Below are 113,046 nucleotides of genomic sequence, written 5' to 3' on the forward strand. Positions count from 1 at the left end.
TTGCACGCCTGGTGAACCCCATCATCTGGACCCTGAACTGGCTGGCCAACCACATTCTTCGGCTGATGAAGATCGAGCCCAAGGACGAGGTGTCCTCCTCGTTCACGCTGGAGGAGGTGCAGTCGATCGTTCAGGAGTCCACACGCCATGGTTTGGTGGACGACGAAACTGGCTTGTTGAGCGGTGCACTGGAGTTCTCGGAGCACACGGCTTCGCACATCATGGTTCCCCTGGACAAATTGGTGGTGCTCAAGACTGCCTCTACTCCGGTGGACCTGGAAAAGGCGGTCAGCCGGACGGGATTCTCCCGTTTCCCCATGGTGGACGACGACGGCGAACTCGCCGGCTACCTGCACGTGAAGGACATCCTGTCCATCCCGGACGAGGGCCGACGGCATCCCATCGCCGAGGGGCGCATCCGTTCCTTTGCCAACCTTGCGCCGGACGACGAAATCGAGCAGGCCATGTCCGTCATGCAACGGACGGGATCGCACTTGGCCCGCGTCATCGGCGCCGACGGAGAAACCCAGGGTGTCCTCTTCCTGGAGGACGTCATTGAACAGTTGGTTGGTGAGATCCGCGACGCCACGCAGGCGACCGGTATCCGCCGCTACGGAGATCAACAGGTCAAGTAACACCACGGACAAGGCCGGCGCCGATCGCATCTGATCGGCGCCGGCTTGGTCTAAATAGGAATCATTCCCATTTAGGGCTACACTTGAATCTGCCAGTAATTGTGTTTGATTCTCATTTTGAGTAGATCCGAGGTTCTCGTGCGTCGTTCCGCCGCCCGCCTGTCCATGGCCGCTTCCGCGGCCCTTGCCGCCCTGTTTCTTTCTTCCTGCGCCGGGACAGCAGGGGCAAGCGACCCGTCGTCGTCCGGTGCCATTGAAGTAGTCACCTCGACTAATGTCTACGGTGATGTCGTGAAGGCAATTGGCGGGGACAAAGTCAACGTGAACGCCATCATCACCAAGACCAGCCAGGACCCGCACTCCTACGAGGCAAGTGCCCAGGACAAACTGGTCATTTCCAAGGCCAAACTCGTGGTGGAGAACGGCGGAGGCTATGACGAGTTCCTCCACAAGATTGCTGATGAGACCAAGGTCGGCCACGAGAACATGATCAGCGCCGTGGAAATCTCCGGGCTCGCCCCGGAAGAAGAAGCCCACAGCGAGGAATCCCACAGCGAAGAAGGCCACACCCACAACCACGGCGAGTTCAATGAGCACGTCTGGTACAGCCTGGACACCATGGGCAAGCTCGCCGATGCAGTCGCTGCCAAGCTCGGCAGCCTGGATGCGGGATCGGCAGCGACCTTCACAGCCAATGCCGAAACCTTCAAAACCAAACTCGCCGACCTCACCGGAAAGCTCGACGCCGTCAAGGCCGCAAACGACCATGCGCCGGTAGCTGTCACCGAGCCCGTGCCCTTGTACCTCCTGGAAGCTGCCGGGCTGGAAAACAAAACTCCCGAGGCTTACAGCGCTGCCATTGAAGAGGAAACGGATGTCCCGGCCGCCGTATTGAAGGAAACCACGGACCTGGTCACTGCCAAATCCGTGCGGTTCCTGGCGTATAACGAGCAGACCGAAGGGCCCCAGACGGAAGCCGTCAAGCGGGCCGCGGAAGCTGCCGGCGTGCCGGTGGTGAACTTCACCGAGACGCTGCCTGACGGCAAGGATTACGTCCAGTGGATGTCCGACAACGTGGAGTCGGTTTCCTCCGCACTCAAGAAGTAGCAGTTCCGGACACCCGGTATGCGGTGAAGGGCCCTGCCAACGTCCTAAGATATTCAGGATGGCTGCGGGGCCTTTTGCCTGCCACCAGCACGGCCGCGAGTACCAGCGGCACCACTGACTGCGTCTCCAGTGACGCATGGATCGAGGACAACTTTTGACACCGGTAGTGAGCCTCCGTGGAGCGAGCCTTCAGTTCGGCAAGAGGGCGCTCTGGCGGGATCTTGACCTCGACATCAATCCCGGCGAGTTCTTCGCTGTCCTGGGACCCAACGGCAGCGGCAAGACCAGCTTCCTGAAGGTTCTCCTTGGGCTTCAGGAACTGCATTCAGGAACTGTTTCCTTGGGTGGCCACCCGGTGGAGCGAGGCAGCAAGCGGATCGGCTACATCCCGCAGCAAAAGTCGTTTGCTCCAGACACGCCCTTGCGCGCACGGGACCTGGTGGGCTTGGGGATCGACGGGCACCGGTGGGGCATGCGGCTCTCGGCCGGGAAGGTCAACCCGAAGATAGACGAATTACTCGAGTTGGTGGGAGCTTCCGACTACGCGAAGGTGCCCGTGGGGCAACTGTCCGGCGGCGAGCAGCAGCGGCTCAGGGTGGCCCAAGCACTGGCCACAGAGCCGCAGGTCCTGCTGTGCGACGAACCGCTCCTCTCCTTGGATCTGCACCACCAGCAGGGCGTCAGCTCGCTGATCAACAAGCAATGCCATGAGCGGAACAGCGCAGTGGTATTCGTGACCCACGAGATCAACCCGGTGATCGACTATGTTGACCGGGTCCTCTACCTGGCCGGCGGACAATTCCGTGTAGGCACGCCCCAGGAAGTCATGACCACGGAAGTCCTTTCTGAGCTGTACAACAGCCATGTGGAGGTCATCCACGCCAACGGAAGGATCGTCGTCGTCGGCCTCCCTGACGCAACGACGCACTTCCATGACGATGCCCATGCAACCGCCGGGGAGGAGTTCTAGATGGACCTCGACACCATTCTGCAGACCATTTTCAACTTCGAGAACTACGGCGAGTTGCTGGTCCTCGTCCAGAACTCCATTTGGGCTGGAGCCGTGCTGGGGCTGCTGGGCGGGTTGGTGGGCACGTTCGTGATGAAGCGGGACCTGGCTTTCGCTGTCCACGGCATTTCGGAACTGTCCTTCGCCGGCGCTGCGTTTGCCTTGCTGATCGGCGCAGACATCATCTTCGGCTCCTTGGTCGGCTCAGTGGCGGCCGCTGTGCTGCTGGGCTTCATGGGCGTCCGGGCGCGGGACAAGAACTCCATCATCGGTGTCATCATGCCGTTCGGCCTGGGGCTGGGCATCCTTTTCCTGGCACTCTATGAGGGCCGCGCTGCCAACAAGTTCGGACTGCTGACCGGCCAGATTGTTTCAGTCGACACCGTGCAGTTGCAGGTTCTTGCGGGAACCGCAGTGGTGGTGATGATCGCCTTGGCGGCAATTTGGCGGCCGCTGAGCTTTGCCAGTGTAGACCCCGAAATGGCGGAAGCCAGGGGTGTGCCGGTTCGTGGCCTGGCCATTGGCTTCATGGTGCTGCTGGGCGTCAGTGTGGCGCTGTCCATCCAGATCGTCGGCGCCCTGCTGGTCCTCGCGTTGCTGATTACGCCGGCAGCAGCTGCGCTTCGGGTGACCACCTCACCCAGGTTGGTGGTCGTGCTGAGCGTGGTTTTCGCAATGACGGCTACCGTCGGCGGAATCCTGCTGGCCCTCGGCAGCCGGATTCCCATCAGTCCGTACGTCACCACGCTGTCATTCCTGATCTACGTGGTGTGCAGGGTGATCGGACGGGTCAGGGCCAACAGGGGCCTCAACGGCAGGGTGTCGCGGGATCAGCCGGCAGGCGCCCTCTAGAGAGTCCCGGCTGCCTTCTTCGCAGTGCACTCGGGGCACAGCCCGAAGATTTCCACGGTGTGGGCCACCTCAGTGAAGCCATGTTCCGACGCCGTTCGTGCTGCCCAGGTCTCGACGGCGGGCGCCTCCACTTCAACGGCCTTGCCGCAGTTGCGGCACAGCAGGTGGTGGTGGTGCCCGGTGACGTTGCAGCGTCGGTAAACCGCTTCGCCTTCACCGTTGCGGAGGACATCGATGAGTCCGTCGTCAGCCAACGACTGAAGGATGCGGTACGCGGTGGCCAGGGACACTGAAATGCCCTTGTTTTGCAGCAGGCGGTACAGCTCCTGGGTGCTGACGAAGTCATCCAATTCGTCCAGTGCGGCGCTGACGGCCAAGCGCTGCTTGGTAACGCGCTGCTCCTTGACACCGCTGGTGGCCGGCGCCGAGGGGCCGGTCGTGGCGGAATTGGTGCCGTGTGGCATTGAAGGACTCACTTCCCTGGGGATGCTGGCAAACCCCAATTTTACCAGCAGGGCAGGCTTGGAAACTGTCAGCCGGTGGTCCTAGGCTTTGGTCATGTTGCTCACCAAATACACCCACGCTTGTGTCCGTTTGGAGAAAGACGGGAACGTTCTGGTCATCGATCCCGGGACCTTCTCAGAATCCGGAGAAGCGTTGAACGGCGCCCACGCAGTCCTTATTACGCATGAGCACAATGACCACATTGACCGGCCCGCCGTGGTGTCCGCGCTCCGGAGCAACCCCGGGCTTGAGGTCCATGCTCCCGCCGGGGTTGCCGCAGCCCTGCGGGAGGAAGCCGACGTCGCAGCCCGCGTCCACACGGCTGAGCCGGGCTCCGGCTTCGATGCCGCTGGGTTCAGCGTACGCACGTTCGGCGGCCAGCACGCGGTGATCCATGCACAGATCCCGGTGGTGGCCAACATTGGGTACCTGATCGATGACAACGTGTTCCATCCTGGGGATTCTTTCGTGGTCCCGGACGGGATTGATGTCAAAACTCTCCTGGTGCCCATCCATGCTCCGTGGTCCAAGGTGGGGGAGGTGGTCGATTTCGTCATCTCGGTCCGTGCACCCCGGGCGTTCCCGGTCCACGACGCCCTGCTTAACGAACTGGGGCGGGGCATTGTTGAAGGCCATGTGACCCGAATCGGCGCCCGTTACGGGACCAGTTATCAGCGTCTTGCTCCACGCGAATCGGTGGAGGTCTAGCCGGTCCACACCCCTGTGCGGTGGAACCGCTCCAAAACTGCCTCGTGCGGTGCAGGGTCCAGCCCTTTCGCCGCAAGCCACCCGGCGTCGTAGTAGCTGCCCGCATAGCGGTCGCCGCCGTCGCACATCAGCGACACAATGCTGCCCCGTCGACCCTCGGCAACCATCCCGGCCACCAACTGCCACACGCCCCACAGATTGGTCCCCGTGGAGGGACCGGCATGCAGGCCCGTGAGTTTCCGGAGGTGGCGCATGGCGGCTACCGAGGCGGCATCCGGCACTTGGATCATGTGGTCGATGACCGCGGGAACGAAGCTCGGCTCGGAACGTGGCCGGCCAATGCCTTCGATCCTGGATGGCTGACCCGTTGCCGCGGCGGCGTCTCCGTCGCGCCAGGCGGGGTAGAAGGCCGAGTTTTCCGGGTCCACCACGGCAAGACGGGTGGAGTAGCGGTTGTACCGAAGATAGCGGCCAATGGTGGCGCTGGTTCCACCGGTGCCCGCTCCCACGACGATCCACTCCGGGACAGGGTGTTCCTCCAGCGCGAGCTGATCGAAAATCGATTCGGCGATGTTGTTGTTGCCCCTCCAGTCCGTGGCGCGTTCTGCGTGCGTGAACTGGTCCATGTAGTACCCGCCGGAGGTTTTCGCTGTCTCTTCGGCCACCGCGTACACCTCCGAGGCGTGGTCCACCAGCAGGCAGGCACCGCCGAATTCCTCGATCAGGGCAATCTTTTCCGGGCTGGTGGTTTTTGTCATCACCGCGATGAAAGGCAGTCCGATGAGCCGTGCAAAATAGGCCTCGGAGACTGCCGTGCTGCCGCTCGAGGCCTCAACTATTGTGGTGCCCTCGGTGATCCAGCCGTTGACCAGTCCGTAGAGGAACAAGGACCGGGCCAGGCGGTGCTTGAGGCTGCCGGAGCGGTGGGTCGATTCGTCCTTCAGATACAGCTGGACGCCCCAATGGTCCGGGAGGGGGACCGCATAAAGGTGCGTGTCCGCCGAACGGTTGTTCTCGGCCTCGATTTTGCGGATGGCCTCGCTGGCCCATGCCCTGTCCTGAATGCACGAATTGCTCACCGGATAAGCCTAGGCTGGAAACCGGGCGCCGGCAGCAACGGGGCCTTGCCTCAGGAATGAAGGAGAAAAGATGTCCACGCTGATAAGTGCCCCCGAACTGCGCCATCGCCTCGATTCAGGGGAGCGGACCGTGCTTCTGGATGTCCGTTGGGTGCTCGGCCGGACGGACGGGCACAGCGAGTACCTGGCGGGGCACCTCCCCGGAGCGGTGTTCGTGGACCTCCCCACAGAGCTTGCCGACCATGCGCAGCCAGGCCAAGGCCGGCATCCGCTGCCCTCCACGGACCGGTTCCAGGACGCGGCGCGGCAATGGGGCATCAACGACGGCGATACCGTGGTTGCGTACGACAACAGCGGGAGCATGGCCGCCGCCCGCGTTTGGTGGATGCTGCGAAATGCGGGTTTGGAATCCGTCTACCTGCTCGACGGCGGCCTCGCCGCCTGGCGCGCCGGCGGTCACCCTGTGGAGGCAGGCGAGGAAAGGCCGGTCGTCGGAAGTGTTTCCCTGGGCGACGGAAGCCTGCCTGTCATCAACGAAGCCGAAGCCGCGCAGTGGCACCAGGGCGGAGTACTGCTCGATGCCCGGGCGGGGGAGCGCTACCGGGGCGAAGTGGAGCCGATTGATCCACGGGCAGGGCACATCCCCGGCGCCGTGAGCGCCCCCACCACAGAGAACCTCGCACCCGACGGAACATTCCTGCCGGCCCAAGAACTCCGCCGCCGTTTCGAAGCGTTGGGCGTGGACGGCTCGTCCACTGTGGCGGTCTATTGCGGTTCCGGCGTCACAGCGAGCCATGAAATCGTGGCGCTGCACATCGCCGGATACAAGGCCGCCTTGTACCCGGGATCTTTCTCGCAGTGGTCCAACAACCCCGGCAATCCGGTGGCCGTGGGCAGTGAGCCGTTGGAGGAACGCTCGGTGGACGGCGTGGGACCGAGTGGCAGAAGCGCCGCTGCCGGGAGTAGCGTCGGATCATGACTCCAGGACGCCCCGTGCCCCCGCCCCTTGCCAAACCCATCACCCTGGACACCGGTGAAACCGGAAGTACCACCCTGGCTGCAGCGTACGGTGCCACGTCCCCGGACAGCGGCCTGGTGCCCCTGACCCTTGCCAGGCGGGCACCCACCGCAGATGACGTAGAGATCGCGATTGAGTTTTGCGGGCTGTGCCACTCCGATGTTCATGCGACGCGCGGTGAATGGCGGGTTCCTCCGTACCCGCTGGTGCCGGGCCATGAAATTGTTGGCCGGGTGACCCGCGTGGGCTCCGCCGTGAAGGAATTCACGCCGGGCGACCACGTGGGTGTCGGCTGCTTGGTGGACTCCTGCCGCGAATGCGAGAGCTGCCTTGAAGGCCTGGAGCAATACTGCGAGCGGGGCAACATCGGCACGTATGGGGCCGCCGACCCCCGTCACGATGACGCCATCACCCAAGGCGGCTACTCGACGTCGGTAGTGGTGGACCGGCGCTTCGTGCTGCGTGTTCCCGAAGCACTTGACCCGGCAGCGGCAGCCCCTTTGCTGTGTGCCGGGATTACCACCTACTCTCCGCTGCGGTATTTCGAGGTGGAGGAAGGCGACGCCGTGGGCGTGGTGGGCTTGGGCGGCCTGGGACATATGGCAGTGAAGATCGCCAAGGCCATGGGAGCGGAGGTGACAGTTTTCACCACCTCTGAATCCAAGTTTGACGCTGCCCGGGAGCTGGGCGCCGACCACGTGGTCCTGTCCAAGGATGCCGAGGCCATGGAAGCCGCCAACAGAAGCATTGACGTCATTATTGACACTGTTGCTGCACCGCACGATCTCAACCCCTATTTCCGCACGCTTCGCCTGGACGGGGCGCTCTTCCAGCTGGGCCTACCCGCGGATGATATGCCGCCCGTCAGCCCCGGGCTGCTCATCCGCCGCCGGCTCGCGTACGCGGGGTCGTTAATTGGCGGCATCGAGGAAACTCAGGAAATGCTGGACTTCTGTGCCGAACACGGCGTTGCCAGCGACATCGAACTTGTGCGGGCCGACCAGCTGAACGAAGCCTATGACCGCATGGTGGCCGGCGACGTGAAGTACCGTTTCGTTCTGGACACCTCAACACTCCAGGACCCATCCGAAAGGGCAGACGCATGAGCACACTGTTCACCAAAATCATCAACGGGGAGATTCCGGGCCGCTTCGTCTGGAAGGACGAGGAAGTGGTGGCTTTCCTGACTATCGCACCGCTGACGCAAGGGCACACTCTGGTGGTGCCGCGTGAAGAAGTAGACTCATGGACCCACGCGAGCCCCCAGCTGCTGGCCAAGGTCATGGATGTTGCGCAAAGCATCGGAAAGGTCCAGGAAGACCTGTTTGACGCCAAGAGGGTAGGCGTTCTGATGGAAGGCTTCGAGGTGGACCACTTGCATGTCCACGTGTGGCCGGCCTACTCCACCGCAGACTTCGAGATCCACAACGTGGACCACAATCCGGATCCCGCCGTCATGGATGCCACGGCCGTGAAGCTTCGTGCTGCCTTGCGGTCGGCCGGGCATGGGGATGCTGTCCCGCAGGACTGAGACCTTCAACAAAGTTAACCCGGCGGTGCTGAATCAGCGCCGCCGGGTTTTTTGATCGAGGCTAGGCCGGGGCGAGCGCCTGGTTCAGTACCGTACGGATGCGTTTCTCCGAGACGGAGTAGGCGGTTCCGAGTTCTACGGCAAAGAGGCTGACCCGCAGTTCTTCGATCATCCAGCGCACCCGTGTTAACTCAGTGCCCGCGCGGCGCCCGGGGAGAAGGGCGGACACGGCGTCGTCATAGTCATCCTCCAGCGCCTGCACGATCGCCATGTTCAAGCCGTCCCGCTGCACGTTGCCGGGAAGCTTCTCCAGCCGCTTCTCGATCGCCTGCAAGTACCGCGGTAACTGGCTGAGCTGCGCGTAGCCCGTCCGTGCCACAAAGCCGGGAAAGACCAACTGCTCCAGCTGGGACTTCATGTCGTTAAGGGCGCTGATCAGCGGCAGGCTGGCGTTGGACTTCAGCGCCTTCTGGATGCGCCGCGTACTGGCCAGAACGCGTTCGACGACGGCAGTCACCGTAAACACGGTATCGATCAGTTCCGCACGGACTACTTCATACAAGGCGTCGAAAGACTTCCTGTCCCACGGCAGTTCCTGGGGCGTCAGTTTGTCGATGGCGGCCAGAGCGCAGTCCGCGATCAGGGCACTGACAGATCCGTGCGGATTCTGGCTGAAGGTCAGCTTCTCCATATTGCTGAGATGCTCCAGGACGTAGCGGTCAGGAGGCGGAATCCGCAGTGCCAGAAGCCTGATGACGCCGCCACGCATGGCGGCTTCCTGTTCGGCCTTGGTCTGGAAGACCCGAAGGGCCACTGACTTGCCTTCATCAACCACCGCCGGGAAGCCGGTGACGGCGTGCCCCGTGACGGTGCGCGTTACCTGCCTTTCCACGGTCCCGAAATCCCACTCAGTGATTCCGCTGCGTTCAGCTACTACGCCATCGGGATTGCCGGTGGGCGAAGCCTTGGAAGCAGCCCCTTGACCGTTCGCCGGGCCGGCGGCTCCCGATCCCTTGCCGGCCTTGGCCGGTGCCGTGGTGGCCGGGGTGGCGCCGAGCGATTCGGCGATGGCGCGGCGAGTGGCGGGGGCAAGCTTCTCCTGGAGTTCAGCGAGGTCCTTGCCTTCGTCCAGGACTTTGCCCTTGCTGTCCACCACCTTGAAACTTACGCGGAGGTGCGGCGGTACGGCATCCCAGTTCCAGGAACCGGGCGGAATGACGTGTCCGCGGAGCCGGCGAAGCACCAGTTCCAAGGAAGGCTCCAGCTCATCGGTTGCGGGGTCAAAGTCCGTTTCCAGTGCCGCGGTTGCCTGCCGGGCCACGTCAGGGGCGGGGACGAAGTTCTTCCGGACCTGTTTGGGCAGCGACTTGATCAGGGCAGTGACCAGCTCTACCCGCTGGCCAGGAATCTGCCAACGGAACGGGGCGTCGTCCAGCTGGTTGAGGAAGAGCACAGGAACCTCGGCAGTGACGCCGTCCGATGGGTTGGGCGCCGACCCCGGTGCCACGGGGTGGAATTCGTAGCTCAAGGGGAGCTCGAAGCCCTTGTGCAGCCAGGTCTTGGGATAGGCGGAATCGTCCAGGGCATCGGCGTCTTCGCTCATCAGCAGGGATTGGTCGAAGTCCAACAGGGTGGGATCGGCCTGCCGGGCGTCCTTCCACCACTTATCAAAGTGCCTCTCGGAGACCACGTCCTTGCCCACGCGTGCGTCGTAGAACTCGAAGAGCGTTTGGTCGTCCACCAGGATGTCGCGACGCCGCATGCGGGTCTCGAGCTCTTCGATTTCCTGGAGCAGGGCACGGTTTCGATGGAAGAATTTGTGATGGGTCTTCCATTCGCCCTCCACCAGTGCGTGGCGGATGAACAGTTCGCGGGAGAGTTCGGGATCAACCCGTCCGTAGTTGACCCTGCGGTTGGGAATGATCGGGACACCGTAAAGGGTGACCTTCTCGTGGGCCATGACGGCGCCTTGCCGCGAGGACCAGTGAGGTTCGCTATAGGACCGCTTCACCAGGTCGGGAGCTACCTGCTCAGCCCACAGGGGATCGAACTTGGCGGCGACCCTGGCCCACAAGCGGCTGGTTTCCACCAGTTCCGCTGCCATGACGAAAGCCGGAGACTTCTTGAACAAGGCCGAGCCAGGGAAGATGGCGAAGCGGCTGCCACGCGCACCGGCGTACTCGCGCTTGCGCTCATCCAGAAGCCCGATGTGGCTCAATAACCCCGACAGCAGGCTGATGTGGATGCCCTCATAGTTGCCCACAGGATCGGCTTCACGCTTGTTGTCCAGAGCGATGCCCAGTGGCTTTGCCAGTTGCCGGAGCTGGGTGAAGAGGTCCTGCCACTCGCGGACGCGCAGATAGTTGATGAACTCGTTGCGGCAGAGCTTACGGAACTGGGTGGAGGACAGCTCGCGTTGCTTTTCCTGGATGTAGTTCCACAGGTTGAGGAAGCCCGTGAAATCCGAGATCTCATCGCGGAAGCGTGCGTGTTTTTCCGAGGCCAGCTGCTGCTTGTCCGTCGGCCTTTCGCGGGGGTCCTGGATGGTGAGCGCAGCGGCCAGGATCATGACTTCGCGGACGCAGCCACGCTTGCCTGCCTCAACGATCATGCGGCCAAGCCGGGGATCAACCGGCAGCTGGGCCAATTTCTGTCCGACGGCGGTGAGGCCGCTGCCGCTGCGGCCGCTTGCTCCTGCGTCTCCGGACTTGGGAGTGCTCAAGGCGCCGAGTTCGCGCAGGAGCGTGACGCCGTCGTTGATTGCCCTGGAATCCGGGGGCTCCACAAAGGGGAAGTTCTCCACGTCCTTGGGGCTGCGGGCAACGCCCATGGCGGTCATCTGGAGGATGACCGCGGCAAGGTTGGTTCTAAGGATCTCCGGGTCCGTGAACAGCGGACGCGACTCAAAGTCTTCCTCCGAATACAATCGGATGGCGATGCCTTCGGAGACGCGCCCGCAACGGCCCGAGCGTTGGTTGGCCGACGCCTGGGAGACGCGCTCAATCGGCAGGCGCTGGACCTTGGTCCGGTGGGAGTAGCGCGAAATACGTGCAGTGCCGGTGTCGATCACGTACTTGATGCCCGGGACGGTCAGCGAGGTCTCAGCAACGTTGGTAGCCAGGATGATGCGCCGTTTGCCCCCCGGATTGAAGACCCGGTGCTGCTCCTGCAGGCTCAGCCGCGCAAAAAGTGGCAGTACTTCTGTCCCGGCGAGGCGACGGTTGCTCTGAATGCGGCCGTTGATGGCCTCGGCAGCGTCGCGGATCTCGCGCTCACCGGAGAAGAAGATGAGGATATCGCCGGGAGCTTCCTTGGCGAGCTCGTCCACCGCGTCGCACACCGCATCCAGAGGATCCCGGTCTTCTTCCAGTTCATCGCCCGAGGTGTCCTCATCCCCGCCGGCAGGTTGGGACAACGGCCGGTAGCGGATCTCCACCGGATACGTCCGGCCGGAAACTTCAATGATGGGCGCTGGGTCTTCCTCGCTCCCGAAGTGCTTGGCAAAGCGCTGGGGATCGATGGTGGCCGAGGTGATGATGATCTTGAGGTCCGGGCGCTGGGGGAGGATGCGCTTGATGTAACCCAGGATGAAGTCGATGTTGAGGCTGCGCTCATGGGCTTCGTCGATGATGATGGTGCTGTATTTGCGCAGCAGCTTGTCCCGTTGGATCTCCGCGAGGAGGATTCCGTCGGTCATCAGCTTGATCTTGGTGGACGCACTGACCTCACCGGTGAAGCGGACCTGGAAGCCCACCTCCTGGCCGATCTCCACATCCAGTTCCGAGGCAATGCGTTCGGCGACAGTACGGGCTGCCAGGCGGCGCGGCTGGGTGTGCCCGATCAGGCCCGTGTCTCCAAGGCCAAGTTCGAGGCACATCTTGGGGATCTGGGTGGTCTTGCCGGAACCGGTCTCGCCGGCGATGATGGTCACCTGGTTTGCGGCAATGGCCGCCATCAGATCCTCGCGGCGCTCGGATACGGGCAGCTCAGCGGGGTAGGAAATATGAAGTGTCATGGCTGCTGACAGTCTACTGTGACCGCGGTTCCCCGTCCGCTGCGTCCGTCACAGTCCCTGCTGCCGCAGTGAGCCGGTGGGACAGATGCCGGGCGAAGGACCTGAATTCTTCCGGTTCCAGTATCTCGAAGTCCATGTCCAGCGCGGCAAGATACGCGGCCGGTGCAGCAAGGTTGTCCCACCCGGATCGGAGGATGGTTGCTGCCGGACCGTCAGCGGTCAGCGTCGCATACTGCGAACTGACGACGGCGGCCACCTCCGCGAGCGGCGCGCGGAGCCGCACCACGACGTCGAACCTGTACGGAGACCGGGTGATGGACTGCTGCACGTAGGCTGCAAGGTCTTCGGCAGGCAAGGGGCGTGGCATGTACTTTTTGCGTTCGGACGGAAGCGAAGCAAAACGATCGGCTCGGAAGGTCCGCCAGTCTTCCCGCTCCACATCCCAGGCCACCAGGTACCACCGGCGGCCGGTGTCCACCAGCCGGTAGGGTTCCACGAGGCGTCGTGCCGATTCGCCGTCGGACTTGACGTAGTCAAAAGAGATCTGGCGCCGGTCCGATATTGCGGCTGAAACCACCGTCAGCTGCTGGGGATCAACCGTGGCTGCGTTGCTGGGAAGGGTAGTGACCGCTGCTTTCAGCATGGCGAATTTCGGACGCAGCCGGGAGGGCAACACTTGTTCCAGCTTTGCCAGGGCGCGGACGGAGGCCTCGCCAATACCGGCGACGGGTCCCGCGGCTACTGAGTTCAACCCCAAGGCAACTGCCAAGGCTTCGTTGTCGTCCAGCAGCAGAGGCGGCAGCTGCGCGCCGGCCCCCAATTGGTAGCCGCCTGCGATCCCCGGGGAGGCGTGGATGGGATACCCGAGGTTACGGAGCTTGTCGACATCGCGTCGCACGGTCCGTTCGGTGACGCCCATGCGGTCCGCGAGGGCTGGGCCCGTCCATTCCCGGCGCACTTGCAGCAGTGACAACAGCTGGAGGAGGCGGGCAGAGGTTTGGATCATGCAAGTGAATCTAGTCCATGGGGCACCGGCATGGACGGCTGTTCTACTACCTGTGGCATACAGAGGGACGCCCGCCGTTCTGGGAATCTGCGCATAATTCCGAGAACGGGCGGGCGTCGGGTGGACACTGTGGGTTGCCGGCGTTGGCTGGCAGGTTTGATTTTCTCGAAGGTGTGCAGTGGCCCGGCATGTATTAGTAGATGCGGGGGTTCCAGTACGGGGTGCTGGGAGCGTCTAAAGCACTCCAGGGTTCCGTGGACTGGATGGGCGGGTTATGGCCGCGTCCATCCTTCAACAAGGCTGAAACGGTGGCTGCGACCGCGGTGATGAGGACGATGAAGAGGATGATTCCGAAAATTTCCATGTCTCCAGACTGCTCCTGTGGGAGGTCAAGAAACAGTGGCAGAAATGCCCCATTTAGATAATTTTCTGCCACACTGGATTTATGTTGAAATCAGTGGCGGTGATCGTTGTTCCCGACTTCTCGATCTTCGAATTCGGCACGGCCTTCGAGGTCTTCGGGATCGACAGAACGGACAGAGGCGCCGGAGTTCCGGCCTTCGACTTCCGCGTATGTGCGCCGGAGCCGGGGGACATCCGCATGAAGTCCGGGCTGTCCCTCCACGTGAACCTGGGCCTTGACGCTGCCGCCGACGCGGACCTCGTCATCATGGCGCCTTTCGGGCGGGACCAAGCCGTCCCCGAGTCGGTCTTGGAGGCTCTGCGGGCAGCCCACGCACGGGGCGCGTGGGTGATGTCCATCTGCTCCGGGGCCTACGCGCTGGCCCGTGCTGGCTTGTTGGAAGGGCGGCGCTGCACCACGCATTGGCACTATTCACAGGATCTGTCCAGCCGATACCCCGGGGCCATCGTGGACGAGAACGTCCTCTATGTGCAGGACGGAACCATCATCACCAGCGCAGGCACCGCGGCCGGCATCGATGCCTGCCTACACTTGGTACGCGTCGAATTGGGAGCCAACGTAGCTGCTGCCATCGCCCGGGACATGGTGGTTCCGCCGCACCGTGATGGCGGGCAGGCCCAGTTCATCGACCGGCCCATGCCCCGCTGCGGATCGGCGCCCATGGAGGAACTCCTCCGGTGGATGGTTGAGCACCTCGACGAGGAACACAGCGTGAACGAGCTGGCGGCCCGCCTCCACATGTCACCGAGGACTTTCGCCCGCCGCTTCAGGGCAGAGACGGGAACGACTCCTGCTGCCTGGCTGAATTCGCAGCGGGTGCTCAGGGCCCAGGAGCTCTTGGAGACCACAGAGCTGAACATCGACGAAATTGCCAGGGAAGCGGGGTTCGGACATTCCGTGCTGCTCCGCCACCATTTCACCAAGGTGCTCGACACCAGTCCGCAGAGTTATCGTCGTGCGTTCCGTGGGCAGATGGCGGAAGCTGTTTAGGGACGCGCCGGTTCAGTATACCCGGGGCTTTCAGCGTCGGCTTCCCAGACGGCCGCGGGACTCAGAGCCCTCGGCCTTGGCACATTCCACCAGTTCCTGCCAAGGCCCGGTGACGGCACGGTCCGGGAGGGTGGCCCGGCGTTGGCCTGCCCTGATGGAGTACATGAACCTGTCCGGTTGGTTGGCCGCCCGTGACTGGCTCTTGGCTTCCTCCCAAGGGCAAGCCTCAACCATCGGAACCCATCGTTCCTTGTCATCAGGGGAGACTGCGTCCACGCTCCAGACGCGCGTCATCGCTGCAATTCCCCCACTGCGTTGGACGGTGATCTTCATGGCCGGCTGCTTCTCGTTCGACGTTTCCTCGTCAGTCAGCCAGCGGGACCGCACCAAGCTGTCCGGTCCGCCAACCGACTAAACCTTGACCTTCACAGTCTCCCACGCCTTGAGGACGGCGTCATGCTCCGCGGAACCTGAGCCGAAGAGTTCCTCGGCGGTAGCCACGGTGGTCTTCGCAAACTTTCCAAAGGTGCAGGTCGCGGGGAGGGAGCCGCTGGTCAACGTCCCGTACCAGATCTGGCCGGGCGCCTCCCACGCATTGCCACCGAGCTCCGAGGCCACCACGTAGAAAGCCTTGTTGGGGATGCCGGAGTTGATGTGCACTCCACCGTTGTCCGCGCTGGTGCGCACGTAAGTGTCCATGGAGTCCGGCTGGGGATCCTTGCCGAGGACGTCGTCGTCGTAGGCGGTGCCCGGTGCCTTCATGGAGCGCAGCGCGGCGCCTTGGACCTGGTCTGTGAAGAGGCCCTCACCGATGAGCCAGCTGGCTTTCGCCGCAGACTCCTGCTTCAGGTACTGCTCCACGAGGACACCGAAGACGTCAGACATGGACTCGTTGAGAGCACCGGCCTGGTTCCGGTACGCCAGGTTGGCCGTGTATTGGGTCACCCCGTGGGCGAGTTCATGGCCGATGACACTGACGGACTTGGTGAAGCGCTGGAAGATCTGGCCGTCGCCATCGCCAAAGACCATTTGCGATCCGTCCCAGAAGGCGTTGTCGTAGAGCTTCCCGTAGTGGACAGTTGCATCCAGGGCCAGGCCCGCATCATCGATGGAGTCCCTGCCGAAGATTTCCCCATACAGGCGGTGAGTGCTGCCAAGGCCGTCGTAGGCCTCATCGGCCGCCACGTCCCCGACTGGCCCGGCGCCTTCTTTGCGGACAACACGGCCGGGCAGGGTCTCTGTGGATTCGGCATCGAAAATAGTCCGCTGGGGCGGGCCCGGCTTTGTCTGGCGGGCGCTGGGCGGTGCCGCCGGGATGGGTGCTGTGCGGATGGCCTGCAGGTCCTTGATGTGCAGCAGCGACTCCTTGGCTGCCCTGGCCACGGCCCGCAGCCGTGGCTCGCTCTGGGCGGCAATCCTGCGAAGCATGTACGGAGGAACGATCGAGCACATCACGGCAAACCCCTTTGGCTATCGGAAAGACCAAGTGGATTCAGCCTAAAAGCAGCCGCCGACAATATTGCGGTGTACGCCCGGCAAGCCCCGAACTGATAGCCGGCACCGGACACAAAAATACCCCGCCAGTTCACTGGCGGGGTATTCGTTGTGCCCTCGATAGGATTCGAACCTACGGCCTTCTGCTCCGGAGGCAGACGCTCTATCCCCTGAGCTACGAGGGCATCCAGGGTTCCCTCCGTTGCCGGTGGGACGTCCTAGAGCTTAGCAGTCACTGCGCCGCAAATGAAAACCCGACGCACCGGCGGCAAACCCCGCACTGGACCGTCCGGACTGGCCCCCCGCATCAGTACCCGGCGAACGAATCGACGTGGATACGGCGCGCCCCTGCAGAGCGGGCAGCAGCACGCAGCGAATCAACGCTCGCGGGTGAGCCGGAAACGAAGACTTCGCGATCCGCAACGTCAGGGACCAACTCCTTAAGGCGCTCCGCGTCGATTCTGGCGGCACCGGCGTCGACCATGAACGCAGGGGGAGCGGAACCGTCCGCCAGTCTGGCGATCACCCTGGCCCCGGAGGCTTCCAACTGCTCAGCACCGGCCAACTCATCGCGGCCTTTGGCGAGGTACATCACCACGGTGTCGCGAGGCGCGGTGTCAGCGGACAGGTGTGAGAGGAAAGGTGTAATACCGATTCCTGCAGCGATCAGCAGGACCGGTTTGCCGGCGTCGTGCGGTAGAACAAAGTCACCGCCTACGGCCGTGGCAGAGAGCTTGTCGCCGGGCTTCAAAGCCAGCAGCGCCTTCTTTGCCGTGGACAGAGGCTCGGCCGTGCCAACTCCAAAGGTCACTTCCGGGGCGCCCGGGGCGCTGGTGATGCTGAAGACCCGCCGACGGCCTTTGCCGTCGGAAGCCGCGTGCGGCAGGTTGAGCTCCATGAACTGGCCTGCAGCAAACCGCACGGGGCGCTGTGGCTCAAACCTGAACTCCGTGCTGCCTGGAGTCAGGGCACGCGAACCCTTGAACGTCAGCTCCACCCCGCCCCGTTGGCCCAGGAAGAAAGCCAGGAGGTTACCCAGCAACAAAGCGAGCTCGGGGGAGTTGGCAACAAAGCCGAAGTTATAGGGAACCGCAAACACAACACCCACCACACCGGCAAGCGCCAACTGCTGCCAGCGGCGGGGAGGGAGGGTGAGCGGCTCCGAGAGCATGAAGCCCACAAAAAACAGCAGAGGCCTCTGCGCCAAGGACTGCCACAGCGCCTGTCCGACCGTCATGCTGCGGCTCAGGAGCTCCACCGTGATGATGCCTGCAGCCACCACCAGGAAGACGGTTGCCATCAACATTTTCCGCGTGCGATACAAGACAAGCAGCACCCCCGGAACCAGTAGCCACAGCATTGCAGGGGTCGCAGCCCACCACGTGGCGATGTTCAACCCGGTCAGGCCAGTGACGAACGCCCCGGCCGCGGCCGGATTGAAGATGTGCCGCCCGCGGAAGGCCAGCGCATATTTGGAAACGCTGGCCACCACGCACGCCAAGGCCACGCCTGTCATGTCAGTGACTCCGAAGGCAGGCCAGAACAGGAAATAGAGCAGCAATCCCGTAATCAGGGATGACTCCGTATGTGGCTTGACGCGGAAGATCAGTGCCAGGAGCCGGTTGGACGCGTACGTCACCGCCAGGCAGAGCACCAAATGCACCAGCATCTCCGGGAGGCCAAACGTCAGCCAGCCCAGGATGTTGAGGAGCATGCTGTAGGCCACCAGCACACCCAGCACCCACAGAATCAAGCGGTACATCGTGAAGCGGCCCAACCAGGTGTCTACGCGGGACTTGGCGGCAATCATGTGAACAGTCTCCCCTCGAAACGGTGCGAAAACGTGGCGGCACCACTGGAGGACACCCTGAGCCAGGAGAAATCGAATTCATCCTGCAAGCGGACCGGTTCAAGCATGAACAGGGCAGTGGCCAACGCATCCGCCACCAATGCGCTCGCAGCCATGGTCCAGGTAGCCACCGTGGTGTGGATGGGCCTGCCTGTGGTCCCATCCAGGACGTGGTGCAGGCCATCGCCCCAGGCCCGCCGGTTGGACGCCGAGGCACAGAGGGCTGAATTGTTCAGTTCAACCGTGCCTATGGCCTGGCCGGGATCATAGGGATGTTCCAAGGCGACCATCACAGGATGGGTGCCCGCATGGAGCATGTCGCCGCTCGCATCAACCAGGAATTCAGAATGGCCCGTTGACTGCAGGACCCCGCCCAGCAGGTCCACCAGCTGCCCCTTTCCCGCGGCCCCAACATCCAGGACCACTGGTTCGGTGGCAGTCAGGGCCGTACCCGCCCACTCAAGGACGTCCTCCCAACGTGGCGGGGCCTGGGGATTTCCGAAGGGGGCCAGCGTGTAACCGGGATCGTAGCCAAGCCGTTCCAGGCTGCTGCCGATGAGTGGGGTCATGGCGCCCCCGCTGAGCCGATACAGGGCAGCGTAGACGTCATGAAGGGCTGAGGCATGCCCGGGCAAAGTGATCCTGCCCGGTTCGCGGGACAGAGCGGATACCAGGGAGTCCGGCCTGAACCGCGAATACGTCGTGTCGTAGTCACTGACGGTTTCCAGCAGTTGGTGCCGCACCGCGGGTCCCAGTGCCTCCGGCGTCGAAATTTCCCAGTGCGTCCCGATGCCGTCAAAACTGAAGGAACTCCAGTCCGCGTGCGGCATGGTGCTACTTGGCCTGGGACTTGATCTGTTCCACGGCTTCGTTGAACCCGCCGGACGTCAAGGAGGAACCAGCCACCTTGGAGACATTGAGTTCATCGATCTTCTTGCCAACAATCTGCGCCGCAATGCCGCCGGCGAACTCGCCCTGGAACTTTTTGGTGTTGGGGTTCGAAGGGTGCGTAGTGATGTTGACCGCAGACACCGTGTCACCGGCAAGCGTCAATTCCACGCCCACGGTCTCCTGGCCGTTGGGGGAGGTGTACGTGCCGTCGGCGCTGTAGGTGCCGTCCTTGTATGCCGGGGTGCCCGCGGCAGTGGAGCCGGACGCGGTAGAAGAAGAGGTGGGGCTGGACGTGCTGGCCTGGCCGCCATTCTCGGCAGCCGGCGTGGATTCAGCGGACGGGGACTGCGCAGATGGCGCGCAGCCCGCCACCGTGCCGATGAGTGAAAGGCCGGCAATTCCGGCGTAAATGCTCTTGCGGAGTGGCGTAGTCATGGTTCTGCTCGTTTCAACTGGACAAGAAATGGTCATGGGACTAGTACTCGCGGGATGACGGACGAGGCCACCTCCTACGTCTTCACAACGTTGATTTCAGCGTAATGGTTCAGTCTGTGTCGTCCGCCACTCATTCCTGTGAGCAGGCTGTGACTGGATTGTCCACATAAGCGACCCCCAATTCCGCGACTTTGCGGGCCCCCGGTAGGCTAGAAGCGTGACTCCCGAAGAACTCTCTGCTGCCATATCCGCCTGCCTAAAGGACGCCGTCTCTACCGGCGAAATTACCTTGACGGAATCTGCCGTGCCCGATTCCGTGCGGGTGGAGCGACCCAAGAACCGGGATCATGGAGACTGGGCCACCAACATCGCCCTGCAACTCTCCAAGCAGGCCGGTATGAATCCGCGCGACTTCGCCGGCATCCTCAGCAACCACTTGCAGGGCATTCCCGGCGTTACCGGGGTGGAAATCGCTGGTCCGGGCTTCCTGAACATCACCGTGGATGCCGCCACCGCCGGTGCCCTCGCCAAGGCCATCGTTGAGGCCGGCGCCAGCTACGGAACCAACCAGGCGCTCGCGGGTCGCGTGGTCAACATGGAGTTTGTTTCCGCGAACCCCACCGGACCGCTGCATATTGGGCACACCCGTTGGGCGGCCTTGGGTGATGCGATTGCCAGGGTCCTGCGCGCATCAGGTGCGGACGTCACCGCTGAGTACTACATCAACGACGCCGGCTCGCAGATGAACGTCTTTGCCAACTCCGTCCTTTCCAGGCTTCACGGCCGCGGCGTCCCTGAGGGCGGCTACCCGGGTGAGTACATCCGGGAGCTCGGCGACGAAGTCCTCAACGCACACCCCGGCATCCGGGAACTGACGGACGAGGCCGCCCTCCCTGTGATCCGTTCCGCTGCCTATGAGGCACAGATGGCAGATATCAAGACGACCCTGGCGGAATTCGGCGTAGAGTTCGACGTCTTCTTCTCGGAGAAGGAACTGCACGACGCCGGTGCGATCGAATCCGCTGTTGCGCGTCTTCGCGAGCAGGGCCACGTCTTTGACGACGGCGGTGCCGTTTGGCTGCGCACCACCGACTTCGGTGATGACAAAGACCGCGTCATGATCCGTGCCAACGGCGAACCGACCTACTTCGCCGCGGACGCTGCCTATTACCTTTCCAAGAAGGACCGCGGGTTCACTGAGAAGATCTACCTGCTCGGTGCAGACCACCACGGATACATCAACCGCCTGAAGGCCATCGCGGCCTGCGCGGGCGATGATCCCGAGGTCAACATCGAGGTCCTCATCGGCCAATTGGTGTCGGTAAACGGCGCAAAGCTGTCCAAGCGTGCCGGCAACATCATCGAGTTAAAGGACCTCATTTCCTGGCTCGGCAAGGATGCCGTCCGCTATTCCCTGGCCCGTTTCCCGGCCGACTCGCCCCTGACGCTGGACCCGGAACTGCTGAAGAAGCACAGCAACGAGAATCCGGTGTTTTACGTGCAGTATGCCCACGCCCGTTCCCGCGGCACGGCACGCAACGCTGCCGAAGCCGGTGTAGAGCGCCAGGTCGATGGCGTGGATGCATTCGACGCATCGCTCCTGGACCACGCCACGGAAAACGAGCTGCTTTCCTACCTTGGCAGCTACCCGTCCATTGTGGCCAAGGCTGCTGAGCTGCGCGAGCCGCACCGCGTGGCACGCCACCTTGAAGTCATTGCCGGGGCCTACCACCGCTGGTACGACGCCTGCCGGGTGTCGCCCCAGGGGGACGATCCCGTCCTTGACGTCAACCGCACCCGCTTGTGGCTCAATGACGCCACCAGCCAGGTACTTGCCAACGGACTCGAACTGCTGGGCGTTTCGGCGCCGGAACGGATGTAGGGCAATGAACACAGCCGCAGATCACGCTTCTCCGCTTGCTCCTGAATGGTTGGCCGTACCCGGGGACCTCAACGCACTCCAGGAACCTTTGTGGGCCGCCGGGGTTGGAAAGAACGACGCCGGTGAGGTCACCGTTGACGGTTTGTCCGTCAGTGAACTCAAGGAACAGTTCGGAACTCCACTGTTTGTCATGAGCGAATCGGACTTCCGCTCCCGCGCCAGGTCGTTCAAGGATGCCTTCGACGCCGCCTTCGCCGACATCTGCGGGGGAGTGGACGTCTACTACGCAGGGAAGTCCTTCCTGTGCACTGCCGTGGCCAGCTGGGTAGCAGAAGAGGGCCTGCGCCTGGATACATGTTCGGGCGGCGAACTCGCTGTCGCTGCCCGTGCCGGCATTGATGGCTCCAATCTGGGGCTGCATGGCAACAACAAATCGGACGCGGAGATCAACCGCGCCCTGGATATGAAGCTGGGCAGGATCGTGGTGGACAGCCTCGATGAACTCGAGCGGGTTGCCAAAATAGCTTCCAGCCGCGGCGAGGTTGCCAAGGTCATGCTGCGCCTGACACCTGGTGTGCACGCGCATACCCACGAGTTCATCGCCACCGCACACGAGGACCAGAAGTTTGGCCTGTCCATGGCGGAAGATTCCACCGAGGAAGCCGGCCTTTCGGCAGCCGAGGAAGCTGTGGCAGCAGCCACCTCCTACTCAAGCGTCGAACTGCTCGGCCTGCACTGCCACATCGGCTCGCAGATCTTCGAACCGGATGGTTTTGCTGTCGCTGCGGAGAAGCTTCTGGGCTTCCTCGCGGCCATGCAGGCCAAGTACTCCATTGTCTTGCCGGAACTGGACCTCGGAGGCGGCTACGGCATCGCCTACACCGCGGTGGACACACCCCGTCCTCCGGCCGAGATCGCGGAGGCGATGGCCGCCGTCGTGCGTTCCACCTGCGCCGAGTTGGACATCACGCCGCCGCGCATCTCCATCGAACCCGGACGGGCCATCGTCGGCAGCACCACGTTCACGCTTTATGAAGTGGGCACCCTCAAGACCGTCCGCGTTGACGCCCCTGAGGGTGAGGACGGCCAAAAGAACGTTACGTATCCGCGCCGTTATGTGTCAGTGGACGGCGGAATGAGCGACAACGCCCGTCCGGTGCTGTACGACGCGGATTATTCGGCGATTCTGGCTTCCCGTGACTCCTCAGCAGCTCCCCAACTGTCCCGCGTAGTGGGCAAACATTGCGAGAGCGGCGACATAGTTGTTAGAGATGTATATCTGCCCGCGGATGTGGCAGCCGGTGATTTGCTCGCAGTACCGGGGACCGGCGCCTACTGCTGGGCCCTCTCCAGCAACTACAACTACCTGGCACGGCCTGGCGTTGTCGCTGTACGCGACGGAGCTGCCCGGCTGATTGTCCGCGGGGAAACCGAAGAAGATCTCTTGAACCGCGACATGGGAGTGGCGAATGTCTGAAGTGCGAACCTTGAAGGTGGCCCTGCTGGGCTGTGGCAACGTGGGGGCCCAGGTCGCGCGGATTCTGATTGACGACGCCGACGCCCTGGCTGCCCGCAGCGGCGCCCGCCTGGAACTTTCCGGCATCGCCGTACGCACCATCGATGCCCCGCGTGACGTCGAACTGCCGCGTGAACTTTTCACCACGGATGCCGACACCCTGGTCAAGGATGCAGATCTGGTGATCGAACTCATGGGAGGCATTGAGCCTGCACGTTCGTTGATCCTGACGGCCATCCAGAACGGCGCATGTGTTGTCACCGGCAACAAGGCCCTGCTGGCTCAGGACGGCCCCACACTCTACGAAGAGGCCGACAAAGCCGGCGTCCAGTTGTCCTACGAAGCCGCGGTAGCCGGTGCCATCCCCATCCTGCGCCCCATCCGCGACAGCCTGTCCGGCGATCGCATCACCAGGGTTCTGGGCATCGTCAACGGCACCACCAACTTCATCCTTGACCAGATGGACACCACTGGTGCGCAGTTCTCTGACGCCTTGGCTGAAGCCCAGCGCCTCGGATACGCCGAAGCGGATCCCACTGCCGACGTCGAGGGACATGACGCCGCGGCGAAGGCCGCCATTCTCGCGTCCCTGTCCTTCCACACGCGCTTCTCCCTGGACGACGTCTACTGCGAAGGCATCACCAAGGTCAGCGCCGCTGACATCGCCTCTGCCAAGGAAGCCGGATTCGTCATCAAGCTGTTGGCGATTGCCGAGAAGATCGACTCCGAAAACGGCAGCGGAATTTCAGTGCGCGTCCACCCCACACTGCTGCCGCGGGAACACCCGCTGGCCGCCGTCCGTGGTGCCTTCAACGCCGTCTTCATCGAGGCGGAGAACGCCGGCGAACTGATGTTCTACGGCCAGGGTGCAGGCGGAACTCCCACCGCCTCTGCCGTACTTGGCGACCTCGTCTCCGCAGCGCGGCGCCTGGTCCTGGGTGGCCCGGGCCGCACGGAAACCACCACGGGGCACGTCCCGGCGCTGGCCATCGACGCCTCCAACACCAGCTACTACATTGGCTTGGACGTAGCTGACCAAGCAGGCGTTCTGGCGCGGATTGCGCATATCTTTGCGGAAAACGGTGTCTCCATCGAGATCATGCGTCAGACGATCCACCGCGACTCTGAGTCGAACGTCGAATCGGCTGAGCTGAAGATCGTGACGCACCGTGCATCCGAGGCTGCACTCGCAGCAACCGTCGAGGCCGTCAAGGGCCTTGACGTCATCAATTCTGTGACATCCGTACTGCGGGTAGAAGGAGTCTAAGTGGCTCACCAATGGCGCGGAGTAATCCGCGAATACGCTGATCGTTTGCCCGTAACGGAAGCCACCAAGGTCATTACCCTCGGCGAGGGCGGTACACCCCTGGTCCATGCACGGCAGCTCTCCGAGCTCACCGGCTCAGAGGTGTACCTCAAGGTTGAAGGCATGAACCCCACGGGTTCCTTCAAGGACCGTGGCATGACCATGGCCATGACGGCGGCAGTTGAAGCCGGGGCCAAGGCCGTGGTCTGTGCGTCCACCGGTAACACCTCTGCCTCGGCGGCTGCCTACGCCACGGCGGCCGGCCTGAAGTGTGCCGTTTTGGTTCCCGAAGGCAAGATCTCCATGGGCAAACTGAGCCAGGCGATCGCGCACGGCGCCACTTTGCTGCAGGTTGACGGCAACTTCGACAACTGCCTGGACATTGCCCGCAAACTGGGTGAGTCCTACCCGGTGTTCCTGGTGAACTCCGTCAACCCCGCCCGTATCCAGGGCCAGAAGACCGGCGCGTTCGAAATCGTCGATTCACTCGGCGATGCTCCTGACATCCATGTGCTGCCTGTCGGTAATGCCGGCAACATCAGCGCCTACTGGAAGGGCTACAAGGAATATTCCGCGCCCTTCGAGACCGCCAACGGAACCTTGCCGGCTGTCTCCACCAAAACGCCCATCATGTGGGGCTTCCAGGCTGCAGGGGCGGCTCCGTTCGTTGCCGGACACCCGATTACGGAGCCGGACACCATCGCCACTGCCATCCGCATCGGCAACCCGGCGTCCTGGGACACCGCTGTTGCCGCCCGCGACGAATCAGGTGGCCTGATTGAGGCCGTCACGGATGATGAGATCCTGGCAGCCCACCGCTGGCTGTCCGCCAAGGAAGGCGTCTTCGTTGAACCCGGCTCCGCTGCCGGCGTCGCAGGCCTCATCAAGAAGCACGCTGCAGGCGAGGTTCCCTCCGGGAAGACCATCGTCATCACGGTTACCGGTCACGGGCTCAAGGACCCGCAGTGGGCGCTCCGCACTGACGATGGCAGTGATGTTCAACCTGTCAAGGTGCCGAACGACGTCGTCACCGTTGCCGCAGAACTGGGACTGGAAGAAAAGTAAGAGTGGAATCAACGCAGCCCACCGCGACTGATCGTGCGCTCGTCGCGGCAGGCCAGCGGCTGACCGTCAAGGTCCCCGGTACAAGCGCCAACCTGGGCCCCGGCTACGACAGCCTCGGCTTGGCCTTGTCTATTTACGACACCTTGACGGTGGAAACCCTCAGCACCGGAGAGCTCGAGTTTGAGCTCTCCGGTGAAGGGGCCGAGACCCTTCCCCGGGATTCCAGCCACCTCGTGGTGCGAGCCATTGATCTTGCGCTGGATCGCCTCGGATACCAGCACTCCGGGCTGAAAATCACCGCGGACAACGTCAATCCCCACGGACGTGGCCTCGGATCCTCGGCTTCTGCCGTGGTGGCAGCCGTGACCGCCGCCAACGCCTTGGTGCCGGAGGAATCGCGGAAGGATCGCGATTGGATCTTGCAGCTGACCAGCGAGATGGAGGGCCACCCGGACAACGTCGCACCCGCTATTTTCGGCGGACTGGCGCTGTCCTGGCAGGACAGCGAGCAGTACAGCAGTACCAAAGCAGACGTTGCGCCTTCAGTCACTCCGGTAGTTGCCGTCCCGGACTTCGAGTTGTCCACGGAGACCGCACGAGGTTTGCTCCCTGCATCCGTGGGCCATCATGCTGCGGCCATGAATTCAGGACGCGCTGCCCTGTTGATCCACGCCCTCACGGCGCAACCGGCCTTCCTGTTGCCTGCTACCGAGGACTACCTTCACCAGAGCTACCGTGCACAGGCCATGCGCCCCAGCGCCGACCTCATCGCGGCGCTTCGGTCCGCAGGCCATGCGGCCGTTGTTTCCGGTGCGGGCCCCACTGTGATGGTGCTGGCCAACGGGGAAAGCGAAGCAGCCACTGTTGCTGATTTCATTGAGTCCTACACGGCGTCCAACACACCCGACATTGGCTGGCGCGTGATGACGCTGGCTGTGGACGTCCAAGGTGCTAGAGTGGAAGTGCACCGCCGGTAAAGCCGCGGGCAGTTCCCTGATTTTGGATCTCGGTGTTTCGCCGTACCTTTCGTCAACTGTGCCAACGTTGGTGGTGTCGTCTCTTTCCGGCCAGTCTCAGGTGCCGAGATCTCTCTGTTCCCTGAACTACAGCCGGCAGTCCGGGCAACCGGATCCAGTGATGACGATCAGTATCCGGCCCTGTTGGCCACAATCCATCAGGCACGGCCCAAATCACCGGCTGCAGATCTGAACTGCAGCCCAGAACAAATCATCGCGTCCAGCTCTCGCTCTGGACGCCGTCGAGGGGGAAGGATCCTTCGTGACAGAAACCACTGAGCTGGCTTCAGCTGTGGACACAACATCTTCTGCTGCTGAGTCGTCAACAGCAGCAACCACCAAGAGCAGCGGCCTTGCAGGCCTGAAGCTCGCCCAGCTTCAGGCTCTCGCGAGCCAGCTGGGCATCTCCGGGGGATCGCGTATGCGCAAGGGGGATCTGGTGACCGCCATTTCCGCCCATCGCGCCGGCACCACCACTACCAAGGCACCCGCCAAGGCCAGTGCCTCGGCAAAGGGAGCCACTGCGGTGGCCAAGGAAGCTCCGGCAGTGGATGCCAAGGCTGCCCGGGAGACCAAGGGCAAAGCTGCCGATAACGGTGTTGTTGCCGAGGCAGCTTCCGAGGCTCCGGCCCAGGAAGCTTCCCGCGGTCGTGGCCGTGGCCGCAGCCGCCGCGCCACCAGCGATGGCGTGGTAGCTGCTGTTGAAGCCGCTGCTGCGCCCGCTGAAACCGCAGTTGCGCCGGTTGCTGAAGCACCGGCAGCACCTGAAGCGGCTGAGTCCGGCACCGAGCGTCGCCAGCCGCGCACCCGCAACCGTCGCCGCGGCGAAGCTGCTGCAGCACCGGCTGAAGCGGCGGAAGCCCCCGCAGCCGAGCAGCGTGAGCAGCGTGCTGACCGCACGGAACAGCGTGAGCAGCGTGCCGACCGCAGCGAACAGCGTGAGCAGCGTGCTGACCGCACGGAACAGCGTGAGCAGCGCGAACAGTCGGATTCGGGCGAGCAGCGCGAACGCCGCGACAACACCCGCGGCCGCCGTGAAGACACCAACGATGGCGATGACACCGGCAACCGCCGCAACCGCCGCAACCGTCGTGACCGCAACGACCAGAACGACCACAGCGACCGTCGGGGAGGTCAGGACAGCCGTGACGGAAACACCCGCAGCGACCGCTTCCGCGACCGTAACGAACGTCGCCGTGGCCGCGCGCAGGGACCGGACGTCGACGACGTCGAGGTCACCGAGGACGACGTCCTGCTTCCCGTAGCCGGCATTCTGGACGTCCTGGAGAACTACGCGTTCATCCGTACCTCCGGCTACCTTCCCGGGGCAAACGACGTTTACGTCTCCTTGGCCCAGGTCAAGAAGTACAACCTCCGCAAGGGCGACGCCGTTGTCGGCGCCATCCGTGCACCGCGTGACGGCGAAGACCGCAGCCAGCAGTCAGCCCGACAGAAGTTCAACGCACTGGTTCGCGTCACTTCCGTCAACGGCAAGACTCCGGAAGAGCTCAAGGACCGCGTGGAGTTCGCCAAGCTCGTACCGCTGTACCCGTCCGAGCGCCTCCGCCTCGAAACGGACCCCAAGAAGATCGGCCCGCGTGTCATTGACCTCGTGGCCCCGATCGGCAAGGGCCAGCGTGGCCTGATCGTCTCCCCGCCGAAGGCGGGCAAGACGCTCATCCTGCAGTCCATCGCGAACGCCATCACCACCAACAATCCTGAGGTCCACCTCATGATGGTTCTGGTTGACGAACGTCCCGAAGAAGTCACGGACATGCAGCGCACCGTCAAGGGTGAGGTCATTGCCTCCACCTTCGACCGTCCCGCCGACGACCACACCACGGTCGCCGAACTTTCCATCGAACGCGCCAAGCGCCTCGTGGAAATGGGTATGGACGTTGTAGTCCTCCTGGACTCCATGACCCGTCTGGGCCGCGCCTACAACCTGGCAGCACCGGCCTCCGGCCGTATCCTGTCCGGTGGTGTGGACTCCGCAGCCCTCTACCCGCCCAAGCGGTTCTTCGGTGCTGCACGCAACATCGAAAACGGCGGCTCGCTGACCATCCTGGCAACGGCCCTCGTTGAGACCGGCTCCAAGATGGACGAAGTCATCTTCGAAGAGTTCAAGGGCACCGGCAACATGGAGCTCCGCCTGTCCCGCCAGTTGGCAGACAAGCGCATCTTCCCGGCCGTGGACGTCAACGCGTCCGGCACGCGCCGCGAAGAGAACCTGCTCTCGCCTGAAGAAGTCAAGATCATGTGGAAGCTGCGCCGCGTCCTTTCCGGCCTGGAGCAGCAGCAGAGCCTTGAGCTGCTGACCAACAAGATCCGGGAGACGCAGAGCAACGTCGAGTTCCTCATGCAGGTTCAGAAGACCACGCTCGGAGCGAAGTCGGACAACGACAAATAGCTGTGCTCTAACCGCTCAAAATATGCCGGCCCCGCCCCTACGCCGAGTAGCTTCCGATCTACGATCGGAAGCTACCCGGCTCCGGCAGGCCCGAAGCCACTCCCTGGCCGGCATATTTTGAGCGGTCTTTGTTTAAGGAATCCTTGGCCCGACACCACGTGAGGTCAGAAACGGCCCAGTGGGCCCCAGATGGGCTGTGCGTGACCCCACGATGCAGTTATTAGACTTGTAGAAGTCGAAAGAGGTTTGAAAATGTTTGAGTCCGTACAGGGATTGCTTGATGAGCATGCTGCTATCCAGGCGCAGTTGAGTGATCCTGCTGTTTATGCCGATCAGTCTGCGGCCCGGAAGTTGGGGCGGCGGTCTGCTCAGCTTCAGGGCATTGTGGAGGCGTACAACAAGTGGCGCGGGCTTAATGATGATCTCGAAGCAGCCAAAGAGATGGCTGATGAGGATCCTGAATTTGCAGCCGAGGTTGTGCAGTTGGAGGAGCAGCTTCCCGTTGCTCAGGAGCGTTTGCGCCGTCTGCTGATCCCTCGTGACCCTGACGATGCGCGCAACGTCATTCTTGAAGTCAAGGGTGGCGAAGGTGGCGATGAAGCTGCCTTGTTCGCCGGCGACCTTTTGCGCATGTATATGCGCTACGCCGAGTCGCGGGGCTGGAAGACCGAAATGATTTCGGCCACCGAATCCGATCTTGGTGGTTACAAGGACGTTGCTGTGGCCATCAAGGGCAACTCCAACGATCCCGCGCAGGGCGTCTTCGCGAGGTTGAAGTTCGAAGGTGGCGTGCACCGTGTGCAGCGCGTGCCCGTGACCGAATCCCAGGGCCGCATCCACACCTCGGCGGCCGGCGTGCTGGTACTCCCTGAAGTGGACGAGCCCGAAGAGCTTGAGATCAACCAGAACGACCTCAAGATCGACGTCTACCGTTCCTCGGGTCCGGGCGGCCAGTCCGTGAACACCACCGACTCCGCTGTCCGCATCACCCACTTGCCGACGGGCATCGTGGTGGCCATGCAGAACGAGAAGTCCCAGTTGCAGAACCGCGAAGCCGGCATGCGAGTTCTCCGCGCCCGCCTCCTGGCCCACCAGCAGGAACAGATCGACGCCGCCAACTCGGAGCAGCGCAAGTCGCAGATCCGCACCATGGACCGTTCCGAGCGCATCCGCACGTACAACTTCCCGGAAAACCGCATTGCGGACCACCGCACCGGGTACAAGGCGTACAACCTTGACGCCGTCATGAACGGCGACTTGGAGCCTGTGATCCAGTCGGCCATTGAGGCGGACGAGCAAGCACGCCTGGACGCCATCGGCGAATAGCACCCTGCCGCATATCAACAGCAGAGTAGATCCATGACGTTTTACCAAGGCCAGAGCCTCGCGGACGCAGTTCGCGAGGCTACTGCCGTTCTCACCGACGCCGGTGTCCCCACGCCACGCGTGGACGCGGAGTTGCTGGCCGAACACCTGCTGGGTGTGGGGCTGGGACGCTTGCGGGCCATGCTGCTGGGCGATGCTCCCGCGCCGGATGGCTATGGAGAACTGGTGCAGGAGCGGGCGGACCGTGTTCCCTTGCAGCACATCACCGGCGTCGCCTACTTCCGGTACCTGGAGTTGCGTGTGGGGCCTGGCGTTTTCATACCCCGGCCGGAAACGGAGTCGGTGGTACAGCTGGTCATTGACCACGTCAAGGGTATGCCGAACCCGAAAGTGGTGGATCTCGGCACTGGATCCGGTGCGATCGCCGGATCGATTGCCCACGAGGTGCCAGGCGCTGACGTCCATGCCGTGGAATACAGCACTTTCGCGCATGCTTGGGCTGCGAAGAACCTGGAGCCGCTGGGTGTCACCCTCGTGCAGGGAGACCTCCGCGATGCGCTGCCCGAACATAACGGAACCTTCGACGTCGTCGTCTCCAATCCGCCATATATCCCCGCAGAGGCGATACCCACAGAACCGGAAGTCGCGCTGCACGATCCTCCCGAGGCACTGTACGGTGGGGGAGCGGACGGCATGGAACTCCCGACGGCGGCAGCTGCCTCCGCGGTCCGGCTACTGAAGCCCGGCGGGTACTTCGTGATGGAACACGCCGAAGTCCAAGCCGGCTGGATCGCCGGGATGTTGCAGCGCACGGGACGTTGGAACGACGTCACCACGCACTTCGACTTGAACGGTAAGGAACGGGCCACCAGCGCGGTGCTGGCAAGCGCCGCCCCTGATGAGTGAAAGAATAGCGCTGTGACCACAACCTACAACTGCACTTCCGATGACCAGCGGGCTGAAGGACTTCAGCACGCCCAGCGTGCCATCAGTGAGAAGAAGTGCATCGTGCTGCCGACGGACACTGTGTACGGCATTGCCGCAGACGCCTTCTCGCCTTTGGCCGTGACCATGTTGCTGGCCTCCAAGGGACGCAGCCGGCAGATGCCTCCGCCTGTTTTGATTCCCAGGATCAACGCTTTGGATGGCCTCGCCGCCGACGTACCTGCCGATGCCCGCGCGCTGGCGCAGGCATTTTGGCCGGGCGGGTTGACGTTGATCCTCCATGCCCAGCCCTCATTGGACTGGGATCTGGGTGAGACCAAGGGCACTGTGGCCCTGCGTATGCCCGATGACCAGATTGCCTTGGAACTCCTCGGACTGACGGGCCCGCTGGCCGTATCCTCTGCCAACCGAACCGGCCAGGAAGCAGCCCAGACCGCTGCGGAAGCACGCATGCAACTGGCCGAATCCGTAGAGGTTTACCTTGAGGGCGGATTCAGGCCCGTTGAAGGTACTGCGGCGCTGCCGTCCACGATTGTGGACGCAACTGCCACCCCGTTCCGCGTAGTTCGCCAGGGAGCCATCTCTTTGGAGAGCCTCCGTGCAATCGTTCCGACCCTCCTCGGCTTTGGCGAGACTGTACCCGCCGAGGTTGCGGAACCTGCAGAGGGAGTTGCTGCCGCGGAGACCCCCACTGCGGATGACGCGCCGGTCGAGGTGACCGATGCCGCCGTTGTCGACGTCGAAGCCACGTCCGATGAGGAATCGGTGCCTGACCACCATGTGGAGCCGCCGGCCCCACGAGAAGCCAAGTCCGAATGATTCCGGACCGCCAGCGCGTCCCCGTCCTCGACGTCGACGCTACTCCGTTGCGCGTCAATGAACTCATTGAGGCCATGGGCAGGCTCATTGCTGCGGGAAACACGAGCACTGTGCTCGGCCACAACCTGCACAGCATCACGCTGTTCCATTCCTGTCCAGATGTCCGCGCCCTGTATGAGGCAAGCTCCATAGTTCTTCTGGATGGAGCCCCCGCCACGTTGCTGTGGGGGGTTTCCAGGAAGCGGCAAGGACTGCCCTTGGGCGAAGGGGCCATGGCGTACCGTTTAGGTTCCATGGACTGGATCCCTGAACTCGGAAAGGTTCCCGGATTGCAGCGGGTTGCTGTGGTCGGCGCCGGCAGGGAGGCCAATACCGAAGCGGTGGCCCGCCTGCGGTCCATCATTCCCGGCGCCACGGTGGACGGCATGCCCGGCGAAGGATGGGATGGCGCCCTTGAAGACGCCGTAGTGGGCTGGCTGAACACGTTCCGGCCGCAACTGGTGCTGTTGGGTCTGGGGATGCCGCTCCAGGAGCATGTCCTGCATCGCAGGCTGGGGGAATTGCCGCCAGCTACCTATTGCGCCGTTGGAGGCGCAATCGAGCAGGTTGCAGGCATCCAGAAACTGGCGCCACGCTGGTTGGGGCGGCTGGGGCTCGAATGGGCCTGGCGTCTGGTCCTCCACCCGGGCAGGGTTGCTTACAGAGTTTTCATCGAGCCGTGGAAGCTTGCCGGCCTGTTGGTTCGGCGCCGTTTTCAATCACCCAAGACCAAAGGCAAGTAAATGACGTCCCAAGCTGTTGTGGTCGCCGTCGTGGTGACTTATAACCGGCGTGATCTCCTCCAGACCACACTGGCGGGCATCGCGGCCGGCACCCGGGTTCCGGACGCCGTCGTCGTGGTGGACAACGCCTCCACCGACGGAACCGCAGAGTTCCTGCGGGACTATCAAGGGCCGCTGGCTACGGACGTCGTCACTCTCACAGCCAATGTGGGCGGTGCTGGTGGATTTGTGGTCGGAATGGAACGCGCCCTGCTGGACCACGGCGCGGACCACGTCTGGATCATGGACGATGACACAGAACCCCAACCGGGCGCGCTTGCCGAAGCGCTGGATGTTTCCACTGCTTATCAGCAGGAAACGGGAGATACGCCGGCCTTCATTGCCAGCCGCGTGGTCTGGACCGATGGCCGGGACCACCCCATGAACCGTATGCGGCCCCGGATGGGTGCCAGCGAAGAAGCTCGCAACGCTGCCGCACGCGTCGGTGCCACGCAAATTCGCAGTGCTTCCTTTGTGTCAGTCCTGATCCGGGCCGAACAGATCAGGAAATACGGCCTGCCTATCGCGGATTACTTCATCTGGAACGACGACCTTGAGTACACTGCCAGGGTCTCGCGCAAGGGAACAGCGCTGACCACGGAAGCTTCGGTGGCCAATCACCACACCAAAGTCTTTGGCGACGCCGGTGCTGACCCCGGACCGCGCTTCTACTACGAGGTTCGGAACAAGCTGTGGGTCTACACCCGTTCCAATGCCTTGGCGCCGTGGGAAAAGGTACTTTTCACCGGTGCGTCGTTGCGTAATTGGACCCGTACCATTGCTGCCTCTTCCAACCGCAAAGTGCTGTTGGGCGGGCTTCTCAAGGGCCTGCGTCACAGCCTGAAAGCACCACGTTCAAATGCGCAGGTGCTTGAGGGGATCTACGCGTTGCGGAACGTCCAAGAGCCTGCCAGCTGAAAGCGGCGCAGCTAAAACCCGGTCAAACAGGCGGGGGTCTTGCGGCTGCGTCACAGGGTGGTCACGGCCATTGGCATTAGTATCGTGACTAGAGTCCACAGAAATCCCGCAACATTCGGCACAGCCGGTGCAGGCATGGCGACGGAGTAGTTCCATTTATCCACACACAGAATTCCACACCTCAAGGTGCCCGGAAACCACCGGCTTTCACCCGACGCGTCGGCAGCGTCAGTACATTGCCATTTCCGGAACAGTGGGCGGGCTGCTCCCGGGAGCCGCATCATGATCATGTATCTGCTGATGGCACTCACGGCCGCCGTGGTGTCCTACGCGGGAACGTGGGGTGCCCGCGTGGCCGGAAACAAACTGCGCCTGTACCGTCCCATCCGCAGCCGCGACATGCACTCCGCCCTGATTTCCAAGCTCGGGGGGCTTGGCATCTTTGCGGGTTTCTTCGTCGCCTTGGTAGTTGCCAGCAACTCATTCTTCGTGAAGGACATTTTCAGGCACAACGATGCGCCCTGGGGGATCCTGGCCGGTGCTGTGGTGATCGTCGCCGTAGGGGTGGCAGATGACATCCTGGACATCCGGTGGTGGATCAAGCTGCTGGGCCAGGGCGCTGCCGCTTTAATCGTGGCACTGTGGGGCGTCCGGATGTCAGTGGTGCCATTCATCCCGGAACCGATATTCCTCGAGTCTGAGATCCTTCAGATTGTGCTCACTGCGGGACTCATTGTCACCACCATGAACGCCGTCAACTTCATTGACGGACTGGACGGTTTGGCAGCGGGAGTGGCCATCATTGGTGGCGGGGCCTTCTTCCTCACGGCCTACTGGGTTCACCGGAACAATCCGTCCACCGACAACTCCGACCTTGCGACACTCCTGATGGCCATTCTGGTGGGAAGCTGCATCGGGTTCCTGCCGCACAACTGGTTCCCGGCAAAAATCTTCATGGGTGATTCGGGGGCCATGCTCATCGGCCTGCTCATGGCGTCAGCCGGCGTGGTAGCCACGGGGCAGATCGGCTCGGGCCTTTATGACCGTGCCAATGGCATCCCCACGATTGTTCCGATCTTGCTGCCTTTTGCGGTTCTGTCCCTGCCTCTCCTGGATCTGGGGATGGCCGTAGTCCGCCGGACTGCGAGGGGTCAGTCGCCATGGTCGGCAGACCGTGGGCACCTCCACCACAAGCTGGTGGACCTCGGATACTCGCACCGTGCCGCCGTCGTCATGCTGTATGTCTGGACGTGCATCCTGGCTTTCGGCGGTGTCGCGTTCGCCGTCTTCCCCTGGCAGGTTGTGCTCATCGTGGTTGTTGTCGCGGCTCTCGTCATGGCCGCCGTGACTGCGTGGCCATACTTCACCCGGAACTCGACGCGGCCGGGGGAGTAGTTGTGACGGCTGGTTATCGTCACAGTTCTATCTCATGTAGAATTCTTTCTGCGGACAGTCACTCGCCCGTAACCCCACTTTGAGAATATGGCACCTGTGCCACGAGGATTGGTATCCCCATGACATCCAACGCCGAAACCGGACGCCCGTCCGGTAAACGTGGCGTTGGAGTCTCCGGTGAGACGTCGAACCTCTGGCTACGATTGCTGCTTCTGAGCGCCTCGGCCGCAGCCGTGGCCACTGCAGTCACCTGCGTGATCGCGGCCGTGATGAATGGTGGACAGGGCGCGCTTTCAGCGGCGTTCGGCGCCGCACTGGTCATGCTCTTTTTTGGCATCAGCCTTTTGATAGGCCACTACGTAGGCCGCAACAACCCCTCAGGAGCTGTTGGCCTCTTTGTTGCTACGTATTTCATCAAAGTGGTCGGTTTCGCCGTAGTACTGTTTGCGCTCGGCGCGCCGGATTGGCTCCACCACCGCTGGTTCCTGATTGGCGCCGTGGTTACCGTTCTCTTCTGGCAGGCAGCAGAAATCTATGGTTTCAGCAAGGCCCGCCTCCAGATCTACAACGATCCTGAAGATCAGAAGGGTGGCCCGGATGTCTCCGCGTAAGCGATATTCACGCCCGGCCGCACAAGCCCAGCAACCTGGAAAAGCGAATGAAACCGCAGAAGCCGGAAGCGACGGCGGATACAATGCCGGCATCGCCGTCTTCAGCTACATCATTGGCGGGATCATTGTCTGGAGTTTGATAGGCTGGGGTCTGGATAATCTGTGGGGGACCCGCTGGATTGTGCTCCTTGGCGCTCTGCTGGGAGCCGCAGGAGGGTTCTATCTTTCCCATATGCACGGCCTCACCAGGCAAAGCTCCTCCTCTGGCGAGAGCAACGCAGACAGCGGTCCGTCCACGGACGGGGACAGTAATGCCAAATAATTTCACATGGAACACGGATGCGTCCAACGCGCCCGGATTCCAACCAATGCCCAATGATGGACACAGCAGAGAGGAAACGCGTTGATCGCGCTTGCGCTCCCCGCCCAGGATTCGGGGTCATTCACCCCACCCGGAATCGACGAAATGCACCTGCCGGCAATCCTGCCTTGGGGTGCGCACGACGGATTCTCCAAGCAGATGCTGCTGGTAATCCTTTCGGTCGTCATTATCGCTACATTCTTCATCCTCGCCGCACGTAAGCAGCAGCTGGTTCCCGGCAAGCTGCAGTTCGCAGGCGAGATGGCCTATGGCTTCGTCCGTAACAGCATCGCCAAGGACATCATCGGCGGCAAGGACTTCATCAAGTACGTCCCGCTGCTGTTCAGCTTGTTCTTCTTTATTTTGGTGAACAACATCTACGGCGCGATTCCCGTAATCCAGCTCCCGAGCTTCTCGCACGTCGGTGGAGCTTATGTGCTGGCCGGAATCGTGTACTTCACCTGGATCATCATCGGCATCAAGAAGAACGGACTGAAGTACTTCAAGCTTGCCACCGTTCCTTCAGGTGTGCCTTGGTACATCCTCCCGATTGTCGTGCCGATCGAAATCATCTCCAACTTCCTGGTCCGCCCCGTCACGCACAGCCTCCGTCTGTTCGCGACCATGCTGGCCGGCCACTTGATCGTCATGCTCGCCGGTTCCGGCATCGAGTACTTGGTCATGCAGGAAAACGTCCTCTTGAAGGGCACATCGGTCCTGGTCCTCGTCGGCGCTATCGCCATGTACATGCTCGAGGCACTGATCATGGCGTTGCAGGCCTACGTGTTCACCTTGCTGACCGCGATCTACATCGAAGGCGCCCTGCACGCCGACAGCCACTAGGCACAAAATCTTCCCCTGATGGGGATTGAAGTAAACCAAACAACCTGCCACATGGGTGGCATCTTGAAAGGAAAAAAATGGAAGGCAATCTCAACCTCGTAGGTTACGGTCTGTCCGCAATCGGCGGTGGTATCGGTGTGGGTCTCGTATTCGCGGCTTACATCAACGGTGTTGCTCGTCAGCCGGAAGCTCAGCGCGTGCTGCAGCCGATCGCGTTCCTTGGTCTGGCACTGACCGAAGCCCTCGCCATCCTCGGACTCGTCTTCGCGTTCGTTCTTTAGTCTTCGGATTAAGAACGAAGCGAATTCCGCAACCGAGTAGATAGGACGGGTGAAATATGAATCAGCTGATCATCTCAGCCGCCACTGAAGGCGAAGAGGCCGCCAACCCTCTCGTTCCCAATGTCTGGGAAATGGGCGTCGTCCTCGTCGGCTTTGCGGTCCTCCTGTACATCGTGGTCAAGTTCATTGTCCCGATGTTCGAGAAGACCTTCGCAGAGCGCGCCGAAGCAATTGAAGGTGGCATTGCAAAGGCCGAAGCGGCCCAAGCGGAAGCTTCTGCAGCTCTCGAAGAGTACAAGCAGCAGCTCACCGACGCCCGCGCCGAAGCCAACCGCATCCGCGAAGAAGCACGCGCCGAAGGCGCACAGATCCTTGCGGACCTGAAGGCCAAGGCTGCAGCGGAGTCTGCACGCATCACCGAGCAGGCACACGCTGCCATCGAATCGGAGCGCCAGGCAGCTGTTGTCTCGCTTCGTTCCGAGGTAGGCACCCTGGCCACCACGCTGGCCGGCCGCATCGTTGGTGAAGCACTCACCGACGATCAGCGCGCCGCACGCGTTGTGGACCGCTTCCTTGCAGATCTGGAGACCCAGAGCGCAGGTGCAGCTAAGTAATGGCAGGTATATCGAGCGAATCGCTGACCACAGCACTGGCGCAGTTGGAAGCCAAGCTTCCTTTCGCCTCGCTGCAGTTGGCTAAGGACCTCTTCGGAATCCTGGGAACGGTGGACAGCTCGGCTGGCTTGCGCCGCGCCCTGACTGACCCGTCCCGCACTGGAGACGAAAAGTCGGCGCTGGTCAAGCAGCTGGTTGGCGGAAAAGTCTCCGCTGATGCTGCTGAAATTGCGGGCGGACTGGCCAGCTCACGCTGGGCATCGGCACGTGATATCGGCGATGCACTCGAGACGCTTGCCGCCACGGTTGTCATTGCCGTAGCTGAAAACAAGTCGGCCGTTTCTGCCTCCGGTATCACGGGGCTGGAAGAGCTGGAAAACGATCTGTTTGCCTTCAACCAGATCGTCGCCTCCAGCCACGAAGTACAACGTGCTCTGTCTGAGCCGCAGGGTTCCCCTTCGGCAAAGATTGCACTGGCTGAGAAGCTTGTTCCTGGCAGCAGCGAGGAAGCAAAGGTTCTTATCAGCCAGGCAGTTACGCAGCCGCGCGGTGTCAAGCCGAGCAAGCTCGTCGAGTCATTCGCCAAGCTTGCAGCCAAGCGTCAGCAGCGCTGGATTGCAACTGTCAGCGTTACCCGTCCGTTGACGGATACGCAGGCCAGCCGTCTGCAGGCCGGGCTTGATGCGCTGTACGGCCGCGAACTGAAGGTCAACCTCAACGTTGACCCCGCACTGATCGGTGGGATCCGGGTCCAGGTTGGTGACGAAGTGCTCGACGCTTCGGTTATCACCCGCCTGACCGAGCTCCGCCGTCAGCTCGCTGGCTAGCCAGACTAAGCACAACTTAACTGATATAAAACCCGGTCATCGTGAGCAACGATGATCACGAAAACAGGAGAGCAGGGACTGCAGATGGCCGAATTGACCATCAACGCCGACGACGTCCGTAATGCGTTGAACGAGTTCGCGGCGTCCTACGAACCCGGTAACGCAGAGCGCGTAGAGGTTGGTCGTGTGACCACCGCAAGTGACGGCATCGCCCGTGTTGAGGGTCTTCCCTCGGTCATGGCGAACGAGCTGCTTCGCTTCGAAGATGGCACGCTGGGCCTGGCCCAGAACCTTGACGTCCGCGAGATCGGTGTCATTATCCTCGGTGACTTCACCGGTATTGAAGAAGGCCAGGAAGTTCACCGTACCGGTGAGATCCTGTCCGTTCCGGTTGGCGATGCCTTCCTGGGTCGCGTTGTTGACCCGCTGGGCCAGCCGATCGACGACCTCGGCGAGATCAAGGCCGAAGGCACCCGCGCACTGGAACTCCAGGCTCCGGGCGTTACCGAACGTAAGTCGGTTCACGAACCGATGCAGACCGGCCTCAAGGCTATCGACGCCATGATTCCGATCGGACGTGGCCAGCGTCAGCTGATCATTGGTGACCGCCAGACCGGCAAGACCGCCATCGCCGTGGACACCATCATCAACCAGAAGGCCAACTGGGCTTCCGGAGATGTCACCAAGCAGGTCCGTTGCGTCTACGTTGGTGTCGGCCAGAAGGCTTCCACCATCGCAGCCGTCCGCCAGACCCTCGAGGATCACGGCGCACTGGAGTACACCACCATCGTGGCGTCTCCGGCATCTGACCCGGCTGGCTTCAAGTACCTGGCACCGTATGCAGGCTCGGCCATCGGCCAGCACTGGATGTACGGCGGCAAGCACGTACTGGTGATCTTCGATGACCTGTCCAAGCAGGCCGAAGCCTACCGCGCCGTATCCCTGCTGCTGCGCCGCCCGCCGGGACGCGAAGCTTACCCGGGCGACGTCTTCTACTTGCACTCCCGCCTGCTGGAGCGTTGTGCCAAGCTCTCCGACGAGCTCGGTGCAGGTTCGATGACCGGTCTTCCGATCGTCGAAACCAAGGCAAACGACGTCTCCGCGTACATCCCGACCAACGTGATCTCCATTACAGATGGCCAGATCTTCCTCCAGTCGGACCTCTTCAACGCCAACCAGCGTCCTGCTGTTGACGTTGGTGTGTCGGTCTCCCGCGTTGGTGGCGCTGCACAGGTCAAGTCCATGAAGAAGGTCTCCGGTACCTTGAAGCTGGACCTGGCCCAGTACCGCGACATGCAGGCATTCGCCATGTTCGCCTCTGACCTGGATGCTGCTTCCCGTCAGCAGCTGACCCGTGGTGCACGCCTGATGGAACTGCTGAAACAGGGCCAGTACTCACCGTTCCCGGTTGAGAACCAGGTTGTCTCCATCTGGGCCGGCACCAAGGGGTACCTGGACGACGTTCCGGTTGAGGACATCAGCCGCTTCGAGTCCGAGTTCCTGGAGCACCTCGCGCACAAGTCCTCCATCCTGACCACGCTGGCTCAGACCAACGTCCTGGATGACGACACCGCTGCAGCCTTGAAGGAAGCGATCATTTCCTTCAAGAAGGGCTTCTTCGGAGAAGGCGACAACCACCTGGTTGGCGCCGGCCACGAAGAGCACGCAGCGATCTCCGGCGGCGACGTCGACCAGGAAAAGATCGTCAAGCAGAAGCGCTAGTTCCGATCACCTGCCCTGCCGGGGTCCGCAAGGGCCCCGGCAGGGCAGCACATCGGGAACTTAGGAAAGGATAAGTATGGGAGCCCAGATTCGGGTCTACCGTCAGAAGATCAGCTCGACGACGTCGATGCGCAAGATCTTCAAGGCGATGGAACTGATCGCTACCTCGCGCATCGGTAAGGCCCGCGCCCGCGTAGCAGCTTCACTGCCCTACGCGAACGCGATTACCCGCGCCGTTTCTGCTGTCGCAACTCAGAGCGAAATCGACCACCCGCTGACCACCGAGCCGGAGCAGATCCGCCGCGCCGCAGTCCTGATCATTACATCGGACCGTGGCCTTGCAGGATCGTACTCCGCGAGTGTGCTCAAGCAGGCTGAAGGTCTCACCGAGCTTCTTCACGCAGAAGGCAAGGAAGTCAAGGCGTACCTGGTTGGCCGCAAGGCGCAGGCGTACTTCGATTTCCGCAACCGGTCATACACCCGCGTATGGACCGGTGGCACGGACGCACCGGAATTCGAAACCGCACAGGAAGTCGGAGCTGCACTCCTCGAAGACTTCTCCACTGACTTCGAAGAGGGTGGCGTGGATGAGATCCACGTCGTCTACACCCGCTTCAAGTCCATGGTGACGCAGGAGCCCACGGTTATCCGTTTGCTCCCGCTGGAGGTCGTAGAAGAGGAAGCAGCCTCGGAATCCGAGCTGCTGCCGTTGTACGAGTTTGAACCGGAAACAGAGCAGGTGCTTGACGCACTGCTTCCGCGTTACATCGAGTCCCGCATCTTCGCAGCCATGCTGCAGGCCGCAGCTTCCGAGCTCGCAGCCCGCCAGCGTGCCATGAAGTCGGCCGGTGACAACGCTACGGATTTGATCAAGAAGTACACGCGCCTTCGCAACACGGCCCGCCAGGCCGAGATTACGCAGGAGCTTTCCGAAATCGTTGCCGGCGCCGACGCCCTCGCGTCCTAGCCTGCACCGGATTCGGCTTGAAGCCGCACCTGCAACAAACAGATAAACTTAACCCCACGCCATCTACTGAGTGAAGTGAGAGAGATGACTGCCACTGCTACCGAACACGTAGCAACGGCCGGTGCCACCGGCCGCATTGCCCGTGTTATTGGTCCGGTTGTCGACGTCGAATTCCCGGCTGACGCAATCCCCTCGATTTACAACGCTCTGACCACTGAGATCACTCTCAACGGCCAGACGAAGACCATCACGTTCGAGACCTCCCAGCACCTGGGTGACAACCTCGTCCGCGCCATCTCCCTGCAGGCAACCGACGGACTCGTCCGCGGTACCACTGTCCAGGACTCCGGCGCTCCGATCTCCGTGCCCGTCGGCGACGGCGTCAAGGGCCACATCTTCAACGTTCTCGGCAAGCCGCTGGACGTCGAAGAGTCCGAGATCAAGGCTGACGCCTACTGGCCGATCCACCGCAAGGCTCCGGCCTTCGCCTCGCTCGAGGGCTCCACGGAGATGCTCGAGACCGGCATCAAGGTCATCGACCTTCTCACCCCGTACATCAAGGGTGGAAAGATCGGCCTGTTCGGCGGCGCCGGTGTTGGCAAGACCGTTCTGATCCAGGAAATGATCACCCGTGTTGCCCGCAACTTCGGTGGTACTTCCGTATTCGCCGGTGTCGGCGAGCGTACCCGTGAAGGTAACGACCTCTGGGTTGAAATGGAAGAGGCAGGCGTCCTCAAGGACACCGCCCTTGTGTTCGGCCAGATGGATGAGCCGCCGGGAACGCGTCTGCGCGTGGCCCTGTCGGCCCTGACCATGGCGGAGTACTTCCGCGATGTCCAGAACCAGGACGTGTTGCTCTTCATCGACAACATCTTCCGCTTCACCCAGGCAGGCTCGGAAGTTTCCACGCTGCTCGGCCGTATGCCGTCCGCTGTGGGCTACCAGCCCAACCTTGCTGACGAGATGGGCCTCCTCCAGGAGCGCATCACCTCCACCAAGGGTCACTCCATCACGTCGATGCAGGCCATCTACGTGCCGGCTGATGACTACACCGACCCGGCCCCGGCCACGACCTTCGCACACCTCGACGCGACCACGGAACTTTCCCGTGAAATCGCATCCCGTGGTCTGTACCCGGCCGTTGACCCGCTGACGTCGACCTCCCGTATCCTGGATCCCCAGTACATCGGCAAGGACCACTACAACACGGCTGTCCGTGTTAAGCAGATCCTGCAGAAGAACAAGGAACTCCAGGACATCATCGCCATCCTCGGTGTTGACGAACTGTCTGAAGAGGACAAGATCGTCGTGTCGCGTGCACGTCGTATCCAGCAGTTCCTCTCCCAGAACACCTACACCGCCAAGCAGTTCACCGGCGTCGAGGGTTCCACCGTGTCCATCAAGGACACCGTTGAAGGCTTCACGGCCATCTGCGACGGCGAGCTGGACCACATTGCAGAGCAGGCGTTCTTCAACGTCGGCGGCCTGGATGATGTCGAGCGCCAGTGGGCCAAGATCCAGGAACAGACGAAGTAGTATGGCTGAGCTTGAGGTTGAGATTGTCGCAGCGGACCACTTCGTGTGGTCCGGCGCGGCCAAGATGGTGAAGGCCCGCACCAGCGATGGTGAAATCGGAATCCTGCCGGGCCACTCGCCCCTTCTGGCCATCCTGGCCGAGGGCGAGCTGGCAATCCAGCCGGTTTCCGGTGACCGTATCGCGGTAGTGGTCGACGGCGGATTCTTCTCCGTTGACAACGATCGCGTGGTCATTGTTGCTGACAACGCCAAATTGGGCGAAGCGGCTACAGCGGGGACCCGATAGCACGACCTTGATGGACGATTCCCTTATTCCGTTCATCGCCCTGGCAACGGCGTTTACGTTGCTGATCATTTCACTGTGCCTGTTCGGGGTGCGCCGCTTCAACCTGCGGCGTGCCCTGGGCACGGTAGACGCCTCCATTTGCACGGCTGGAAACAGCTGGCAGATGGGGGTTTGTCGTTATCAGGACAATGAGCTGGAGTGGTTCCGCTTGATGTCCCTGAGCGTGATCCCCAAGCACAGGTTTACGCGCAGTTCGCTCGAACTGCTGGGCCGCCGCCAACCCACCGAAGATGAACTCGTCAAGGTGCAGCCCGGCGTCGTGGTTGTTGAATTGCAGTACGAAGGCAAAAAGTTCATGCTCGCCATGAACTTCGACGCCTATGCGGGGCTGTCATCCTGGCTGGAGGCCGGTCCGGTCATCGGCGTCGGTACTTGGCGATAGGCGTTATGGATTTTCTTTCCGACGTCAGCCTGGTTGGTGGTCCGTTCCTCTGGTTCAGCATTGCTTGCGGTGCTGCCGGTGGAATGTACCTGCTCTGGCGACGACGACGCTCCTGGCCTTTGGTCGTTGTGGTCTCTCTCGCGATTTCTGCCGGCATCGTGGCGTTGGCTCACTGGATCCTGGTGGATCTCATGGCCACCTTTTCGGAGAACCTGCCCTTTGAGACACTGGCGTGGTCTGTTCCGGCTGTCGCGGCTGTCCTTCTTTGCGCAGCCCGCTTTCCGCGCAACTCCGGCAGGGGCCGCTCCCTCAGCATCCTGGCGATGCTGGGAGTCATCCTTCTGAGTGCGGTCCAAGTAAATCTCTACTTCGGGCTGAACAATTCGGTAGGAGATCTGCTGGGCACTGCAGTGGCCCGCATCCAACCCTTGGAGGCCGGCCTTCAACGGAGTCCGGACAGTAAGCCCGGTCCCGCCCTCAAGGGGTGGAAAGCGCCGGAGTCCATGCCAGGAAACGGAATTCTGCGCAAGGCCCACATCCCGGGGTCCGTCTCCGGTTTTTCCGCACGGGAAGCGTACATCTACCTTCCCCCCGCCTATCAGACCGTACCCCGCCCCACGTTGCCCGTACTGGTGCTTTTCTCAGGGCAGCCCGGTCGCCCGGCCGACTGGTTGACGGGCGGCCAACTCCGCACCCAGCTGGACCGTTTCGCTGAAGCCCACCACGGGGTGGCTCCGGTGACTGTCGTGGTGGATCCCAACGGGTCCAGCGGCGCCAACACCATGTGCATGGATAGCCTGATTGCCCCTGCGGACACATATCTCTCCAAGGATGTACCGGCCTGGATCACCTCTACGCTGGACGTCTCCGATGACCCCCAATTGTGGGCCGTGGGTGGCTTCTCGTTTGGCGGCACATGCGCCATGCAGATGGGTACAGTCCATCCGGAGCTCTTCTCAACGGTGCTCGCGTTCTCGGCCGAACGGGAACCCGCGTTGGCCAAAGACCGAAACAAGACCATTCAGGACTCGTTCGACGGCGATGCAGCGGCCTTTGCGTCGAGGACACCTTTGGCCTTGATGCAGCAACGCACTTATGCGGGAAGCGCTGTGTACCTCACTGCCGGCGAAACCGACCACGAGTTCACTGACTACATGCATGAGCTGGCTGAAGCGGCCAGGACTGCGGGTTTCGCAACAGAAGAACATACCATTCAGCACGCAGGACACTCTTGGGACGCTGTTGTCCGGGGTATGCCTGGAGGCTTGGGTTTCCTCGCCGACCGCTGGGAGCTGTCCCGGTGAGCCGTGCCCTCAAGGGTGTGGTCAAGCCGGCCTTGCTGCAGGCGGGCAGGCACGTGCGTGCCACCCCGTTCACCCTGCTGGTGCTGGGCTTGTTTGTGTTGTTGTCCCTGGTTTCGGGCAGTTTCCTGTCCGGCCCGCCGGAGCCGTGGCTTGCCTTCGCCGGCGTATCACTTGATGGTCTGCGGTCAGGAGAATGGTGGTCCATCTGGACGTCGCTGTTCTTCACCACCAATCCGCTGGCTTATGCCACAGCGATCCTGATGACCGTGTTTCTTCTGGGCCTTGCCGAGCGGCACCTGGGGTCACTCAAAACGGCCGGTGTGTTCTTGGGGGCCCAGTTCGCCTGCGTGTCGGCTTTCCTCTTGGTCACCCAAGTGGCTCAGCACTCAGATGACGGCTGGCTCTCACGCATGGCAGACACCCGGTTGATTGGTCCCTATGGGGCAGCCCTGGCTACGGCTTTGGCAGCCAGTGCCCTGCTCACTACGCTGTGGCAACGGCGCCTGCGCACCGTGGCCCTCTCGGTCTCCTTGCTCCTGGTGCTTTACGTGGGCCATGCCGAGACCGTCGTGGGGTTCCTGGGGGCCCTGATCGGATTGGCCGCAGGGTGGTGGATGCAAAGCAGCCAAGGGCATCTCCACCTGCATCGCTCCACGGGCAGGGAAGTGCGGAACCTGTTGTCGTTGACCATGGCAATCTTCGCTGTGGGTCCCATCGTTACCGCCGCAGCGAAGAGTCCGTCCGGGCCCCTGGCCTTGCTGCGGGACGTCATCCTGAATCCTTTGCCCACGCTCAGCCAGTTGGAAAGCAGCTGCGGGGGAACCATCGATGTTGCCTGTTTGGAGGTGGGCCGCCAGGGCTATACCGGCCCGTGGGGTTTGGCGCTGGCAGTGGTGCCTGTCGTTTTGCTCCTCATTTGTGCCGATGGCATGAGACGTGGACGCCGGCTGGCCTTGGGGATCGCGATCGCGGTCCAGTTGGTAGTGGTGGCGTTGTCAGCAATCTACCTCGGCCTCTTTGCCGGGATGCCCAGGCTGCAGGGGCGTCCGCACGTGCCCATGCTGAACTCGGCCGTGGTGCACCTGATCCCGCTCGTCGTCGTGCCGCTGGTGCTGGCTGTGCTGCTCTTTGTCTACCGTGGCCACTTCCGGGTGGTGACCTCGGATCGAATCCGGCGCAGAATCTTCTGGCTGGTAGGCCTGACCGGGGCAGGGCTTAGTCTCGCCTACACAGCAGTCTGGTTGGCGTCCGGCGGCATGGACCGCGACGGCGGCGTGCTGGGATTGGCTGCAGAACTGGCCCGGCAGTATCTTCCCGTTCCGCTGCCGGGCGTTTACCGGAAGGTCTTTGCCGAACGTGATGTCCTGGAGGTGTTCCTTTTCTCCTACTCCGGAACGGTGTTCTGGTTGGTGGCGCTGGTGGGCGTATGGATCCTGCTCATCCGTGGCCACCACTCCGGCGGACTCGACCACCAAGCCCGCCAGAGAGCCCGCACCCTGGTCAAGTCCGGGGGCGACTCCTTGTCCTGGATGGCGCTCTGGGAACCCAACAAGTACTGGTTCAACGGTGACGGCACCGGGGGAGTGGCCTACCAACACCATGGTCACGTGGCCTTGACGTTGGCTGGCCCGTTTGGGTCTGCGGGTCATCGTCTGGAAACCGCCAAGGGCTTCCTCGAATACTGCACCCAGCAGGCGTTGATACCGTGCTTCTACTCCTGTACGGATGAGCTGTGGCCCATGCTTCAAGCACGGGGGTTCCGCAGGGTGGCTGTTGCCCAGGAAACCCGCCTGCGGATCAGGGACCTGGAGTTCCGGGGCAAGGAATGGCAGAACGTCAGGACATCGCTGAACCGCGCCAAAAAACTGGGGATAACGGCCAGCTGGGGCCGCTACTCGGAGCTATCTCACGGCGTGCGCGCCCAAGTCACTGAGGTCTCCGAGGAGTGGGCGGCCCAGAAGAAGATTCCTGAAATGGGCTTCACCTTGGGCGGCCTGGACGAACTGGAGGACGACGACGTCCTGTGCTGCGTTGCGGTTGATGAGGCGGGGTTCGTCTATGGGGTCACCAGTTGGCTTCCGGTTTACGAGGAAGGCCAGGTTGCCAGTTGGACGCTGGACTTCATGAGGCGGCGGGGGGACACCTTCCCGGGAGTCATGGAATTCCTGATTGCCTCGGCCATCCTGCACTTGCGCGGCTCCGTAGAGGTCATCTCGCTGTCCGGTTCGCCTTTGGCCAGGGAGAAGGGCGAGATCGAACAGCAGGCTGAGGGCCTGGCGGGAATTCTGGATGCCGTGGGGCAAGCACTTGAACCAGTTTATGGATTCAGGTCGTTGGCTTCTTTTAAGTCCAGATTCCAGCCCGAGTACCGAACGTTGTACATGTATTACCAAGACCCCTTGCACCTTCCGGCAATGGGGCGCGCACTAAGCCATGCCTATCTGCCCGGATTGTCGGTGCGGCATTCAGCGCGGCTGCTCCGGACACTCGTTGCTTGAATAGTCAACCCCCATTCACCAGGACCACTTCGTCTTTCTTCATGGTTAGTAACAGGCGTTGTCGAAATATCAGGCATTACTGGCCTTAAACACATTGACCCCGGCGAGAAAGCCGGGGTCAATGTGTTTGTTGAATCTGCAACCAGCAGAATTCAGCAGCTAAGGCTAGACGACGGTAACGCCGGTTGCCTGGGGGCCCTTGGCGCCCTGACCGATCTCGAACTGAACGCGCTGGTTCTCATCGAGGGTCTTGAAGCCACCGGTCTGGATCTCGGAGTAGTGAACAAAAACGTCCCCATCCGAGTCATCCGGGGTGATAAAGCCGAAGCCCTTTTCAGCGTTGAACCACTTGACGGTTCCCAGTGCCATGTATTTCTCCTCATTATGGAACTTCAGTCCGATACACCTCGTACCGGCTTTGTTACTCCGCGAGAAGACCTTGGATTCCGTCCGGAAGATACCGGCTGGTTTCGCAGGAGCTTCACGCTCGCAACTCGTCTTGCGAGCATGAAAACCACCTACACAAAGACTGCTACAACACTTTCATGTGCCCTGCCGGAGGTCAACGGTCTTTTGGGCAATTCTGGAAAATTTTCGGTAAAAAGAAGGTAACGCGCGCATTCAATTAGCTCTGTGACAGCCACAAGCCGTTGCGCATCACGCCGGTGAGTTCAAGATCTTCGTTCGTCACCACGATGTCAGCCCGCAGGCCACGACGCAGTCCGCCTATTTCGTCGGAAAGTCCAAGGACAGCTGCAGGTACCGCCGTGGCGGAACAAATGGCGTCCGGAAGTTCGACGCCGGCCGCTACGGTTTTGCGGACGACCTCCAGGAGGGTGGCGGTGCCGCCTGCGATGGAACCAGTGGCATCGAGTGTGGCGACACCATCGCTGACGGTCACCGGGGAGGGCCCCAGCATGTAGCTGCCGTCCGAAAGGCCCGCGGCGGCCATGGAGTCCGTCACCAGGACGATGTTGGCAGCTCCTACCAACTGGAAAACCGTGGCTACTGTGCTGGGATCCAGATGGGTGCCGTCAGCGATGAGTTCCACCACGGCCTTTCCTTCCTGCGCCATCCGCAGGCAGGCAGCAACGGGACCCGGCGCGCGGTGGTGCAGGGGAGGCATCCCATTGAAAAGGTGCGTCACGGTGGGAAGTGAGCTGACGCCGTCGAACCCTGCTGATTCCAGCCCTTCACGGGCGGCGGCCAACGACGCCGCCGCTGTGGCGTCGTCGCAATCCGTGTGGCCCAGGGAAGGAGTGACGCCGTGGGAAGTCATCAGGTCCACCAGGGCGGCAGCACCCGGGAGCTCGGGGGCGTAGGTCATGGTGGCCAGCTTGCCTGCGGCGGCGCCGACGAGCTCCTCCATGAGGTCCAGGTCCGGTTCCAGCAAGTAGTCCGGGTTCTGGGCTCCACAGCGGGCATGGGACAGGAACGGCCCTTCGAGGTGGATTCCGGCTACGAGGCCTTCGTCCGCGAGCTTTACATACAGCTGGATGCCGCGGAGGAGGTCCTCCGGGGGAGCGGTCACCATGCTGGCAAGGAACGTTGTTGTTCCCGAACGGTGCAGGAAGTCCACGGCCTTGCGAGCCGATGCCTCTTCTCCGCCAGGGAAATCGCCGCCGTTGCCACCGTGGCAGTGGACATCCACCAGTCCGGGAATCAGGTAGCTGCCGCTGGGTACTCCCAAACGGACAGCGCTCTGGAAACCTTCGAATGATTCCGGATCAAAGCCACCCGCAGCTCCGGCGTAGGCGATTCTGTCGCCTTCGATGGCCACAAGGCCGTCCTCCACCACCTCGCCGTCACTGACAATCGTGCCTTTGATGATTTGGTGGCTTGGCGCGGAAGAAGTGGGCAAACGATCTGCGGCAGTCATGATGTCGATTCTAGTGGCCTGCGGCACATGAGCCCGGGGAAGAGCTAGAAGAGTCGGGACTCGCTGTCATCCACGCCCCGCATGGCGTCATAATCCAGCGTCACGCAGGCGATCCCGCGATCGTTGGCCAGGACCTTTGCCTGGGGCTTGATCTGTTGAGCGGCGAAGATGCCTCGTACTGGTGCCAGCAGGGGATCGCGGTTGAGCAGCTCAAGGTACCGCGTGAGCTGTTCGACGCCGTCGATGTCGCCTCGCCGCTTGAGTTCAACGGCCACTGTGGCGCCGTTTGCGTCCCGGGCCAGGATGTCGACAGGACCGATCGCCGTGAAGTACTCACGCCGGATGAGGGAGTAGCCGGTTCCGAGGGTCTCGATCTGCTCCGCAAGGAGTCGCTGAAGGTCCGCTTCCACCCCATCCTTGATCAGGCCGGGGTCGGTGCCGAGCTCGTGCGAGGTGTCGTGGAGTTGCTCGTAGATGTTGATGATCAGGCGGTCATCGGTCTTGGCAGATTGGACAGTCCATTGTTCCACCACACCTTCCTCCACGTCCGTCTCCTCCGGCGTGGTCACCCTGAGCGTGGCCGGCGGGCTCATCCAGTTCAGCGGTTTGTAGGAACCGCCGTCCGAGTGCACCAGCACGGAGCCATCGGCCTTGACCAGCAGCAGCCGGGTGGCGAGGGGGAGGTGGGCCTTGAGGCGGCCAACGTAATCAACAGAACAACGGGCTATGACGAGTCGCACCCGCTCCACATTACCGCCTCACCATCTGCAACAGGGTGGCTGGGGCAGAATGGAAGCATGCCCCGCTCCAACCGCCCTCGTCGCAACGCGTCCAGCACACGCTCCGGCAACGCCGGCGGCAAATGGGCCGCGCCGGCACCTGAACTTGACCTGGAAAGGGCGCGGGGTGGAATTGCCCGGCGGGAAAGCGCTCCGGATGGTGACTGGATGGTCCGGACCATGACAGCCAAAAAAGCGGAGAAGCAGTACATCTGCCCCGGCTGCTCCACTGCGATAGTCCCCGGCATCGCGCATCTGGTGGTGTGGTCCGACAGCCACCTGTTTGGACAGGCCGCAGGGTTGGCCGAACGCAGGCATTGGCACACCAACTGCTGGACGGGCAGGACATACCGCTACCGCTGATTCGCTAGGCTTGGAAGCATGACTTTCGACCCCGCCTCGTTCGTGTTTGCCCAGCAGGCTGCCCCCTCGGAGATCCGTGCTTCCACGGTCCTTCCCGCCCGACGCGAAAATGTGGAGTTCACCACTGAGGACGGCAAGGTATTGCTGGGCGAGCTGGCGCTGCCGGAATCAGGGGAGGTCACCGCCACGCTGATTACCCTCCACCCGCTGCCCACGCACGGCGGCTTCATGGACTCCCACGTCTATCGAAAGGCCTCCTACAGGCTCCCGGCGCTGGCCGGAGTGGCTGTGCTCAGGTTCAACACCCGCGGCACCCAGTCCCCGCGCGGTACCAGCGACGGCCACTTCGAAGAAGGCCTCGGGGAGCGCTACGACGTAGAGGCGGCAGTGCGCTTTGCTGTCGAACGGGGGTTGCCGAACCGTTGGCTCGTCGGATGGTCTTTTGGTACCGAACTTGCCTTGATGTATGGCGCTGTGGAGCCGGTTGCCCAGGAGATCGAGGGTGCAGTGCTGCTGTCCCCGCCTTTGCACCGGGCCACGGATGTCCACCTCAAGGAGTGGGCCGCCTCCGGCAAGCCGCTCACGGTCCTGGTGCCTGAACACGACGACTACCTGCAGCCTGCCGAAGCAGCCCAGCGGTTCAGCCTGGTGCCGCAGGCCCGGCTTGTCGGCGTCGACGGCGCCAAGCACCTGTGGGTGGGCGAGAAGTACGCTGCGCGCGTCCTGAATGAAATCGTCGACGACGTCACTCCCGCAGGTGCCGGCGTCGACGGCCTGCCCCGCGAGTGGGCGGGGCCGGTGGCAAACGGGTAGCGAAGAGTTTTTTGTACAGATAATGCCCCTCAACCTCGCGGTTAAGGGGCATTATCTGTACAAAAACCCGGCAGGGGACGCGGTCAGTGCCGGTCTTGGCGGATGATGAAGACTTCCTTGATCAGCAGCATGATGGCGGCCGCGGTGGGAATGGCGATCAGCGCGCCCAGGACGCCGAGCAGGCTGCCACCGGCGATCACCGAGATCACAGCCACGGCTCCCGGAACCGCCACGGCGCGTTGCATGATGCGCGGCGAGATGAAGTAGGCCTCGAACTGCAGGTAGGCGAAGTAGGCGATCGCGTAGATGACGGCGGTCTGCCAGCCAGCGGTCAGGGCCACCAGGATGACCACGACGGCGGCGATCATGCCGCCCACCAGCGGAATGAAGGCGAGCAGGGCCACCACAAAGGCAAGCAGGACGCTGAAGGGGATGCCCAGGATGGTCATCACAATGAAAGCGAAGATTGCATTCAGGAGGGCAACGCAGGCCTGGCCGATCACGTAGTTGCCCACGGAATCGGTGATCGCCTCCGAGAGAGCTTCAACACGGGGACGGCGGGACCGGGGTGCGAGGCGGTAGGCCCACTTCTTCATGGACGGCAGGGCCGCCAGGAAGTAGAGGCTCAGGACCAGCACGATCAGCGAGCCAAACAGTCCGTTGGCAACCGTGGAGCCAAAACCGACCACGCCGCCAAAGATGCCGCCCATGGCCTCGGGATCCTTAACGAACTTATCCAGCTCGGTGGTGATCCGGTCACGTACGCCGAACTGGCTGTCGGCGTTGCGGAAGAAGTCCGAGTCGAGGAATCCGCGGATCCATTCGGGGGCCTGGCGAACGATTTCCGATACCTGTTCAACGATGGTGGGAATCAGGGTTGCGAAGAACCCTGCCACCGCCAGGACCAGGGCTGAAACGGAGATCAGGATGCCTGCAGGCCGGGGGACCCTGCGGGATTCCAGCCAGCGGACTACGGGGTCCAGCCCCAAGGCGATGAAGAGTGCAGCGACGATCCACAGGATGAGCTGGGTGGTGTTGCTGGCGATATAGAACACTGCCAGGGCAATTCCGACGCCGGCGGTCCCCATGAAGCCCACATAGAGAGGGTGCTGGGACGACATTCGCGGCCCGGGGGCGCCGAACCCGTGGTCGTCTTCGGGCCGGAGGCCGCCGGGGCCCTCGTCGGTTTCGTCTTCCGGGGGCATTTCGAAACGTACGCGGGTGCGGGCTCCGGGAATGGGCTGCCTCAACCTGCGTCCGAGGGCGGCGAGTCGTCCGGTGCGGACCGGAACCGTTGCGGCGGTGCCGTCCGGGGAAGCATCCACCGCACTTGACCCGGGCTCATCGGTGGGACGGGGCTCCAAGTGGTCTTTCACGCGGTTTTGCTGCCTTTTCATTAGTGGTAAGGGGCTGATTCAGGCGCTGAAAGGCCCGGTTATCATGATCATCGCCACACTATCAGGAGCCCGGAATGCCGCGAGGGCGGCGCGATGGAGGGGTTTTCCCAATGTTGGGGAGATCACCCCGATCTGACTCTCTGATAACAAAACGGTTACCCTTGAAGTTCAACGACCGCTGATGATAGGTGATCCTGTGCGTTTGAAGACTGCAGCCTTGCTGGTGCTGCTGGGCCTGCTGACGATGCTGGCCGGCATTGGCCAGCTGACTTTCTGGGCCCCCTCCGAGACCGTAACCGCCTCGGTTCCCAGCGATACCAAAGCTGCCCCCTTGACGGTGATCGACCCGAAGTTGATTGCCCTCCACGACGGGCCAGTGAAGATCAAGATCCAGGGCGAAGGCAACTTCATGGTCGCCACCGGGCGACCGGACGACGTCGAAGCCTGGGTGGGTAAGACCGCCCACACCACGCTGACCGGCGTGTCGGCAGACCAGAAGTCACTGGAAGCCTCCTCGGTGGACGGCGAAGCAACGGCACCCTCCCCGGCGGGATCCGATCTGTGGGTCAGCACCGAAGACGCCAGCGGCGAGCTGGACTACACCTGGAACCCCCCTGCTGATGGCGAGTGGTCCCTGCTGCTGGCTGCAGACGGAACCCAGCCTGCGCCGTCGTCGATTTCCATGACGTTCCCGAACAACGCCACAACCCCGTGGGCCGTGCCGCTGATCGTCCTGGGCATCATCATCATCCTGGTGGGAGCGGCCCTGCCCTTCATCGCCAAAGCTCTGTCCAACCGCCGCAAGGACGGCCAGGACGACGAACCGCATGATGGCGGAGAGACCACCACACTGCCCGTCCAGTCGACGTCAAGTGATGCCGCCCGTGGTCGCGGTCCGAAAACCGAGGGCCCTGCGCTCCGCGTCACCGCCATTGCTGCTGCCTTGGCCGCGGTCATGGTAGGCGGCACGGCTGTCGCCGCCCAGGCAACCACCACGCCTGAGGCGACGCCCACCTCTTCTGCCGCGGCTCCCGCCGAAGGTGAAGGCGGCACCCCCGTGCTGCTGGAATCCCAGTTGCAGCGGATCCTGGAACAGGTTGCCAGCACAGTTGATGCTGCTGACGCTGCCAAGGATGCAGCCAAGCTGGCTCCGCGCGTCGACAAGATGGAACTGCAGATCCGTACGCAGAACTACAAGGTCCGGACCGCTGTATCGGCTTACGAAGCCCGTATGCCCGTCCGGGCCACGAAGCTCCAGAGCAGCGTCATCAGCACCAAGCGCGAGTGGCCCCGTACGGTCTTTGCCCTGACCCAGGGCGACGGCAACGTTGTGCCGCAGGTCCTGACGCTGGTTCAGCTCTCGCCGCGCGAAAACTACAAGCTCTGGGGCAGCGCGCCGCTGCAGCCGGGCACCAACTTCCCGTCGTTCCCGGTTCCCCGCGAAGGAACCGAACCCGTGCCCGCCGCCGACAACACCGGGTTGGCGTACAGCGGCAACGAGGCCTTGGGCATTCTGGCTGAAATGCTGACCACGCCTGACTCCCCGAACCGGAGCAAGCTGGCTGACGGCCAGGCGTCCCCGTACATCGCCGGTGCCCTTGCCTACCAGGCAGACACCGTGAAGAACGGGACCAGCGCCAACTTCAAGTTCACCCACACACCCGTGACCAACCAGACCGTAGTGCTGCGCACTGCCGACGGCGGCGCGTTGGTGGTTGGGCGCCTGGACTTTGCCTTCGAGGGCACACCCAAGGCGGCAGGAGACAAACTCCTGCTTGAAGACGATTCCGCCGTCTTTGCCGGGGGCAAGGAGACTACTACCGGCATGGTGCTGAACTTCGCCGAGTCCGTGGCGGTGTACATTCCGCCGGCAGGATCCGCAGATCCCATGAAGCTCGTAGCAGCCACCCGTGGCTTGGTAGGGGCAAGCTTCAAGTAGGCAATTCCGCTGCAGGGCAGCGGCTAGAGTGGATGGTATGAGTTCGCCCGGATACCGACCCACTCCAGCCGCTGCCAGCCAGCTCAACCTTCGCGGCGCCGTTGACCTCTCGTCACTGCGCCGCCCGGCCGCACCTCCCGCGCCGCCGGCCTCCGCTTCCGCGGACGGTGCTGCGCGCGACGGCGGAACCCCCAACGGTGATGAAACCAATGGTGGCGCCGGCACGGCACCCCTGAGGGTGGATGCCACCGAAACAAACTTCCAGGATCTGGTGCAGCTGTCTGCGCAGATTCCTGTTCTCTTCCTTCTCTGGTCACGCTATGCACCGGAATCGCCCGCAGTCCTTGACGCTGCTGAGCGGGTAGTAGTGAGCTACGCAGGCCGGCTGGTTCTTGCCGCGGCCGACGTCGACGCCTTCCCACAACTGGCCCAGGCTTTCCAAGTGCAGGTTGTCCCCACGGCCGTGGCCGTGGTGAAGGGCCAACCAGTTCCTCTGTTCCAGGGTCCTGCCGACGATGCGCAGATCAAGGACCTCGTGGAGGAACTCCTCAAGGTAGCTGCCGCCAACGGGGTCACCGGAAGCATCGGGGACGCCGCAGCCCAGGGTGAAGAGGCCGGGCCTGAGCCGCTCCCGCCCCTGCACCAGGCCGCCATTGACGCGATCGAGGCCGGTGACTACGCCGGAGCAGCAGCGTCCTACAAGCAAGCCCTGCTGGAACAGCCGGCCGACGCTGACGCCAAAGCCGGACTGGCCCAGGTGGAGCTCATGGCCCGGTTGGAGAACCTCTCCGCTCCGGAGGCAGAAAACCTTCGTGACCTTGCCGCCGGGGAACCGGACAACCTTGACGCCCAGTTGGGCGTCGCCGACCTCGACGTTTCCGGCGGGCACATCGAGGACGCCTTCAGCCGCATCATCACGTTCATCGGCAGGAACTTCGGTCCGGAACGCGAGACCGCGCGCGTACGGCTCCTTGAGCTCTTCGAGGTCGTCGGAACTACGGACGAGAGGGTAGCCAAGGCCCGTCAGGGACTCGCGAGGGTTCTTTTCTAGTGCCGTCCGCGCTGTTCTCCCCGCTGCAGCTGCGTTCACTCACCATCCCGCACCGGGGGTGGGTCTCGCCCATGTGCCAATACAGCTGTCATCCCGGGACCGGAGAAGGCGTCCCCAACGACTGGCATCTCATGCACCTCGGTTCTTTCGCCGCGGGTGGTGCCGCCTTGATCATGAGCGAGGCCGCGGCGGTTAACGCTGTGGGCAGGATCAGCCCGCTGGACGCCGGACTTTACTCCGATGAGCAGGCTGCGGGCTGGGAACGCATTGTCGATTTTGTCCACCGGCATGGCGCCGTGGACTGCAGGATCGGCGCGCAGCTGGCCCATGCAGGGCGCAAGGCTTCGACGTACTGGCCGTTCGCCGATCAGTCAGGTTCCGTGTCGTCGTCCGACGGCGGGTGGGGCACCGTTGGACCTTCCATCCAGCCGTTCGACGGCTATGCCGCGCCGGCTGCCATGAGCGAGGACGACATCCTGGCTGTGGTGGACGACTTTGCGGCCGCGGCCTCACGGGCCGTTGCTGCGGGTTTTGACGCCGTGGAGATCCACGGCGCCCACGGATATCTGTTGCACCAGTTCCAGAGCCCGCTCATCAACACCCGGACGGACAAATGGGGTGGTAGCGAGGAGGGGCGGAACAAGCTCATGCTCACTGTGGTGGACGCGGTCCGCGACGTCATCCCGGACTCCATGCCGCTCCTGTTGAGGATCTCCGCTACCGATTGGGCTGACGGGGGAGTGGACGGTGAGGCGTCAGTCCGCTTGGCGCGCGCGGCTGCCGGTCGCGGCGTCGACCTCGTGGATGTCTCTTCCGGCGGTGCCGTGGCGCACCAGAAAATCAGGGCCGTGCCGGGCTACCAGGCCGGGTTCGCCGAACAGATAAGGCGCGACGCCGGTGTCCCCACTGGCGCGGTGGGGCTCCTCACCAGTGCTGCGCAGGCCGAGGACATCGTTGCCAACGGCAGGGCGGATGCCGTGTTCATGGCGCGGGCCGCCCTGCGCGATCCCCATTGGTGGCTGAGGGCTGCGTACGAGCTCGGCCATGACATTTCCTGGGTTCCGCAGTACCAGCGGGCCGTCCCCCGCCACGGCTTCTAGAACCGGCTCCGGCTCCGGTGCGGCGAGGTTAGGCTGGTCACATGACGGAACCACGCCATGAACCCACGCCCACGTCCGCGCCGCCACAGGCCGCCCCGACTCCACCATTCCCCGCGCCGCCACAAGTCCCCGGACTGACCCCTGCAACCCAGGCCTCCGAGGCGCCGGCTGCGTCAGCGCCTCGGGCTGCCTTGTCCATCCGTGGCCTGGCCAAGCGCTTCGGTGACAAGATCGCCGTGGATGGCGTCAGCCTGGAAGTGCCTGCCGGATCCTTTTACGGGATGGTCGGTCCCAACGGTGCAGGCAAGACCACCACGTTGTCCATGGCCACCGGTCTGCTGAGGCCGGATTTTGGCACAGCCTTGATCCATGGGGTCGACGTTTGGGCCCGCCCGTTGGAGGCCAAGAAGCTCATGGGTGTGCTGCCTGATGGTGTGCGCCTTTTTGACAGGCTGACGGGCGAGCAATTGGTGACGTACTCCGGACTCCTTCGTGGCATGGACCGTGACGTAGTTGGTGCACGTGTTCCTGAGCTGCTGGCTGCCCTTGACCTTGAAGCCGATGCCGGTTCGCTGGTGGTGGATTATTCCGCCGGCATGACCAAGAAGATCGCCTTGGCCTCCGCGCTCATTCATGCACCGCGTCTCCTTGTCCTTGATGAGCCGTTTGAGTCGGTGGACCCTGTGTCCGCTGCCAATATCCGCGGCATCCTGGAGGGATACGTCGCCTCCGGAGGGACGGTCATTGTTTCCAGCCATGTGATGGACCTCGTGCAGCGCATGTGCAGCCACGTCGCAGTGGTGGCCGGCGGACGCGTTCTGGCAGCGGGTTCAGTGGACGAGGTCCGCGATGGCTCGACGTTGGAGGAACGCTTCGTCCAGTTGGTGGGCGGCGGACACCGGACGGAGGGCCTGGAATGGTTGCGCACCTTCTAAGCCTCAAGTGGCGCCTGCTCCTTAATGGGTTCAAGCGCAGTCCGTGGCAGCTGGTGGGCATGGCCCTGGGGCTCCTGTATGCGTTGGGATTGCTGGTCCTCCTGGTTGGAGGCCTCATAGCACTGCGGTTGGCTGATCCGGAGATCGCCCACACCGTTGTGGTATTGGGTGGAGCGGCCACAATCCTGGGGTGGGCCATCATCCCGCTCGTTGCTTCGGCGGCTGACATGACCCTTGACCCGGCGCGGTTCACCACCTTCGCCATACCTTCCAAGCAACTCTTGACGGGCCTTGCCCTCGCGGGTTTCATCGGCATTCCCGGCCTGGCTACCTTGATTGCCGCACTGGGGACGGTTGGAACCTGGTGGCGCAGTGTTCCGGCGGTCACTGGCGCCTTGCTGGGGGCCGTCCTGGGCGCACTGACGTGCATCGTGTTGTCCAAAGTGGTCACGACGGCAACAGCCGGCCTGGCGGCTTCGAGGCGTTTCAAGGACGTCAGCAGCATCATTGTCTTCATCCCCTTGGTGCTGCTGGGCCCCATCATGGTGGGCGTAGTAGACGGTGTCCGCGGCAGTGCCGACTACCTTCCGGTGCTCGCCCGAACGGTGTCGTGGACGCCCCTGGGTGCAGCCTGGTCCCTTGGTGGCGACATCGACTCGGGTCAATTCGCTGCGGCTGGACTGAAGTTCCTGATTGCGGCGGCCACCATCGCCCTACTCCTCCTCTGCTGGCACGTGCTCCTGAAGCGTGCCTTGGTGACACCGGCATACTCGGGAGGCACTGCCAGGAAGGGCGGAAAGCTGGGCTTGTTCGGCCTGCTCCCCGGGACGCCGGCCGGTGCGGTTGCTGCCAGGGCGCTGATCTACTGGTTGAAGGATCCGAGGTATGCGGCGTCCCTGGTGATTGTTCCCATGTTCCCTGTGCTGTTCTACTTCGGCGGCGCCCAGAGTGGCAGTTATGGCTTGCTCATGATTCTGGGTCCGCTGACCGCTTTCGTCATGGCATGGTCCATCTGCGCTGATGTCTCCTACGACAACACTGCTTTTGCCCTCCACCTTGCCGCAGGCGTCAGGGGAGTCGACGACAGGCTGGGGCGGGCCTTGGCCTGCCTGGCCATATCGCTGCCCATAGTCCTGCTCTTCACTGTGGGTCCGCTCTTCGTGACGGGGGATTGGCAGTGGCTGCCGAACCTCCTGGGTTTGTCCCTCGGAACTCTCTTCACCGGCTTGGGGCTTTCTTCGGTCATTTCGGCCCGCTACAACATTGCCGTCCCCTTGCCGGGCGACAGCCCGTTCAAGAAGCCGCCGGGAAACGTTGCCCAGACCTTGGCCGTCCAAGCAGTGGGGATGGGCCTCCTGGCCCTCCTGCTGGTTCCGGAACTTGCGCTGGTGGCAGTCCAGGCATTCACCGGTGGGCCGGAAGCCGGCTGGATCAATCTGGTGGCGGGTCCGGTACTGGGTGTCATCCTGTTCATCGTGGGCATCCGCCTCGGTGGAAAATGGTTGGACGCGCGGGGTCCGGAGATGTTCGCCCAGCTCAGTGTGAACCGCTAGCCACGTAACAACCATGCCCTGTAGGTGGGACATGGGATAACGTCTCTGTCAGATAGCTCGAAGACCCTAACCAAGAAAGGCCGTGACGATGGAAGTTGTCATTCTCCCTGGCACCAAGCAGATCGGTGCGCTTGCAGCCGATGCCATTGAAGCATTGGTCCGCCGTAAGCCGAACGCTGTGCTGGGCCTGGCTACAGGGTCCTCACCGCTGCCTGTCTATGACGAACTCGCTCGCCGCTACGATGCCGGGGGGCTGGACTTCAGCCAGGCGCACGGTTTCGCGTTGGACGAGTATGTTGGCCTCGAGGCTGGACACCCCGAGTCTTATCGCGAGGTGATCCGGCGCGAATTCACCAACCGGGTGAACATCAAGCCGGAGAATGTGCACGGACCTGACGGCGCCGCCAAGGATCTGGAGGCAGCCTGCCAGGACTACGAGGATGCCATCAAGGCAGTAGGGGGCGTGGACCTCCAGATCCTGGGCGTGGGCACTGACGGACACATCGGTTTCAACGAGCCCGGGTCTTCGCTGGCGTCCCGGACGCGGATCAAAACACTGATTGAGCAGACCCGGAAGGACAACGCCCGCTTCTTCGACAGCATCGATGATGTTCCCCACCACGTAGTGACGCAGGGGCTGGGGACCATTATGGATGCCCGGCATGTGGTGCTGGTCGCAACGGGTGCCCAAAAGGCGCAGGCGGTCCGTGATTTCGTGGAAGGACCCGTGGCCGCGATTTGTGCCGCATCCATCCTCCAGATGCACCCCCACGCAACAATTTTGGTGGATGAAGCGGCCGCGTCATCGCTGAAACTGGCTGATTACTATCGGCACACGTACGACAACAAGCCGGAGTGGCAGGGCATCTAGACGGTAAGATGTTTGGCATGACTACGCTTCCTCCGGATCCATTCGAAAACGACCCCATGCGCGAGCTTTCCGGAGCCGGAACGTCCACTGCCACCATTGAGCGCGAGGAAACGCGCCAGGAAGTGGAACCCGGCGACCGCGAGCGTTTTTCCCACTACGTCCGCAAGGAAAAGATCATGGAGTCGGCGTTGACCGGCGAGCCGGTCATTGCCTTGTGCGGCAAGGTGTGGACGCCTGGGCGCGACCCCCAGAAGTTCCCGGTCTGCCCGGAGTGCAAGGAGATCTATGAAGGCCTCCGCCCCGGCAACGACGGTGGAAAAAACGGCGGCCCGGGCAACTCCAAGTAGTGGGTGGGAAGCGAACACAGGTCCCTTCTGATCGATACCGTATCCTCCAGTCCGGCGTTCCCGCCGGACTGGAGGTGATGGTCGCTGCCATCACGCCGGGGGAGTCAGCATGACAGAAACACTTTTCGGTGGTCCATCCCTGCCTCCGGCATACCCGGAACGGGCCGCCTGGGGAACTGCGCCCAAGCTCCGTGCCTGGCAGCAGGAGGCCCTGGACCTCTATATGACCCGCAACCCGAAGGACTTCCTCGCCGTGGCAACGCCCGGCGCCGGTAAGACCACCTTCGCGTTGCGCATTGCCACCACACTGCTGGACAGTGGCGTGGTCAACCGCATCACGATCGTTGCTCCGACAGACCACTTGAAGCGGCAGTGGGCTGATGCCGCAGCCAAGGTGGGCATTGCAATAGATCCCAACTTCAAGAACTCCGATGGCCAGCACGGCCGTGGTTTTGTGGGCGTCGCCGTGACGTACGCGCAGGTGGCGAGCAAGCCCATGCTGCACCGCGCCAAGACTGAAGCGGCGCGCACGTTGGTGATCCTGGACGAAATCCACCACGGCGGTGAAGCGCTCTCCTGGGGCGATGGCCTCCGTGAGGCATTTGATCCGGCCGCAAGGCGCCTGTCACTGACGGGTACTCCGTTCCGCTCTGATACCTCGCCCATTCCGTTTGTCGAATACGCAGAGGACCGGGACGGCATCCGGCGTTCCAAGGCCGACTACACCTACGGCTACGGCAATGCGCTGCGGGACCATGTGGTCCGGCCCGTACTCTTCATGGCATATTCCGGCCAGATGCGGTGGCGTACCAGTGCGGGTGACGAAATGGCGGCCTCGCTGGGTGAAGCTGCCGTTACCAAGGACATCACCTCCCAGGCGTGGCGCACGGCGCTGAACCCCACCGGCGAGTGGATCCCTGCCGTCCTCGCCGCTGCGGACAAGCGACTCAGCGAAGTCAGGCGGACGGTGCCAGATGCCGGTGGCCTGGTCATTGCCACGGACCACGACGACGCCCGGGCCTATGCGGGCCAGCTCAAGAAGATCACGGGCCAGTCGCCCACGGTGATCCTTTCGGACGATTCCAAGGCTTCGAGCAAGATCGAGGAATTCTCCGCGGGAGAACAGCGCTGGATGGTCGCGGTCCGTATGGTGTCCGAAGGCGTAGACGTGCCGCGCCTTTCCGTCGGCGTCTATGCCACCTCCACCTCCACGCCGTTGTTCTTCGCACAGGCCGTGGGACGTTTTGTGCGTGCCCGCAAGAGGGGCGAGACGGCGTCGGTCTTCCTTCCGTCCGTGCCGCCGCTGATGATCCTCGCCAACACCATGGAGGCAGAGCGTGACCACGCTTTGGACCGCCCGGAGAAGGATGAGGACGGTCTCTTCAATCCCGAAGAGAACCTCATGGCCGAGGCCAACCGCGAGGACAAAGCGTCGGACGAGCTCACCAAGGGCAAGTTCGAAGCACTGGACTCCCAGGCGTCGTTTGACCGCGTGCTCTTTGATGGCGGCGAGTTCGGCACGGGCGCGGATATCGGTTCCGATGATGAACTGGACTTCCTGGGCATTCCCGGGCTCCTCGACGCCGAGCAAGTGGGAACGCTGCTGCGTCAACGCCAGCACGACCAGCAGTCGCGCAAGAAACGCCAGTCACCGCTGGCGGCTGCGGCTGCACCCGCTGTGCCTGACCACCGGATGCTCATGGATCTCCGGAACGAGTTGGCCAAGAACGTCGCTGCGTGGGCTGCCCGTACCGGCACCCCGCACGGAGTAGTGCACACCAAACTTCGTGAGGTGTGTGGCGGCCCGGCGGTGGCGCAGGCCAATGAGGAACAGTTGCAGGCCCGCCTGCGCAAGCTCCAGGATTGGTTCATTGGCAGGAAATAGCCGGACCATCATGTGCTGAAAAGCCAGGGGGCGCCGCGGTTGCGGCGCCCCCTGGCTTTTCAGCTGTCGCGCTGCAACGCTGTCAGTTTCAGTCGCGTTCGACGTCGACGCCGGCTGCTTCCATTTCGTCCAGCGCATCGGTGAGGTCTTCGGCAATTCCGGCGGTAAGCCCGGCGATGACGGTGGTGTTGTAGCCGGCCTGCACGGCATCGAGCGCCGTTGACTTGACGCAGTAGTCGGTGGCGAGGCCCACCACCACGACGTCTTCGACGTCGTGGCTTTGCAGCCAGTCATCGAGGCCAATGGCATTCTCGTCGAGGACTTCGGCGACGGCGGCCCCGGCCTTCAGGTCTCCGGTAGGAACGTCGTCTTCCGGGGCGAGGACCCCTTCAAAGCCGGAGTAGGCCGCTGTGTACTGCCCTTTGCGGAAATAGGCCTGGATGTACTCGGGGTCCAGGTCTTCGTGAAGCTCCGCGCCTTTGGTCCGGGCACGGCAGTGCGGCGGCCAGGACTCCACCATGTCGGGGTCATCGGAGAAGTGGTCGCCCGGTTCGATGTGCCAATCCTGGGTGGCCACGATGTGGTCGAAGTGCTGCTGGTTGGCATCCACGTATTCGGTGATGGCGCCGGCGACGGCGGCACCACCTTCGACGGCCAGCGTGCCGCCCTCGCAGAAGTCGTTCTGGACATCGACGATGATCAGGGCGCGGGACATCAGTTCTCCTCGTAGACGGTGGGAATGGCGGCCTCGCCGCGCTGGAGGCGGTTGACGACGGCGGGCAGCTCGGCCATGGTGGCCGCGTGCTGTTCCTTGGCCCGAATGACGCCTTCCGGGCCGGTCCAGCCCGGCAGTACCTCGCCGTTCTTGACGAATTGGTGAAGCAGCACGCGGTCGTTGCCGTCGTCTTCGGGACGGTGTCCGATGCCCACGACCTCCTGGGTGGCGCGGCCCCGCTCATTGAGTTTGCGGAGGGCGTATTTGCGTCCGCCCACGCTGGCTTTGTTCTTGGCGGCTTTGGCCACGGAGATGAAATCACCGGAATCGTTGGTGCGGCTGACCAGTTTGTAGACCATGCTGGCAGTCGGGGCGCCCGAGCCTGTCACCAAGGAGGTGCCGACGCCGTAGGAGTCCACTGGGGCGGACTGCAGGGCGGCAATGGCGAACTCGTCGAGGTCCGAGGTCACCACAATCCTGGTGTTGACGTTGCCGAGGTCATCGAGCAACTGCCGTACCCACTGTGCCTGTGCAATCAGGTCTCCCGAATCGAGGCGCACGGCGCCGAGTTTGTCGCCGGCGAGTTCCACCGCAGTGCGCACCGCTGCCTCGACATCGTAGGTGTCCACCAACAATGAGGTCCCAGGTCCAAAGGCAGCGATCTGCGCTTCGAAGGCCTCCCGCTCGGTGTCGTGAAGGAGTGTGAAAGAGTGCGCCGCGGTGCCCACGGTCTTGATGCCGTAGCGTCGTCCGGCTTCCAGGTTGGAGGTGCTGGCGAAGCCGGCTATCACAGCGGCGCGTGCGGCCGCCGTCGCCGATTCCTCCTGGGTTCGCCGGGAGCCCATCTCGATGCAGGGGCGGGTGCCGGCGGCAGAGGTCATGCGTGAAGCGGCGGATGCAATGGCGCTGTCGTGGTTGAGGACGGACAGGATATAGGTCTCCAAGATGCAGGCTTCTGCGAAGGTGGATTCCACAATCAGGATGGGGGAGTTGGGGAAATAGGCGTCGCCTTCGGCGTAGCCCCAGATGTCGCCGCTGAACTTGTAGTCGGCCAGATAGTCCAGGGTTTCCTGGTTGACCACCTTGTTCTGCTCAAGGAATGCGAGCTCGGCGTCGCCGAAGTGGAAGTCGGCGATCCCCTCCAGCAGGCGGCCGGTGCCGCCCACCACGCCATAGCGTCGCCCGTCCGGCAGCCGCCGGGCGAAGGCTTCGAAGACCGAACGGCGATGCGCGGCGCCGGAATGCAAAGCGGCCTGCAGCATCGTCAGTTCGTAGTGGTCGGTGTACAAGGAAGTTGCGGGATGGTCCCAGGACGTGGCTCTACTCACGAATTCACTCTAGTGCGAGCCGCCATAGAATGGACAGATGAGCCCTAGCGTTGCGTATGGCACGGACATCGATGAGCGGACCAAAGCTGCAGAGCAGTCCGCCACCGATGTCCTGACAGCCCCTGATATCCCGTGGAACCTTGTGATCTGGAATGATCCCGTGAATCTGATGAGCTACGTGAGCTTCGTTTTCCAAAGTTATTTTGGCTATTCCGAGTCCAAAGCCCACAAGCTCATGATGGAGGTCCACAAAAAGGGTCGCTCCATCGTGGCCCACGGCAGCAAGGAACAAGTAGAGCAGCACGCGGTGGCCATGCACGGTTTTGGCCTGTGGGCCACTGTGGAGAAGGCTGCGAGCGGCAACGAAGCACCCGGAAAGGGCGGCCGCCAGCGTGGCTAAGGCATTCAAGTACGGACTCAAGGGCATCACCGGATTCCTCGAACCCGCCGAGCGCGACCTCCTGCGCGGATTGTTGGACGACGTCATTTCCATGCTGGAGCAGGACGTACGCCAGAACGAGGACCCGTTGGCGGCACTTATCGGGCTGGACATGGACGTCAAGCAGCCCAGCGACCGCGCCCTGCTGAGGCTTCTGCCCAACGTCATGAAGGACGACGACGGCGGCTCGCTGGAGTTCCGGCAGCTCACCGAACGCTCTGTGCGGGAAAACAAGATCGGCGCCCTCAGGGCTGCGGCCATGGGACTGGACAAAGACGAGCTGGTCCTGACCCCGGAAGACGCCACCCGGTGGTCCATGGCGCTGAACGATGTCCGCCTGGTCCTGGCCGAGCGCCTGGACATTCGGGACGAAGCGGACGCGGAACACATCCACAGCATGCAGGACTGGAGCCAGGCCGAGGACGTAGAGAGCTACCTGGCCTTGGTCTACAACTTCACTACGTGGCTGCAGGAGTCCTTGGTGCAGGCCATGATGGCCGCAAGGCAGGCGAAATCCTGATCCGGACGGCCGGGCCGGGCTCCCGCTTGTGACACATCAGACACGAGGCGGAGGCCACAGGTAATGGCCGCACACCAGGGGAAGCCTTATTCTCGAATAATTATGACTTCAGCAACGGGTTCACCAGACGGCGCCCTGGGCAGTGACGCCCCCATCAGCACGGGGGAACTCGTCGGGACGCGCCCGATCGGCATTTTCGACTCCGGAGTGGGTGGGTTGACCGTAGCGCGGTCCATCATCGATCAGCTCCCCAACGAGTCGATCCTCTACGTCGGTGACACAGCCAATGGCCCTTATGGTCCACTGCCCATTGCCGAGGTGCGTGCCAACGCCTTGGGCGTCATGGATGAATTGGTGGACTCGGGTGTCAAGTTGCTGACCATCGCCTGCAATTCGGCGTCGGCGGCCGTACTCCGGGACGCGAGGGAACGCTATACGGCCCGCTATGGCATCCCGGTCATTGAGGTGATCCAGCCTGCAGTGCGGCGGGCTGTCTCGGCTACGCGTTCAGGCCGGATCGGGGTCATCGGAACCTCAGCCACCGTGGGATCGCGTGCCTACGAGGACACTTTTGCGGCAGCGCCGGACCTCACCATCACATCCGTGGCATGCCCGGCGTTCGTGAACTTTGTGGAGGCCGGAATCACCACCGGCCCTGACTTGCTGGCCGCCGCCAACGAATATCTGGAACCGCTCAAGCACGCCGGCGTGGACACCGTGGTTCTGGGATGTACGCACTACCCGCTGCTGACCGGTGTCATCTCCTTCGTGATGGGTGAGGATGTCACCTTGGTGTCCAGCGCCGAGGAGACCGCCAAGGACGTTTATCGCGCCTTGGCCACCCATGGCATTCAGCGGACCGAGTCAACCACGCCAAGCCACGAGTTCATTGCCACCGGCGATGCCGCCCAGTTCGAAACTCTCGCCCGGCGCTTCTTGGGGCCTGAAGTACTCTCCGTGAAGCATGTGGACCATGTCGCCGCGCAGTACCCCACAGGCAGCCTGGCCCGCATCACGCCCGAGATGCTGGAAGCCGCGCGGTCAGGAGCGGGGTTGTCCCGTCGCTCGTATTTCGTAGAGCCGGACCGCGGCCTTACCGGCAGTGCGGCCACAACCCTGGGGCGTGGACTGTGAAGCTGACCATCGTGGGCTGCACCGGTTCCTTCCCCGGTCCCGGCTCTCCGGCGTCGTGCTATTTGGTGACGGCGCACGACGGCGAACGCGAGTGGAAGATCGTCATGGACCTCGGAAGTGGGGCACTGGGAGCGATCCAGCGGTATACCGATCTCGAAGACATCGACGCGATCTTCCTCACCCACCTACACCCGGACCATTGCATGGACCTCTGTGGACTCCACGTGGCTGTCCGGTGGAAGCCCGGCGGATGGGGACGGGACCGGTTGCCGGTGTGGGGGCCTGCTGCCACGGCGGACCGGATGGCCACGGCGTATGGCCTGGACCTGGATCCCGGCATGCACGAGGAATTCGACTTCACCCACTGGGCCGAGCGCCGGCCCGTCACTGTGGGTCCTTTCACCGTGACACCGTATGCCGTCAACCACCCGGTGGAAGAGGCGTATGCGCTGCGCGTGACGGCCACCGAGCCTGGCAAGGACGGCGTCCCCGTGACCAAGATCCTGACGTACTCCGGTGATACCGATTCGTGCCAGGGGCTTGAGGATGCAGCCAAAGGCTCGGATCTCTTCCTCTGTGAAGCAGCGTTTGAAGAAGGCCGGGACGACGACATCAAGGACGTCCACCTCACCGGCAAGCGCGCAGGCGAGGCAGCAACCAACGCGGCCGCCAAGAGACTGCTTCTCACCCACATTCCCGTGTGGACGTCCCAAACCAAGGTGCTGTCCGAAGCAAAACCAGTGTTTGCCGGTGATGTGGCCGTCGCCGTCGCTGGGGTCCACTACACGATCTAGCGCTAGCGGCGTCGGGAGGTGCCCCGGGCTTGGCTAAGCTTGAACCATGACTTCTGAAGCTACTGCCACACCCGTCATCCGCGCCGATGGCCGGACACCTGACCAACTGCGTCCCATCAGCATCACCCGCGGCTGGTCCAAGCAGGCCGAAGGTTCGGCACTGATCGAGTTCGGCAACACGCGGGTCCTGTGCACAGCTTCGCTGACCGAGGGTGTGCCGCGTTGGCTTAAGGGCGAAGGCCGCGGTTGGGTCACCGCGGAGTACGCCATGCTTCCCCGCGCGACGAACACCCGCTCGGACCGTGAGTCCGTCAAGGGCAAGATCGGCGGACGCACCCATGAGATTTCGCGCCTGATCGGCCGTTCCCTGCGCTCCATCATTGATACCAAGGCGCTCGGCGAGAACACGATCGTCCTGGACTGCGACGTCCTGCAGGCCGACGGCGGCACCCGCACAGCTGCTATCACCGGCGCCTACGTTGCCCTGGCAGAAGCCATCCGTTTCGCCCGCGAGAACAAGCTCATCGCCAGGAACGCTGAGCCGTTGGTGGACACCATCGCAGCCGTGTCCGTGGGGATCATCGACGGCGTACCCATGCTTGACCTTCCGTACGTGGAAGACGTCCGCGCTGAGACAGACATGAACGTGGTGGTGACCGGATCAGGGAAGTTTGTTGAAGTCCAGGGCACGGCAGAAGGCGCCCCCTTCGACCGCGATGAACTCAACGCACTGCTGGACCTCGCCTTGCTGGGCACCACGCAGTTGTCCGCCATCCAGCGCGAAACCCTGGCTGAGGCCCCGTGAGCGGCACAGCGCCAACTCAAGCGCCCCGGCTTGTCCTGGCAACCCACAACAAGGGCAAACTGAAGGAACTCCGTGAACTGCTGCGGGGCCAGGTTCCAGGGCTCGACGTCGATACCCAGGTGGTGGACGCCGCTGCGGCAGGTGCCCCGGATGTTGAGGAAACCGGTGTCACGTTTGCCGAGAACTCACTCCTCAAAGCCCGGGCCGTGGCTGAGGCGACGGGCCTGATAGCCATTGCCGATGATTCCGGGCTGGCCGTTGATGTCCTGGGCGGCGCTCCCGGTATCTTCTCGGCTCGATGGTCCGGAACCCACGGGGACGATGCCGCCAACCTGAACCTGCTCCTGGCCCAGCTCTCCGATGTTCCTGATTCGTTCAGGGGAGCAGCCTTCGTCTGTGCTGCTGCTTTGGCTGTGCCCGGTCCCGATGGCATCGCCCGCGAGACCGTGGAGTATGGCCAGCTGGAGGGCACGCTCCTGCGTGAACCCCGCGGCGAAGGTGGCTTCGGCTACGACCCCGTGCTGCAGCCGGCCGGGATGGACCGAAGCTGTGCCGAGCTGAGCTCTGCGGAGAAGAACGCCATCAGCCACCGCGGACAGGCATTCCGTGCTTTGCTTCCCGCAATTGTTGAAGCGTTGTCCGGGGCCGGTTCGAACTAGTTTCTTCTTAACGCAAAAGGCACCCCGCCATGCGGTGTGCCTTTTGTCGTACTCGCGCGGTGAGCCTCAGTGCTCGCCGTGCTTGCCGCCCTCGTGTTCCTCGATGAACTCTTCCACGGGGTCGGTGCCTGCTGCTGCCGCCTTGCGCTTGGCCACGAATCCACGGCCGATTTCAATGAAGATCGGGATGACCGAGATCAGGACGATGACAATGAAGATGATGTCAATGTTGTTTCCAACCCACTCGAACTGGCCAAGCCAGGCGCCGAGCAAGGTAACGCCGCCGCCCCAGAGGACGGCACCGATGACGTTGAAGAGGAAGAACTTGCGCTTATCCATCTGCGCAACGCCCACGATAACGGGCACGAAAGTGCGGATGATGGGAACGAAGCGAGCCAGGATCAAGGCCTTGCCACCGTGCTTTTCGAAGAACGCATGAGCGCTCTCCACATTTTCCTTCTTGAAAAGCCGTGAATCCGGCTTGTTGAAGATGGCCGGGCCGGCCTTCGATCCAATGAGATAGCCGGTCTGGTTACCGATGATGGCAGCCACGATGATCATGCCGCACATGGCCCAGAGGTTGAATTCGATGGCGCCGGTGGAAACCAGCAGCCCCGCCGTGAACAGCATCGAATCACCCGGCAGGAAGAAGCCCACCAAGAGGCCTGTTTCTGCAAAAACAATGGCGCAGACCAAGAGGACCACCCACGGTCCCAGCGGTGAGTCGCGGAGGAAGACGTCGGGGTTCAACCAGTCCGGCAGGAACGAAGCCATGGAGGGCTGCACCGGTCCCGCGCCCCCGAAAGTGGATACGGCAAGGTCGTTTATCGCAGAAAAGATCACCCATCAAGCCTACTTGACGGCCGTCGTCGAGATTTTCGGGGAAAACCTTGACTCTTGCTTCACTGCTTATATGGTTAGTTACATGAGTAATGAACCAGTGAGGCGGAGGTGCCCGTGATTGATGACACCAAGCCGATCTTCCTGCAGATCGCCGAACTCATCGAGAACGGAATTGTTGACGGCACCATGGCCGAGGAGTCCCAAGTGCCTTCCACCAATGAGTTTGCAGCTTTCCACCGCATCAACCCGGCAACCGCTGCCAAGGGCGTCAATGTCCTGGTGGATTCAGGAATTCTTTACAAACGCAGGGGGATAGGGATGTTTGTTGCAACAGGAGCCCGCGCCCGGTTGATCGCGCGCCGCACCGAAGAGTTTGTGGAGCAGTACGTCAAGCCGCTGGCACTGGAAGCCCGGAAGTTGGGGATTTCGGCCGAGCAGCTGAACACCATGATTGAACGCAGCTCCGGGCTTGCCCCGGAATCCGGGACAGACAAGGAAAGGAGCGCGGCCCTGTGAACGACACCATCGTCGAGGCCCGTAACCTGATCAAGCACTACAAAGACCTCAACGCGCTGGACAAGGTCAACCTGCGACTCTCCGCAAACCGTATCTACGGATTGCTCGGACGCAACGGCGCGGGCAAGACCACCTTGATGTCCATCCTGACCGCGCAGGCTTTCGCGACCTCAGGCGATGCCCTGGTTTTTGGGGCCAGCGCTTATGAGAACGAGGCCGTGCTGTCCCGGCTCTGCTTCATCCGGGAGTCACAGAAATACCCGGATGACTTCCAGCCCCGGCACGCTTTCCGATCCGCAGCCCTGTTTTACAAGAACTGGGACCAGGACTTCGCTGACCGGTTGGCCGAGGACTTCCAGCTCCCCGTCAAGCGTCGGATCAAGAAGCTCTCGCGCGGTCAGTTGTCCGCCGTCGGGGTGATCATCGGCCTGGCCTCACGAGCGGAACTGACGTTCTTCGACGAGCCTTACCTGGGGCTCGACGCCGTCGCCCGCCAGTTGTTCTACGACCGCCTGGTGGAGGACTACGCAGAACACCCGCGCACGATCATCCTGTCCTCGCACCTGATCGACGAGGTGGCCAACCTGCTGGAGCATGTGGTGGTCATCGACCGGGGCCGGATCATCATGGATGCAGATGCCGACGAGATCCGTGGTTCGGCCGTCACCGTTTCGGGATCAGCGGACAAGGTGGACGTCTTCTTGGCCGGCCGCAAGATCCTGCACCGCGAGACGTTGGGGTCCCTGGCATCTGTGACGGTGGATGAGGCACTCAGCAGCCGCGAGCGAACCGAAGCGCAGGAGTTGGGCCTCGAACTGTCGCCCGTTTCCCTGCAGCAATTGGTGGTCCGCAAGACCATGGCCGGGACAGGAGCAACGGGAACAAGTAGTGGAAACTTCGCCGATGACACGATGGAGGCAAGGCGATGAGCAGGACAGTAGCAGTTGCCCGGATGCAGCTGATCAATAAGTGGACGTACATCGGATGGCCGCTGACCATCCTCGCGGCTTCCTTCCTGATGTCGCTGGCCATCTTCGCCCTGATCCCGGTCCAGGAAGGCAAGTACGGCGGGGGAAGCCAGGCCCCCCTGTGGTACTTCCTGGTGTTGGGAATCCAAAGCATGACCTTGGTATTTCCCTTCTCCCAGGGCCTGAGCATCAGCCGCAAGGCGTTCTACCTGGGAACGTTGGGACTCTTTTCCCTCATTGCACTCGGAATGACAGGGTTGTACCTTCTGGGCGGCGTCATTGAAGCGGCCACCAACGGTTGGGGTGTCTACGGATACTTCTTCAAGATACCGTGGGTAACGGACGGGCCGTGGTTCTCCACCGCAGCGTTCTTCTTCGTAGTGATGATGTTCATGTTCATCATCGGATTCTGGTTCGCCACCATCTTCAAGCGCTGGGGGACAACCGGGACTTTGATCTCAACGCTCGGAACCGGGCTGGTCCTGATTGGCATCGTCGCGTTGTCCACGTTGCTTCAGTGGTGGGGAGTGATAGGGAACTGGTTCACCCAGCAGACGCCGCTCACCATCAGCGGATGGGCTGCCCTCCTGTGCGTCGTCCTCGCAGCAGGTTCCTACACAACCCTGCGCAGGGCCACTCCGTAGGCACCGAAATGTCGCGTTGACCACAATGCAGGCCGGAAGGGCCGCCCCACCGCGCAAATCGGATGGGGCGGCCTTTTTCGGCTGTAACCTTGTCCAGTGGCATTGGACTTTACGGCGATCGACTTTGAAACAGCCAACGGCTTCCGGGGGTCGCCGTGTTCGGTAGGCCTCAGCAAAGTCCGCGGTGGAGTTGTGGTGGAGGAAGCGTCCTGGCTGATGCGCCCGCCGGAGAATCACGATCACTTCGAGTTCCACAACACCCGCATCCACGGCATCCGCGCTGAGGACGTTGCCGGCCGCCCGCGGTTCGGTGAGCTCTTCCCGGAAATCGGCGCGTTCATAGGTGGCGACGTCCTGGCCGCGCACAACGCTGCTTTTGATCTCGGCGTCATTCGTTCCGGTCTTGAAGTATCAGGTCTTGCCGGACCGGCCTATGACTATGTCTGCACGGTGATGCTGTCCCGGCGCTGCTACTCGCTGGTGTCAAACTCCCTACCGTATGCCGCGGAAGAGGCCGGCGTGCCCTTGGTCAACCATCACGATGCCGCCGAGGACGCCCGGGCCTGTGCCGGTATCCTGGTGGACATCGCCCGGCGGAACAATGCCAACAGCATCGCCGAACTCTACCTTTCCCTGGGCCTTAACCTCCCCCAGCAGCCGGCATTCGATCCCGCGCAGGGCCTCTCCAAAGCGACCCTCTCTGCGCTCGCGGCCAAAACGGGAAGTGCTGCGGAGGGCGCTCTGGAACGAGCCATTGGCGGCCCCAGTGGATGGTCGGCCTGGCCTGAGGAAGGGCCCAACCCCTTGCCCAATCCCGCTGCCGAGCCAGGGCACCCTTTGTTCGGCCAGACCGTGGTTTTCACGGGTGATCTCGCGATCACGCGGCCGGAAGCCAAATCGAGGGCCGCGGACATGGGAGCCCGCCCCGAAAGCCGGGTGACGGCAAGGACCACCGTGCTCATAGTTGGCGATGGCTTCGTGGCAGGCGACCTGCGTGCCGGACGACTCACTGGCAAAGCCAAGCGGGTCCTGGAATTGCACGCCAAGGGCCAGCAGATCGAGGTCGTGTCCGAGGGCGAGTTCCTGCAAATGGTGGGCGGGGCCTGACCCGCAAACGGTCATACTGCGCAACAATGCTTCCCGCTGGAAGAGTTGCGCTCCTAGCCTTGGGGCATGACCAAGCCCTCACTTCCTCCAGCACCTGTTCGCCGGCAAGCCGATGTTCCTGTGCGTCCTGCGACTGGGGTTGCTTGGCGGGCTGTCTTCGCGTTTCCCAACCCCGTGAACGAATACGCCGCGCGCATCACGGCAGGGTTGGTAGTGGTCCTGGCTGTCGCAACCCTGCTGACCGGCTGGGGCTGGGGTTTGGTGGCTCTTGCCGCCGGCTTCTGGCTCCGCGTGCTGTTTGGTCCCCGGATCTCTCCGCTGGCGCTGCTCTCTGTCAAGGTCCTGGCACCACGGATCGGTCACGCCAAGCTGGTGGCCGGTCCGCCAAAGCGTTTCGCGCAAGGCATCGGCGCCGCGTTGACGAGTGCCGCCGTCGTGCTGTTCTTCATTGACTACCAGCCGGCCGCGTGGCTCCTTCTGGCGCTTCTGATCGTGGCGGCCTCCTTGGAAGCGTTCGTCGGGTTTTGCCTCGGCTGCGCGATCTTCGGCTTCCTGCAGCGCCGTGGCCTCATTCCGGACGATATTTGCGAGGCCTGCAACAACATCACGCTGCGCAGCACGTAATACCCGTCAGCCAGTGGTGACGGCGAGGAGCCTGCCCGCCATGCCGCGGATGACCCCGGGTGCTTCCAAAGCCTCAAGCCAGTCGCCCGGCAGGCATTCTTCGCCGTAGAAGGCGCCCAGGATGTTGCCCGCGATGGATCCGGTGGAGTCACTGTCGCCGTTGTGGTTGATGGCAACGGCGATTGCATTCCGGAAGTGGTCCGCCGGTGAGGTGCCGCTTGTGGCCAAAACGGAGTAGAGCCCGACGGCGAGTGCCTCCTCTGCGATCCAGCCCTCGCCGAGCGCTGCGGTCAGGTCTTCAGGGTTCAGGATGGTGGACTGCAGGGACAACTGCAAGGCCGCTGCCAGCCTTTCGCCGAGTTCCGGAGCCTTGGTGGGAACTCCGTTCACGTAGTCGAGTGCCTCGTTGGCAGCAGTGCGGACGTCGTGTCCGGCCACGAGGTGATGGATCAGCAGGCTGAATGCCGCTGCGCTGAGGCGGGCCGAGGGGTGCCCATGCGTCAGGGACGCGGCATCGGAGCTCAGCTTGTAGACAGCCTCCCGGGAGATGTGGGGAATCAGTCCGAAGGGGGCCGAGCGCATCACCGTACCGCATCCCTTGGAGTCGGGATTGACCGGGCGCGCCACCGTACCCATCTGGCCGGTTGCCAGGCCGCTCAGGCACGCGTTCCCCGGTGCGCGACGGTGCCGGAGCACGTCCTGGGCGTCGATCCACCGGGGCTGGGGTACGGGGGCGGAAGAGGCTACGGCGACGTCCTGGGTGTTGAGCCACCGCAGGTAGGCGAGCCACAGGCAGGCGATCTCGTCAGCTGCCACACCGTCGTTCGCCCATTCGAGTGCTTCAACCAGGCCATCAACGGTGTACAACGTCATCTGGGTGTCGTCGGAAAAGTGGCTCGCGTCCTTGAGTTGTCCAAAGCTGGTCAGTCCGGCGGCACCATAGTGCGCGCGGATCGCTGCGATGGAATCGAACTCCACGGCATAACCAAGGGAATCGCCCAGTGCTCCACCCAAAAGTGAGCCGTGGACACGGGATTCGAAGGACGGCGCAACGGGGGAGGAAGGTTCAACACTCATGCCAGTAACTTACCGTGCCCGCAAACGCCCGCTGGTATGGTGGGGAAGCTGCCCGGCACCGATGAACCCTGGAGGGACTGCGTGCGTGAACCTGCTTGGCGACGGACCGGCAAGACACCTGACTACAGGTTCTCGCTTGCCAACGAACGGACCTTCCTCGCGTGGATCCGCACCTCCCTGGCCCTGCTTGCCGGGGCGGTGGCTGTCGACCAGTTGGCCCCCAACATCGCGCCGACCCCCGTCAGGCTGGTCCTCTGCGTCTTGCTGGCCCTGGTTGGAGCGGGTTTGGCTGCCTTGTCCTACCGCAGGTGGGGGCAGATGGAAGCGGCCATGCGCAACGACCAAGCTCTTCCGTTCTCCCGCGTCATGATGTTCATGACCATCGTGGTGGCTCTGGCGGCCTTCGCCTTCGCGGTGCTGATCCTGGTGGCCCGGTGATGAAGGACATCCTGTGAGTGTGGACGTCCGTGATCCCGGCCTTCAACCGGAGCGCACAACCCTGGCATGGCGCCGGACCTTGATCTCCTTGGTGGTGGTTGACCTGTTTATTTGGCGGAGCTGGCTGACGTCCCAGCCATCCACCGCCAGCGTCGTCGCAGGGCTCCCGGGCCTTGACTACCAGGGCATCTGCGCCCTCATGGCGGCCGCCGCCACCATTGTCCTGGCCTCCGTGGTGTGGGTTCGCTCACGACAACTCCAGACCGGAAACAACGCTGCTTCCGCGCGTCTGGTGCTGGTTAGCACTGTGGCGGTGATGTGCCTTGGCGGTACGGCGATCGCGGCCATAGCACTGGGCGGCTAAGCTCGGAGGCAGGATTCAGCAACTGCCCAGACTCGGCTGGAACAATGCTCAAGGGCCATCGGCTTCCAGCCCGGCCTACCAACGCCTTTGGCGCGCCGGGCAGTCGTCAGCCGCACATTAAGGGCTTGCAGCACACTGCGGGGCCAGCATCCAGATCAACCGTAAGGACACCTTCAGACATGACCTCTCCTGTACAGGCCACACCCGACCACCAACCGGGGCTCACTGCCCGGTTGTCGGCTGAAGCTTTGGGATCGATGTTCATTGTGGTCGTGGCGGTGGGTGTCGGGATTTTCTCCAACCCCAGCGGGGCGCCCGTACCGGTGGCCCTCGCCGCAGGGCTCACTGTGACAGTGGCCATGCTGGCGTTCGGGCATGTGTCCGGTGGCCACTTCAACCCGGCCATCACGCTGGGCAACCTGGTTGCCGGCCGGATCCGGGCCGTAGCCGCCGTGGCCTACCTGGCGGCGCAGCTCATCGGCAGCGTTGTCGGTGCCGCGCTGATCTACTTTGTGGTCACCACGGTCCCCGTCCTGAAGGATGCCCGGGCGGCCTTCGATGTCGTGGCACCGGGCTACGGTGACCATGCTGCGGCCCAAACGCAGATGGCCGGCGTCCTGATGGTTGAAATCCTTGGTGCTGCCCTGCTTGTTGCAGTTTTCCTTGGGGCGACGGCCGGCCGCAGGGCGCTTCCTGCCTTGGCTCCCTTCGCTGTGGGCCTGGCCATGGTTGTGCTGCTTCAGTTCGGCCAGGTCCTGGGCAACCTGCCCTTCAACCCTGCGCGGGCAACGGCACAGGCATTCTTCAGCTCTTCCTGGGCCATCGAAGGACTGTGGCTCTTCTGGGTGGCACCGCTGTTGGGCGCGGCGCTGGCAGGGCTGGTCTTCCGTGGCTTCCAGGGGCTTGCGGAGGGCAACGGTGCCGGGTCAGCTGATCTCCAGGCCGCCCATGTTGACGGTGTCAATGACGCGTTCGACGCCGATCACGATCCCACGGAGGAAGCCACTGAAACCGGCAGTGCCAAGGCGCAGCAGGCTCCTGCGAAGGAGAACACCGTCAACCCGGCGCCTGTACCTGCTGCGGCCGCCGACGATGACGCCCGTGACTTCTTCGACGGCAAAAAGGGCTAGAAACCAGACAGGATCGACGGCGGTCGGCTGGCCTTCGCTTTATTGTCGGTGCCCCCGGTTAACTTGGGAATATGCGGTTACTTCACACTTCGGATTGGCACCTCGGCCGGTCATTTCACGGCGTTGGCATGCTCGAAGCCCAGCGCGATTTCGTGGACCAGTTGGTATCGGTTGTCGAAGCCAAAACCATTGACGTCGTCCTGATAGCCGGCGACGTGTACGACCGCGCTTTGCCGGGGCTGGATGTGGTGAAACTTCTCGATGATGCCCTTGTCCGGATCACTCAGGCGGGCGCTGCCGTCGTCTTGACCAGCGGCAACCACGACTCCGCCATCCGGCTGGGCTTTGCCTCCCGGCTGTTGGAACGCGGGGGAGTGCACCTCCGTACCCGGGTGGAGGACCTGGACGTACCTGTGGTTTTGCCGCTGGGATCGGACCGCAGCAGCGGGGACGTGGCCATCTACGGCATTCCCTATCTTGAGCCCCGGCTGGTGGCTGAGCGCATGGGCGTCGATACCGCCAACCACTTCGATGTCACTTTGGCAGCTGTGGACCGGATTCGGCGTGATGTGGAGCACCGCCGGGAAGCCGGACCGGTTTACCCAGTAGTCCTTGCGCACACTTTCGCCAGTGGAGGCATTACCTCGGACAGTGAGAGGGACCTCAGTATCGGCGGACTGGGAGCCGTGCCGTTGGATCTCTTCGAGGACTTCGCCTACACCGCGTTGGGCCACCTCCATGGGCGCCAGGAGCTGGCTCCCAACGTCCGCTACTCCGGCTCGCCGCTGGCCTATTCCTTCTCGGAAGCCAAGCACCACAAGGGTGCCTGGCTCGTAGACATCGGCGCAGGCGGCGTCATCGGGGTTGAAGAGGTCCGGTGGGAGTCGCCCAAACCACTGGCCATCCTGCGCGGCCCGCTGGAGGAACTGCTGGCATCCGAGGAACATGCGTGGGCGGAAGGTGCTTACTGCCAGATCACGTTGACTGATGCCGAGCGGCCTGCCCAGGCGATGGAGAGGGTGCGCAGCCGCTTCCCCGACACCCTCGTCCTTGCCTTTGACCCTGAAGGCGGTGAGTCCCGGACCAGGACAAGCTACAGCAGCCGGCTCGCCGAAGCCGAAGATGACCTCGACGTTTGCTGCGGCTTCCTGGAACATGTCCGGGGCCGCGGTTCCGGGGATGCAGAAGAAGCCGCATTGAAAGAAGCCCTTGAAACTGTCCGGTTGGAGGAGGCGGAGCTGTGAGAATCCACCGCTTGGACATCGAGGCGTTCGGCCCGTTCGCCACCCCCCAGCACATCAACTTCGATCAACTCAGTGCGCAGGGACTGTTCCTCCTCAACGGCGCCACCGGGGCCGGAAAGACCAGCATCCTCGATGCCATTTGTTTTGCCCTGTACGGGTCCGTTCCGGGCGCCCGTCAGGAAGGCAAGCGGCTGCGCAGCGATCACGCGGCTCCCGGTGCTGAACCACGGGTGGTGTGCGAGTTCTCTGCCCGGGGACGTCGTTTCGAAGTGACGCGCTCGCCCGCCTGGGATCGTCCCAGTGCCCGTGGGCGCAATGGCTTCACCACGCAGCAGGCCAAAACCCTCCTCCGCGAACGGGTGAACGGATCCTGGGAAGAGAAGTCCTCCAGGAATGACGAGGTAGGAGCTGAGCTCTCCGACGTCCTGGGAATGGACCGGGAGCAATTCACCAGGGTGGTCATGCTGCCACAGGGTGACTTTGCCGCGTTCCTCCGGTCCAAGGCAGGGGACCGCCTGGAACTCCTCCAGAAACTGTTCGGCACGCAACGTTTTGAAGCCGTTGAACGCCATCTCGCCCAGCAGGCTGCTGTCGCGGCCAGCGAAGTGCATGGGAATACCTCGGAGCTGTCCACGCTGCTGGAGAGGGTTGCCGCTGAGCTTCAACAGCTGGACGATCACCAAACCGGGCCAGGGCAGTCAGAAGGCACCCCTGCCGCCACCGCTGCAGGACAAGAGCCCGAGGAATGGCTTGCCGAGGCGGAAGCAGAGGTGACCGCCGTCTGGCATCGTCGTCAGGACGAGGCTGCCGAAGCGGAGTCCTTGGCCACCCGGCTCGCAGGGAAATTCCAGGAAGCCCAGGAGAAAGCGCAGCGTCACGGGCGCCTTGGCGCCGCGATGCAGCGACGGATCCTGCTTGAGCTGGGGGCGCCCCGTGCACATGAGAACAGGGAGAGGCTCAGTCGGCATCGCCGTGCTGCCGTGCTCAGCGGCCATTTGGAAGCCGTTGATTCCGCAGCACGGAAGCTCCAGGCCGCCACTGAGCTTGCGGCCGGGATTCGCTCCAAAATGGACGAAGCAGGCATGGACGCCGGAAACCCTGCCGCTTCCCTTGAAAGCGTCAAGGCGAGTTGCGCTGTGCTGGAGGCACGTCTTCCCGATGAGCAGCGCTTGGATGCAGTGGCATCGCGGCTGGTGGCCAAGCGTGCCGAAACAGCTGAGCATTCCGTTGCATCGGAAACGGCACGCTCCGCGCTGGACGTGCTTCGTGAAGACGTAGCCGCCGTGGAGTCACAGATCGGGTCCCTCGAATCTGTGGCTCAGAAGCTGGCGGAGCTGGAAAGGGAAGCTGCCGCGGCCACCGAGTTGGTAGGGATCGTGGCTCGCTATGCCGCTGCCGCCGATGACCTGGAGGACATCACCGGGAAGCATCTCCAAGCACGGTCGGCATCGCAGGATGTCCGCCAACAATGGCTCGACATCCGCGAGCTGCGCCTCGCCAATGCAGCCGGGGAGCTGGCAGCGGCCTTGGAAGACGGCACACCGTGCGCCGTGTGTGGCAGCGAAGACCACCCGAATCCAGCTGCCGCAGTACGATCAGCTCTTTCTCTTGCCCAGGAAGAGGAAGAGCTGAAAGAGCGCTTTGATGCCAGCGAGAAAACCGTGGCAGAGCTCGCCGAGCAAGTCTCCGCGGCGGCACAGGTTCTCGCCGGGCTGAAGGCACAAGGAGGTTCAGCGGATGCAGCCGACGCTGAGTCCAAGCGTGCGGATGCCCAGCACGCTCTCTCGGTGGCCCGCAAGGCAGCAGCGTCCTTGGAGGCACTGCGCAGCCGGCAGCAGTCCCTTGCCCAACGCATCGTCCTCGTGGAGGAAGAACTGTCCGGGTCCCTGGCCAGTGCAGCCCAAGCATCTTCGGAGGTGTCCCTGCTGGAGGAACAGCACGCTGACCTGGAGAAGGAACTGTCTGGTTTGAGGGGCAGCTTTCCGAGCTTGCGTGAAAGGCTGGATGCCCTGTCGGCTGAGCGCACGCTGCTGCAGGCGGCAACTGATGCTGATCGGAACGTCGACAGTGCCCTGCAGGCGCAGGAAGATGCCGTAGCCTCCCTCAACCGGGTCTTGCCGGAATCCGGGTTCGGATCTGCCGAAGAAGTGCGTCGTGAACTCCTGCCGCCCGCCGATGTCGTAGGTCTTGAGAAGGATGTTGCTGACTTCGACGCTGAATCATCCCGCCTCGATGAACTGTTTGCCGGCGAGGACCTGGTCCTGGCAGCGAAGGAAGTAAGTATTGGCGAGCTTCCGTTGCCGGAGGCCGAACTTGCCGGGACCAAACTGCTGGCAGCAGATGCTGCGGACAAGGCCCGGGCCGCCGCTCTGGCTGCGGGCCTGGCTGGAAAGTCGTCCGAAGCTGTGGCTCGTTTTCGAACGACATACCTGGAACTCGCCGACGCCGGCAAGGAGCCGCGGAACAAGGCACGGCTTCTGGCGGAGTTGGCGGATACCGTGAGGGGATCCGGCGATAACAGTTACCGGATGAGCCTGAACACCTATGTTTTGGCCGGCCGGCTGGAACAGGTAGCCATCGCCGCGTCCGAGCGGCTCGTTGCCATGAGTGATGGCCGCTATACCTTGCAGCATACGGATGCCAAGGCAGCACGGGGTGCAAAGTCGGGGCTGGGGCTGGAAGTGGTGGACGAGTGGACCGGCCAGCGCCGGGACACCTCCACCTTGTCCGGTGGCGAATCCTTCATGGCCTCGTTGTCACTGGCACTGGGCCTGGCCGATGTTGTCCAGCAAGAGGCTGGTGGCGTGGACATTGAGACGCTGTTCGTCGACGAAGGCTTCGGAAGTCTCGACGACCAAGCCCTGGAGCAAGTGATGGATGCTTTGGAAGGACTGCGCGACGGCGGCAGGGTAGTTGGGTTGGTCAGCCACGTTGCCGAGATGAAGCAACGCATCACCAGCCAGGTGCAGGTGGTGAAGGGGCGCCACGGATCCACCGTGCGAATTGCCGAAGTGGTTCCTGCCTAAGCTGTAGTTCCTGCTGGGAACATATCCGATAGACTTGACCCGTTACACCGGGTCGCGCGCATCGGGAGGAGGGACGATGCGCATCCTTTAGCGAACCCGGATTAATGGAAAAATCTTCTGTGGCTTCCCAGCCTGCGTCTTCTGCACCCTCACGCCCCTCCCGCATGCCCGGCCGTTTTGCACGTCTCCCGGAACTTGCAGGGCCAGGTTTCCTGCCTTTGGGCCTCTTCGCCCGGCTTCCGCTGGCCATGCTCACCGTCGGAACCCTGACCCTCGTCACGGCCGTCAGCCAGTCCTACGCCATTGGCGGCATGGCTGCCGGAGCTGTCGGCATTGGTTCGGCCCTTGGTGCCCCCGTCCTCGGCTCCCTGGCCGATCGCGCAGGGCAGCGGATCGTGCTCCTGGTCGCCGCTGTCATCAATGCTTTGGCTGTAGCTGGGCTCCTTGCGGCGGCCTACCTGACGCCGGCCTATGGTTCTGCAGGCGACGCCGTTGCTGTCCTCATCGTGGCATTCCTTGCCGGTGCCAGTTGCCCGCAAGTTGGCCCGATGGCCAGGGTCCGTTGGATGGCTTTGACTACCCGCAACCTTTCCCCCTCGGCTGCCCACGGCAGCAGGAGCGTGGCAGCAAACCGTGCCGACCTTGATACCGCGCTGTCCTACGAGGGCACCGCGGACGAGGTCACCTTCGTCCTTGGCCCGGCGCTGGTGGGTGTCCTGGCCAGCATGGTGGCCCCGTGGTTGCCGCTCGCCCTGGCTGCGGTCATGACCATCACCTTGGTGCCGGCTTTCGCCGTCCACCCCAGCCAGCATGCCGTGGTTCCGGCACCCCGTAAGCCGGCTTCCGGCGTCGTGCTTTCCGAGGAACAGTCCCCGCAGGCTGGTCCGCGCCGCAACCGTTGGGCCGGCGCCGTGGTTGCCGTACCTGTACTGGCAATGGTCTGCATGGGCACCTTCTTTGGGGCGACGCAAAATGCGTTGAGTGCTTTCTCTGCCCAGTACGCCACCGCCGAAATCGCGGGAATCCTCTACGCGGTGATGGGCTTGAGCTCTGCGGTGGCGGCGTTGTCGGTCGCGTTCTGGCCGCAGCGGTTCAGCCTGGCCTCGCGGTGGGTTGCGGCTGCCCTGGCGATGTCGGCCTTTTCGCTTTTGCTGCTCTTGCCTGGCGGTATTTGGCCGATGGTCTTTGTCTTGCTGATTTTGGGTATTCCGGTGGGGCCTGTGATGGTCACCGTCTTCAGCATTGGCGGCGTCGTGGCACCGGCCGGCCGCATGGCGACGGTCATGACAGCGCTCGCCAGCGGAATCGTCGCGGGTACGGCGCTGGGCGCGTACCTGGCCGGGCAACTGGCCGAGACGCAGGGGCCGGGTGCGGCCTTCGTGGTTTCCATGGCAGCCGCGGCTGGCCTGCTGCTGCTGGGTGTCGTGACGTCCCTGGTGATGAAGCGCCGGCCTCAGTCGTAGTCGAGCGCTCCGGCGAGTGACTTTGCCATGAGTTGAACCAATCGCACGGACCGTTCGTCGTCCGGGTCGGCCAAATGCTGCATGCTGATGCCGTCAATTCCCGAAATGAACAAGCGCGTGATGTCCTCCAGATTGGCGGGGACGGGTTCGCCGGCTGCTTCAGCAGCTCCACGGAACAACTCCAGGGTTGAGCTGACCCAGCCGTCGTACATTGATCGGTTCATGAGCAAGGCCTGAGGCTGGTCTTCTGCTTCGACCCGGAACCGGCGTAGCAGCAGTTCGAACGTGGTGACTTGCTCGTGGGGATTTTCCAGCATGCGGCTCCAGATGCGCCTGGCGTGGGCGCCCACCATGTGGCGCAGTCCCATGCCGGGATCGGTCACTGGCTCCAGGGCCTTGGCGTAGTCCCGGCTGAGGAAGTTGTACACCTCCTCAAGGAGTTCATCCTTGTTCCGGAAACAGTAGTGGAGTGCGGCAAGCGGGGCTTCGGCTTCGCTGGCAATCCGTCGTGTCGTCGCGGAGGCGAGGCCATCCTGTGCGATCACCCTTGCTGCTGCTTCGACGAACTGCAGCCGCCTTTCCTCGGCGGGAACCCTGGCCATCCATTCACCTTCCTCTTCTTCAGTCACCGGTGAGCTCGTTCTGTCACCTGTGATCGGGTTCACCAACCCAGTGGTCTCATCGATCGTAGGCGCTATCCGCCGCGGCAACCTTTCGGCCGTGCCGGGGAGCGGAAAAGTCCTCTGAAAGAAATTTTACGCCAAAACCTAGTCAAGTGACCCAGTCAAGCGACATACTTCTTTCAGGAACGTTGTCTGCATCACATTTGGATGCGGTGACTTGAGGAGAATTGATGGAAGATTTCGCTGATTTGGTGATCGTGAATGCCACGGTCCACACCATGGACGCGGCGGAACCACAGCGCGTGAGTGACGCCGTGGCCGTCAAGGGCGGCCGCATTGCAGCGCTGGGCCACCACGACGTAAGCCAATCGATTGGCCCTGACACGCACGTTATCGATGCAGCAGGTGGGGCTGTCATTCCGGGCATCAACGATGCCCACTTGCATTTCATATCGGCGGCCATGGCGGCTTTTGGATATGTGCGCCTGGAGCCGGCGGTGGCGCCGGACTGGGCGGCCGTCGTCGATGTCGTTGGGGAAGCACTGGCGGGGGAAGACGGCTGGGTGCGGGCCCATGGCTGGGATGAGGCACTTCTTGGTCCGGCAGAGGGTGTCCTGCTCGAATCACGGCCCGACACGCCCGTTGTGGCGTTCGACAGCACAGGGCATCAGTTGCTGGCCAACCGTGAGGCGCTGAGAAGGGCTGGTATCACTACCGACACGCCGGATATTGACGGCGGGGTGATCGTGAGGGCGGCGGATGGCAGTCCTACGGGCCTGCTCCAGGACGGTGCCATGGAACTTCTCTCGCGATCAATGCCGCCCGTGCCGGCCTCCACCATGCGGCCGGCTCTGCTGGCATTGCAGGAGCAATTGCACTCGCTGGGTATCACTTCGCTCACGGATCCGGGCCTGGGGCCGGCGAGCGCAGGACTTATGGACGGTGCCGGTTCGACGGCGGCACTGGAGTTGCTGGGCGACCTCGCCGCGGCGAATGAACTGACCTTGAGAATCAACGTCCTGATGCTCTTTGCGGGAACCGGGGGAGTCAATGCGCATGCGGTTGAGGCAGGCCTGCGCAGCGGCTTGGCCGATGCGTACCGTCACCGCGGCATCGATCCGGCGCAGTTGCGGATCGCGGGCGTCAAGGTCTTCGCGGACGGAATTCCCCGCAGCGGCACCGCGTGGATGAGTGAGCCTTATGGCAAGTCGTGTACGCACGGAAGTTTGGTGGTCCAAGGGGCTACCGACGGCGAGCGGGTTGCGGAACTGCACAAAATACTGGGGCTGATCAATGACGCCGGGTTGCAAGCAGGGGTCCACGCCACGGGGGACGCAGCCACCGTCGCCGCTGTTGAGGCGATCATCGCAGCAGCCGACGGTCCCGCAGCACGTCCGACGACATCAGGGAACCGTCACTACATCATCCATGGCGCCTTCGGTGATCCCGGGACACTTCACACCATGGCTACCCACGGCATTGGCTACAGCACCAACCCCCTCATCCGCCAAGAGGCCGGTGACATCATGCGACAGGTCCTCGGTGAGGATCGCTTCGCCCGGCATCAGCCCCTGCAGTCAGCATCGGGAGCCGGAGTTCATTTCAACCTTGCCTCGGATGCTCCGGTCACCAGTACCGATTGGCGGCGCACCGTGGTGGCAGCCGTCTGCCGGGCCACTCGTTCCCAGCCAGGCAATCCGCGGGACCCGGAGCGGATTACCGGCTTGGAGTCGTTGGCTGCCATGACCGCCAACGCTGCCTGGCAGGACCACGCGGAGCATTTCAAGGGTGCTTTGACGCCTGGAATGACAGCAGATTTGTGCTTGCTGTCCAAGCCCTGGCCGGTGGACGAGGACATTGAAATGCTCCTCGACACAGAGGTCAGGCTCACCCTGAGTGGCGGCCGCATTGTCCACCAAGCAACCTAGTTCACCAAACCATCAGTTAGACCACTCCCTTTCAACCATTCGTGATTCAAGGAGCACCATGCGACGACGCACTATTCCCTTGGCCCTGGCCGCAGTTTTGTCCATGTCGTTGGCCGCCTGCGGTGGAGGCCCGGGCCCGGCCGCCGCCCCGGCTGCAGACGGGACCACCACGTTGAAGGTGGGTACCATCGGCATCGGTTCGGACGCCGGTATCCGCCTTGCAGCTGACAAAGGCTACTTCAAGGAACAGGGTCTCAACGTCGAGATTTCTGTCATTGCCAACCCACCGGCCGGCATTGCAGCTGCCCAGAGCGGTCAGATTGATCTCACCTACACTCCCTCCATCCCGCTCTTGAATGCACTGAGCCAGAACGTGCCGCTCAAGATCATCGCCGCAGCCGACGGCTACAAGGACGGTGCCAGCGAAGGGGCGGACCTCAACCGCGTGGATGACACAGGACTCCTGGTGCAGCAGGCCTCGGACATCAACAGGCCCAAGGACCTGGAAGGAAAGAGCGTCAGCGTCCCCGCGCGTAAAGCACAGTTGGAGGTCACGGTCAGCAAACTCGTCAAGGACGACGGCGGCGATCCCGCCAAAGTGAACTGGATGGTCCTCGATCCGTCCTCGGCACTCCAATCACTCAATTCCGGACGTGTCGACGCCGCCTCGCTCGTTGCCCCGTTCACCTCCAAGGCCGCCTCGGAGGGCAACAGGCTCCTGGCCTCGCCCGGCGTCGAGTTCTTTGAACAGGGCGCGATTGGCCTCTGGGTAGCGGGGGCGAACACTGTGAAGTCCAAGGAAAAGGCGATGGAAGGTTTCCAAGCTGCCATCTACAAGGCCAATGCCTACGCAAACGGCAACATCGATGAAGCACAGCAGCTCAGTGCCGAGATCACCAAGACTCCACTGGAGGTGGTTAAATCCGGTGCCGTGAACTACTGGCCCGAAGAGGTGCGCCTTGAAGACATCGAGCGCGCCAACAAGAACCTGGCCGAGCTTGGCTTCCTGAGCGCACCTGTGAAGCTTCCGGCTGACGTTATTTTCGGGAAGTAGGCCGGAAGCGACATGGGAGATTCATCATGAAAGCATCCATCCGCCCCTCTGCATTCAGTGCACTGGGCATCGCCGGAGCCCTGGTCATCTGGCAGGTTCTCGCCGCGGCCAACGTTGCAGGAAACGCCCTGCCGTCGGCCACTACCGTGTTGACAACGCTCGCGACCATTCTGGGTACCGGCACGTTCTGGTCCGCCCTGGGCGCCACCATTGGCATCGCGGTACTCGCCTTGGCCGTAGCAGCTTTGGCGGGAGTGGTTCTTGGGTTGCTGATAGGCAGCTTCGAATCGGTCCGATACGCCACCTTGGCTGTGTTGGAATTCCTGAAGCCGGTCCCGCCGATCGTTATCCTTCCCCTCGCGGTGCTGGTGCTTGGTCCGACAGCTGAGATGGCGCTGTTCCTGGTGGTCTTCGGGTGCTTGCTCCCCATCGTCATGCAGACCGTAGATGGTGTTCAGGGGACCGATCCCGTGGCAAAGGACACTGCCCGGTCCTACGGCATGGGTGAGGGAGAAATTCTGGCGCGGGTGGTGTTGCCCAGTGCCATGCCCTACATCGGAACGGCCATGCGGGTGGCAGCTCCTGCCGCCCTGGTGGTCACAGTGGTGGCAGGCCTTTTGGGTGGTGGCCCGGGCCTGGGCCAAAGCATTTACCAGGCACAAGCGGCAGGTGACTACGCCAGTCTTTACGGATTGGTGATTGTCCTCGGTCTCCTGGGTCTGTTGTTCCAAGGTGCTACCCGGCTTGCCGAGCGCCGGGTCCTGCACTGGCATGAGTCCTACCGGGAAATGGTGCCCTGATGAGAAACGTCGCATTAAGAAATTGGGTGATCGGCGCAGGCGCGCCGGTGCTGTTGTTGGCAGCGTGGTGGTTCCTTTCCGCCAACTCCACTGATCCGTTCTTCCCTCCGTTGGAAACCATCCTCATCCGTTTCCAGGAGTTGTGGCTCTTCGCCCACTTCCAGTCCGATGTCCTTCTTAGCCTGGGCAACCTGTTCCTGGGCTTCGCCATCGCAGCGGTGGCCGGGGTCGCGGTGGGGTTCGTCACTGCGCTGGTCCCTCCGGTCCGGTGGATAATCGATCCGTTGATCCATTTCCTCCGCGGTATTCCTCCGGTGGCGCTGGTACCGATCTTCATCTCCCTCATCGGCTTCGGTACCCAAATGCGGGTGACCAGCATTGCCCTGGCGGCGTTGTTCCCCACAATGATCGCCACCGTGGACGGCATCCGGAGCGTCAGCAACGATCTCATGGACGTAGCCAGGGTTTACCGGCTGAGTCGAAAGGAGCGGGTGCTCAACGTCCTCCTGCCGGCGGCGATGCCCCAGATCTTCTCCGGATTGCAGGTGAGTCTTCAGGTGGCCTTCATCGTGATGATCGCGAGCGAAATGCTGGGCAGTTCGCAGGGAATCGGAGCCATGACCTTGCTGGCGCAGCAGAGCTTCATGACCGCTGACATGTGGGCCGGCATCCTGCTCCTGGGTGTTATCGGATTCTTGGTCAACATGCTGTTCAGCCTCCTGAAGCGCAAGGTTTTGTCCTGGTACATCGGTTCCCGTCGCATGGCGCGTGCGGCATGAGCGCCCGGCAGACCCCGACTCTTCCCACCCAAAACAGAAAGTCCACCATGGCACAGCAACCAGAAACCCGCATCAGTGCGACCACACCGCGGCTGGACGTGGCGCATCTCGCCAAGACTTATGGCAGCGGCGAAAAATCACACACAGTCATCGAAGACCTCACCTTCACCGTGGATGCCGGCGAGGTTGTCTGCATCGTCGGTCCGTCAGGAGTTGGAAAGACGACACTCCTGAAATGCTTGGCCGGGCTTCACCCGGCCAGCAGCGGACGGGCAGCCATTGACGGGCGAACCATCAGCGGCCCGCCCCCGGAGATGGCCTTGGTTTTCCAGGATTACAACCGCTCACTCATGCCATGGCTCACCGTTCGGAAGAACCTGGTGCTTCCCCTGCGGCACCTCAAATTGGCCGCAGCGGAACTGAAGGAGCGCTGCGACAGTGCGCTCGCCGCCGTCGGCCTGTCCCACGCTGACAACCAGTACCCCTGGCAGCTGTCCGGCGGCATGCAGCAACGCGTGGCTATCGCCCGGGCACTGGCGTATCGGCCCGAGATCCTCATCATGGACGAGCCCTTCGCTTCAGTGGACGCCCAGACCAGGTTTGACCTGGAGGACCTGTGCTTGAAGATCCGGAAGGACTTCAACATGACTATTTTGGTGGTCACCCACGACATCGACGAAGCTGTCTATCTCGCGGACCGCGTAGTGGTCCTCGGTTCCCGGCCCGCCCGAGTCCTCAAAGTGGTGGAGGTGGACCTGCCGGCACCACGCGATCAAATCACTACGCGTTCCTTGCCGGACTTTGCCCGGCAGCGAACCGAAGTGCTGTCCCTCATCAAGAGGCCCGCATGACGGGCCTGCGACGGACAGCCGCTGACCGCCGGCCCAATGTCCTGTTCATCATTGCGGACCAGCTCCGGGCCGACCACCTGGGTTTTGCGGGGAATGCCACTGTCAAGACGCCACATCTGGATGCACTGGCAGCCAAGAGCATCGTTTTTGAGAATGCGACGGTGGCCAATCCCACGTGCATGCCCAACCGGGCCAGCCTGATGACCGGCAGGTGGCCTTCTGCCCACGGGACCCGCTGCAACGGCATTACCCTTGATCCGCTGAGCCGTACTGTTCCCGGATCCTTGGGGGCTGGTGGTTACCGCACGGTGGGTGTAGGGAAGCTGCACCACCAAAACATGGGCTGGGAGTTTGAGCCGCACCAGGCCAAGGAGATCCGGGCCACGGACCCCCTGTTGTTGGATGCCGTAGTCGGCGACGCCCGCCGTCAGGGTTTTGCCCCGGGGTGGGATCAGTGGGAGAACCGCGACGCTCACGATGCCCGTTTCATTGCACTGCCTGCCGACTACTACGGATACCAGCACGTGGACCTTGTGATCGGCCATGGTGACCGGCCCGGCGGCCATTACGTGCATTGGGCCAAGGAACGCGGCGTTGATCCCGAAACACTGGGAGGTCCGGGAAATTCGTCCAGCACGTACGGCGGGTGGGACCAGGTGTACCAGACGGCTATCCCGGCTGACTTGCACCCCACCAGCTATGTGAGCGAGAAAGCAATCGAGCACCTGAAGGATGCTGCCGGCCAGGACCAGCCGTTCTTCATGTTTGTGTCATTCCCGGACCCCCATCACCCGTTCTCGCCTCCGGCAGGCTATTCAGACCTTTACAACCCGGAGGACCTGCCACTCCCGCTCGGCTTCGACCAGGACCACGCTGCCTCGCCGGACCATGTCAGGAAAATGGTGGAGCACCGCGGTGAGCCGAACATGGACCCCACCATGACGTGGGCGGCTACAGAGGAACAGTACAGATTCGCGGCGGCTGCCCAGTACGGCCTGATCACCATGATGGACGAGCACATCGGCCGGATCCTGGATGAGCTGGACCGCCAAGGACTGGCCGAGGACACCATTGTGGTGTTCACCAGCGATCACGGCGATCTCTTCGGGGATCATGGCCTCATGCTCAAGCATTTTGTCCACTACCGCGCTGTGACCAATGTTCCCTTGGTGGTGCACCTCCCCGGGACCTTGCCGCGGCGAAGCAGGGCCTTGGTTTCCAGCGCGGATTTGGCTCCCACGCTCCTTGAGCTCACTGGCTCCAAGGGGTATCGCGGAATTCAGGGACGCTCGCTCGTGCCCCTTCTCCAGGGGGACGCCGATCATCATCGGGACTCGCTCTTGGTGGAGGAAGAACAACCATTTGGCTTGGAGGGACTGCCGGGACCTGTCCGTATGCGAACGGTCATCACCGCTGAGGGCAGGCTCACCCGTTACTTCGGCACCGGAATGACCGAACTGTACGATCACCGCCAGGACCCCGGGGAGCTGGTCAACCGCGCGGGCGATCCTGCTTATGCCGGATTGGAAGAGCGGCTTTTGCGAACCATGCTCGAAGAGATGGCAGCCCTCACGGACCAGGGCACGGCCCCGACGGCGGCTGCTTAGCGATATTCGGTCGGCTTAGTCACAATGTTCGACGACGGCCGTTGCGTTTGTCGGTCCAGCGAGCCGTCAGTGACTGTTGCGGTAGCCGGTGGGGGAGTTCCCGAAGGCTGCCCGGAAGATGCGGCTGAAATGGGCGGCATCCGTGAACCCCCACCGTGCAGCGATGGCCGTGACGGGGCGGTCGGTCAGCACAGGATCCCTCAGGTCGCGCCGGCACCGTTCGAGCCGCCGTTGCCGGATGGAGGAGGCTACGGTGGTGCCGATTTCCTGGAAGAGATCGTGCAGGTGCCGCGTGGATATGTAATGGGCAGCGGCAATGGTTCCCGGCGAGAGTTCGGGATCACCGAGGTTTGCCTCGATGTAGTCGTGAATACGCCCCAGCAGCAGCAGATGCGGATCCCGGCCTGTCTCGATCAGCTGATCCAGCTCGCCATTGAAGAGTGTGGTCACCAGGTCCAAAGCGTTGTGCACCAGCCGGAGCCCATTGGTGCCCGAAAGGGCTTCGAGGTTGTCGGCCAGTCTCACCAGGAAGGGGCTGATGAGCTGGCCGAGGCCTTCATCGCCCGGAATACGCAAGGCAGTAACGTGGCCCATGGCCTCGGCCGGCAGGTCCAGCAAAACGTGGGGGAACATCAGCACCAAGGTGCGGAAGTCGTCGTCGAACGTTAGTTGATACGGGCGGGAGGTGTCGTAGATGGAGAGATCGCCGGGGCGCAGCACGGCCTCACGTTCGTCCTGAACCAGGCGGCCCGATCCAGCGAGCTGGATGCTGAGTTTGAAAAAGCGCCCTGTGGACTTTGCAATCAGCTCCGGTGTGCGCAGGACAGTGTGCGGTCCGGCGGTAATCTCCACCACGGAGATCTGCCCCAGCACGCGGGCACGCATGATGCCGTGGAAGGTTGAGCCTTGGAAGGATGAACTGTTGGGACCCGTTGCCAGCAGGGGTACGAACGAGTTGGAGATTGCCTTGCTCCACTCCTGGAACGACTCCGCCACGATGGTTTCCACGGTTGCGGGGCCCGTATCGGCCGCGACGGTCATCAAACTCCCTTTCAATGGCCCGCGGCGCCGCTGCCACTGGGGCGGGAATGCCGGTTGTGCGGACGTGAGCTTGCCCACGATTCTACACTGGGGACCCGGACCGGGATCGTGCATGCGTGGACCGACAAACACCCTGCCGTGTGAGACAAGTCACGCAAGGGCCCTGCGGTGGAAGATTGCGGAATGACAGACACCGTGCCGTGCAATCTCCCGCGGCACCGAGGCAGGAGCACACTATGAGCGTGGACAACCCCGTCAAGGGCAGGGCCGCCGGAGCTGTAGGCACCAAGCGGCGGCTCGGCGTACCGGCAGTAACCTTCATGATTATCGCGGCCTCGGCGCCGTTGACCGTACTCGCAGGCGGCGTCACCACCACTTTCGCGGTCACCGGCGTCACCGGCGTGCCGCTGTCCTTCCTGATACTGGGTGGAATTTTGGCACTGTTCGCCGTGGGCTACGCCGCAATGAGCCGTTACGTCACCAACGCCGGGGCGTTCTACGCTTACATTGCGCAGGGCATCTCAAGGCCAGCCGGCGTGGGAGCATCACTGATCGCCCTCATGGCCTACAACCTGATGCAAGTGGGCATCTACGGCTTGTTCGGCTTCACCGTATCCTCGCTCCTGTCCGCGCGGCTTGGCGTCAGCGTTCCTTGGTGGATTCCCGTGCTGGTCTGCATCGCCATTGTTGGGTGGCTGGGAGTAAACCGGGTAGACCTGTCCGCCAAGGTGCTGGGCGTTTTGGTGGCCTTGGAGTTCCTGGTGGTCATTGTGTATGACGTCATCAGCCTGGCTGTGGCCCCCGAAGGCATCAGTGCAGCAACTTTCAGCCCCGAAAGCCTGTTCGTCCCCGGTATCGGAGCAGTTCTGTCCTTCGGCATCGCAGCCTTCATGGGCTTCGAATCCGCCGCTATCTATGGTGAGGAATCCAAGGACCCCAAGCGAACCGTTGCCAGGGCGACGTTCGCAGCCGTGGGAATCATCGCGGTGTTCTATGCCGTGTCCGCCTGGGCCATGACCGTAGGAGCGGGGCCGTCCGCAGTGATTGAGGCGGCCGCCACCAATGGTCCGGACATGATCTTCGCCTTCCTGGGCGCGCATGGCGGCGTACTGCTCAGCGACATCGCCCAAATCCTCTTCGTGACCAGCCTCTTTGCAGCACTCGTCAGCTTCCACAACGCAGTAGCCCGGTATTTCTTCTCCCTCGGACGTGAGCGTGTCCTGCCGTCGGCGCTGGCCAAGGTGCGGACAGAAAGCGGGGCGCCCTTCGCCGGTTCGCTGGCGCAGACAGTGATTGCCGTCGTCGTCACCATCGCCTTCGCCATTGCCGGCGCCGGGTCCGAACTGGGTGAGCTGTACCCCGTCCTGACCATGTTCACCTGGCTTACCAACAGCGGTGCAATCGGCCTCGTGTTGCTGATGACTGTCGTCTCGGTGGCCGTGATCGGCTTCTTCCGCCGGCAGCAGCACGGGGCAAGCCTGTGGGTCAGGGTGATCGCCCCGGGCCTGGGGTTCGTACTCTTGGCCGTGGTCTTCGTGCTCATCATGACCAACTTCAACGTCTTGCTGGGACAGACCGAGTCCACGGCAGTGACGTTTGTCCTGCCGATGCTGGTGCTGCTGCCAGGAGTTGTTGGTGTCATCTGGGGCCTGCGTCTGCGGCGCTCGCAGCCGGCACTGTACGCCCGGATCGGCCACGGCGCCGAGGACTGAGAGCCACCTCACTACAGAACGGAAGCCCCGGCGGTTTGTGAACCGCCGGGGCTTCCGTTGACGTTCTGGTCCGGTGGGCTATCTCCCCGCAGCAGGGTCGAGTTCCGGGCTGTGCCGGCTGATGCTGATCAGGCGTCCGTGGGCGCCGAAGGTGAAGTGCACGGGTTTCGTCCCTGCCTCGTCCCACCCGAAGAGGCTGCCGTGGGACCTGATGGCGTGGGGATCGCGGTGGTCAGCGATGGTGACTGAGCCGCACGGTATGACTTTCTCGCGCCAGGTGAAGACGAAAATTCCGGGGCGGATTTGAAGCACGGTGTTGGAGTCCGTGTCTGCCAGTCCGCGTTCCGGTCCTGCCAGGCACTGCCATGTGTACCAGGTGGGGCTGAGGTAGATGTGCTCATAAGCGTGGGATTCGCTGTAGACCCATTCAACGCGGCGGCCGATGAGTGCGTTGCTTTCTGAAATTGCAGCCCCCGTGGTGTGGTGACCATCGAGCGTCCCTGGGCGGAAATCGTGGTGGACGGCGACGCTGGAGGCTGATGCCCTGCCGAGGGCGGCACCAATGTAGAGCGCCCTGCCGTGCAGCAGGTCCAGGACCAGGGAGACGGCGAGATCGGGATCTTGCTGGCTCTGCCATTGGGCGTAGTACAGGTCCTCCGCTACCGGAAATGCCTCATAGGGGGCGGTCCCTGAGTGGCCGGCCGCAGCCCACTGGACCTCTTCGTCGTCGAAGCTGAACGTCATGGGACCGCCGTCATTGCGGAGGGAGAACTGTTTTCCTGCCAGGTCTTGCACTGTGGGCGCCTTGTAGGCGTCGAAGCCGGGGGCCAGTCCGTCCAGTGGCAGCCAGTTGGAGGTGTCGAGGAGATTCAGGCTCATGGGTTCCTTCTCGGGCTCGAATGAAGGACCGGACGGCGTGTCCGGTCCTTCATTCGAGTATTCGCTTCGTCGCGGCCCTCGTCTTGTGCTGTGGGGCACGTCACTTGACCTGCAAAGAAAGGTTCAGCCGAAGGGACGTTCAGGCCAATTGGCTTTCGATCCGGGCAGCACTGGCTGCGAGCGCTTTGCCGACCGCGTCGGCGTCCTGATCCGCTCGGATGTAGACGACGGCGATCGCAGCCGGCCGTCCTCCGGGAACCTGGATGGGGGCGGCGATGGATGACAGGCCGGCGATGACCTCGTCATGGCTGGTGGCGTAGCCGAGGTGTCGGGCCTCGTGTGCTTCTGGGCGGTAGGGGTTGCCTGAGCCCACCTGCTGCCAGTGTTCCTCGGTCATGGTGGATTGGATGGCTATTCCGGGAGCTCCTGTGCTGACCGGGTGGCGGCTTCCGGGGTGTTGGGCGAGGGCAGCGCCTGAGTGTCGTGGCTCAACGGTGACCAAGGTGACGCATTCCTGGTGGTCCCATACCGCCACGAAGGCTGTCATGTGAAAGGTGTTGGCGAGTTGGGTCAGTTCGGGCAGTGCCGCGGTTTGAAGGTTCCGTGAGACGCCGCTGGCCAGGACGGCCAATCCGGGTCCGGGCTGCACCCGTCCTGAGTCGTCGCGCACCAGCAGGGAATGGTCTTCCAGTGTCCGGAGGATCCGATAGGCCACGGAGCGGTGAACGCCCAGTGCTTGGGTGAGTTCGGCAATGCTGAGTGGCCTGTCTGCCGCAGCGAGGATCTCCAGGGCACGGATTCCCCGGGACAGGGTTTGAGACGGCGGAGCTGGTATCGCCGCTTCCGTTGGAGGGTGGACATCGCTGCGGGGATTCATGCGAACCATCCTATGTTGGAGCGAACTTCCAGGGGGCTGTGCTTTGGGTCACAGATTGTAGTATTCTTTCCTAACTGACCGTTCTGTCGGTTAATGCAAGTCAAACGCCGACCAGTCACTCTCACCCCATGGAGTTCCAATGACCGCAACTTCCACTGTCGACTCTCCGTCAGGACCCAGCAGCAAGCGCGAAGAGCGCCGGGTTCTGGCCGGGACACTGGTTGGCACCACTATTGAGTGGTACGACTTCTTCATCTTCGCCCAGCTCACGGCGACGCTGCTGGCGCCGCTGTTCCTCTCTCCTTTGGAAAAGTCCAACCCGGGAGTCGCCCAGCTTTTGTCCTTCGCCACCATCGGCATCAGCTTCCTCTTCCGTCCCTTGGGGGCCTTCGTTGCCGGCCACCTCGGCGACAGGATGGGCCGCAAGGCCGTCCTGGTCATGACGCTGGTCATGATGGGTGCAGCTACTGCGCTGATCGGTATGCTGCCCACCTACGCAACCATCGGCGTCTGGGCTCCCATCCTGCTGATTACCTTGCGCGTAGTCCAAGGGTTCTCCGCCGGTGGTGAGTGGGGCGGTGCGGCACTCATGGCTGTGGAGCATGCGCCGCTCAAGAAGCGCGGGCTCTTCGGCGCCTACCCGCAGATCGGTGTTCCGATCGGCATGATCCTGGCTACCGGCCTGTTGTTCCTGCTCCAGTCGGGAATGTCCAAGGAAGATTTCGCCTCATGGGGATGGCGCGTGCCATTCCTGTTGTCGGTGGTCCTGATTGTGGTGGGCTACCTCATCCGACGGGCTGTGGGTGAAAGCCCCGTCTTCAAGGAAATTGCCCAGCGCAAGGCCGAAAGCAAGGCGCCCTTGGGTGAACTCTTCCGCAAGAACAAGAAGGAAGTTCTCCTTGCAGCGTTGATCTTCATCGCCAACAATGCCGCCGGGTACCTGCTGATCGCCTTCTTCATCTCCTACGCCACGCGTACGTTGAAGATGCCCACCCCGCAGGTCCTGCTAGCCACCACCATCGCCTCCTTCGGCTGGCTCATCTTCACCATGGTGGGCGGTTGGTTGTCGGACAAGATAGGACGCGTCAAGACGTTCCTGATCGGTTACGGCTTGGTCTTTGCCTGGATGATCCCGATGTTCGTGCTGATTGATTCCAAAGACATCGTGCTCTACGGAACCGCTTTGTTCGTCCTGACCATCGGCTTGGGACTGTCCTACGGTCCCATGTCCGCCATGTACGCGGAAATGTTCCCGGCCCAGGTCCGCTACTCCGGAATCTCCATTGGATACGCCCTGGGTGCCATCCTGGGCGGTGCCTTCGCGCCACTCATCGCCCAGGCACTCCTGGACACCACCAAGTGGTCCGGGTCGGTGGGCATCTACATCATGGTTCTGTGCGTCATCTCTGCCATTGGCGTGATCCTCGCCAAGGAGACCCGTGGCCGGCCGCTGGGTTACAGCGTTCACCACTAAAGCTGCACCAAAGAAAAGGCGGGTGCGGTCCTCAGGGGCCGCACCCGCCTTTTACATGGGAACGACGCCGGCTACTTCTGCCCGCCGGCACCGGCACCTTCGAGTTGGTTTACGACGTCGTTGTCGGACAGTTGCTCAAATCGCTCGTAGAAAGCGCCGACAGCGTGGAATTTCCCGGGTGTGTGAAGGACCATCACTGCATCGCACACCCGCGCCAACGACGTCGAGGCTTCCAGTGAGGCAACCGGCACCGCGGCTATGACGGTGCGTGCCCCGGCAGAACGAACCGCTTCCACAGCCGCCCGCATGGTGGCACCGGTGGCGAGCCCGTCATCGGCCAGCACCACAGTCTTCCCGCTAAGGTCATGGCCGGTGCCGGGGTACTCGTTCGCGCGGCGGAGAAGCTCGGAGCGCTCATGGGCTTCCACAGCATCGAGCGCGGACTGGGAGATGCCGTGGGCGAGGATGAGTTCCCTCAACGGTTTGTTGACGATACGGAGGACATCCCCCTGCGACCAGGCCAGGGCACCGAAGGCGGTCTCGTCGCGGCCGGGGATGCCGAGCTTGCGTACCAGGACAGCGCCGAAGGGCAGGTACAGCTCTGCTGCTGCTGCAGCGGCCACGGGAACTCCACCGCGGGCAAGGCCCAACACGATGGTGTCCGGCTGTTCCCTCAGTTGGGGGAGGGCTTCAGCCAGGCGTCGACCGGCTTCCGCACGGTCCTTGAAACGCATGCCCATCTGCTCCACTTCCACGAAATTCTTTGCAGTTCCAAGCCTACCGTCCAGACCTTGCCCGGCAGCCTCTCCGCTGAAAGCATGGGCTTGTGAACAAGCCCATCGGATATTGGATCAAGAGGCTGGACGCCGCGCTGGAAGCCCAACTGGACAGCATCCTGGCCAGGATCAAGCTCAGCCGCCGTCAATGGCACACCCTCACTGTCCTGTCCGAGGGTGCCATGCTTCCGGACCAACTGGAGGAATCCCTGCATCCGTTGTGGGGTAACGATATCCGGATGCGGGAGAGGGAACTCGCGGCACTGGTTGGCCGGGGGCTGATCACCATGGTCGATGACCGGCTGGTCCTCAGTGACCGCGGACGGGAGAAATATCACGAAGCCCAGCGGCTGGTGGAAGCAGCGCGGCAGGACCTGTCCATGGGGATTGGCATTGACGAGTACGCCATGGCGTTGAGCGTGCTGGAGCGCATAAGCCTTAACGCGCAACGGCTGGCCCGCTGATCACCGTCAGCCGGGCCAGCCGTTGCGTGTCGCCGGCTACACGCCCAGGAATTCGAGGGCAGCTTCCTTGAAGGCCCGGCTGGTGATGACGTTGGTGTGGGTACGCCCGGGAATCACCAAGGTTTCCACCAACCCGCCCCGCTTGCCTGCAATGGCGGCGAGTTCCGGCATGGTCGCTGCCCGTTCGTCCTTCTCGCCTGCAACCAGCAACAAGGGCATGTGCGGAGCAGCCTCGGCGGGATCGAAAGGTTCTCCCTTGATGGCCTCGATGAGGGACAACATGGCGAACAAGTTGTTGCTGGGGAGCATCTGTGCCATCTTCAGCAGTCCCGCGGTGGACGCGTCCTCCACGGGCGTGCCGTCGGCCAGGTGCCGCTGGGCGGCCACGAGGTCGAAGGCTGCCAGCGGATCTGCCGAACCCGGTCCGCCCAAGACCATGCGATGCACCAGGTCCGGCTGCGTAGCGCCAAATTCCCAAGCCAGCCTGGAACCGAGCGAGTAGCCCACGACGTCGAGTCCCGTGGAAGGGTCACCGTCGCGCAGGGGCCGGGCTCCGGCGTCGGTCACTATCTGAAGGAGGTCGGCGCGGATGCGGCTGGGCGTGTACGAGTCCAAGTCCTCAGGGGAGTGGCTCCGGCCATGGCCGGGCAGGTCCACGGTGATGACGCGGCGTCCGGCGTCCTGAAGGGTGCTGATCCAGCCGCTGTCCGACCAGTTCAGCTTGCTGGAAGAGGAGAACCCGTGGATCAACAGGACCGGACGCAGGCCTGCATCAGTGGTGGGTTCATGCACTTGGACGAACAGTCCGGGATCGGTGCCCTCCACTGTGTGCCTGTGCTGTTCCACTGTGTGCCTGCCGGTCATGGTGTCAGTCCTCATCGAGTACGGCGCTCAGGCGGACCCGGCGCTTGGGTGCTTCGTCCTTCGGAACAGTGCCCACGATCCCGGCGGTGTCATCCGGAACCTCGAACACGATCAGCGGCTCGCCAACGTTGACGGTGTCACCGGGCGCCCCGTGAATACGCACCACTTTACCCGCCTGCGGGCTGGGCAATTCGAGCGCTGACTTGGTGGTTTCCAGCTCTACGATCGGCTGGTTGCGTTCCACCTGCTGGCCGGGTTCCACCAACCACTCCAGCACGGTTGCCTCAATGAGGCCCTCACCGAGATCGGGAAGCGGGAAGGAAATTTCAGCCACGGCGGTACTCCAGTACGCGTTGGATCCCAAAGAGGATGCGGTCGATGTTGGGGATGTATTCGTCCTCCAGGTCACCGGAGGGATAGGGAACGTCGAAGCCGGTGACACGCTCCACCGGCGCCTTGAGGGTTGCGAAACAGCGCTGCGTGATCAGTTGGGCCACCTCTGCGCCCAAGCCTGAGGTCAGCGGCGCTTCATGAACGACGACGGCGCGCCGCGTCTTTCCCACGGACCTCGCCAAGGCTTCGGCATCAATCGGTTTCAGCCAGCGCAGGTCAAGGACCTCGATGTCGATGCCATCCTCGGCCGCCAGTTCAGCGACCTGCAGGCAACGGGAAACCATGGCACCCCACGCCACGAGGGTCAGGTGCCGGCCCTCCCTGGCCACGCGGGAGCCGGTGAGGCCGCCGTCGCGGGTGGGCTCGTCCTCGTGCGCTGCTGCGCCTGGGGTGGCGTTGGTGACGTCCACGGGTCCTTTTTGCCAGTAACGGGATTTCGGCTCCATGAAGATCACCGGGTCCGGGCGCGTGGCAGCATATTTGAGCAGGTGGTATGCGTCGTGCGGGGTGGACGGGGACACCACTTTGAGGCCGGGTACGTGGGCGAACAGGGCTTCCAGGCTTTCACCATGGTGCTCGGGTGCGCGGATGCCACCGAAGCTGGGGACGCGCAGCGTGATGGGCATCGGCAGGGTCCCACGGCTACGGTAGTTCATCCGGGCGATCTGGCAGACGATCTGGTTGATGGCAGGGTAGGCGAAGCCATCGAACTGGACCTCGGGGATGGGGTGGAAGCCCGCCATGGCGAGGCCCACGGACATGCCCAGAATGCCGGACTCGGCCAGCGGGGTGTCGAAGACGCGGTCTTCGCCATGCTTGGCCTGCAGCCCATCGGTGATGCGGAAGACGCCACCCAACCGGCCGCAGTCCTCGCCAAAAATGACGGACTTGGGGTTCCCGGCCAGAATCTCGTCGAGCGCACGGTTGAGTGCCTGCTGCATGGACAGCTGTTGAACGCCTGCGGCGGCAGTCTCGTTACCAGGCAGGGCAGTGATGGTCTCAGACATGTTCGGACTCCTCGCGCCACGCGGTGGCCTGGGATTGAAGGGCGGGCGTTGGTTCCTGGAAGACCAGGCTGAACATTTCAGAGCCTGGCCGCGGGCCAAGGTCCGCTATGCCCGCACGGACGGTTTCTTCTTCCTCTACCGCCAGGCGCTGTGCTTCTGCAAAGAAGGCGTCGTCTGCCACGCCGTCTGTGAGCAGCCGCTGCTTGAAGCGCTCCAGCGGATCCTCGCCGGCGTCCAGGCGTTCCTCGTCCAGCGTGCGGTATCGACCGGGGTCGTCAGCGGTGGAATGAGGGCCGCGGCGGTAGGTCATCGCTTCAATCACCACGGGGCCGTTTCCCGCCCTGCAGTGCGCGAAGGCAGAACGGGTCGCTTCGAAGACAGCCACGACGTCGTTGCCGTCCACCTGCAGGGACGGGATGCCGTAACCGGCCGCTCGCGCCGCGACGGAACCGCCGGCCACCTGGCGTTCGGTGGGGACTGAGATGGCCCAGCCGTTGTTCTGGATGAAAAACACCACGGGGGCCTTCATGACGGCGGCGAAGTTCATGGCTTCGTGGACGTCACCTTGGGAGGAAGCACCGTCGCCGAAGTACGTCATGGCCACGCCCATGTCACCCGGGGCCTTGCCGGAGAGGGTTTGGCCGTGGGCCCAGCCCACAGCATGCAGGACGGAGCCTGCCACCACAGCCTGGATGGGGGCGAACCTGGATTCCAAAGGGTTGTACATGCCGCCGTGCCACGTTGCTTTGTGAGTGGACATGTAACCCACCATGTCCAAGCCCATGGCCCGGGCTACGCCCATTTCACGGTAGGTGGGAAACACGAAATCGCGGTTCCGGTCCACGGCGTAGCCGCTGCCTACCTGGGCGGCCTCCTGGCCAAGCTCCGGGGCATACCCCGGGATGATGCCTTGCCGCTGCCAGGCCACGGCTGAGGTGTCCAGGTGCCGAACGGCTGCCATCAGGGTGTACAGCTCACGAAGTTGATGGTGGGTGAGCGGGGCCGCGTCGTCATCGACGGCGGCCAGGACAGGTTTGGTCGTCATGGCTGTGACCCTAGTCACCCAGTAGGGCTGTGCGCAATCAGCACAGTTGAAAGGAAACATTTTGTACAATTTGGGTGCATAAAGAAGCCCCACACAGTACAAACTGTGCAGGGCTTCTTGATGGTGGTGAGCAGTCGGTTTACTCCACGGGTGTGGACTGCTTGGCGGCCTTGGACTTGGCGTTGATGAAGCAGCCGGCGGCGATGACCAGGATCAGGATGAACGTTCCGATCAGTTGTCCGGCACTTTCCGGGTTGGCGAAGCCCACCACCAGGATGAGGCCCAGGAGGATGAGGCCAACGATGGTGAGGACGGGGAAGCCCTTCATGCGCAGCGGCAGTTCTGTGCCTTCCCTGTCAGCCCTGCGGCGCAGGATGAACTGCGATACCAGGGCGGTACCCCAGACCACCAGACAGGTGGAACCCACGAGGTTCAGCAGTGCGGGCAGGATCTTTTCGGGGAACAGCAGTTCCAGGACGGTGGCGATGAAGCCGAAAGCGACCGAAATTCCGACGGCGGCGACCGGAACCTTGGAAGCGCTCAGGCGGGACAGGAAGCGGGGAGCTTCCCCGCGTTCGGAGAGGGAGAAAATCATCCGGGAAGCGCCGTACAGGTTGGCGTTCAGTGCAGAGAGCAGGGCGACGACGGCCACCAGGGTGATGGCAGCGCCGGCGCCCGGGATGCCGGCCACATCCAGGACTCCGGCGAACGGAGACTTCAGGCCGTCCGAACCGACCGGGAGGACAGCTGCGATGACAAACACCGAGCCGATGTAGAACACCAGGATGCGCCACACCACGGTGCGGATGGCTTTGCCCACGCTATGCGCGGGGTTCTCGGTTTCAGCGGCGGCAACGCTGACAATTTCCGTCCCGCCGAAGGCGAAGATCACGACGAACAAAGCGGCGGCAATGCCGCCGATGCCGTTGGGGGCGAAGTCCCCGAAGGCCGAGAAGCCGGGGGAGGGGACGTTCGGCAGCCAGCCGAAGAGGAGCGCTGCACCGATGAGCAGGAAGACGACGATTGCGGCCACCTTGAGGATGGCGAACCAGAACTCGAACTCGCCGAAGTTGCGGACGCCTACAAGGTTGATGCCTGTGAAGACCACCATGAAGACCAGCGCAAGCACCCACACGGGAATGACGGGCCAGATGGAGAACAGCAGTCCGGCCGCGCCGATGGCTTCGGCGGCAATGACCACTACCAATTGGAGCCACCACAGCCAGCCGATGGTTCCGCCGGCGGTCTTGCCCATGGCCTTTTCCGCGTACACGGAGAATGCGCCGCTGTTGGGGTTGGCGGCTGCCATCTCGCCGAGGGCCCACATGACCAGGATGATCAGCGTGCCGGCGACGAGGTAGGAGATGAGCACGGCCGGACCTGCGGCTTGGACGCCTGCGCCTGAGCCGAGGAAGAGGCCTGCGCCGATCGCGCTGCCGAGCCCCATCATGGTGAGCTGGCGAGGTTTGAGCGAATGGCCGAGGCCGGATGTTGGGGCAGGAGCCGCGATGGACTTCGTTGTCATACGTGTCTACCTTCTATGGATTACATGCTGGTTTGGCGTGTGGGCCTCATGGGCTTGGCACGCGGGCGTCGACGACGCAGCAAGAGCCGTGGAATAATTCTCGCAGTTTGTAAGATACATCACTTTTTGCTGTTGCGATGTGATGGGTACGGATCCCCGGGGACAGGAACTTTGATGCTGGTCGATGCGCTTGATGCAAAAATTGTACGTTTCTTCACTGATTCACCGCGATCCTCCGTCCTGGAGGCCTCGCGTGTGCTCCGGGTCGCCAGGGCCACTGTGCAGTCCAGGATCGACCGGATGATTGACAATGGGGTCATCGGTTCCTGGGTTCCCCAGCCGGATCCCGCCAATTTCGGCTTCCCGGTAGTGGCGTTCTGCTCCGTCACCATCACGCAGGAGATCGGCCATGACGCCATCATCGAGAGCCTGGGCGCTATTCCGGAAATCATCGAGGTCCATACCGTCACGGGGAACTCGGACCTCATGGTGCGGATCGCGGCACGTTCCAACCCGGACATGCAGCGCGTCCTTGATGCCATGATCGCCACAAAGTCGGTGGTCCGCTGCTCTTCGGTGATCGTCCTCAACAGTCACATCCAGGGCCGCACCCTGCCCTTGATGGAGGCCGCTGCGAAAGCAGTGTGACGTAAGGCATTTTGCCAGGCGCCCGTTGAGCCGTACCATTAGTTCTAGTCAACATGACTTTAACTAGTTCTCCAGTCACAGATGGAGTGCTCCAGGCGGCGACGAAGCGAGGTGAACGCCGTGAACACCAACTCAGCGAACGTCGCCGAAAGGCGGCTTGCGCCGCCGTCGTTGGCTATTTCAACGGTCATTTTCGCCCTCCGCCCCAGCGAGAAGTCCGGCCGCCCTACGCTGTGGCTGCCGCTGGTCCGACGCATCCGGGAACCCTACAAGGACATGTGGGCCCTTCCGGGCGGGCCGTTGGCCCATGACGAATCCCTTCAGGACGCGGCCTCGCGAAACCTCCGTGAGACCACCGGGCTGACGCCGCACTACCTCGAACAGCTCTACGCTTTCGGTGGCCTTCACAGGTCGCCCACCCAGCGGGTGGTTTCGATTGTGTACTGGGCTTTGGTGCAACCTACCGAAGCTGCCCTGGCCGACGAGTCGGAGAACGTGCGGTGGTTCCGGGCCGACCGGCTCGGTGAACTCGCCTTCGATCACAACGCAATCGTGGACTACGCCTTATGGCGGCTGCGCAACAAGATGGCCTACGGGTCCATCGCCTACCACCTGCTGGGCGAATTCTTCACCCTCGCCCAGGTTCGCGAAGTCTATGAGGCCGTCCTGGACCGCCAGCTCGATCCCGCAAACTTCCGCCGACACGTCAAGGCAACACCGGAAATCGAAGAAACCGGTGAATACCTCCAAGGCGGGAAACACCGTCCACCACGCCTCTACCGCTTCACCGGCACGCCCGGCCTCGGGCCAGATAACAGGAGTACACCATGAGCAGCGTCAACACTGCCGTCCAGCTGATCACTCGCGAGGAAGCCGAGAAGGGCCTTTCCCGTGCAGGGTCCACGTGCAGCCCGGCCTTGGCCAGGGGCCCATGGGAGTACGACCTTGCCGAAGCCCTCGCCGGTGAGCCCGCGTACGGGCCCGGTGCCTCGAGCAGTGACGTCGCCCCCCAGGCCACGCCGCGTCAAGGCCAGTTGCCGGAGGAGTACAAAAAAGCGTCCGACGCCGAACTGGACTCCCGCATTCGGGCCGCCAAGGCAACACTCGGGGACCGTGCCGTCATCCTGGGCCACTTCTACCAGCGCGATGAGGTCATCCAGTACGCAGACTTCGTCGGCGATTCCTTCCAGCTTGCCAACGCAGCCCTCACCAAGCCGGACGCCGAAGCCATCATCTTCTGCGGCGTCCACTTCATGGCCGAAACCGCAGACATCCTCTCCACGCCTGAGCAAGCCGTCATCCTGCCCAACCTCGCAGCGGGTTGCTCCATGGCCGACATGGCTGACGAAGACTCCGTGGAGGAATGCTGGGAGCAGCTGGAGGAGATCTTCGGCACCGAGCCGGACGCATCAGGCCGCGTGCCGGTCATCCCTGTCACCTACATGAACTCTTCTGCGGCGCTGAAGGCTTTCTGTGGCCGCAACGGTGGCATTGTTTGCACCTCCTCCAATGCCAAGGTGGTCCTTGAATGGGCCTTCGAACGTGGTCAGCGCGTCCTGTTCTTCCCCGACCAGCACCTGGGCCGCAACACTGCCAAGGCGCTCGGAGTCCCGTTGGAGCAGATGCCCATGTGGAACCCGCGTAAAGAACTTGGCGGCAATGACGAACAGCAGCTGCTCGACTCCAGGGTGATCCTGTGGCATGGCTTCTGCTCGGTCCACAAGCGCTTCAACGTGGGCCAGATCGAGAAAGCCCGCCAGGACTTCCCGGGCGTCAACGTGATCGTCCACCCCGAATGCCCCATGGAGGTAGTGGACGCAGCGGACTCCGCCGGATCCACGGACTTCATCAAGAAGGCCATCGCAGCTGCCACGGAACCCACCACATTCGCCATCGGCACCGAGATCAACATGGTGAACCGGCTCGCTGCGGAAAACCCGCAACACACCATCTTCTGCCTGGATCCGGTCATCTGCCCCTGCTCCACCATGTACCGCATCCACCCGGGCTACCTTGCCTGGGTCCTTGAGGAACTGGTGGAAGGACGCGTGGTCAACCGCATTACCGTGGACGAATCAGTGCAGGACAACGCCAAGATTGCGCTGGAGCGCATGCTGGCAGCCAAGCCGGCCTAACGGCCCGCACACCACATTGGACTAGCCGAATCGAGCCCCACATGACTACAGAGAGCCTTGCTCGCGGCCCTGCGCGCCAGCGGCTGATCGTCGTCGGAAGCGGCATCGCAGGACTGTACTCTGCCCTGCTTGCCGCGGAAGCCGGGGCGGAAGTGGTGTTGCTGACCAAGGGAGCCCTTGCAGAGAGCAACACCTACTACGCCCAAGGTGGCATCTCGGCCGTGCTGGACGAGCCTGCTCCCGGAGACACTGTTGCCGCCCACATTGCCGACACCCTCACCGCCGGTGCGGGGCACTGCAACGAAGAGGCGGTGCGGGTGTTGTGCACCGAGGCGCGGTTGGACATCGCCGGGCTGGGGCGGTTCGGCGTCGAGTTCGACCTTGACGACGACGGCGACCCCGCCTTGGGTCTTGAAGCCGCCCACTCCGCCCCGCGGATTCTCCATGCCGGCGGCGACGCCACCGGAGCCGGGGTGGCGGCCGCGCTGATCCGCACCGTCCTGGACTTTCAGGCGGCCGGCAAAATCCAGGTCATCGGGCACGCCCACGTCACGTCGCTCTCGTTGGGCGGACTGCAGGGCGGCCGTGTGGTGGGGGCCAATTTCCTCCACGACGGGCGCCACCTCGGCGTCCACGGCGACTCCGTGCTGCTGGCCACGGGTGGCGCCGGGCAGCTTTTTGCCCAAACCACCAATCCCTCCGTCGCCACCGCGGATGGCCTGGCGCTCGCATGGCGCGTCGGCGCGGCCGTCGCCGATCTTGAGTTCTTTCAGTTCCACCCCACCTGCATGGTGCTTCCGGCCGAAGCCCGCGAGGTGGAAGGCAACAACGACCCCCTGCTGATCTCCGAGGCCGTCCGCGGGGAAGGTGCCGTCATCGTGGACGCCCACGGGCACCGGTTCATGCCGGATTACCATCCGGACGCCGAACTCGCACCCCGGGACGTCGTCGCCCGCAGCATCGCCCTGCATTTGGCAAGACTCGGCGACCCCAACGGCCACGTATTCCTCGACGCCACCGTGATTGAAGAGCAGAGGGGCAGCGGTTTCCTGGCCAAGCGCTTCCCCACCCTGAGCAAGAGGACCCGTCAAGCAGGCGTCGACTGGACCCGGGAACTGGTCCCCGTGGCGCCCGCGGCCCATTACTGGATGGGTGGGGTGGTGACCGACCTCTACGGCCGCACCTCTGTTCCCGGGCTCTTGGCTGCAGGCGAAGTGGCTTGTACCGGGGTGCAAGGTGCCAACCGCTTGGCCAGCAATTCCCTGCTCGAAGGCCTCGTGTTCGGGAGGAGGGCCGTTGAAGCGTTCTTGGGTTCGTCGGGCGCGTCGCCAGCCGGAGTCCCTCAGCGTGCTAACTCGGCCGCGGGCCGCGGCGCCGCAGGCCCCTTGGCGCCTGCGCTCGTGCCTCGTGCCGGCGATCGCCTCGCAAGCTCGGCGGCCGGTTCGGGCCCTCACGCGACAACGGCGCTGTCGGAGCCTCCGGCGGCGCTGGAATCAATGGAATCGATGGACGGGCATCCGCTCGCCCGCCCTGCCTCCTCCAGCGGATTTTCACGGCAGGCACTTCGCCGCCTCATGACAGCCAAGGCCGGCGTGTTGCGTGATGGTCAGTTGTTGGCTGAGGCCGCAGAAACTCTTGGGTCTTGGGAGGGTGAGGTTCTGCCCTTGAATGTCCCTGATTCCTTTGCTGTCCGGGAACATGAGGACTCCAATCTGCTGTTGGCTGCGCAGCTACTGGTGCATGCGGCCCGGGAACGGCGGGAGTCCTTGGGGGCGCATTACCGCAGTGACAGCGTGCGGGAAAGTGACAGCGTGAGCGAGCCAGCCGCCGTCGACGATTTTGACAAGCGTTACACCATGAGCCGGAAAGTGAGCCTCGTCCATGACTAACCTGACCCTCCCCGCAGCCCCTGTCCGGGAGATCCTGGAGCGGGCATTCGCGGAGGACTCGCCCAGCGGGGACATCACCTCCCAGTTGCTGATCCCCGCCGACGCCCGGGCAACCGCCGTGCTGAACGCGCGGGTACCCGGCGTGTTCAGCGGAGGTACCGTGTTCCGCGATGCCATGAAGCTTGTGGACCCGGACACCGAGGTGGAGCTGCTGCTCGCCGATGGTGAAGCGTTCGACGCCGGTACGCAGCTTGCGCGGGTCAGCGGCAGCGCCCGCTCTGTTCTGCTCGCAGAACGCGTGGGGCTCAACCTGGTGCAGCGCATGAGCGCCATCGCCACGAAGACCGCCGAATTCGTCCGGCTCGTGGAAGGTACCCGCGCCAGGATCACGGACACCCGAAAGACCACACCGGGCTTGCGGGTGCTGGAACGCTACGCTGTGCGCTGCGGTGGGGGAGCGAACCACCGCTACAGCCTCTCCGATGCGGTGCTGGCCAAGGACAACCACCTGGCCGTCATGACCGGTGGCGACTCCACCAAGCTGACTGAACTGCTGGTTGCTGCCAAAGCCCAGCTGGGCCACACCACGCACTTTGAAGTTGAAGTGGATCGCGCAGAGCAGATCGAACCCGTGTTGGCGGCCGGCGTGGACACCATCATGCTGGACAACTTCTCCATTGAGGACCTCCGGGCCGGGGTCAAGCAGGTGGACGGCAGGGCCTTGGTGGAAGCCAGCGGCAACGTCAATGTCTCCACCGTCACCGAAATTGCCGCTGCCGGGGTAGACGTGATCTCCATTGGGGGCCTGACCCACAGCGTGAGCGCGCTCGATCTCGGCCTCGACGTTGTTCTAGAGACAGCCTGACACTGCCATGATCTTCCTCGACGCCGCCGCCACTACTCCAGTTCGCCGCGAGGCACTTGAGGCCATGTGGCCTCACTTGAGCGGTGAGTTCGGCAACCCTTCCAGCCACCACACCCTGGGTGAAGCGGCAGCAGCGGCGCTCGCCGGGGCGCGTGCCGGCGTCGCGAAGATCCTCAATTGCCGGGCCGGTGAGGTGACCTTCACCTCCGGAGGCACTGAGGCAGACAACCTGGCCGTCAAAGGCATCGCGCTGGCCCGGCGCTTGGCTGATCCGTCACTGAACAGGGTGGTCATCAGCGCGATCGAACATCCCGCCGTAGAGGAATCGGCGAGGTACTTGGAGCGGGTGCACGGGTTCATCGTGGACGTGCTGCCGGTGGACGGTGAGGGCATGGTCTCCGTTGAGGGACTGAGTGCCGTGTTGCGGCCGGACACAGCGTTGGTCAGCATCATGTATGCGAACAACGAGATCGGAACGGTCCAGCCAGTATCAGCCTTGGCGGCCGTGGCGCGGAACCACGGTGTCCCCTTCCACACCGATGCCGTCCAGGCTGCAGGATGGTTGCCCCTGGACGTCAAAGCGCTCGGGGTGGATGCATTGAGCATGTCCGGGCACAAAATTGGTGCTCCCAAGGGATCCGGTGTGTTGTTCACCAAAGGGCGGCTCCGGGTGGAGCCCTTGGTGCACGGTGGGGGCCAGGAACGGGGTAGGCGATCGGGGACGGAGAACGTGGCCGGCGCGGTGGCGTTGTCCACTGCCTTGTCGTTGGCCAGCGCTGAGCAACCGGAACAGGCCGCTCGAGTCTCAGGCTTGAGGGATCAGTTCATCGAACGGATCCGGGCCGGTGTCGCAGGCGCTGTGGTCACCGGCCACCGGCTGCAGCGTCTGCCGTCGGTGGCGTCCTTCTGTTTCCCGGGTACCAGTGGAGAGTCGGTGTTGCTGGAGCTTGAGCGGCTTGGGGTGGTGTGTTCCAGTGGCTCGGCCTGCGCTGCGGGATCCGATGCGCCGTCACCCGTTTTGGTGGCCTTGGGCATCGCGCCTGAAACGGCCCAGACGGCCGTACGCTTCAGCTTCACCTCAACTGTCACCGGCTCCGAACTGGACCAGGCCGCCGACGCCGTGGAAACCGCCGTCGGACGCGTCCGGAACCTGGCATCCCCGCAAGCGGGATAACTGCACTGGGACCGGTTGCAGCGGCACGGCGGATTACACGTGCCGTGCGCGCCGGAAAATCCAGTGCCTCAGCAGGGTAAACCGGACCGCTGTGGCGACGAAGCCGGACAACGTAGTAGTCCACAATTCTTCGGCGACTGTGGCTTCCGGCCGGATGAGGTGCAGGACACCCAGGCTGCCGCCCGTGATGACCAAGGCAATGCCAATCACTATGACGCCACTGAGATGGTCCCGGCTGCGCTTATGCTTTCCCGTGATCTTGAACGTGAGCCGTCTGTTCAGCGCAGTATTCATCAGGGACGTCACAATCAGTGCCACGGCGTTGGCCAGTTGCGGGTCAATCCACGGACGCAACAACGCGTAAATGGCCAGCGAGCTTGCCGTGCATACCACTCCGACTCCGGTGAAGCGGGCCAGTTGCCGCACGACGGGGTATTTGAGGACTCCGCGGTGCCGTGTGCGGGGCGGTTTCTGTGGGGGAGACGGCCGTAGCTCAGTGGCGTCCGCAGCTGTCTCCATGGCTTAAGCCTGACACATCAAGCAGGTTGGTCCTCCCAGGAAGCGCTGGTGACGGGGTTCCGGAGCTCGCCGATTCCTTCAACCCGGCACACCACGGTGTCGCCGGGTTGGATGCGGGCGCACTCTGCGGGGAACCCTGTCAGCACCAGGTCGCCGGGCTGAAGGGTCATGAACGAGCTCAGGTAGACCAGGATCTCGTCCACCTTCCAGCCCAGGTCAGCAGAACTGGCGGTCTTTAGTTCGTTGCCGTTGTGCACGATCCCGATTTCCAGGTTCGAGTCGTCAAGATCCGTGACCATCCAAGGTCCCGCAGGAGTAAACGTGTCCTGGCTCTTTGCGCTGATCCAGAGTTCGTCGGTCTTTTGCAGGTCCCTTGCTGAAACGTCGTTGCCGATGGTGTAGCCGAGAATCGCCGATCGAGCCGTTTCCAGCGTCAAGCCTCGCGCAGCGCGCCCGACGACGACCGTCAGTTCCGCTTCCGGGTCGACGTGGCCCACGGTGGAATCCAGCTGGATGGCCTCACCCGGGCCGATCACGCTCGATGCCGCCTTGTGGAAAGCCTGGGGCGGCAGGTCTCGGCCCGGCTGCCCGGTGTTGTGTGCCATGCCAAAGACGTTCGCAGGTACCGAAGGCGCAAGGAAAGTAAAAGCGTCCTGGTTCACTACGGCGCCCAGCTCCCATCCTTCCCTGGCGGGGCTGTTGGCATTGGCCCTGGACGCCGGGAAGGGGGACTCCAGCACGGTCCACCGGGTGCCTTCCACGGAGGTGAAGTCCGAGGCATCGTTGGCCACAAAGAAGTGCTCGTCAGGAGCCTGAAGGGCAAAGGTTTGGCCGGCGACAGTTGCAGCCTGGGCGGGCCGGACGCGGGCGATGCGACGGGGGAGGCGTGAAGTCATGATGACATCCTACGTCCTCTTTGGAGGGTGTCCTGCGTTGTGGGGCCCGCTTTGCGTCCTGTGGCTGAGCCTTGGCGCGAAGAGCAGGCCCCGCAACGCGTCAGGTGAGCGGGGCCGATCCGAAAGCAACACTGAAGCGATCACACCAAAGCACTACGGACGTCAACCCTGCGATGTCAGTGCCGGCCGGAACAACATAGTTTTGGTTGCCGTGGGTGGCCTTGATGGCGCCCAGGTCCACATAGCGACCCGAGCGGTATTTGAACCAGTCGCCGCCGGCCTCCTGGCTGCTGAGCCAAACCTTGACGTCAGGTCCGTCACTGCTTGCCAAATTCTCGAGGCGGAGCACATGGCTGCCGTCGGGGAGCATCAACAGCTGCGCCGTGCCGGTGGTTTCATGCTCCTGGGATTGGAAAGTACCGCCGCCCACCACAGCGGGGCCGCTGGGTGGTGCCTGGCTGGGTGGTGCCTGGCTGGGTGGCGCCTGGCTGGGCGCGGCCTGGCGGGACGGCGGGCCCGCCGTCCCGCCGGACGAGGGTTGCCCGGTGGACGTCCCCAACGCCGGCAGGGCCTCATTGACGCTGCTGCTGGTGAACAGCCGCCACGGCTGGAAGAGTGCAGCTCCCACCACCACCGCCGACAGGATCAGCATTCCGGCTGTTGCAGCAAGGGTCCTGTGCGCCCGGATGAAACTCCGCAATCGGTTCATAGCTCAAGGCTAGGCTTCACGTCACCGGAGCAGGGGCTCCATTGCTTACGGAACGGTGACGCGCTGTCGGGAGACGCACAGCACGGCGACGCACTGTCCGGTGACGCGCTGGTGTCTGAGCCGTGGCCCGGACGAACCTGGGACCGAAACCCAGCCGCCGGGCTTAGAATCCGACTCATGCGGCTGGCGATCATCGGACTGATTCTCCTCGTGGCTGGCGGTATCACCGTGGCCACGGGCGTCCTGCCATTCCAGGAAGTGGCGGTACTGGTGGACCGGGTGGCGCCCATCCTGGGATTTGTCGTTGCCATGACCGTGGTGACGGAGTTGGTCAGCGAAGCCGGCACCTTTCAATGGATCGCGCGGCGGCTGCGTCGATGGGGACGCGGCAGTGGCGTCCTCATATGGCTGCTTTTGGCACTGTTCGCCGTCCTGAGCACAGTTTTCCTGTCGCTGGATACGACGGCGGTGCTCTTGACCCCCGTGGTGGTCACGGTGGCCCGCCAAGCGGGTCTCCCGGTTCTACCCTTCGCCCTGACAACCGTATGGCTGGCGAATACAGCAAGTCTCCTGCTCCCGATTTCCAACCTGACCAACCTGTTGGCGCAGCACAATCTTGGCAACATCAGCCCGGCGCAGTTCGCCCAGCTGATGTGGGCTCCGTCGTTGGCGGCAATACTGGTTCCCTTGGCTTTCATCGCTGTGGTGTTCCGGCGCGACCTTCGCAAGAGCTATGCCCTCGATGCCAAACGGCCAGCCCGGATGACTCCGGCGACTCACGTCACGGACACGCCCCTGCTGGTGGTCAGCGCAGTAGTCCTGGTGTTGCTGTTGCCCGCGCTGGTATCCGGCGTCGCCATCTGGATTCCGGCCACAGCCGCTGCCGTGGTCCTTGCCGGCATGTTTGCCTTCAGACGACCCAAGGTGCTCACGGTGACGCTGATTCCGTGGTCATTGTTGCTGTTCACCTGCGGTCTCTTCCTGGTGGTGGAAGCTACCCAATACCTCGGTGCCTCAGTGCTGCTTGGACAGGTGGCAGGCCAAGGAAGCGGGTTCCTTGAACTGCTCAGGCTGGCCATGACCGGCGCCTTGGGTTCCAACGTGGTCAACAACCTGCCGGCATACCTCGTGGCCGAGCCCCTGGCGGGAAGTCCGGAGCGGATGGCGGCGCTGCTGGTGGGTGTGAACGCAGGTCCCTTGATCACTCCCTGGGCTTCGCTGGCCACCCTGCTGTGGCACGACCGACTGGTGCGGATGAATGTGCTGATCAAGTGGAAGGGCTATGCGGTGTACGGCCTGATCGTGGCACCGGTGACCATACTTGCAGCCATCGCGGCGCTCGCAGCCGTTGGCCCGGGAGGACTGTTCGGCTAACCCAAGTACAGTTCGCCCACGGGAACATCCGCGGCCAGCCGGTTGTCCGGCCCAGCCAACGGGCACGCCCAGGCTTCGTTGTAGGCGCAGGAAGGGTTGTAGGCAAAGTTGAAGTCGAGGATGAACTCCTGTTCCCCGGAGGCGTTTCTGGTCCCGTGGAATGAGCCCTTGACCGTGTCCAGCAGGTAGCGTCCCGCCCCGTAGCTTCCGCCGTCCTTTCCAGCGGTTGCGTCGCGGAACGGGACAAAGATCCCGCCCCCGTAGCTCCGGAGCCGCCACACCGCCAACGAGCCCAGGCCGGGCAGCTCGAAAGTGCCGATGCGAACGAACGGCACCACGCCATCGGTACCCGTCTCAACGTTCATCTCCTGCCCGGAGCCGTTCGGAGACAACACCGCGTATCTGCGGAAGGCGGGATCGTAGCCGGCGGTGCGGAGTCCCGAGAAAGAGTCCTTCATCTCCGAAGTCAGCGCGGATGCCGGATGGGTGGCGAACATCAGGTCCCGCTCCTGGCGCCAGAAAACGTGGGCGTCGAACGGGTTGGTGGCTGCAAGTTGACGCACTTTGTCGTACAGGGCGAACGTCCGCAAGCGCCAGTCAGCTATATCAGCCGCTGACATGGTGGGGATGTCGTCCTCGAAATAGTCCTGCTGATCGGGAGCCATACCCTCAGCCTAGTCCTGTGCGTGTCGCGGCATCGCCGCCGATAGGCTGAGGTCATGAAGGGCATCATGAACCTGAAGTACGTTCCGGTGAAGCTCTCTGCCCTGGTACTCGCAGGAGCGGTACTCGCCGCGACTTCCGCCTGTTCCGCTGAAAACAAGGGACCCCAAGTCACCTCTACTGCGACATCGAAGCCCAACAGCTCGGAGTCGGGTACAGGCGCGCCACCAGAGAGTTCGACGCCGGAACCAGGCACAGCGGGCAACTCACCTTCCGCAACGCCCGGATCCGGAGGGACAACAGGCTCGTCTGATCCGGCCGGCGCCAGCCCCAGTCCCAGCGGGGCAGCAACAGCGTTGTCATGGAAGACCTATTCGGATTCAGCCAAGACTGTCAGCTTCGATCTGCCCAAGGACTGGATTGCCCAGTCGGTAACTCCGGATGATGGTGCTTTGGCCGGTGCCGTG

The 113,046-nt window shown here is 63.0% G+C and carries 110 protein-coding genes and 1 tRNA gene (2 of these 111 running past the window's edge); 78 read left to right on the forward strand and 33 right to left on the reverse strand.

Going from position 1 to position 113,046, the window contains the following annotated elements:
* The 4 genes from ACIQLI_RS10550 to ACIQLI_RS10565 form a co-directional block, all read left to right on the forward strand.
* Positions 1-635: the 3' portion of a hemolysin family protein gene (locus tag ACIQLI_RS10550; RefSeq protein WP_400387907.1), read on the forward strand. It extends 436 nt beyond the left edge of the window; only the last 635 of its 1,071 coding nucleotides appear in the window; its start codon lies beyond the left edge, outside the window; it ends in the stop codon at positions 633-635.
* Between the two features lie 105 nt (positions 636-740).
* Positions 741-1,742 (forward strand): metal ABC transporter solute-binding protein, Zn/Mn family, encoded by a 1,002-nt coding sequence (locus ACIQLI_RS10555; RefSeq protein ID WP_400387910.1) that lies wholly within the window; start codon positions 741-743, stop codon positions 1,740-1,742.
* 136 nt (positions 1,743-1,878) lie between these two features.
* Positions 1,879-2,712: a metal ABC transporter ATP-binding protein gene (locus tag ACIQLI_RS10560; RefSeq protein WP_354228279.1), complete on the forward strand. Its 834-nt coding sequence runs from the start codon at positions 1,879-1,881 to the stop codon at positions 2,710-2,712.
* Positions 2,713-3,603, forward strand: a complete 891-nt coding sequence (locus ACIQLI_RS10565) for a metal ABC transporter permease (RefSeq protein ID WP_089595564.1) — start codon at positions 2,713-2,715, stop codon at positions 3,601-3,603. It abuts the gene before it with no gap.
* Here the strand turns inward: ACIQLI_RS10565 and ACIQLI_RS10570 are convergent.
* Positions 3,600-4,067 (reverse strand): Fur family transcriptional regulator, encoded by a 468-nt coding sequence (locus tag ACIQLI_RS10570; protein ID WP_089595563.1) that lies wholly within the window; start codon positions 4,065-4,067, stop codon positions 3,600-3,602. The two genes, ACIQLI_RS10565 and ACIQLI_RS10570, sit on opposite strands and share 4 nt — an antisense overlap.
* A 94-nt stretch (positions 4,068-4,161) precedes the next feature.
* Between ACIQLI_RS10570 and ACIQLI_RS10575 the strand changes: the two genes are divergently transcribed.
* Positions 4,162-4,815 (forward strand): MBL fold metallo-hydrolase, encoded by a 654-nt coding sequence (locus tag ACIQLI_RS10575; RefSeq protein WP_354228282.1) that lies wholly within the window; start codon positions 4,162-4,164, stop codon positions 4,813-4,815.
* Here the strand turns inward: ACIQLI_RS10575 and ACIQLI_RS10580 are convergent.
* Positions 4,812-5,894 (reverse strand): PLP-dependent cysteine synthase family protein, encoded by a 1,083-nt coding sequence (locus ACIQLI_RS10580; RefSeq protein WP_354228284.1) that lies wholly within the window; start codon positions 5,892-5,894, stop codon positions 4,812-4,814. The genes ACIQLI_RS10575 and ACIQLI_RS10580 overlap by 4 nt on opposite strands.
* A 70-nt stretch (positions 5,895-5,964) precedes the next feature.
* Between ACIQLI_RS10580 and ACIQLI_RS10585 the strand changes: the two genes are divergently transcribed.
* From ACIQLI_RS10585 to ACIQLI_RS10595, 3 genes are read left to right on the forward strand one after another with little or no spacing between them, the layout of a single operon-like run.
* A complete protein-coding gene (locus ACIQLI_RS10585; protein ID WP_400387917.1) occupies positions 5,965-6,873 on the forward strand; it encodes a sulfurtransferase in 909 nt (302 codons plus the stop codon).
* Positions 6,870-8,018: an NAD(P)-dependent alcohol dehydrogenase gene (locus ACIQLI_RS10590; RefSeq protein ID WP_400387920.1), complete on the forward strand. Its 1,149-nt coding sequence runs from the start codon at positions 6,870-6,872 to the stop codon at positions 8,016-8,018. Before ACIQLI_RS10585 ends, ACIQLI_RS10590 begins: the two co-directional genes overlap by 4 nt.
* Complete coding sequence (locus ACIQLI_RS10595; protein ID WP_354228290.1) at positions 8,015-8,443, forward strand: HIT family protein; 429 nt, start codon at positions 8,015-8,017, stop codon at positions 8,441-8,443. The genes ACIQLI_RS10590 and ACIQLI_RS10595 overlap by 4 nt, the downstream gene beginning before the upstream one ends.
* 61 nt (positions 8,444-8,504) lie before the next feature.
* Here ACIQLI_RS10595 and hrpA read toward each other — a convergent pair whose 3' ends face one another.
* The 3 genes from hrpA to ACIQLI_RS10610 form a co-directional block, all read right to left on the reverse strand.
* Positions 8,505-12,458 (reverse strand): ATP-dependent RNA helicase HrpA, encoded by a 3,954-nt coding sequence (hrpA, locus tag ACIQLI_RS10600; protein ID WP_400387923.1) that lies wholly within the window; start codon positions 12,456-12,458, stop codon positions 8,505-8,507.
* 13 nt (positions 12,459-12,471) lie between these two features.
* Positions 12,472-13,464, reverse strand: coding sequence for a helix-turn-helix transcriptional regulator (locus tag ACIQLI_RS10605; RefSeq protein ID WP_400387926.1), 993 nt, complete (start codon positions 13,462-13,464; stop codon positions 12,472-12,474).
* A gap of 193 nt (positions 13,465-13,657) precedes the next feature.
* Positions 13,658-13,828, reverse strand: coding sequence for a hypothetical protein (locus ACIQLI_RS10610; RefSeq protein ID WP_400387929.1), 171 nt, complete (start codon positions 13,826-13,828; stop codon positions 13,658-13,660).
* Positions 13,829-13,909: 81 nt separating this feature from the next.
* Here ACIQLI_RS10610 and ACIQLI_RS10615 point away from each other — a divergent pair, with 81 nt between their 5' ends.
* Complete coding sequence (locus ACIQLI_RS10615; RefSeq protein ID WP_400387932.1) at positions 13,910-14,878, forward strand: GlxA family transcriptional regulator; 969 nt, start codon at positions 13,910-13,912, stop codon at positions 14,876-14,878.
* Between the two features lie 30 nt (positions 14,879-14,908).
* On the opposite strand, the gene ACIQLI_RS10620 is transcribed toward ACIQLI_RS10615, so the two are convergent.
* From ACIQLI_RS10620 to ACIQLI_RS10645, 6 genes are all read right to left on the reverse strand, one after another.
* Complete coding sequence (locus ACIQLI_RS10620) at positions 14,909-15,211, reverse strand: protealysin inhibitor emfourin (protein WP_354228300.1); 303 nt, start codon at positions 15,209-15,211, stop codon at positions 14,909-14,911.
* Between the two features lie 78 nt (positions 15,212-15,289).
* Complete coding sequence (locus tag ACIQLI_RS10625; RefSeq protein ID WP_354228605.1) at positions 15,290-16,330, reverse strand: M4 family metallopeptidase; 1,041 nt, start codon at positions 16,328-16,330, stop codon at positions 15,290-15,292.
* Positions 16,331-16,484: 154 nt separating this feature from the next.
* A tRNA-Arg gene (locus ACIQLI_RS10630) sits at positions 16,485-16,557 on the reverse strand.
* 122 nt (positions 16,558-16,679) lie between these two features.
* Positions 16,680-18,182, reverse strand: a complete 1,503-nt coding sequence (locus ACIQLI_RS10635; RefSeq protein WP_400387936.1) for an FAD-dependent oxidoreductase — start codon at positions 18,180-18,182, stop codon at positions 16,680-16,682.
* Positions 18,179-19,051 (reverse strand): FAD:protein FMN transferase, encoded by an 873-nt coding sequence (locus ACIQLI_RS10640; RefSeq protein ID WP_400387939.1) that lies wholly within the window; start codon positions 19,049-19,051, stop codon positions 18,179-18,181. The genes ACIQLI_RS10635 and ACIQLI_RS10640 overlap by 4 nt, the downstream gene beginning before the upstream one ends.
* A 4-nt stretch (positions 19,052-19,055) precedes the next feature.
* Positions 19,056-19,547 (reverse strand): hypothetical protein, encoded by a 492-nt coding sequence (locus ACIQLI_RS10645; RefSeq protein WP_400387942.1) that lies wholly within the window; start codon positions 19,545-19,547, stop codon positions 19,056-19,058.
* 217 nt (positions 19,548-19,764) lie between these two features.
* Here ACIQLI_RS10645 and argS point away from each other — a divergent pair, with 217 nt between their 5' ends.
* The 25 genes from argS (at position 19,765) to ACIQLI_RS10770 (ending at position 47,258) form a co-directional block, all read left to right on the forward strand.
* Entirely contained in the window at positions 19,765-21,429 is a 1,665-nt protein-coding gene (gene argS, locus ACIQLI_RS10650; RefSeq protein ID WP_400387945.1) for an arginine--tRNA ligase, read from the forward strand.
* A gap of 4 nt (positions 21,430-21,433) precedes the next feature.
* Entirely contained in the window at positions 21,434-22,906 is a 1,473-nt protein-coding gene (gene lysA / locus ACIQLI_RS10655; protein ID WP_400387948.1) for a diaminopimelate decarboxylase, read from the forward strand.
* Positions 22,899-24,212 (forward strand): homoserine dehydrogenase, encoded by a 1,314-nt coding sequence (locus tag ACIQLI_RS10660; RefSeq protein ID WP_354228312.1) that lies wholly within the window; start codon positions 22,899-22,901, stop codon positions 24,210-24,212. The genes lysA and ACIQLI_RS10660 overlap by 8 nt, the downstream gene beginning before the upstream one ends.
* Entirely contained in the window at positions 24,213-25,316 is a 1,104-nt protein-coding gene (gene thrC / locus ACIQLI_RS10665) for a threonine synthase (RefSeq protein WP_089595547.1), read from the forward strand.
* A gap of 2 nt (positions 25,317-25,318) precedes the next feature.
* Complete coding sequence (gene thrB / locus ACIQLI_RS10670) at positions 25,319-26,293, forward strand: homoserine kinase (RefSeq protein ID WP_354228315.1); 975 nt, start codon at positions 25,319-25,321, stop codon at positions 26,291-26,293.
* A gap of 301 nt (positions 26,294-26,594) precedes the next feature.
* Entirely contained in the window at positions 26,595-28,742 is a 2,148-nt protein-coding gene (rho, locus tag ACIQLI_RS10675; protein ID WP_400387953.1) for a transcription termination factor Rho, read from the forward strand.
* A gap of 252 nt (positions 28,743-28,994) precedes the next feature.
* On the forward strand, positions 28,995-30,068 hold the full coding sequence (gene prfA, locus ACIQLI_RS10680; RefSeq protein WP_089595544.1) for a peptide chain release factor 1: 1,074 nt from the start codon (positions 28,995-28,997) through the stop codon (positions 30,066-30,068).
* 33 nt (positions 30,069-30,101) lie between these two features.
* Positions 30,102-30,974: a peptide chain release factor N(5)-glutamine methyltransferase gene (prmC, locus tag ACIQLI_RS10685; protein WP_400387957.1), complete on the forward strand. Its 873-nt coding sequence runs from the start codon at positions 30,102-30,104 to the stop codon at positions 30,972-30,974.
* Positions 30,975-30,986: 12 nt separating this feature from the next.
* Positions 30,987-31,832: an L-threonylcarbamoyladenylate synthase gene (locus tag ACIQLI_RS10690; protein WP_400387960.1), complete on the forward strand. Its 846-nt coding sequence runs from the start codon at positions 30,987-30,989 to the stop codon at positions 31,830-31,832.
* On the forward strand, positions 31,829-32,614 hold the full coding sequence (locus tag ACIQLI_RS10695; RefSeq protein WP_400387962.1) for a WecB/TagA/CpsF family glycosyltransferase: 786 nt from the start codon (positions 31,829-31,831) through the stop codon (positions 32,612-32,614). Before ACIQLI_RS10690 ends, ACIQLI_RS10695 begins: the two co-directional genes overlap by 4 nt.
* Entirely contained in the window at positions 32,615-33,571 is a 957-nt protein-coding gene (locus ACIQLI_RS10700) for a glycosyltransferase (RefSeq protein WP_400387965.1), read from the forward strand.
* A gap of 282 nt (positions 33,572-33,853) precedes the next feature.
* Positions 33,854-34,966 carry an MraY family glycosyltransferase gene (locus ACIQLI_RS10705; protein ID WP_354514917.1) on the forward strand — a complete coding sequence of 371 codons (1,113 nt, stop codon included), beginning with the start codon at positions 33,854-33,856 and terminating at the stop codon, positions 34,964-34,966.
* A gap of 119 nt (positions 34,967-35,085) precedes the next feature.
* Complete coding sequence (locus ACIQLI_RS10710; RefSeq protein ID WP_400387968.1) at positions 35,086-35,577, forward strand: hypothetical protein; 492 nt, start codon at positions 35,086-35,088, stop codon at positions 35,575-35,577.
* Entirely contained in the window at positions 35,564-35,899 is a 336-nt protein-coding gene (locus tag ACIQLI_RS10715; protein ID WP_400387971.1) for a hypothetical protein, read from the forward strand. The genes ACIQLI_RS10710 and ACIQLI_RS10715 overlap by 14 nt, the downstream gene beginning before the upstream one ends.
* Before the next feature lie 81 nt (positions 35,900-35,980).
* Positions 35,981-36,781 (forward strand): F0F1 ATP synthase subunit A, encoded by an 801-nt coding sequence (atpB, locus tag ACIQLI_RS10720; protein WP_017199729.1) that lies wholly within the window; start codon positions 35,981-35,983, stop codon positions 36,779-36,781.
* A 77-nt stretch (positions 36,782-36,858) separates the two neighbouring features.
* Positions 36,859-37,062 (forward strand): ATP synthase F0 subunit C, encoded by a 204-nt coding sequence (gene atpE / locus ACIQLI_RS10725; RefSeq protein ID WP_009356484.1) that lies wholly within the window; start codon positions 36,859-36,861, stop codon positions 37,060-37,062.
* Positions 37,063-37,118: 56 nt separating this feature from the next.
* Positions 37,119-37,676, forward strand: a complete 558-nt coding sequence (locus ACIQLI_RS10730) for a F0F1 ATP synthase subunit B (protein ID WP_026540138.1) — start codon at positions 37,119-37,121, stop codon at positions 37,674-37,676.
* The gene (locus ACIQLI_RS10735; protein ID WP_400387974.1) at positions 37,676-38,503 is read left to right on the forward strand and encodes a F0F1 ATP synthase subunit delta; all 828 of its coding nucleotides are present in this window, start codon (positions 37,676-37,678) and stop codon (positions 38,501-38,503) included. Before ACIQLI_RS10730 ends, ACIQLI_RS10735 begins: the two co-directional genes overlap by 1 nt.
* Before the next feature lie 84 nt (positions 38,504-38,587).
* On the forward strand, positions 38,588-40,225 hold the full coding sequence (atpA, locus tag ACIQLI_RS10740; protein WP_089597491.1) for a F0F1 ATP synthase subunit alpha: 1,638 nt from the start codon (positions 38,588-38,590) through the stop codon (positions 40,223-40,225).
* Between the two features lie 76 nt (positions 40,226-40,301).
* A complete protein-coding gene (locus ACIQLI_RS10745; protein WP_089595533.1) occupies positions 40,302-41,192 on the forward strand; it encodes a F0F1 ATP synthase subunit gamma in 891 nt (296 codons plus the stop codon).
* Between the two features lie 84 nt (positions 41,193-41,276).
* Positions 41,277-42,728 carry a F0F1 ATP synthase subunit beta gene (gene atpD / locus ACIQLI_RS10750; RefSeq protein ID WP_089595532.1) on the forward strand — a complete coding sequence of 484 codons (1,452 nt, stop codon included), beginning with the start codon at positions 41,277-41,279 and terminating at the stop codon, positions 42,726-42,728.
* A 1-nt stretch (position 42,729) separates the two neighbouring features.
* Positions 42,730-43,014, forward strand: coding sequence for a F0F1 ATP synthase subunit epsilon (locus ACIQLI_RS10755; protein ID WP_089595531.1), 285 nt, complete (start codon positions 42,730-42,732; stop codon positions 43,012-43,014).
* A 10-nt stretch (positions 43,015-43,024) separates the two neighbouring features.
* Positions 43,025-43,456, forward strand: coding sequence for a DUF2550 domain-containing protein (locus tag ACIQLI_RS10760; protein WP_400387979.1), 432 nt, complete (start codon positions 43,025-43,027; stop codon positions 43,454-43,456).
* 5 nt (positions 43,457-43,461) lie between these two features.
* On the forward strand, positions 43,462-44,760 hold the full coding sequence (locus ACIQLI_RS10765) for an alpha/beta hydrolase (RefSeq protein WP_400387982.1): 1,299 nt from the start codon (positions 43,462-43,464) through the stop codon (positions 44,758-44,760).
* Complete coding sequence (locus ACIQLI_RS10770; RefSeq protein WP_400387985.1) at positions 44,757-47,258, forward strand: bifunctional lysylphosphatidylglycerol flippase/synthetase MprF; 2,502 nt, start codon at positions 44,757-44,759, stop codon at positions 47,256-47,258. The genes ACIQLI_RS10765 and ACIQLI_RS10770 overlap by 4 nt, the downstream gene beginning before the upstream one ends.
* A 165-nt stretch (positions 47,259-47,423) precedes the next feature.
* Here ACIQLI_RS10770 and ACIQLI_RS10775 read toward each other — a convergent pair whose 3' ends face one another.
* From ACIQLI_RS10775 to nucS, 3 genes are all read right to left on the reverse strand, one after another.
* On the reverse strand, positions 47,424-47,627 hold the full coding sequence (locus ACIQLI_RS10775; protein WP_018776337.1) for a cold-shock protein: 204 nt from the start codon (positions 47,625-47,627) through the stop codon (positions 47,424-47,426).
* Between the two features lie 256 nt (positions 47,628-47,883).
* Positions 47,884-49,137 carry an N-acetylglucosamine-6-phosphate deacetylase gene (gene nagA / locus ACIQLI_RS10780; RefSeq protein WP_354228348.1) on the reverse strand — a complete coding sequence of 418 codons (1,254 nt, stop codon included), beginning with the start codon at positions 49,135-49,137 and terminating at the stop codon, positions 47,884-47,886.
* A gap of 44 nt (positions 49,138-49,181) precedes the next feature.
* Positions 49,182-49,877 carry an endonuclease NucS gene (nucS, locus tag ACIQLI_RS10785; RefSeq protein ID WP_026540148.1) on the reverse strand — a complete coding sequence of 232 codons (696 nt, stop codon included), beginning with the start codon at positions 49,875-49,877 and terminating at the stop codon, positions 49,182-49,184.
* A gap of 57 nt (positions 49,878-49,934) precedes the next feature.
* Between nucS and ACIQLI_RS10790 the strand changes: the two genes are divergently transcribed.
* Entirely contained in the window at positions 49,935-50,279 is a 345-nt protein-coding gene (locus ACIQLI_RS10790) for an ATP/GTP-binding protein (RefSeq protein WP_354228350.1), read from the forward strand.
* Positions 50,280-50,297: 18 nt separating this feature from the next.
* Positions 50,298-51,092 carry an alpha/beta hydrolase gene (locus ACIQLI_RS10795; RefSeq protein ID WP_400387990.1) on the forward strand — a complete coding sequence of 265 codons (795 nt, stop codon included), beginning with the start codon at positions 50,298-50,300 and terminating at the stop codon, positions 51,090-51,092.
* An 83-nt stretch (positions 51,093-51,175) separates the two neighbouring features.
* Here the strand turns inward: ACIQLI_RS10795 and ACIQLI_RS10800 are convergent, their stop codons facing one another.
* Positions 51,176-52,468, reverse strand: coding sequence for an AI-2E family transporter (locus tag ACIQLI_RS10800; protein ID WP_400387993.1), 1,293 nt, complete (start codon positions 52,466-52,468; stop codon positions 51,176-51,178).
* A gap of 202 nt (positions 52,469-52,670) precedes the next feature.
* On the opposite strand from ACIQLI_RS10800, the gene ACIQLI_RS10805 reads away from it, so the two are divergent.
* The 8 genes from ACIQLI_RS10805 (at position 52,671) to ACIQLI_RS10840 (ending at position 62,170) form a co-directional block, all read left to right on the forward strand.
* Complete coding sequence (locus tag ACIQLI_RS10805; protein WP_400387996.1) at positions 52,671-54,428, forward strand: hypothetical protein; 1,758 nt, start codon at positions 52,671-52,673, stop codon at positions 54,426-54,428.
* A gap of 37 nt (positions 54,429-54,465) precedes the next feature.
* Complete coding sequence (locus ACIQLI_RS10810) at positions 54,466-55,479, forward strand: co-chaperone YbbN (protein WP_400387999.1); 1,014 nt, start codon at positions 54,466-54,468, stop codon at positions 55,477-55,479.
* Complete coding sequence (locus tag ACIQLI_RS10815; RefSeq protein ID WP_400388002.1) at positions 55,479-56,579, forward strand: NADH:flavin oxidoreductase/NADH oxidase; 1,101 nt, start codon at positions 55,479-55,481, stop codon at positions 56,577-56,579. The genes ACIQLI_RS10810 and ACIQLI_RS10815 overlap by 1 nt, the downstream gene beginning before the upstream one ends.
* A 41-nt stretch (positions 56,580-56,620) precedes the next feature.
* A complete protein-coding gene (locus ACIQLI_RS10820) occupies positions 56,621-57,514 on the forward strand; it encodes an ABC transporter ATP-binding protein (protein ID WP_400388005.1) in 894 nt (297 codons plus the stop codon).
* A complete protein-coding gene (locus ACIQLI_RS10825; protein WP_354228365.1) occupies positions 57,496-59,067 on the forward strand; it encodes a transporter in 1,572 nt (523 codons plus the stop codon). The genes ACIQLI_RS10820 and ACIQLI_RS10825 overlap by 19 nt, the downstream gene beginning before the upstream one ends.
* A gap of 88 nt (positions 59,068-59,155) precedes the next feature.
* Positions 59,156-59,938: a glucosamine-6-phosphate deaminase gene (gene nagB / locus ACIQLI_RS10830; protein WP_089595520.1), complete on the forward strand. Its 783-nt coding sequence runs from the start codon at positions 59,156-59,158 to the stop codon at positions 59,936-59,938.
* Between the two features lie 8 nt (positions 59,939-59,946).
* A complete protein-coding gene (locus ACIQLI_RS10835; protein ID WP_089595519.1) occupies positions 59,947-60,285 on the forward strand; it encodes a DUF3039 domain-containing protein in 339 nt (112 codons plus the stop codon).
* A 109-nt stretch (positions 60,286-60,394) separates the two neighbouring features.
* Positions 60,395-62,170 carry a DEAD/DEAH box helicase gene (locus tag ACIQLI_RS10840; protein WP_089595518.1) on the forward strand — a complete coding sequence of 592 codons (1,776 nt, stop codon included), beginning with the start codon at positions 60,395-60,397 and terminating at the stop codon, positions 62,168-62,170.
* 88 nt (positions 62,171-62,258) lie between these two features.
* Here the strand turns inward: ACIQLI_RS10840 and ACIQLI_RS10845 are convergent, their stop codons facing one another.
* Entirely contained in the window at positions 62,259-62,885 is a 627-nt protein-coding gene (locus ACIQLI_RS10845) for an isochorismatase family protein (RefSeq protein ID WP_400388009.1), read from the reverse strand.
* Positions 62,885-64,213 carry a nicotinate phosphoribosyltransferase gene (locus ACIQLI_RS10850; RefSeq protein WP_354228370.1) on the reverse strand — a complete coding sequence of 443 codons (1,329 nt, stop codon included), beginning with the start codon at positions 64,211-64,213 and terminating at the stop codon, positions 62,885-62,887. The genes ACIQLI_RS10845 and ACIQLI_RS10850 overlap by 1 nt, the downstream gene beginning before the upstream one ends.
* Before the next feature lie 37 nt (positions 64,214-64,250).
* On the opposite strand from ACIQLI_RS10850, the gene clpS reads away from it, so the two are divergent.
* The 6 genes from clpS (at position 64,251) to rdgB (ending at position 68,564) form a co-directional block, all read left to right on the forward strand.
* Positions 64,251-64,613 (forward strand): ATP-dependent Clp protease adapter ClpS, encoded by a 363-nt coding sequence (gene clpS, locus ACIQLI_RS10855; protein ID WP_400388012.1) that lies wholly within the window; start codon positions 64,251-64,253, stop codon positions 64,611-64,613.
* A complete protein-coding gene (locus ACIQLI_RS10860; RefSeq protein ID WP_089595515.1) occupies positions 64,606-65,172 on the forward strand; it encodes a DUF2017 domain-containing protein in 567 nt (188 codons plus the stop codon). Before clpS ends, ACIQLI_RS10860 begins: the two co-directional genes overlap by 8 nt.
* 102 nt (positions 65,173-65,274) lie before the next feature.
* Complete coding sequence (gene murI / locus ACIQLI_RS10865) at positions 65,275-66,306, forward strand: glutamate racemase (protein ID WP_400388015.1); 1,032 nt, start codon at positions 65,275-65,277, stop codon at positions 66,304-66,306.
* Positions 66,303-67,100, forward strand: a complete 798-nt coding sequence (locus ACIQLI_RS10870) for an MBL fold metallo-hydrolase (RefSeq protein WP_400388018.1) — start codon at positions 66,303-66,305, stop codon at positions 67,098-67,100. Before murI ends, ACIQLI_RS10870 begins: the two co-directional genes overlap by 4 nt.
* A gap of 46 nt (positions 67,101-67,146) precedes the next feature.
* The gene (rph, locus tag ACIQLI_RS10875; RefSeq protein WP_011775233.1) at positions 67,147-67,905 is read left to right on the forward strand and encodes a ribonuclease PH; all 759 of its coding nucleotides are present in this window, start codon (positions 67,147-67,149) and stop codon (positions 67,903-67,905) included.
* Positions 67,902-68,564: an RdgB/HAM1 family non-canonical purine NTP pyrophosphatase gene (gene rdgB, locus ACIQLI_RS10880; protein ID WP_400388022.1), complete on the forward strand. Its 663-nt coding sequence runs from the start codon at positions 67,902-67,904 to the stop codon at positions 68,562-68,564. Before rph ends, rdgB begins: the two co-directional genes overlap by 4 nt.
* Before the next feature lie 66 nt (positions 68,565-68,630).
* Here the strand turns inward: rdgB and ACIQLI_RS10885 are convergent, their stop codons facing one another.
* A complete protein-coding gene (locus ACIQLI_RS10885; RefSeq protein WP_198318480.1) occupies positions 68,631-69,392 on the reverse strand; it encodes a DedA family protein in 762 nt (253 codons plus the stop codon).
* Between the two features lie 129 nt (positions 69,393-69,521).
* Between ACIQLI_RS10885 and ACIQLI_RS10890 the strand changes: the two genes are divergently transcribed.
* The 5 genes from ACIQLI_RS10890 (at position 69,522) to ACIQLI_RS10910 (ending at position 73,266) form a co-directional block, all read left to right on the forward strand.
* Complete coding sequence (locus ACIQLI_RS10890) at positions 69,522-69,923, forward strand: GntR family transcriptional regulator (RefSeq protein ID WP_354228380.1); 402 nt, start codon at positions 69,522-69,524, stop codon at positions 69,921-69,923.
* The gene (locus tag ACIQLI_RS10895) at positions 69,920-70,852 is read left to right on the forward strand and encodes an ABC transporter ATP-binding protein (RefSeq protein ID WP_400388025.1); all 933 of its coding nucleotides are present in this window, start codon (positions 69,920-69,922) and stop codon (positions 70,850-70,852) included. Before ACIQLI_RS10890 ends, ACIQLI_RS10895 begins: the two co-directional genes overlap by 4 nt.
* Positions 70,849-71,535, forward strand: a complete 687-nt coding sequence (locus ACIQLI_RS10900) for a hypothetical protein (RefSeq protein ID WP_354228384.1) — start codon at positions 70,849-70,851, stop codon at positions 71,533-71,535. Before ACIQLI_RS10895 ends, ACIQLI_RS10900 begins: the two co-directional genes overlap by 4 nt.
* A 96-nt stretch (positions 71,536-71,631) precedes the next feature.
* Positions 71,632-72,642: an exonuclease domain-containing protein gene (locus ACIQLI_RS10905; protein ID WP_400388028.1), complete on the forward strand. Its 1,011-nt coding sequence runs from the start codon at positions 71,632-71,634 to the stop codon at positions 72,640-72,642.
* Positions 72,643-72,708: 66 nt separating this feature from the next.
* Entirely contained in the window at positions 72,709-73,266 is a 558-nt protein-coding gene (locus tag ACIQLI_RS10910; protein ID WP_400388031.1) for a DUF4395 domain-containing protein, read from the forward strand.
* A gap of 6 nt (positions 73,267-73,272) precedes the next feature.
* On the opposite strand, the gene ACIQLI_RS10915 is transcribed toward ACIQLI_RS10910, so the two are convergent.
* A complete protein-coding gene (locus tag ACIQLI_RS10915; RefSeq protein WP_400388034.1) occupies positions 73,273-74,343 on the reverse strand; it encodes an ADP-ribosylglycohydrolase family protein in 1,071 nt (356 codons plus the stop codon).
* A gap of 81 nt (positions 74,344-74,424) precedes the next feature.
* Here ACIQLI_RS10915 and ACIQLI_RS10920 point away from each other — a divergent pair, with 81 nt between their 5' ends.
* The 6 genes from ACIQLI_RS10920 to ACIQLI_RS10945 all read left to right on the forward strand — a co-directional run bounded on the left by ACIQLI_RS10920 (position 74,425) and on the right by ACIQLI_RS10945 (position 82,008).
* On the forward strand, positions 74,425-74,781 hold the full coding sequence (locus ACIQLI_RS10920; protein ID WP_207593876.1) for a YidH family protein: 357 nt from the start codon (positions 74,425-74,427) through the stop codon (positions 74,779-74,781).
* A 13-nt stretch (positions 74,782-74,794) separates the two neighbouring features.
* Positions 74,795-75,145, forward strand: a complete 351-nt coding sequence (locus ACIQLI_RS10925; protein WP_400388038.1) for a DUF202 domain-containing protein — start codon at positions 74,795-74,797, stop codon at positions 75,143-75,145.
* Positions 75,146-75,324: 179 nt separating this feature from the next.
* Complete coding sequence (locus ACIQLI_RS10930; RefSeq protein ID WP_400388041.1) at positions 75,325-76,275, forward strand: aquaporin; 951 nt, start codon at positions 75,325-75,327, stop codon at positions 76,273-76,275.
* 71 nt (positions 76,276-76,346) lie between these two features.
* Entirely contained in the window at positions 76,347-77,519 is a 1,173-nt protein-coding gene (locus ACIQLI_RS10935) for an exonuclease SbcCD subunit D (protein WP_400388044.1), read from the forward strand.
* Positions 77,516-80,545, forward strand: coding sequence for an AAA family ATPase (locus tag ACIQLI_RS10940; RefSeq protein ID WP_400388047.1), 3,030 nt, complete (start codon positions 77,516-77,518; stop codon positions 80,543-80,545). Before ACIQLI_RS10935 ends, ACIQLI_RS10940 begins: the two co-directional genes overlap by 4 nt.
* A 104-nt stretch (positions 80,546-80,649) precedes the next feature.
* Entirely contained in the window at positions 80,650-82,008 is a 1,359-nt protein-coding gene (locus ACIQLI_RS10945; protein ID WP_400388050.1) for an MFS transporter, read from the forward strand.
* Here the strand turns inward: ACIQLI_RS10945 and ACIQLI_RS10950 are convergent.
* The gene (locus ACIQLI_RS10950) at positions 81,999-82,637 is read right to left on the reverse strand and encodes a TetR/AcrR family transcriptional regulator (protein ID WP_400388053.1); all 639 of its coding nucleotides are present in this window, start codon (positions 82,635-82,637) and stop codon (positions 81,999-82,001) included. The two genes, ACIQLI_RS10945 and ACIQLI_RS10950, sit on opposite strands and share 10 nt — an antisense overlap.
* Positions 82,638-82,861: 224 nt before the next feature.
* Here ACIQLI_RS10950 and ACIQLI_RS10955 point away from each other — a divergent pair, with 224 nt between their 5' ends.
* Genes ACIQLI_RS10955 through ACIQLI_RS10980 form a run of 6 tightly spaced genes read left to right on the forward strand, consistent with a single transcriptional unit; the run spans position 82,862 to position 89,650 of the window.
* The gene (locus ACIQLI_RS10955) at positions 82,862-84,559 is read left to right on the forward strand and encodes an amidohydrolase (RefSeq protein ID WP_400388056.1); all 1,698 of its coding nucleotides are present in this window, start codon (positions 82,862-82,864) and stop codon (positions 84,557-84,559) included.
* 58 nt (positions 84,560-84,617) lie between these two features.
* Positions 84,618-85,613 carry an ABC transporter substrate-binding protein gene (locus ACIQLI_RS10960; protein ID WP_400388059.1) on the forward strand — a complete coding sequence of 332 codons (996 nt, stop codon included), beginning with the start codon at positions 84,618-84,620 and terminating at the stop codon, positions 85,611-85,613.
* 26 nt (positions 85,614-85,639) lie between these two features.
* A complete protein-coding gene (locus ACIQLI_RS10965) occupies positions 85,640-86,413 on the forward strand; it encodes an ABC transporter permease (RefSeq protein ID WP_400388062.1) in 774 nt (257 codons plus the stop codon).
* Positions 86,413-87,192, forward strand: coding sequence for an ABC transporter permease (locus ACIQLI_RS10970; RefSeq protein WP_400388065.1), 780 nt, complete (start codon positions 86,413-86,415; stop codon positions 87,190-87,192). Before ACIQLI_RS10965 ends, ACIQLI_RS10970 begins: the two co-directional genes overlap by 1 nt.
* Positions 87,189-88,043 carry an ABC transporter ATP-binding protein gene (locus ACIQLI_RS10975; protein WP_400388067.1) on the forward strand — a complete coding sequence of 285 codons (855 nt, stop codon included), beginning with the start codon at positions 87,189-87,191 and terminating at the stop codon, positions 88,041-88,043. Before ACIQLI_RS10970 ends, ACIQLI_RS10975 begins: the two co-directional genes overlap by 4 nt.
* Positions 88,040-89,650: a sulfatase gene (locus ACIQLI_RS10980; RefSeq protein ID WP_400388070.1), complete on the forward strand. Its 1,611-nt coding sequence runs from the start codon at positions 88,040-88,042 to the stop codon at positions 89,648-89,650. The genes ACIQLI_RS10975 and ACIQLI_RS10980 overlap by 4 nt, the downstream gene beginning before the upstream one ends.
* Positions 89,651-89,716: 66 nt before the next feature.
* On the opposite strand, the gene ACIQLI_RS10985 is transcribed toward ACIQLI_RS10980, so the two are convergent.
* Entirely contained in the window at positions 89,717-90,691 is a 975-nt protein-coding gene (locus ACIQLI_RS10985; RefSeq protein ID WP_400388073.1) for a helix-turn-helix domain-containing protein, read from the reverse strand.
* A gap of 236 nt (positions 90,692-90,927) precedes the next feature.
* Between ACIQLI_RS10985 and ACIQLI_RS10990 the strand changes: the two genes are divergently transcribed.
* Positions 90,928-92,403: an APC family permease gene (locus ACIQLI_RS10990; RefSeq protein WP_400388076.1), complete on the forward strand. Its 1,476-nt coding sequence runs from the start codon at positions 90,928-90,930 to the stop codon at positions 92,401-92,403.
* Between the two features lie 78 nt (positions 92,404-92,481).
* Here the strand turns inward: ACIQLI_RS10990 and ACIQLI_RS10995 are convergent, their stop codons facing one another.
* Positions 92,482-93,282, reverse strand: coding sequence for a MoaF C-terminal domain-containing protein (locus ACIQLI_RS10995; protein WP_400388079.1), 801 nt, complete (start codon positions 93,280-93,282; stop codon positions 92,482-92,484).
* Positions 93,283-93,421: 139 nt separating this feature from the next.
* Entirely contained in the window at positions 93,422-94,168 is a 747-nt protein-coding gene (locus ACIQLI_RS11000) for an IclR family transcriptional regulator (protein ID WP_400388082.1), read from the reverse strand.
* Between the two features lie 130 nt (positions 94,169-94,298).
* On the opposite strand from ACIQLI_RS11000, the gene ACIQLI_RS11005 reads away from it, so the two are divergent.
* Positions 94,299-95,633 carry an MFS transporter gene (locus tag ACIQLI_RS11005; protein ID WP_172326041.1) on the forward strand — a complete coding sequence of 445 codons (1,335 nt, stop codon included), beginning with the start codon at positions 94,299-94,301 and terminating at the stop codon, positions 95,631-95,633.
* A 71-nt stretch (positions 95,634-95,704) separates the two neighbouring features.
* Here the strand turns inward: ACIQLI_RS11005 and ACIQLI_RS11010 are convergent, their stop codons facing one another.
* Positions 95,705-96,388 carry a phosphoribosyltransferase gene (locus ACIQLI_RS11010; protein ID WP_400388085.1) on the reverse strand — a complete coding sequence of 228 codons (684 nt, stop codon included), beginning with the start codon at positions 96,386-96,388 and terminating at the stop codon, positions 95,705-95,707.
* Between the two features lie 71 nt (positions 96,389-96,459).
* On the opposite strand from ACIQLI_RS11010, the gene ACIQLI_RS11015 reads away from it, so the two are divergent.
* Positions 96,460-96,873: a MarR family transcriptional regulator gene (locus ACIQLI_RS11015; protein ID WP_400388088.1), complete on the forward strand. Its 414-nt coding sequence runs from the start codon at positions 96,460-96,462 to the stop codon at positions 96,871-96,873.
* Between the two features lie 36 nt (positions 96,874-96,909).
* On the opposite strand, the gene ACIQLI_RS11020 is transcribed toward ACIQLI_RS11015, so the two are convergent.
* From ACIQLI_RS11020 to ACIQLI_RS11040, 5 genes are all read right to left on the reverse strand, one after another.
* Positions 96,910-97,737: an alpha/beta fold hydrolase gene (locus ACIQLI_RS11020; RefSeq protein ID WP_400388091.1), complete on the reverse strand. Its 828-nt coding sequence runs from the start codon at positions 97,735-97,737 to the stop codon at positions 96,910-96,912.
* 4 nt (positions 97,738-97,741) lie between these two features.
* Entirely contained in the window at positions 97,742-98,071 is a 330-nt protein-coding gene (locus ACIQLI_RS11025) for a biotin/lipoyl-containing protein (RefSeq protein WP_089595494.1), read from the reverse strand.
* Positions 98,064-99,137 (reverse strand): alpha-ketoacid dehydrogenase subunit beta, encoded by a 1,074-nt coding sequence (locus ACIQLI_RS11030; protein ID WP_400388094.1) that lies wholly within the window; start codon positions 99,135-99,137, stop codon positions 98,064-98,066. The genes ACIQLI_RS11025 and ACIQLI_RS11030 overlap by 8 nt, the downstream gene beginning before the upstream one ends.
* Positions 99,130-100,182 (reverse strand): thiamine pyrophosphate-dependent enzyme, encoded by a 1,053-nt coding sequence (locus tag ACIQLI_RS11035; protein ID WP_400388097.1) that lies wholly within the window; start codon positions 100,180-100,182, stop codon positions 99,130-99,132. The genes ACIQLI_RS11030 and ACIQLI_RS11035 overlap by 8 nt, the downstream gene beginning before the upstream one ends.
* Before the next feature lie 139 nt (positions 100,183-100,321).
* Positions 100,322-101,707: an amino acid permease gene (locus tag ACIQLI_RS11040; protein WP_400388100.1), complete on the reverse strand. Its 1,386-nt coding sequence runs from the start codon at positions 101,705-101,707 to the stop codon at positions 100,322-100,324.
* A gap of 174 nt (positions 101,708-101,881) precedes the next feature.
* Between ACIQLI_RS11040 and ACIQLI_RS11045 the strand changes: the two genes are divergently transcribed.
* From ACIQLI_RS11045 to ACIQLI_RS11070, 6 genes are all read left to right on the forward strand, one after another.
* Positions 101,882-102,355 (forward strand): Lrp/AsnC ligand binding domain-containing protein, encoded by a 474-nt coding sequence (locus tag ACIQLI_RS11045; RefSeq protein ID WP_354228424.1) that lies wholly within the window; start codon positions 101,882-101,884, stop codon positions 102,353-102,355.
* 111 nt (positions 102,356-102,466) lie between these two features.
* Positions 102,467-103,186 (forward strand): NrtR DNA-binding winged helix domain-containing protein, encoded by a 720-nt coding sequence (locus tag ACIQLI_RS11050; protein WP_089595490.1) that lies wholly within the window; start codon positions 102,467-102,469, stop codon positions 103,184-103,186.
* On the forward strand, positions 103,183-104,490 hold the full coding sequence (gene nadA / locus ACIQLI_RS11055) for a quinolinate synthase NadA (protein ID WP_400388104.1): 1,308 nt from the start codon (positions 103,183-103,185) through the stop codon (positions 104,488-104,490). Before ACIQLI_RS11050 ends, nadA begins: the two co-directional genes overlap by 4 nt.
* A gap of 41 nt (positions 104,491-104,531) precedes the next feature.
* Positions 104,532-106,379, forward strand: a complete 1,848-nt coding sequence (locus tag ACIQLI_RS11060; RefSeq protein WP_400388106.1) for an L-aspartate oxidase — start codon at positions 104,532-104,534, stop codon at positions 106,377-106,379.
* Entirely contained in the window at positions 106,372-107,244 is an 873-nt protein-coding gene (gene nadC / locus ACIQLI_RS11065) for a carboxylating nicotinate-nucleotide diphosphorylase (RefSeq protein ID WP_354228431.1), read from the forward strand. The genes ACIQLI_RS11060 and nadC overlap by 8 nt, the downstream gene beginning before the upstream one ends.
* 7 nt (positions 107,245-107,251) lie before the next feature.
* Positions 107,252-108,418: a cysteine desulfurase family protein gene (locus ACIQLI_RS11070; RefSeq protein ID WP_400388109.1), complete on the forward strand. Its 1,167-nt coding sequence runs from the start codon at positions 107,252-107,254 to the stop codon at positions 108,416-108,418.
* Positions 108,419-108,451: 33 nt separating this feature from the next.
* Here ACIQLI_RS11070 and ACIQLI_RS11075 read toward each other — a convergent pair whose 3' ends face one another.
* The 3 genes from ACIQLI_RS11075 to ACIQLI_RS11085 all read right to left on the reverse strand — a co-directional run bounded on the left by ACIQLI_RS11075 (position 108,452) and on the right by ACIQLI_RS11085 (position 110,542).
* A complete protein-coding gene (locus ACIQLI_RS11075; RefSeq protein ID WP_354228435.1) occupies positions 108,452-108,937 on the reverse strand; it encodes a GtrA family protein in 486 nt (161 codons plus the stop codon).
* A gap of 17 nt (positions 108,938-108,954) precedes the next feature.
* Positions 108,955-109,833 carry a fumarylacetoacetate hydrolase family protein gene (locus ACIQLI_RS11080; RefSeq protein WP_400388112.1) on the reverse strand — a complete coding sequence of 293 codons (879 nt, stop codon included), beginning with the start codon at positions 109,831-109,833 and terminating at the stop codon, positions 108,955-108,957.
* A gap of 100 nt (positions 109,834-109,933) precedes the next feature.
* Positions 109,934-110,542, reverse strand: coding sequence for a DM13 domain-containing protein (locus ACIQLI_RS11085; RefSeq protein ID WP_400388115.1), 609 nt, complete (start codon positions 110,540-110,542; stop codon positions 109,934-109,936).
* Between the two features lie 177 nt (positions 110,543-110,719).
* On the opposite strand from ACIQLI_RS11085, the gene ACIQLI_RS11090 reads away from it, so the two are divergent.
* Positions 110,720-111,916: an SLC13 family permease gene (locus ACIQLI_RS11090; protein ID WP_400388118.1), complete on the forward strand. Its 1,197-nt coding sequence runs from the start codon at positions 110,720-110,722 to the stop codon at positions 111,914-111,916.
* Here the strand turns inward: ACIQLI_RS11090 and ACIQLI_RS11095 are convergent.
* Entirely contained in the window at positions 111,913-112,581 is a 669-nt protein-coding gene (locus ACIQLI_RS11095; protein ID WP_400388121.1) for a DUF1684 domain-containing protein, read from the reverse strand. The genes ACIQLI_RS11090 and ACIQLI_RS11095 overlap by 4 nt on opposite strands.
* 54 nt (positions 112,582-112,635) lie before the next feature.
* Between ACIQLI_RS11095 and ACIQLI_RS11100 the strand changes: the two genes are divergently transcribed.
* Positions 112,636-113,046, forward strand: partial view of a hypothetical protein gene (locus tag ACIQLI_RS11100; RefSeq protein WP_400388123.1) — the beginning only. It continues 465 nt past the right edge of the window; only the first 411 of its 876 coding nucleotides appear in the window; it begins with the start codon at positions 112,636-112,638; its stop codon lies off the right edge, out of view.

The sequence above is a fragment of the Paenarthrobacter sp. NPDC091669 genome, from assembly GCF_044756725.1.
GTDB classification, from domain to species: domain Bacteria; phylum Actinomycetota; class Actinomycetes; order Actinomycetales; family Micrococcaceae; genus Arthrobacter; species Arthrobacter bambusae_C.

Excerpts from the sequence above, each read along its gene's own strand:
- hrpA (WP_400387923.1), bottom strand. The coding sequence starts at position 12,458 with ATGACACTTCATATTTCCTACCCCGCTGAGCTGCCCGTATCCGAGCGC.
- ACIQLI_RS10755 (WP_089595531.1), top strand. The coding sequence starts at position 42,730 with ATGGCTGAGCTTGAGGTTGAGATTGTCGCAGCGGACCACTTCGTGTGG.
- atpD (WP_089595532.1), top strand. The coding sequence starts at position 41,277 with ATGACTGCCACTGCTACCGAACACGTAGCAACGGCCGGTGCCACCGGC.
- ACIQLI_RS10660 (WP_354228312.1), top strand. The coding sequence starts at position 22,899 with ATGTCTGAAGTGCGAACCTTGAAGGTGGCCCTGCTGGGCTGTGGCAAC.
- ACIQLI_RS11040 (WP_400388100.1), bottom strand. The coding sequence starts at position 101,707 with ATGACAACGAAGTCCATCGCGGCTCCTGCCCCAACATCCGGCCTCGGC.
- ACIQLI_RS10570 (WP_089595563.1), bottom strand. The coding sequence starts at position 4,067 with ATGCCACACGGCACCAATTCCGCCACGACCGGCCCCTCGGCGCCGGCC.
- ACIQLI_RS10810 (WP_400387999.1), top strand. The coding sequence starts at position 54,466 with ATGAGTTCGCCCGGATACCGACCCACTCCAGCCGCTGCCAGCCAGCTC.
- ACIQLI_RS10615 (WP_400387932.1), top strand. The coding sequence starts at position 13,910 with ATGTTGAAATCAGTGGCGGTGATCGTTGTTCCCGACTTCTCGATCTTC.
- ACIQLI_RS10960 (WP_400388059.1), top strand. The coding sequence starts at position 84,618 with ATGCGACGACGCACTATTCCCTTGGCCCTGGCCGCAGTTTTGTCCATG.
- ACIQLI_RS10595 (WP_354228290.1), top strand. The coding sequence starts at position 8,015 with ATGAGCACACTGTTCACCAAAATCATCAACGGGGAGATTCCGGGCCGC.
- ACIQLI_RS10820 (WP_400388005.1), top strand. The coding sequence starts at position 56,621 with ATGACGGAACCACGCCATGAACCCACGCCCACGTCCGCGCCGCCACAG.
- nadC (WP_354228431.1), top strand. The coding sequence starts at position 106,372 with ATGACTAACCTGACCCTCCCCGCAGCCCCTGTCCGGGAGATCCTGGAG.
- clpS (WP_400388012.1), top strand. The coding sequence starts at position 64,251 with ATGAGCCCTAGCGTTGCGTATGGCACGGACATCGATGAGCGGACCAAA.
- ACIQLI_RS11075 (WP_354228435.1), bottom strand. The coding sequence starts at position 108,937 with ATGGAGACAGCTGCGGACGCCACTGAGCTACGGCCGTCTCCCCCACAG.
- ACIQLI_RS10915 (WP_400388034.1), bottom strand. The coding sequence starts at position 74,343 with ATGAGTGTTGAACCTTCCTCCCCCGTTGCGCCGTCCTTCGAATCCCGT.
- ACIQLI_RS10620 (WP_354228300.1), bottom strand. The coding sequence starts at position 15,211 with ATGAAGATCACCGTCCAACGCAGTGGGGGAATTGCAGCGATGACGCGC.
- ACIQLI_RS10625 (WP_354228605.1), bottom strand. The coding sequence starts at position 16,330 with ATGTGCTCGATCGTTCCTCCGTACATGCTTCGCAGGATTGCCGCCCAG.
- ACIQLI_RS10730 (WP_026540138.1), top strand. The coding sequence starts at position 37,119 with ATGAATCAGCTGATCATCTCAGCCGCCACTGAAGGCGAAGAGGCCGCC.
- ACIQLI_RS11080 (WP_400388112.1), bottom strand. The coding sequence starts at position 109,833 with ATGACTTCACGCCTCCCCCGTCGCATCGCCCGCGTCCGGCCCGCCCAG.
- lysA (WP_400387948.1), top strand. The coding sequence starts at position 21,434 with ATGAACACAGCCGCAGATCACGCTTCTCCGCTTGCTCCTGAATGGTTG.
- ACIQLI_RS11060 (WP_400388106.1), top strand. The coding sequence starts at position 104,532 with ATGACTACAGAGAGCCTTGCTCGCGGCCCTGCGCGCCAGCGGCTGATC.
- ACIQLI_RS10935 (WP_400388044.1), top strand. The coding sequence starts at position 76,347 with ATGCGGTTACTTCACACTTCGGATTGGCACCTCGGCCGGTCATTTCAC.
- nagA (WP_354228348.1), bottom strand. The coding sequence starts at position 49,137 with ATGACTGCCGCAGATCGTTTGCCCACTTCTTCCGCGCCAAGCCACCAA.
- murI (WP_400388015.1), top strand. The coding sequence starts at position 65,275 with ATGACTTCAGCAACGGGTTCACCAGACGGCGCCCTGGGCAGTGACGCC.
- ACIQLI_RS10795 (WP_400387990.1), top strand. The coding sequence starts at position 50,298 with ATGACTTTCGACCCCGCCTCGTTCGTGTTTGCCCAGCAGGCTGCCCCC.
- ACIQLI_RS10605 (WP_400387926.1), bottom strand. The coding sequence starts at position 13,464 with ATGATCCAAACCTCTGCCCGCCTCCTCCAGCTGTTGTCACTGCTGCAA.
- ACIQLI_RS10575 (WP_354228282.1), top strand. The coding sequence starts at position 4,162 with ATGTTGCTCACCAAATACACCCACGCTTGTGTCCGTTTGGAGAAAGAC.
- ACIQLI_RS10710 (WP_400387968.1), top strand. The coding sequence starts at position 35,086 with ATGACATCCAACGCCGAAACCGGACGCCCGTCCGGTAAACGTGGCGTT.
- nagB (WP_089595520.1), top strand. The coding sequence starts at position 59,156 with ATGGAAGTTGTCATTCTCCCTGGCACCAAGCAGATCGGTGCGCTTGCA.
- rph (WP_011775233.1), top strand. The coding sequence starts at position 67,147 with ATGACTTCTGAAGCTACTGCCACACCCGTCATCCGCGCCGATGGCCGG.
- ACIQLI_RS10825 (WP_354228365.1), top strand. The coding sequence starts at position 57,496 with ATGGTTGCGCACCTTCTAAGCCTCAAGTGGCGCCTGCTCCTTAATGGG.
- ACIQLI_RS10610 (WP_400387929.1), bottom strand. The coding sequence starts at position 13,828 with ATGGAAATTTTCGGAATCATCCTCTTCATCGTCCTCATCACCGCGGTC.
- ACIQLI_RS10745 (WP_089595533.1), top strand. The coding sequence starts at position 40,302 with ATGGGAGCCCAGATTCGGGTCTACCGTCAGAAGATCAGCTCGACGACG.
- ACIQLI_RS11020 (WP_400388091.1), bottom strand. The coding sequence starts at position 97,737 with ATGACCGGCAGGCACACAGTGGAACAGCACAGGCACACAGTGGAGGGC.
- ACIQLI_RS10735 (WP_400387974.1), top strand. The coding sequence starts at position 37,676 with ATGGCAGGTATATCGAGCGAATCGCTGACCACAGCACTGGCGCAGTTG.
- ACIQLI_RS11085 (WP_400388115.1), bottom strand. The coding sequence starts at position 110,542 with ATGAACCGATTGCGGAGTTTCATCCGGGCGCACAGGACCCTTGCTGCA.
- ACIQLI_RS10760 (WP_400387979.1), top strand. The coding sequence starts at position 43,025 with ATGGACGATTCCCTTATTCCGTTCATCGCCCTGGCAACGGCGTTTACG.
- ACIQLI_RS11000 (WP_400388082.1), bottom strand. The coding sequence starts at position 94,168 with ATGGTTCGCATGAATCCCCGCAGCGATGTCCACCCTCCAACGGAAGCG.
- ACIQLI_RS10840 (WP_089595518.1), top strand. The coding sequence starts at position 60,395 with ATGACAGAAACACTTTTCGGTGGTCCATCCCTGCCTCCGGCATACCCG.
- ACIQLI_RS10585 (WP_400387917.1), top strand. The coding sequence starts at position 5,965 with ATGTCCACGCTGATAAGTGCCCCCGAACTGCGCCATCGCCTCGATTCA.
- ACIQLI_RS10560 (WP_354228279.1), top strand. The coding sequence starts at position 1,879 with ATGGATCGAGGACAACTTTTGACACCGGTAGTGAGCCTCCGTGGAGCG.
- prfA (WP_089595544.1), top strand. The coding sequence starts at position 28,995 with ATGTTTGAGTCCGTACAGGGATTGCTTGATGAGCATGCTGCTATCCAG.
- ACIQLI_RS10970 (WP_400388065.1), top strand. The coding sequence starts at position 86,413 with ATGAGAAACGTCGCATTAAGAAATTGGGTGATCGGCGCAGGCGCGCCG.
- ACIQLI_RS10565 (WP_089595564.1), top strand. The coding sequence starts at position 2,713 with ATGGACCTCGACACCATTCTGCAGACCATTTTCAACTTCGAGAACTAC.
- ACIQLI_RS10835 (WP_089595519.1), top strand. The coding sequence starts at position 59,947 with ATGTTTGGCATGACTACGCTTCCTCCGGATCCATTCGAAAACGACCCC.
- atpA (WP_089597491.1), top strand. The coding sequence starts at position 38,588 with ATGGCCGAATTGACCATCAACGCCGACGACGTCCGTAATGCGTTGAAC.
- ACIQLI_RS10980 (WP_400388070.1), top strand. The coding sequence starts at position 88,040 with ATGACGGGCCTGCGACGGACAGCCGCTGACCGCCGGCCCAATGTCCTG.
- ACIQLI_RS10705 (WP_354514917.1), top strand. The coding sequence starts at position 33,854 with ATGATCATGTATCTGCTGATGGCACTCACGGCCGCCGTGGTGTCCTAC.
- ACIQLI_RS10590 (WP_400387920.1), top strand. The coding sequence starts at position 6,870 with ATGACTCCAGGACGCCCCGTGCCCCCGCCCCTTGCCAAACCCATCACC.
- ACIQLI_RS10805 (WP_400387996.1), top strand. The coding sequence starts at position 52,671 with ATGATAGGTGATCCTGTGCGTTTGAAGACTGCAGCCTTGCTGGTGCTG.
- ACIQLI_RS10945 (WP_400388050.1), top strand. The coding sequence starts at position 80,650 with ATGGAAAAATCTTCTGTGGCTTCCCAGCCTGCGTCTTCTGCACCCTCA.
- ACIQLI_RS10985 (WP_400388073.1), bottom strand. The coding sequence starts at position 90,691 with ATGACCGTCGCGGCCGATACGGGCCCCGCAACCGTGGAAACCATCGTG.
- ACIQLI_RS10955 (WP_400388056.1), top strand. The coding sequence starts at position 82,862 with ATGGAAGATTTCGCTGATTTGGTGATCGTGAATGCCACGGTCCACACC.
- ACIQLI_RS10640 (WP_400387939.1), bottom strand. The coding sequence starts at position 19,051 with ATGCCGCACGCGGACTGGAGTTCCTTCAGTTTTGACGGCATCGGGACG.
- ACIQLI_RS10995 (WP_400388079.1), bottom strand. The coding sequence starts at position 93,282 with ATGAGCCTGAATCTCCTCGACACCTCCAACTGGCTGCCACTGGACGGA.
- ACIQLI_RS11005 (WP_172326041.1), top strand. The coding sequence starts at position 94,299 with ATGACCGCAACTTCCACTGTCGACTCTCCGTCAGGACCCAGCAGCAAG.
- ACIQLI_RS10790 (WP_354228350.1), top strand. The coding sequence starts at position 49,935 with ATGCCCCGCTCCAACCGCCCTCGTCGCAACGCGTCCAGCACACGCTCC.
- ACIQLI_RS10700 (WP_400387965.1), top strand. The coding sequence starts at position 32,615 with ATGACGTCCCAAGCTGTTGTGGTCGCCGTCGTGGTGACTTATAACCGG.
- ACIQLI_RS10845 (WP_400388009.1), bottom strand. The coding sequence starts at position 62,885 with ATGTCCCGCGCCCTGATCATCGTCGATGTCCAGAACGACTTCTGCGAG.
- ACIQLI_RS10990 (WP_400388076.1), top strand. The coding sequence starts at position 90,928 with ATGAGCGTGGACAACCCCGTCAAGGGCAGGGCCGCCGGAGCTGTAGGC.
- ACIQLI_RS10965 (WP_400388062.1), top strand. The coding sequence starts at position 85,640 with ATGAAAGCATCCATCCGCCCCTCTGCATTCAGTGCACTGGGCATCGCC.
- ACIQLI_RS10695 (WP_400387962.1), top strand. The coding sequence starts at position 31,829 with ATGATTCCGGACCGCCAGCGCGTCCCCGTCCTCGACGTCGACGCTACT.
- ACIQLI_RS11070 (WP_400388109.1), top strand. The coding sequence starts at position 107,252 with ATGATCTTCCTCGACGCCGCCGCCACTACTCCAGTTCGCCGCGAGGCA.
- ACIQLI_RS10635 (WP_400387936.1), bottom strand. The coding sequence starts at position 18,182 with ATGATTGCCGCCAAGTCCCGCGTAGACACCTGGTTGGGCCGCTTCACG.
- ACIQLI_RS10975 (WP_400388067.1), top strand. The coding sequence starts at position 87,189 with ATGAGCGCCCGGCAGACCCCGACTCTTCCCACCCAAAACAGAAAGTCC.
- prmC (WP_400387957.1), top strand. The coding sequence starts at position 30,102 with ATGACGTTTTACCAAGGCCAGAGCCTCGCGGACGCAGTTCGCGAGGCT.
- ACIQLI_RS10645 (WP_400387942.1), bottom strand. The coding sequence starts at position 19,547 with ATGACTACGCCACTCCGCAAGAGCATTTACGCCGGAATTGCCGGCCTT.
- ACIQLI_RS10900 (WP_354228384.1), top strand. The coding sequence starts at position 70,849 with ATGAGCAGGACAGTAGCAGTTGCCCGGATGCAGCTGATCAATAAGTGG.
- ACIQLI_RS11030 (WP_400388094.1), bottom strand. The coding sequence starts at position 99,137 with ATGTCTGAGACCATCACTGCCCTGCCTGGTAACGAGACTGCCGCCGCA.
- ACIQLI_RS10715 (WP_400387971.1), top strand. The coding sequence starts at position 35,564 with ATGTCTCCGCGTAAGCGATATTCACGCCCGGCCGCACAAGCCCAGCAA.
- ACIQLI_RS11035 (WP_400388097.1), bottom strand. The coding sequence starts at position 100,182 with ATGACGACCAAACCTGTCCTGGCCGCCGTCGATGACGACGCGGCCCCG.
- ACIQLI_RS10930 (WP_400388041.1), top strand. The coding sequence starts at position 75,325 with ATGACCTCTCCTGTACAGGCCACACCCGACCACCAACCGGGGCTCACT.
- ACIQLI_RS10910 (WP_400388031.1), top strand. The coding sequence starts at position 72,709 with ATGACCAAGCCCTCACTTCCTCCAGCACCTGTTCGCCGGCAAGCCGAT.
- atpE (WP_009356484.1), top strand. The coding sequence starts at position 36,859 with ATGGAAGGCAATCTCAACCTCGTAGGTTACGGTCTGTCCGCAATCGGC.
- ACIQLI_RS11045 (WP_354228424.1), top strand. The coding sequence starts at position 101,882 with ATGCTGGTCGATGCGCTTGATGCAAAAATTGTACGTTTCTTCACTGAT.
- nadA (WP_400388104.1), top strand. The coding sequence starts at position 103,183 with ATGAGCAGCGTCAACACTGCCGTCCAGCTGATCACTCGCGAGGAAGCC.
- ACIQLI_RS10775 (WP_018776337.1), bottom strand. The coding sequence starts at position 47,627 with ATGGCACTGGGAACCGTCAAGTGGTTCAACGCTGAAAAGGGCTTCGGC.
- ACIQLI_RS10765 (WP_400387982.1), top strand. The coding sequence starts at position 43,462 with ATGGATTTTCTTTCCGACGTCAGCCTGGTTGGTGGTCCGTTCCTCTGG.
- ACIQLI_RS11090 (WP_400388118.1), top strand. The coding sequence starts at position 110,720 with ATGCGGCTGGCGATCATCGGACTGATTCTCCTCGTGGCTGGCGGTATC.
- ACIQLI_RS11095 (WP_400388121.1), bottom strand. The coding sequence starts at position 112,581 with ATGGCTCCCGATCAGCAGGACTATTTCGAGGACGACATCCCCACCATG.